The following is a 115,343-nucleotide window of genomic DNA, read 5'->3' as shown; positions in this document are numbered from 1 at the left end:
GCCCGTCGGGTATTAAGTATGCTCGAACGCCCAGATCGATTACTCGGTCTGATCCTAATCGGCAACAATCTAGTCAATATCATGGCATCATCCATCGCCACCGTTCTAAGTTTGCGGGTGTTTGGTGATTACGGCATTGCTGTTGCGACCTTTGGCCTGACTTTCTTCCTGCTCATTTTTGCTGAGGTCACCCCAAAAACATTTGCCGCGCTCTATCCTGAGCGAGTCGCGTTTCCAATGTCAGTGCTACTCAAGCCGTTAATGGTGGTGTTCTATCCGGCGGTGTGGCTGGTCAACTTTCTTTCCAATGGCTTGCTACGTCTATTCGGCATTAAAAACAGTGATGACAATGACGAACATTTAAGCTCGGAAGAGTTGCGTTCAGTGGTGCACGATGCAGGCAAAATGATCCCGCGACGCCACCAAGATATGCTGCTATCGATTCTCGATTTAGAGAAAGTCACCGTCGAAGACATTATGGTGCCGCGCAGTGAGATTATCGGCTTTGATGTCAATGAAGAATGGAAAGTGCTGTCGCGACAACTGATCTCTACCTCGCACACCAAAGTACTGCTGTATCGAGATACCGTCGATGACGCGGTTGGCTTTGTCCACAGCCGCGACGCCCTGCGCTTGCTGGCCAAGGGCGAGTTTGAAAAAGAATCGATGCTGCGCGCCGTCAGACCCTTGTATTACATCCCAGAGGGCACGCCGCTTAATGTTCAGTTGCTCAAGTTCCAGCGCAACAAAGAGCGGATTGGCTTGGTCGTTGATGAATACGGCGATATTCAGGGTTTAGTCACTTTAGAAGACATTCTTGAAGAAATTGTTGGCGATTTCACTACCACCGTCAGCATGGCGCCGAGTGAAGAAATTGAACTGCAGGATGATGGAAGTTATCTGGTGGACGCCACGGCCAACATTCGCGATCTCAACAAAGAGCTCAACTGGAGTCTGCCTACCGACGGGCCGAAAACTCTCAACGGCCTCATTTTGGAATATTTAGAAGACATTCCAGATTCCCATATTAGTTTGCGAATTGGCGATTACACCATTGAAATTCTGGAAGTTGCCGACAACATGGTGAAGCAAGTAAGAATGCTGACTCGGCCGAGTAAAAAACGCTTACTTTAACGCGCACTTAATGACCCAGCTAAGTGGCTGGGTCAACTCAGAACAACCAGTCGAAAAAGCCACCTTCCAACTCGTCTTTACATTTACGGTACTGGGTTCCGTATTGACTGGCGCGCTGCTCGACCTTCTTGGCGACCTTCTTTAACCAAGGTTTGCCATTGTAAGTCTTGCGTCGATAGCCACCCCAGCCTTCATGATAATTAAGGTACTGGCCGTAGGCATCCCACCGAGATACACCATTAATTTTATGGGTTTTGGTAATAAACCAGCCCATAAAATCAATGGCGTCGCCGAAATCATCGCGGTCTGCGCCAGAGTTGCCTGTTTCGCGGATATAATCCTGCCAAGTCATGGTCTTAGCCTGCGAGTAACCATAGGCGCTGCTGACTCGGCCCCAAGGAATTAAACCAAAGAAGACATAATCGCGCGGTGGCAGTGCATCATGACGGAAGCTCGATTCTTGATACATCATGGCCATCGGAATTTGAATGGGGACGCCCCACTTTTCATTCATCGAGACCGCATCGTCGTACCAATCATCCTTTTCTCGAAAGATGTCGCATAGGTTGTCTGGATTAGCCGGAGGCGTGGTCGAACAGGCTGTCATCGACAACAAACAAACTGTCACAACAACTTGTTTTAACTTGCTTTTTTTCATTCTCTCAGCGCACTCCGAAAAAATTTGGAAAAAAAATCAAAAATAGCTGAACTTTTAGCGACACCGCCGGTCTGACTTAGTGAACGGAATTTATCGCATTGTTCATCTTTATATCCCTTTCATTTTCCCCTGGGTATGTGGGAGTCGCTGACAACAGCGACTCTTTTTTTTATCTAAAATTCGTCCAATAACCGCTTACAGAGAAAATGGCTGGCCGTTTCTGGCAAAGTAATCTGCTAAAAAGTCATCCAAACTTGGCTGCACTTGCTGCTCCATCTCACGCTGCTGCTGCAACGATTGAGCAGCCAAGTTTTGCCAATAGCCATCATCACTTTGCTGATACGGCACGCTGGTCAATAACTTCTTGTATTGCGATGCCAAATGCAAACCGAACTGACCATTATCCATGTTCGACTTAATCAACTGCTCAATCAGTCGTCCAGAAGTGGTGAGCTCAGGTTGTTGGAAGCGGCGCAACTGCGCAGCTAGGGCTTGCTGATAGGTATTGTGGCGTTGGCCCTGATCGAGCAGCTTAGCAATTGGCCGCAACTGCTCAACAATGTCTTCCCCCCACTGGCGCAAGCTCACCGGCCCATTGCGACGTTCCAGCATCAGGCCCGGTTTACGTCCTTCCAACACCACCTTAATCATGTTCTCTCGGGCGCGCTGCTGATCGTCTGGATCGCGAGGGCCACTCTCTTCTAGCAAACACAAGCAGAGCAGCAAATCGATAAAGGCTACCGTCAGCTTATCCACGCCAACCGGCGAGAATGGATTGACATCAAGCGAGCGCACCTCAACGTATTCCACCCCGGCGCGACGCAGCGCTTGGGTTGGTGTTTCACCCGATTGGGCGACGCGCTTGGGCCGAATCGGTGAATAGAGCTCGTTTTCAATCTGCAAGACGTTGGCATTGAGTTGCCGATATTGACCATCTGCATCTTTAATACCGAGCTTGGCAAAATCATCTGACGGCGTTGAAATGGCGCTCTGCAAACAACTGACGTAATCCGTCAATGTGTTATGACACACATAGAGCTGTGACTGCGAGCTGTTGGTGTAGCCCAAGTCACTCATTCGCAAACTGGTGGCATAAGGCAAATACAAAGTGCCCTTACCCAGCTTTTCAAATGGCAGGTTATGCTCACGACCTTGCAAGAACGAACCACACAGAGCTGGTGATGCGCCAAACAAGAACGGGATCACCCAAGCGTATCGATAATAGTTACGCAACAACCCCATGTAATGCTCTGAGCGGAATTCAGCGGCATCCATCTGCTGCTGACCGAGAATATCCTGCCACACCGGCCAGAATGCATCGGGCATCGAAAAGTTGTAATGGACCCCGGCAATCACCTGCATCATGCTGCCATAGCGCGAATGAAGACCTTTGCGATAAATGGTTTTCATCTGAGCAATGTTTGACGAGCCGTATTGAGCGATAGGAATCTGCCCTTCATCCTCAACATAACAAGGCATGCTCATAGGCCAGAACTGCTCGCCATTCATTTGCCCAAAGGCAAACTTATGGGCATCCGCCAACGATGCCAAACTGGCGTCAATACTGTCACTAACCGGAGTGATAAACTCGATCAGCGCTTCGGAATAATCGGTCGTAATGGCAGGGTGAGTCAGCGCAGAGCCAAGCCCCTTCGGGTGCGACTGTTGCGATAACCGGCCCTCTTGGTCAATCCGTAGACTTTCTTTTTCAATCCCTCGGCGAATCGCCTGCAAGGTTTGAGTGACGTCACTTTGGGCCAGTTGCTCTAATCGCTGGGAGAGAATATCGCTCAACTTTTTTTCCTAATTAAGTGATGGCCACAAACCTGATGGTCGGTGGCCTTTATCAGTTGTTGTTATGGCGCCCAGGTGGTTACCGTCCACCCCTCGATGGCTTCTAAATCAGCCTTAACGCTATCGGCATTGGCAACAATCAGTACCCACATGGTCATTGGATCTAACCATTGCTTCGCTAACTGTTGCAGCTCTTGCTGCTCGATAGAAGCAATAATTTGCTGTTGCTGCGCCGGAAAATCATCAGCCAAATTGAACTGTTGGATCCGTCGGAGCAATGATGCTTTTTGCCCAGCAGACTCATAAACCAAAGCTTCGCCTTGGGTCACCGCACTGCGCATGGTGGCAACCTCTTGCACCGTTGGCCCCTGCTCGGAATAAGCCGTTAATAGTTCGATAGTATCAACGACCGCTTGGCCGGTGGCTTGTTGCAGCAAATCGGCTGACAAGCTGAAATTGCCTTGTTGCTTGCCACCAGCAAACCGTGAAAAAGCGCCGTAAGTGTAGCCTTTTTGCTCTCGCAGCAACTGATTCGCACGGCTAGTAAAGCTGGCTCCCAACGGATAATTCACCAACCCCAGCTTGAACTGAGTACCAGTGGCATCAAACGGCGGTGCCGCACGGCCAACAATCATCACCGCCTGAGCCGCTTCAGGATGATCGACCAGAATGATCTGGCCTTGATGCTGAGTCACTCCTTCAGTTGCTGCTGGAAGCGTTATGGGGTCGCCCGACCAAGATTGCAACCACTGCAGTGACTGCTTGGCATCGGCTTGACTGACATTGCCAACAACCACGGCTTGAGCCATCGCGCTTGAATAGTTGGCTTGATAGAAGGCTTTAACATCGTCGAGGGTAATACCCTCAACTGACGCCAGCGTACCGCCGTCGGCGACACCCAAGCGCGTGTCTTTGCCCCACAGGAGCTGCCGCTTGGTATTAGCCGCTATCGATTTAGGATCTTTGCTGGCGTGTTGCAAAAACTGCATGGTCTGCTGTTTTAAGCGATGAAAATCAGCTTGTTTGAAACCCGGCTGGGTCAGCATTTCTTCAACCAAAGCAAGCGTTTCAGGCAAGAACTCAATCAAGCTAGAAACTGAAACCTGGGTCGAACGACCACCAGAGCTGAACGAGATCCGGCTGCCCAAGCTTTCAATGGCATCGGCTAGCTGCTCGGTGCTTCGTTGTTGCGTCGATTCATTCATCATCGCCGCAGTGAGTGCTGCCAGCCCTTCTTTACCTGCTGGGTCAAGCAACGGACCACCTTCAATATTGAGTAAAATCGATACCGTTGGGATCTCATTGGTCGAAATGCCTTTAACTTCGATACCGTTGCTCAGCTCAAACTGCCACGATTGCGGCATATCGATACTAATCGGCGCGCCAGTGGATGGTTCAACAAAGCGATCGAAAGCGCTGTTCACCTCAGGCGCAACCACATCGGTTGTCACCAGTTGCTCGGGTTGCGGCCCTTGCGGTTCAGGCAATGGGTAATTGGCCGGTTTAGCTGCCAAGGCCTCGGCGCCATGGGGGACCACACTCAGCACCACCGCATGTTGGCTGGCAATGTACTGCTGATAGACGCGCTTAATATCCGCTTCGGTGACCGCACCATAGCGAGCTAAGTCATAGGCGATATTATCAGGGCGACCGAAGAAGGTTTCCCCCGAAGCCAGTTGACTCGCTTTACCGGCAACACGCTCAAGACCAAAAATAGTGCCGGCTTTGAACATGCGTTGGAATTTTTCTAGGGTTGCAGCATCGACAGGCTGCTGCTGCCATTGTGCTAAGGTATCGCGAATAATGGCTTCGACATCAGCCAAGGTTCGGCCCGATGCCGGATTGACCACTGCGTAAATACTAAAGGTACACGCTAGCTCCTGACACGGGTGGGATGCGCCAACCTGTACGGCAATACCACTTTTTACGAGTGTCTCGTAGAGCAAGCTGGTTTTGCCATCGCCAATGATTTGCGACAGAAAATCCAGTGGCGCTTCGTCAGGATGCTGAACGTAAACCGTAGGGAATGTCAGCTGCAACAATGGCAAGTGGATGTTGTCGGGCAAAGTGACATAGCGGTCGGCATCGAGGCTAACCACTTGTTTGTCATCTTTCTCGACCGCCGGCCCAGCCGGAATATCACCAAAATACTTTTTGACCCAAGCGAGAGTCTGCTGCTTATCAAAATCGCCGGCAATCACCAACGTCGCATTATTGGGGCCATACCAACGCAGGAAGAAGGCTTTGAGATCGTTCAGGGTGACTCGATTGAGATCATCGACATAACCGATTGTCGGCCAAGAGTAAGGATGTTCTGGGTTGTACAATGCCCGCCCAGTGGTTTCCCAAACCAAGCCATACGGCGCGTTATCGTAGCGCTGGGCTCGCTCGTTTTTGACCGTGGCGCGCTGTACCTCAAATTTTTCTTGAGTGACGGCGGGTAAGACAAATGCCATCCGATCGGCTTCCAGCCACAAAATCTTTTCTAACTCGTTGGCCGGTACGGTGTTGTAGTACTTAGTGGTGTCACTATTGGTACCGCCATTGAGCTCACCGCCCATGGCATCGACCAATTTCGTGTGGAGATCATTTGGCGCATGAACTGAGCCTTGGAACATCATGTGCTCAAAAAAGTGCGCGAAACCGGACATGCCCGGCTCTTCACGGGCAGAGCCGACATGATAAGTGACATTGACATGGACTAACGGATCAGAATCGTCCTCATGCAGGATCACCGTCAGGCCATTGTCCAAGGTAAACTTGTCGTAACTAATACCTAATTCACCCTGCGCTGGGGCGTGACTTTCTACCCAGTTGACACCTGCAGGCGCGGAGGGCGCACGTTCAGCCACTGAGCAACTCACTAAAGTGATCAGTGACAAAGCAATTATCAGTTTTCTAATCATCGAATATCCTTATGTTGCGGTGGCACCTTTGATTAGCGACACCGCGAGGGCCTTTACCAGAGCGTGTTACTGACACCAATTAAGTAGCAACTTGCCGCAAACATGTCCTTGTTCAAGGTGTTGGTGAGCATCGGCAACAGATCCCGCAGGGTAGCAAGACTCGACTTCAATGGTAAGTTTTTGAGCAGCAACAAGTTGTAACAAGTGTTGTAATGCTTCGGTGTCTTGATGGATCAGCATGCCAGTCGCCTGCAGACCTGCGGCTTGCGCCGTTTGTATGACAGCCTCGGCAGTCACAGTTGGCAAGGTCACCACCCGGCCATTAGCGCGAACCGTCGACAACGCGGCAATTCCGGCATCTCCGCCTGCAAAGTCTAAAAGCAGATCGGCACAACCCGCCGTTGCAGCTAACCAATCGCTATTGTAGTCGCAGATCTGAGCGGCACCGAGTCGCTCAAGCAGCGCTTTGCGCTCAGCAGATGCCACTGCAATAACCTCACACCCGGCAGCAACAGCTAGTTGCAAAGCAATATGACCAACGCCACCTGACGCCCCCAAGATCACAACTCGCTCACCAGATTTCGCTTTGCCGTGCTCAAACAACGCCTGATGAGCAGTTAAACCAGCCAACGGCAAGGCGGCAGCTTGCGCTAGGTGAACCCCTTTGGGTACTTCGAGTAATTCATTAAGATCAGTCGCCCGCATCGAGCTATAGCAGCCACCTTGCAACGGAAATCCAAGCATGCCGCACACCGGTTTGCCCAACCACGCTTCATCAACCCCTTCAGCAACCGCGGTAATTTGGCCTGCCGCATCATAGCCAGGAACCCATGGCAGCTTGTCGGCATTTTGCTGAGCAGCCCAGCCCAAACCTGCGCGGGTTTTAGCATCGATCGGGTTTAACCCTGAATAGTGAATATTAAGTAAGACTTGTCCGGTAGACAGTGCTGGTTTTGGCTGGTGGGTCAGCTTGAGGCCGTCGACGCCACCAAAGTGGGTCAAATCGATCCGGCAATAATTTAGCATCCTCAGGTTTACCTTGTTGGGACGAACGCGCGATAATCGATAGGATACTCGGCTGAACAATAAGATAAACTGATATTCATGAAGATTTTTGCAATTTGGTTCGCCATCCCATTCTGGCAACGAGTGCTTGCCGGTTTTGTCCTCGGCGCCGCAACGGGTTTATTGCTTCAAGAGCAAGCGGTCATCGTCAAACCGCTCGGCGACCTATTTATCAACGCCATTCGCATGTTGATTGTCCCGCTGGTGTTCTGCACCTTGGTGGTCGCGCTAACCTCATACACAGGTAAGAACTTAGGCCGAATAGGCGTCAAAACAGTCGGATTATTCCTCACCACCGCCTTCATTGCTTCGGCATTGGGACTGACTATTGCGCTAAGTTTTGATTTAGGCAGCGGCCTACAGTTGATTGCCGCCGATACCGTCAAAGAGCGTAATATCCCCACTGCCGCTCAAGTGCTGATTGATATCATTCCCCGCAATCCGATTGCCGCCATGGCCGAAGGCAATATTCTGCAAGTCTTGTTCTTCGCCATCTTGGTCGGTATTGCCATCAATACCGTGGGCGACAAAGCACAAGCACTCAAAGCCACTATAACCAGTGGCGCCGAGGTCATGTTCCAGATCACCCGCTATGTCATGGAGCTAACCCCATTTGGTGTTTTCGGCTTGATTGCTTGGATGTTTGGTAGTTTTGGCTTTGAGGCGGTTGTGCCACTACTGAAGTTTGTCGGCGCGATTTATGCAGCGTGCTTGATTCACATGCTGTTGGTTTATGGCAGCATTGTGAAGTGGCTGGGGCGAATGTCGCCGGTGCGGTTTTTCCGCGGTATTTTCCCCGCCCAGCTCGTTGCCTACTCGTCATCCAGCAGTTACGGCACCTTGCCCGTTACCACTCAGTGCGTGACAGAAAATCTTGGCGTTTCAAAGCAATATGCCAGCTTCGTATTGCCATTAGGAGCTACCATTAATATGGACGGCTGTGGTGGTATATATCCGGCAATTTCGGCGGTATTTATTGCTCAGCTCTATGGTATTCCACTGGGCGCGGGCGAATACGCATTGATTATGGCCACAGCGGTACTGGCATCGGTCGGAACCGCTGGCGTTCCCGGCTCTGCCATGGTGATGCTGACGGTCACATTGAATGCAGTCGGTTTACCGCTAGAAGGCATCGCCTTTATTGCCGCCATCGATCGGATTATCGATATGATGCGTACCACTACCAATGTCACAGGTGATGCCGTAGTGGCGCTGGCAATCGGCCGTCAAGAAGGCTTAATGGCACAAGACGCTCCTGAGCAAGTGACTGCTCAGGCATCATAATAAGAGGATGTTATGACTCGACTTTTTCTAGTCCCACTGGTGTTATCGGCGTTGTGGTGGTTGTTTCTTAACTACCACGGTCTGACGGTCAAACAAGGTGCTAAAGGCTTCTATATGATTTTTGCCTTTTGCGGCACCTTCGGCTTGGTCTTAACCTTCATCATGTGGTTTATGCAGTAATACCGGCCCGTGCTGGCATTAAAAAAGGCTGCCGAAGCAGCCTTTTGTCATTGAACCTAAGTATCTAGCCAACCAACGCCAGCAGCACACCAGCCGCCACCGCGGAGCCCAGTACGCCAGCAACGTTTGGGCCCATGGCATGCATTAGCAAGAAGTTGTGAGGATTGGCTTCTAAACCAACTTTGTTCACCACTCGCGCAGCCATTGGTACCGCAGAAACACCTGCCGCACCGATCAATGGGTTGATCTTACCGCCAGTCATACGGCTCATGATCTTAGCCATGATCACACCGGAAGCCGTACCAATTGAGAATGCCACTGCGCCCAATGCCAGAATCCCCAAAGTTTCAACACTCAGGAAAGATTCAGCCGAGAGCTTAGAGCCAACAGCCAAACCAAGCATGATGGTGACAATGTTGATGATTTCATTCTGAGCAGCCTTCGATAATCGATCGACCACGCCAGACTCTTTCATCAAGTTGCCCAAGCAGAACATACCAACCAGTGGCGCCGATGCAGGCAAGAACAAAATCGCCAGCGCCAAAACTGCCAGTGGGAAGACGATCTTCTCTTTCTTCGATACGGCACGTAATTGACCCATTGGGATCTGACGTTCTTTTTCTGAGGTTAACGCCTTCATGATTGGCGGCTGGATAATCGGTACCAGTGCCATATATGAGTAAGCTGCCACGGCGATGGCGCCAAGCAAATCAGGCGATAAACGGGATGCGACGAAAATCGCCGTGGGCCCGTCGGCACCACCAATAATCGAAATTGCCGCCGCATCTTGCAGACTGAACTCAAAGCCTGGGATGACATTCAATGCAATAGCGCCAAACAGGGTGGCAAAAATACCAAACTGAGCGGCTGCACCAAGCAACAGCGTTTTCGGATTCGCAATTAAGGCACCAAAGTCGGTCATTGCGCCCACGCCCATAAAAATGAACAGTGGGAACACACCGGTCTTAACCCCGATTTCAAAGATGTAATAGAGAATACCGCCAGGTTCGGTAAAACCAGCAACCGGGGTATTCGCTAGAATGGCACCAAAGCCGATAGGCAGTAACAACAGCGGCTCGAAGTTTTTCGAGATGGCCAGATACAACAACAACAGGCCAACGGCTATCATCACCAACTGGCCGCCAGTAAAGTTGGCAATACCAGTATCGAGCCAAAGTGTATGCAACGCTTCCATTAATTGCTCCTGTTATGCCAGCGATATCAAGGCGTCGCCAACAGCAACTGAATCGCCTTCTTTGATATCAACGCTGACAACTTGACCATCGCGCGGCGCGCGAACTTCGGTTTCCATCTTCATCGCTTCGAGCACTAAGATAACATCACCAGACTTCACTGCATCACCTGGTGCAACATTTACTTTGAAGATGTTACCAGCCAGAGGAGCGGCAACGGCTTCACCAGCTCCTGTCGGCGCAGCAGCTGCAGGAGCGGCATCGCTAGCTGCTGCCGGGGCAATACTGCTGATATCGCCGCCTTCAGCGACTTCAACAACAAATTGCTGACCTTGCACTTTCACCGAATAAACGCTTGGACCAGTGCCTGCGGCGGCTGGCGCAGGGGCAGCAGCCGGCGCTGGTTCAGGCTCAGTACCTGGCGCAGGTTCAAAGGCATCTGGGTTGTTGCGGTTTTTGAGGAATTTCAAACCAACTTGTGGGAACAACGCGTATGTCAGCACATCGTCGATTTCATCTTTGGCCAGCTCAATGCTCTCTGCCGCCGCTTTTTCCTTCAGCTCGGTGACTAGCGAATCTAGTTCGTCTTCAATCAAGTCAGCCGGACGACAAGTAATTGCTTCTCCACCGTCAAGTACGCGAGCTTGTAGCTCTGCATTAACCGGAGCAGGTGCTTTACCATACTCACCTTTCAATACGCCTGCGGCTTCTTTGGTGATGTTTTTGTAGCGCTCGCCCATCAACACGTTGATGACAGCTTGCGTACCAACGATTTGCGAGGTTGGAGTCACCAGAGGGATGTAACCCAAGTCTTTACGAACGCGGGGAATTTCTTCCAGCACTTCGTCAATCCGGTCGCCAGCATTTTGATCTTTGAGCTGGCTTTCCATGTTAGTCAGCATACCGCCAGGGACTTGAGCCAACAGAATGCGCGAGTCAACGCCTTTGAGCGCACCTTCCCATTTGGCATATTTCTTCCGTACTTCACGGAAGTAAGCGGCAATTTCCTGTAGCGCAGTCAGATCCAAACCGGTATCGCGCTCTTGGCCTTGTAAGGCCGCAACCAGTGTTTCTGTTGGCGAGTGGCCGTAAGTCATACTCATTGACGAGATCGCCGAGTCGATCATATCAACACCCGCATCAATTGCTTTCTGATGGGTCATCAAGCTCAAGCCTGTAGTGGCGTGGCAGTGCAAGGCAATGGGCACGTCTACAGCGGCTTTCAGCGCCTTAATTAAGCTCTCTGCTTCGTATGGGCGTAACAGACCCGCCATGTCCTTGATACACAGCGAGTGACATCCCATGTCTTCCAATTCACGAGCCAGATTGACCCATGTTTCTTCGGTATGAAATTCGGAAGTGGTGTAAGACAGGGTACCTTGAGCATGAGCGCCAACTTGAACGGCTGCTTTCACCGCCGTTTGGAAGTTACGCGGGTCATTCATCGCATCAAAGATACGGAACACATCCATACCGTTGGCGTGAGCACGCTCGACAAACTTCTCAACCACATCATCGGCGTAGTGGCGGTAGCCCAACAGGTTCTGACCACGCAGCAGCATTTGGTGCTTGGTATTTGGCATCGCCTCTTTTAACAGACGCAGACGCTCCCAAGGGTCTTCGCCCAAGAAGCGGATGCATGAATCAAATGTTGCCCCGCCCCAAGATTCAACAGACCAATATCCTACTTTGTCTAGCTTCTCGGCAATTGGCAGCATGTCATCGACACGCATACGGGTTGCGAACAGGGATTGATGGGCGTCACGCAGCACCACGTCAGTAATCGCTAATGGCTTGCTCATAGTTGGTTCTCGTTTTGTTGTAATCGAATTTATGCTTGTTTGTTGTTGCGATGCTTCTGCACCGCCGCAGCAACAGCAGCCAAGACAGCTGGAGAGGTCGCCGCACTCGGTGGTGCTGGTTTACTCTTCGCTGGTGCTGGTGCATCAGGAAAGTATTGATTGATGATCTTGGACATACTGTTTACGCACAAGATCAAGAAGCTTAAAAAGCTGAAGACGATAATCATGCCAATTGCCATGATGTTGCCAGCTTCCGCTAAGAGATGGGTCAGGTCGGCCATGTTCCCCCCGATTTAAGATATTTATGTAATTTTTCTACATAATAATGCAGATAAGGGCTTCCTGTGAATAGGATTTTGCGCTTAAAAGTCGCATTAACCCTGAACAACTCTCGAACTACCTTGTTTCGCTTGAGTAGTTAACTTTCAAAAATTAAGCAGCAGCTGCACCTCAGCGGTGAGAAAGACCCGCGAAGACAATCAAGTGGAAGCCGCATGTAGGCAACCAGTTATGCATAGTATGCTAAATATGCGTCATGAGGCAGATCAAATTCGAGGATATTTTGGCACTTGTCAAGAAGACTAGATTTGAGATTTTCTACGAGAATCAAAAAAGCGAAAAATTGTGCTAGGAAGGCCACTTTAAGAAAGTGGCGGACGCGGGAGGATTCGAACCTCCGACCGCCTGGTTCGTAGCCAGGTACTCTATCCAGCTGAGCTACGCGTCCGCATATAAAAAGCTTGTTCGATTTGACTCGAACGTTACACAAAGGAATGGGCCACTTTGGGAAAGTGGCGGACGCGGGAGGATTCGAACCTCCGACCGCCTGGTTCGTAGCCAGGTACTCTATCCAGCTGAGCTACGCGTCCGCATGTCTAGATGATTATCTAGGGTATTCCGATTGTAACGCTATCCAAGGATAGCTTATCCACTTGAAGAAGTGGCGGACGCGGGAGGATTCGAACCTCCGACCGCCTGGTTCGTAGCCAGGTACTCTATCCAGCTGAGCTACGCGTCCGCAAAAATCGAAAATGGCGGTGAGGGAGGGATTCGAACCCTCGATACCGGATTAGGGTATACTCCCTTAGCAGGGGAGCGCCTTCAGCCACTCGGCCACCTCACCGCATTTCGGAGGCGCATGATACTAGAGCCATTCGATAAGTCAAACGATTTTTGTCGCTTTTCCTACTGCTTGCTTAGGATTTATTCAAAGTGCTCAAAAAGCACAAAAAACAAAGCCGACACAAGGTCGGCTTTTTGTTATCGAGCGGTTCACGGACGATTAATAATCGTGATCCTCTGGACCCTTCTCTGCCTGGATACGGCGATAGATTTCTTCACGGTGAACAGACACTTCCTTCGGTGCATTAACACCAATACGAACCTGATTACCTTTAACACCCAAAACAGTCACAGTGACATCGTCACCAATCATAAGGGTTTCGCCGACTCGACGAGTTAAAATCAGCATTACCTAGCTCCTTTTTAGCTCTTTCCACTGCAACTAATACTCAATTTGCAGCAATTATAGTACAGCCTCGCTGTCTAACGCTCAGAAAAATTTGCGATTATTAGCAATTTACTAATTTATTACGCAGTTTCTTCCAATTTAAACGCACTATGTAAGGTTCTGACAGCTAATTCTAAATATTTCTCCTCAACGACCACAGAAATTTTAATTTCCGAGGTTGAGATCAGCTGAATGTTGATGCCTTCATTACCCAGAGATTCAAACATAGTCGAGGCCACACCGGCGTGACTCTTCATGCCAACACCAACAACAGAGATCTTGGCGATCTTGTCATTGCCACGTACTTCCCGAGCACCAACTTCCGCAGCAACCTGCTCTAACACCTGAGTTGCTTTGGCAAAGTCATTACGATGCACGGTAAACGTGAAATCGGCAGTATTATCACCTACGGAGTTTTGGATGATCATGTCCACTTCGATATCGGCTTTACCGATCGGAGCCAACACCGCCGCAGCGATGTTTGGTTGATCCGGCACGCCAAGAATCGATAAACGCGCTTCATCGCGGTTAAATGCAATACCCGAAACCAGTGGTGCTTCCATATCTTGTTCCTCAAACGTAATCAGAGTCCCTTCGCCTTCATCCTCAAATGATGACAATACGCGAAGCGGTACATTGTACTTGCCTGCAAACTCAACCGAGCGAATCTGCAATACTTTGGCGCCTAAACTTGCCAGCTCAAGCATTTCTTCGAATGTCACAGTATCCATTTTGCGAGCATTTGGCTCGACACGAGGATCGGTGGTGTAGACGCCATCAACATCGGTGTAAATGCGACATTCATCTGCTTTCAAGGCAGCCGCAACAGCAACAGCAGAAGTATCTGAGCCACCGCGACCTAAGGTCGTGATGTTGCCCAACTGATCGCGGCCTTGGAAGCCTGCAATCACCGCCACTTTGCCTTCTTCAAGCACTGACATGACCGCTTTCTCGTCAATGTCCATGATCCGAGCTTTACTGTGAGTGCTGTCGGTGGTCATCCGAATTTGGTCACCGGTCATTGACGTGGCCGGCACGCCAATGGTCAGTAATGCCATCGACAACAGAGCGATAGTGACCTGCTCTCCGGTTGATACCAACACGTCCAACTCACGCGTCATCGGTTGTTCATTGATCTCTTTAGCCAGCGCGATTAAGCGATTGGTCTCACCGCTCATTGCCGACACGACTACCGCCACCTGATGCCCTTGGTCGCGATAACGCTTCACTCGTTGTGCAACAGCTTGAATTCGCTCTACTGTGCCAACAGACGTTCCACCAAACTTCAGCACATACAATGCCATGCCTATACTCCTTTATCCCTAAACCTTGTTGGTGATCTTACAGTCGCTCTTGCAACCAAGGGGTGACCGACTCAAGCGCAGCAGGAAGCGCTGCTTCATCGGTACCGCCGGCCTGAGCAAAATCAGGGCGACCGCCACCTTTACCACCAACTTGTTGGGCTACTACATTCACCAACTCACCAGCTTTCACTTTGCTGGTTGCATCTTTACTTACGCCAACAGCGATACCAATTTTGCCATCGCTGACGGTTGCTAATACCACCACACAGGTGCCGAGCTTGCTCTTGAGGTCATCAACTGTGCTGCGCAGCGCTTTCGGGCTAGTGCCTTCCAACTGGCTTACCAACACCTTCACGCCATTGACGTCAACGGCCTGCTCAGCAAGTGAGCTACCGGCCAGCGCGGTCAATTTGGCATTCAGCCGCTCAACTTCTTTTTCCAGCCATTTCGATCGCTCAACCACTTGCTGTACTTTTTCACGAGCACTGCTCATGTCGCCTTTCACCAAGCCAGACACTTCATTGAGCTGATCAGCTAGGTTGTATAACGAATCGAGCGCATAGCGACCGGTGACCGCTTCAATGCGGCGTACACCAGAGGCAATACCGCCTTCGGACATGATGCGGAACAAGCCAATATCACCGGTACGCTCAACGTGGGTACCGCCACATAATTCAGTCGAGAAATCGCCCATGCCAACGACTCGGACTTTCTCGTCGTACTTCTCACCAAACAGAGCCATTGCCCCTGAGGCTTTAGCCTCATCCAGATCCATCAATTTGGTTTGCACCGAGTAGTTGGCGCGGATTTGCTCGTTAACCAGCTGCTCAATAGTGCGAATCGAATTACCAGAAATACTCTCGAAGTGGCTGAAATCGAAACGTAAACGCTCAGGGGCCACCTGTGAACCTTTTTGCTGGACATGCTCGCCCAACACTTTGCGCAAGGCAGCATGCATCAAGTGAGTTGCGGAGTGGTTGAGTCGAATTGAGTTACGACGCACTTCATCCACTTTAGCGCTAAGCGCTTCGCCGACGTGAATTTCGCCTTGCGACACGTAACCAATGTGGACGATGGCATCTCCGGACTTCTGCGTGTCAGTGACAACAAAGGAGCCGTCTTCCATCAACAACTCGCCCATGTCCCCACACTGGCCGCCGCTTTCAGCATAGAATGGCGTGTGATCAAGCACGACTTGACCATCATCGCCACTTTCTAGGCTATTGACTGACTCACCGTCTTTGGTGAACACCGCCACCACGGTGGCAGGGTATTCGGTGGCATCGTAGCCTTTGAATTCTGACTTGCCGTCAATGGTGATGTTCTGGTTGTAATCGACGCCAAACTGATTAGCTTGCTTAGCACGCTGACGCTGTTGCTCCATGGCCTTATCAAAGCCATCTTGATCGATATTCAACTCGCGTTCACGGGCGATATCTGCTGTTAAGTCAGCGGGGAAACCATAGGTGTCGTACAGTTTAAATACCGTTTCGCCCGGCACAGTGTCGCCGTCCAAGCCACGTAACGCTTCATCGAGTAGCGCCAAACCGCGGTCCAAGGTACGCAGGAACTGCTCCTCTTCAACCAGCAACACTTTTTCAATCACAGGTAATTGTTGGCCAAGTTCGGGGTAGGCGGCACCCATCTCGGTCACCAAACCTTTCGCCAGCAAATGGAAGAACGGCTTCTCTGCCCCCAGTTTATTACCATGGCGCACCGCGCGACGAATGATCCGACGCAACACATAGCCGCGCCCTTCGTTAGAAGGCATCACGCCATCGGCAATCAGGAACGAGCAGGAACGAATATGGTCGGCAATCACTCGCAGTGATTTATCGCTCAAATCAGAAACATTAAGAATCGTTGCCGTGGCTTTGATAAGAAATTGGAAAATATCGATTTCGTAGTTGCTGTGAACGCCTTGCAAAATCGCGGCAATACGCTCCAGCCCCATACCGGTATCGACCGAAGGCTTTGGCAGCGGCTCCATGGTGCCGTCTGACTGGCGGTTGAACTGCATGAAGACCAAGTTCCAAATTTCAATGAAACGGTCGCCATCTTCTTCTGGAGAACCTGGCGGTCCGCCCCAAATGTGTTCGCCATGGTCATAGAAAATTTCAGTACACGGGCCGCAAGGGCCAGTATCGCCCATTTGCCAGAAGTTATCTGACTCATAAGGCTTGTCCGCAGACTTGTCGCCTATGCGGATAATACGATCGACTGGCACGCCTATTTCTTTGGCCCAGATATCAAACGCTTCATCATCGCTTTCATAAACGGTGACCAGCAACCGCTCTTTTGGAAGTTTCACCACTTCGGTAAGAAACTGCCAAGCATAACGAATAGCGTCATGTTTAAAGTAATCGCCAAAGCTGAAGTTGCCGAGCATTTCAAAGAAGGTGTGGTGACGCGCCGTGTAACCAACATTTTCCAAGTCATTGTGCTTACCACCAGCACGGACACAACGCTGTGACGACACCGCTCGGGTATAACTGCGTTTTTCGGTGCCCAAGAAGCAATCTTTAAATTGGTTCATCCCGGCATTGGTAAACAACAGGGTCGGATCGTCGTGCGGCACCAGTGAACTGGAGGCAACAATCTGATGTTGCTGTTGCTTAAAAAAGGACAAAAAAGCTTCCCGAAGCTCTGCGGTGGTCATGTACATGCGTCGTTCCCGATACAATTGAAATGCCAGATCCCTGTCTCTTGCGTCGCCGCTGATAACAGCAACCACACTCAGGATCTGAACTGACAGACAAAAAGACTGGCTATTATACGCAGTGCATTGAGGCTTTTTCCACCGCCTTGGGGCTGGAAAAAAATTTTTATTGGTGCTGGCAGGCGTAGTGAATTTGTTCTTGGCTAAATCCGCGCTGGAATAGGTGGCGTTGCTGCTTTTGCTGCAGCTTAAATTCAGTAGGCCAAAATTCACCAAAGCGTTTTTGACGCTGTAACAAGGCTAATTCAAACCAATCGCCTTCAAATGCCATTAAAGCTTGTTGAATTAGCCCAGAATCGAGACCTTTTTGCTGTAATTCCTGACGGATACGATTGGCGCCGTAACCACGCTCGGCACGCAGACGGGTATAGATGCGAGCATACTCGGCTTCATTCAGCCAATTTTGCTCGACACAGTATTGTATGGTCTGGGCAATAATGTCAGTGTCAAAACCGCGCAATTGCAGTTTTTGGAAAAGTTCTTTGCGGCAATGATCGCGCCGCGAAAGGATAGCGGTGGCAGCTTGCACTGCCACTGGCAAGGAATTACAAAGCTGGTTCTTGTTCAGTTTCGCTTTCATCTTCAGGCGTCGCTGTCACCAGTAAACGAGAGCGAATTTGGGCTTCGATCTCGTTGGCAATTTCTGGGTTTTCTTTCAGGAAGTTGACACTATTGGCTTTACCCTGGCCAATTCGATCACCCTTGTAGCTATACCAAGCACCGGCTTTCTCAACCAATTTTTCCTGCACGCCCAAATCAATCAGCTCAGCATGTTTGCTAATGCCCTGACCGTATAAGATTTGGAATTCCGCTTGTTTAAATGGCGGCGCCACCTTGTTCTTAACGACTTTGACTCGGGTTTCGTTACCAACCACTTCATCACCGACCTTGACCGCGCCCGTACGGCGGATGTCGAGTCGTACCGATGAATAGAACTTCAGTGCGTTACCACCCGTGGTGGTTTCAGGGTTACCAAACATGACCCCGATCTTCATTCGAATTTGGTTAATGAAGACCACCATACAGTTTGTTTTCTTGATGTTGGCAGTCAGCTTACGTAGCGCCTGTGACATCAAGCGAGCCTGCAAACCAACGTGGGAGTCGCCCATATCACCTTCGATTTCTGCTTTTGGCGTCAGTGCTGCAACCGAGTCGACAATAATCACCTCAACGGCATTTGAGCGAACCAACATGTCACAAATTTCGAGGGCTTGTTCACCAGTGTCCGGCTGAGAGACCAACAACTCATCGACATTAACGCCTAATTTGGCGGCATAGACTGGATCCAAAGCATGTTCGGCATCAACGAAGGCACAGGTTTTGCCTTGGCGTTGGGCTTCGGCAACGACCTGCAAGGTCAAGGTTGTTTTACCACTAGACTCTGGGCCGTAGATTTCAACGACACGGCCATAGGGCAAACCGCCAATGCCGAGGGCAATATCTAGCGTCAAAGATCCTGTTGGAACACTGTCGATATCAAGTACATTGCTATCACCCAAGCGCATGATGGAGCCTTTACCAAACTGGCGCTCAATCTGGCCTAACGCGGCGTCTAACGCCTTTTTCTTATTGCTATCCATTAGTGTTCTCCAACCCTGTTGTGCTAACCATATTTTGCTTGAGGGCAAATAAATTGATTTTGTTGAAGCTCAGTATACTGGTCATTCATACAGTATCAACCCCTGTATAAATAATTTTTCCTGTTGTTGCCATTTCAGCGCCCTAACTTGTTTATTTTCCTCATCATTCGGATTTGCAGACTTTTCCGGCAATGAATCACTTGATGGTGGTTTTATCGAGTTGTTACCATCTGCGTCCGATATTCGAATTCCAACAATCACTCCCAGAGGCTTGTGTGAGCAGCAATTCTGAATCAGCCCTTGAGCTGACCTCCCATACACCGATGATGCAACAGTATTTACGGCTCAAAGCTGAGCATCCCAGTATCTTGCTGTTTTACCGGATGGGCGATTTCTACGAACTGTTCTACGACGATGCCGCCAAAGCCTCTGAGTTACTGGATATCTCGCTGACAAAACGAGGCAAGTCAGGCGGTAATGCGATTCCCATGGCCGGTGTGCCATTTCATGCGGTCGAAGGCTATTTGGCGCGCTTAGTGCAGCTTGGCGAGTCCGTTGCGATCTGCGAGCAAGTTGGCGATCCGGCAACGAGCAAAGGGCCAGTCGAACGAAAAGTCACTCGCATCATCACCCCCGGCACCGTCAGCGACGAAGCATTGCTGCAAGAGCGCAGCGATAACCTGTTGGCAGCCGTTTATTTCCAGAGCGGCCGTTTTGGAGTATCGACCCTCGACATCAGCAGCGGCCGCTTTCACGTTATGGAAGCTGGGTCAGCTGATGAGTTATCGTCGCAACTGCAACGGGCAAACCCTGCCGAATTGCTTTACCCAGAAGATTTCCCCTACACCGCATTGCTGCAGCAATACGCTGGTTTGCGCCGTCGTCCGGTATGGGAATTTGAACTCGACACGGCTCGTGAACAGCTCTGCCGACAGTTCAAAACCAGTAGCCTTGATGCATTTGAAGTCGACGCCATGCCACTCGGACTGGCCGCAGCCGGTTGTGTGCTGCAATACATCAAAGACACCCAGCGCACCGCATTGCCGCACATTCGCAGCATCCACCCGCATCATATTGCCGACTCGGTGCAACTCGATGCGGCAACTCGGCGCAATCTAGAGCTGACCCAGAGTTTGTCCGGCGATCAGCAAAGTTGCCTTGCGGCAGTTATTGATAAAACGGCAACAGCAATGGGCAGCCGTTTACTCAAACGCTGGTTACACGATCCACTTGCCGATCATGCTCGCTTGCAGCAGCGTCAACAAACCGTTGCCGAATTAATTGACTATGCCCTGCCCGAGCAACTGGCGCCGGTGTTACGTAATGTCGGCGATGTCGAACGTATTCTGGCGCGCGTTGCTTTGCGCTCAGCACGGCCGCGAGATTTCGCCCGTTTGCGACTGGCATTGCAGCAATTGCCAGAGCTGCAGTTAATTCTGAGCCAAGCCAATAGCGTCAAATTACAAGCGCTAGCGCAACGCTGCCCAATTCAACCCGAGCTACAACAACTACTAGAGCGAGCCATTATTGAAAATCCTCCAGTGGTGATTCGCGATGGCGGGGTGTTAGCCGAGGGGTATAACGATGAGCTCGATAAGCTGCGGGCATTGAGCCAAAACGCGACAAATTATTTGGTTGAGCTCGAAGAACGCGAGAAAGAGCGCACCGGCATTCCGACTCTCAAAGTCGGCTACAACAAAGTACACGGTTACTTTATTGAGGTAAGCCGAAGCTACGCCGATTTAGTGCCGAGCGATTACGTTCGCCGGCAAACCCTAAAGAATAATGAGCGCTTTATTCTGCCTGAGTTAAAGGCTTATGAAGACGAAGTGCTGACTAGCCAGAGTCGCGCACTGGCATTGGAAAAGCGGCTGTATGATGAATTGTTCGATCTGATCTTGCCGACGATCGAAACACTGCAAACGCTGGCGGCATCAATCGCTGAACTGGATGTATTGCAGTGTTTTGCCGAGCGCGCTCAAAGCCTCAATTACTGTTGTCCACAACTATCAGCAGAGCCGGGCATTCACATTGAAGGTGGACGTCACCCAGTAGTGGAAGCACTCAGCGACGAGCCCTTTATTGCCAACCCATTAATGATCACCCAATCGCAGCGCATGTTGATTGTCACCGGCCCTAACATGGGCGGTAAATCCACTTACATGCGGCAGATCGCGTTGATTGTGCTGCTAGCCCATATCGGTAGCTACGTGCCCGCCGAAGCCGCCACCATAGGTCCGGTAGATCGCATTTTTACCCGCATCGGCGCGTCTGATGATTTGGCCAGTGGCCGCTCAACCTTCATGGTCGAGATGACCGAAACCGCCACTATTTTGAATCATGCAACGGCCAATAGCTTGGTATTGATGGATGAAATAGGCCGAGGAACCAGCACCTACGATGGTTTATCGCTGGCGTGGGCCTGTGCCGAACAACTGGCTCAACAAATCAAAGCGATGACACTGTTTGCCACCCACTACTTTGAATTAACTCAACTCCCTGAGCTTTACAATGGCATTAGCAATGTTCATTTAGATGCGGTAGAGCATGACGACGGAATTGTCTTTATGCATGCGGTGCAGCAAGGGCCTGCGAGTAAGAGTTATGGCATTCAAGTGGCCCAATTAGCAGGCGTGCCCCAACCTGTGCTGCGACGAGCAAAGCAGAAGTTGCATGAACTAGAGCAGCTTGCGCCAGCGGAAAGCACTGCCAAAGAAGTGGGGCAACAGCTTTCCATTCTGCCCGAAGCGTCGCCAATCCTTGATGAGCTCAAACAATTGCAATTAGATGAACTGACTCCGCGACAAGCGCTGGCTTTACTCTATCGTTGGCAGCAAGAAAACCGTTAAACGTACTGGTTACGCAAGGAGCGAATGTCGTCGATATTGGCCATGAAAATATCGACCAGTTTGGGATCAAAAATCTTGCCGCGCTGCTCAAGAATGTAATGAAGCACATCCTCCTCGGGCCATGCGTCTTTGTAGCAGCGGTCCGAAGAAATGGCATCGTAGATATCGGCAAGTGTGGTGATTCGCGCAAACAGGTGGATCTGTTCCCCTTTCAAGCCTTGCGGATAACCTGAGCCATCCCAGTATTCGTGGTGTTGATGGGCGATAACACAGGCCATTTGCAGCAATTCACGATCGGAGTTATGCAAGATGTTGTGACCGATTTGGGCATGGGTTCGCATAATCTGATACTCATCATCGGTCAGCTGGCCGGGCTTGTTGAGAATGTTTTCCGGGATACCAATCTTACCCACGTCGTGCATCGGCGAGGCCGCTTCAAGCATTTTAAGAGTCTCTTCTGACAGTCCCAGTTTGGTGCCAAGAAAATAAGACACCTTGGCAACCCGCGTCACATGATTGCGGGTCTCATGGGAGCGAACCTCAATCACTTCGCCAAGAATCGTCAGTAGTTCGCGCTGCGTATCAATCACCTCGCGATCCAGCTCCATTAGCTGTCGGTTATTGGTGTTGAGGGCTCGTTGTTTTTTCAAATTGAGCAATAACAACACCAAAATCAATAGCAAAACGGCAATCACCAACAGCCCAGGGATCATCACTTTCTTGTGCTCATCCCAGAAATTCTGAGGTCGGTTAACAATTCGCGCTCCACTCGGCAAATCACTAAACGGAATGTGATGGCGGCGCAGGGCTTGATAATCGAACAAGCTCTCATCGAGAGCTAGGTTGGTCTGAAAGCTCTCCACAAACTCAGCACGCAACAACCGCAACACGCTCGTGGCCGCTTGATGGCCGATGTTCTGTGCCGACATCACCCGTCCACCAACCACCCCCGGCGCCATTTGGAACGCCCAAGAGACAAACACCGGCGTCTTTGACGACTCAGCAATGGCCATCCCAACCTCGTTTTGATGATAGGAGGAGCCATCAGCAGCGCGAAAATAAGGCAGCAGATAAACAATATCGTGACGGGAAAATCTGCTGGTCTCGGCTCGGAGCTGCGCCAGCGTGAGGCCGTTGAGGTAAACAAACTCAACCGAATCATCAAACTGCTCAGCGATTTGTTCTACTTCTTGCCGTATGGCGATCCCCGTGGTCGAGCTGTCGGCAATCACATAAATTCGCTGCGCTTGGGGCCGCAGCTGCAAGGCAAAACTAAGTGTCTGTTTGTGATCGACTAACTCAGCAATGACACTGTGAACCGGTGATTGCAAAGGCGGTGGTAAGGCGCCATTAATGCCACCCGCAACCACTTTGGCCTGTGGAAACAGGGTTGCACCATAGCGGTTATAAAACGCCATGGCATTGTTATCCGATAGGATGATGGCATCGGGTTTGTGATCGGCATATTTGTAGGTGTAAAGCTCGGCAAGGTGCGCTAAATAGTCGGGATGAAAGATATTTTTAGTATCCATAAACTCAACCCGAATACGGCTTTGTGGCGACTGCGTGGTAATCGTCTCAGTGATGCCTTGGTGGATTTCGTTGGTCCACTGAAAATCGGTTGAATAGGAATGCAGCACTAGAATATGAAAGGCTTCATCATCGGCCGACGAGGGCATGCTGAGCAGCATAGCTAGCAACAACAAGAACCCGTATTGAATGCAGTGTCTGCCAGTCACAATTATCTTGCCCTTCTTGTGCTCGCCGTCGAGGAACGGTATTCGAAATTAGATTCCATCTGTTAGCTTTAGCAAATCATGCCTCATACTGCACAAATAACTGCCCTTTCCTTGATCTGCTTCGCCATGTCCATTATTGCCAACATTTGCTGTTGGTAAGAATCACTAGTTTTCAGTGAAATTCACAATAACCTTAACCTTCGCATATTTAAATTACATGAAATTCAGCTAGTTAAATATTGGAACAAAACCTGCTTAATCGACATCTTGAGATTTGTAATTAAACTACCTGATCAAAATGATGTGCAAAAGGAAACCGCCATGCCTGTAAAACCCGAAGACAAACCGATTGAAAAGCTAAGACAAGAAACGATTGATCAGCTGATCATGAATTACGGCCATGGTGAAATCTCCATTGACGCTTTTGAACGTCGCTTGGACCAAGCAGCTGCCGCAACCAGTCATCATCAGTTAACGGCATTAACTGAAGATTTAGAGTTACAGGTTGATAACGACTACGCCGAACAAAAGCAGCACATGATGGGCTGCAACTACAAGCCCGGCGAAGCCAAAGAGTCGGAGCACATGGTCAATATTTTTAGTGGCAGCGACAGCAGTTACTTCGGTGATCTGCCCAAAGAAATAAAGTCCATCGAAGTATTTTCCGGCTCCACCATTGATTTAACAGACGCCTGCTTCCGGCAACCCAGCCTCACCATCAAGATGTTCAGCTTATTTTCTGGCCCAACCATTTATGTGCCTGAAAATGTTCGTGTCATCTCCAAAGTGTTTTGTGTCTTCGGCGCCATTACCAACAAGGCCTCACCGAATAGCATCGGTGAAGCGCCGGTCATTTACATTGAGGGTATTGCCCTGTTCAGTGGCTTGGACATTAAGCTTAAGAAAACCATCAAAGAACGAGTCAGTGAGTTTGCTCAAAGCTTGCGACGGAACTTGTTGGGGTAAGACCTAACTCATGAGTAGCGCCAGCACGAGCTGTGTTTTTTGCTTCATGAGTTGCACATCGCCACGACTTTCAACATTCAACCGCACAACTGGCTCCGTATTAGACTGGCGCAAGTTAAAGCGCCAGTTGCTAAATTCGACGCTAATTCCATCGGTATGATCAATACTAAGCGCTTCCCCCTTTAGCTTGTCTAGCACATTGGCTATAGCGGCCTGCGGATTGCTTAGCTGTTGGTTAATTTCTCCCGAAGATGGGTAGGCAGCAATTCGCTCTTTCACCAACGCCGACAACGGCATGTTTTTGACGCTCAGCAATTGGGCAACAAGAAGCCACGGGATCATGCCACTGTCGCAATAGGCAAAATCGCGGAAGTAATGATGAGCACTCATTTCGCCGCCATACACGGCATCTTGTTCACGCATGATCTGTTTAATAAATGCATGGCCAGTTTTACTTAAAATCGGTTGACCGCCAGCATGTTTCACCACATCAATGGTATTCCAGGTTAAGCGCGGGTCATGGATAATTTTGGCGCCGGGCTGGCGTTGTAAAAAGGCTTCGGCAAGTAATCCGACAATGTAGTAGCCTTCAATAAATTCACCGTTTTCATCAAACAAAAAACAGCGGTCAAAGTCGCCATCCCAAGCAATCCCCATGTCAGCGCCATGCGCTTTTACGGCATTTGCCGTTGCAGGCCGATTCTCTGGTAGTAGCGGATTAGGAATACCATTGGGGAATGTGCTATCAGGCTCATTATGAATCTTGATTAGCGACACAGGGATGTTGAGTTCCGCAAAGGCTTGCTCCAACGCATCAACAACGTGGCCAGCAGCACCATTGCCTGCATTCACCACTAGCTTGAGTGGCTTCATTAAAGACGGGTCGATGTAGCCGAGCAAGTGATTGACGTAATCCTTGAGCAAGCTCTGCTGTTGATAGCCGCCGACACTTTGGCTTGCTGATTCAGTGGTTGTTTGGCGCCATGGCGCCTGCTCTGCCAATGCCTTAATCTCAAGCAAACCATTGTCATTGCCGATTGGTCGACTGCCCTTGCAGACCAGCTTCATACCGTTGTAATCGATTGGGTTATGGCTAGCGGTGACTTCTACGCCGCCATCAACCCCAAGATGAAAGGTGGCAAAATAAATTTCTTCAGTACCGGTTAACCCCAAGTCAATCACAGCAGTACCGGCATCTCTTAGACCTTGCGCCAAAGCGAGCTTTAACGATTCACTCGTTGCGCGGGCATCGCCCCCCACAACGACCTGCTTGGGTTGCAATACCTCACCATAAGCACGGCCGATATCGTAGGCAATGTGTTGATTCAGTTCAGCGCCTAACTGGCCACGAATATCGTAGGCCTTAAAGCAAGTTAGCTCGGTCATAGTCAGTGTTACTCCATTGGCTAAAGCGGTTCAAATCGCATTTATTTTGTTCGACATACAAGCTAATTCAGTTTGTAAAAACAATGTAACCAACCTCTCAGTTTGGAACCGTTTACAAATTAAACCGCTTGATTATTAAAAGTTCAATGGCATTATTTGTAGCACAAAGATGTAACCGTTTACAGGATTAATCATGAAGTTATTGACCTTAATACTGCTGACCGCGTTGACCACCCTTTCAGCTCACGCCACACCATTGGTACACAACAAACTACAGAACAGTAAAGACCAGTATTTCATCGAGTTGATTGAACTGGCACTAAGCAAAGTTGGTAAAACCAAGTCCTTTGAGCTGCAGCAAACCAGCGAAACACTCAATCAAGATCAACTAGTTGAAGGGATAAAGTTTGGCAGTGTGTCAATCCTGTGGGCGGGGACGCAACCAACCTACGAACAAAATTTACGGCCCATTCGAGTGCCGTTGTTAAAAGGCCTTCAGGGTCATCGATTATTTATTATCAACAAACACAACCAAGCAAATTTCCATCGAATTCATTCTCTTGCTGACTTAAAGACGTTAAATGCCGGACAAGGCCGATCGTGGGGTGATACCCAGATTTTGCGCGACGCCGGTTTAAACGTAGTAACCGCAGTGAAGAAAGAAAGCTTGTTTTACATGGTTGATGGAGGCCGTTTTGATTATTTTCCACTGGCCGTTCATGAACCTTGGGACGAAATCCGCGCACGTCCAGATTTAGAGTTGAGCGTTGATAAAGAGTTACTGCTGATCTATCCCATGCCGATGTATTTCTTTGTTAGTCGAGACAACGAAGAATTAGCCCAAGCCATTGAACAAGGTCTGAATTTAGCCATCGCCGACGGCAGCTTTGATCAGGTGTTTTATCAAGCGCCACATATCAAGTCGGCATTGCAGCAAGCACAGTTGGCCAATCGCCGCGTCATTGAAATCAACAACCCCAATTTATCGCCAGCAACACCGCTGGATCGTAAAGAACTCTGGCTCGACCTAGCCAAAGTGATGTAATCCAACCCCACGAGCTCTTGCTCAACCCCATTTGCCCCTGTCTCTCCAGCAGGGGCTTTTTTATGGCAAAAAAATCCCCGCTCGATGGCGGGGGCGACATTCAAAGTCCAAGGGGGGAAGCAGTAATTTGCTCGCTAGGGTTGTTGGTACGACTGCACATTCGATGGTACCGATTGACCCGATTCATTAAAGGCTGTCACTCGGTAATAGTAGGTTTCACCAGCGGCACGCGGCATGGGATCGGCGAACAACACATGGCTGGCAGGATCAAAGCCGTTGCGGCCATCTGAGATACCATCACCAATTACCTGCCACGGGCCCGATTGACTAGTCGCACGCTCAAAGCGATACCAGCGGCCAACTGGCGCCCCCAGCCATTTCAGGTTATCCGGCGTGTCAATTGCTCGTAACGTCGGCGCTTGCGGAGCAGGTAATGGCTTCACTGTATCTTCACCGTTCATCTGTGCAATGGCGGTGCGAACTACATCAACAACCGCTTGCTCTTCATTGCGGAAGCCTTCTGGGAAGCCTGGTAAATGATAGCTATAGTGACCGGTGTATTCGCGATGCCAATAAAACCCGCCGTCATGACGACGCCCGCGGAAACCCCAGATAAAAGCACCGGCCGCTTTCGCGCCTTTGTATTCTTCATGCACTGCCGCTTGCATCACCGAGTTGAGGAAGTCAGCTGATTCCAAACCAAACTCGCCGACGAAGTACACTTTTTTGCCATCAATGGCGCGTAAATTCTTGCGTACTTCATCAGGGTTATTGTTCTTATTAACCGTGTAGAAATGGTTAGAAATGATGTCAACGTTCGGATCGGTTTTCGAAAATTCGTTAATTTTCAGGTAAGTGCCATCCATCACCAATTGATTCGGTGCCAGCTGTTTAATGTGGGCTGCGGTTTGTCGAACAAAAGCTTCCGTGGAACCCTTTAATTCATTACCGGTTTCCCACGCCATGATGGCTTTTTCTTGATTGTACTTGCGACCGGTAATGGTGTTGGTGCGGTTAATTACTTGACTGATGATGTGCTTATAGGCTGCGTAGGTTTTACTATTGGTGTCGTAAAAGTCGTCTTCACTTTCACCATAAAACGCCGCTAATTGTTCGCGTCCGCCCCACCATTTCCAGTGGTCGATGAATGGCAAGATCAACCGCAGGCCGTGCTTGTCTGACAACGCAATCATGCGGTCGTAATGAACCATGGCCACTTCGTTCAGGCGCGGCATACCGTCTTTGCTAGTCGGCGGTAAAATATGGGTTTCGCGCTCACAGGCTTCATCATATGGTGTAGCCACTGACAATACGTATACCCGCATTGCCTTATGACCCGTTAATACCAACGACTGAATCCAATTGTCTTGTTCATCAGCCGTTGGCCATTGAAAATATTGGCCCCAACCGCGCGGATCGGCTTGACACACGCCACGCGCATCATTTTCGATACGGTGCAGTTCCGGTGCATGGATCCCAGCAAATCGAAATACTTGGTCACCATCTTTTAATTGATGACCATCTCGGGTAATAAAGTGGTCAAAAGCAAGGGTTGGCGCAGCGAATGACGCAGCCAATGCCGCAACCAAGACTTTTTTACGAACACGGCCAAGGGTCAATTTTTTCATACTTCTACCTGTCGTTGTTTAGTTGTTTTTGTGTTGGATGCGATCAACTAACTTGCAGATCTCCATCATCGCCCGACCATTGTGGTACGGCGCTTTCCAGCCTCCTGCTTTGTAGACTTCCGGATGATTGGCTTGATCGATTGTTGCCAACCAATGCCATTCGCCGAACTCCACATCCTTGTGGAAGTCACAGATAAACTGCCAAATGCTCTCGTACAGAGGGAGCAACTCTTCGTTACCATTGAGGTAATAAGCATTAAGGAAACCAACCAATGCTTCAGCCTGCACCCACCAATGGCTCTCAGGATGGTTAGTGCGCTTGATGCAATCAAACTGGTCTAGCACCTGACCACGCTCGCCAATACCTTCGGCCAATGTGGTATCCGCTAACTTCAACACCACTGGCGTTAATCGCTGTAACCGCTCTTCGTCACCCAAGGCTTCCAAAGCTTCAAACAACAACCAACTGCATTCAATATCATGGCCGTAGGACCACAAGGTCGACTTATCTTGCCAATCCATTTCCATAAACAGCCGTAAGTGGCCGCTGTCATGGTCAATGATGCGGTCATTAAACAGATCGATTAGGTTTGCTAACGCTTCGGCGGTTTGCGCCGTCGGTGCCACCAAATGCAAACTGGTGTAAGCCTCAAGCACATGCAAATGGGTGTTCATGGTCTTCGGCAAGTTGTCGTCTTTATCACTCAGACGAACATCGGCCAGCGCCTGCCAGTCTTGGCTCAGCGCTTCGACATAACCATTGCGCTCATGGTCGCGCGCATGCTTTTCCAGCAAGCCAAAGTATTCTTGCGCTTTGGCTAAAGCTTGCGGGTTGTTGGTCAACTTGTAGTAAGCCGACAGTCCATAAATGGCAAAACTAATGGCATAGGTTTGCTTTTTGCCATCGGTCACCTGGCCTTGGTGGTCGAGCTGCCACACCACGCCGCCCTGTTCTTTGTCATCAAAGTAGCGCAGCAGATAGTCAAAAGCGCGGGTTGCTAGCGCCTCGTAGCGCTCTGATTTGCTGCCTCTCCCTTTCAAGCTCTTCGTTTTCAAGAAATGTGCATACTCAGAGAAAAACCAAAGAATGCGGGTGTTCTGAATGATGCTTTTTTCCGACTCAATGACCGGCGTATTATTCCGGCCAACTTCGCCATAAAAGCCACCATGGTGCTCATCAACTGTGTAGGTCGCCCACCAATCGGCAATACTTTCCGCTTCTCGGCGAGCGGCTTGTTGCCAGTCGATCAGCTGCGGCGCTAGAACCTCGCTCATGATCAGGCTCCGCTTTTCAGAAATGCCAAGTTGGCATCGATCAGCTTATTGCGCTCAATCACCGACGTAGCTGAACGAAGCCCATCTTCCGGCGTGTTTTTGCAATAGTCGATCAACTGATCAACGGTTGAAGTCGCAACATGCATCCGAGTGTCTGATGATGCGTAGTAGATAAACACTTCATTGTTTTCGTTAACGACCCAACCATTGGCAAAGGTCACGTTCGACACGTCGCCAACCCGTTCCGCACCTTCTGGAGCGATGAAATGACCGGCAGGCATGTGCGTTACTTTCCAAGGCTGATCTAAATCGGTCATGAACATATACAGCACATAGCGCAAACCAGCGGCGGTGTTACGCACTCCATGAGCTAAGTGCAACCAGCCCTCACTGGTTTTGATTGGCGCTGGCCCTTGGCCGTTTTTGATTTCTTTGATGGTGTGGTAGACCTTGCCATCGACAATCAACTCTTCTTTGATTTCAGCATGTTCCATGCTGTCAGCTAGGCCCCAGCCAATACCGCCGCCACTGCCAACCGAAATAAAGCCGTCTTGCGGGCGGGTATACAGTGCGTACTTGCCATCTACAAATTCAGGATGCAACACCACGTTGCGCTGCTGACCTGAGTAAGTAATCAGATCAGGCAAGCGCTCCCAAGTCACTAGGTCTTTCGTACGCGCGATACCGCACTGAGCCTCTGCAGCAGACAAGTCATGGGGTTGAGTTTCATCTTTGCGTTCGGTACAGAACAAGCCGTAAATGTAACCGTCTTCATGAGCGGTTAAGCGCATGTCGTACACGTTAGTGTCGGGGCGATCGGTTTCTGGCATGGTCACTGGATGCGACCAGAACTTAAAGTTATCCACGCCGTTCGGGCTTTCAGCTACGGCGAAGAACGACTTGCGGTCATTCCCTTCGACCCGAACCACCAATAGGTATTTGCCGTCTTTGTAAATGGCTCCAGCATTTAAAGTGGCGTTAATTCCCTGACGCTCCATTAAAAATGGATTGGTTTCAGGGTTTAAGTCGTAACGCCAAGTCACTGGCACATGGGCGCGGGTCACAATCGGATTTTGCCAACGCTGGTAAATGCCATTGTTTTTTGCCTGCGGCGCATTGGCTCGGCTCAGCAACTCTTCTTGCTGGGCAAACAGTTCGTTCACTAACGCTTTGTAATCACTCATTTTCTGTATCTCAACTTGTCTTTGCTATTGGTTACAACCAAATCGTAACCGTTTACATTTTAATCTAAATTTTTTACGCGCTGGCGAGCCAGCGCACATACTCAACAATTAGTTTGGTGATTGCTCACTGACGCGGCGAGCATCGAGCTCTTCGCTGACTTTCAACATGTAATGGTCGGTGAGTTTGTAGAAGATCATAAACAAACCTGACAACGCCGCACCGATGGCAGGCAAAAAGCTCACCATATAGCGCAGCCCTTCTTTGGCGAATTCAGTTTGTTCCGCATTGGCTTCATAACCGAAGAACGCCAATGTCCAGCCTGTTAGCGCGCCGCCCAAGGTCCATCCCATTTTTTGCGAGAAAGACGATGACGAGAAGATCAGGCCAGTCGAGCGGCGGCCCGTTTCATACTCAGAATAATCGGCAATATCGGCATACATCGACCACAGCAATGGGAAAACGATACCGGCACAGGCACTGATCAGCACTTGCAACACCAACATCAACATGATTTGGTCTTGGCTTAAAAAGAAGAAAAACACGCTTAATCCAGCCGCCAGGAACATTGCCACCATAAAGGTATTGCGCTTGCCAATGAGCTTGGAAATTGGTTGCGCTAGCACCACACCAATAATGTTGGCGGCCTGACCCAGTACCAGATAGGCAGTGGTCATACCGAAAGTCATGCCCATGATGGCAAGATCATCAGCTTGGACAAAATACTTAAAATAGAACACGGCCGCGCCATCGCGCATGCTGTTGAAGATCAGCGTCGATAAAGCGGCGCCGAGCAAAATAAACCATGGCTTATTGGTGGCGAGGTTTTTCAAGTCCTCTTTCAAGTTGCTCTTTTGTGCAACCGGCGGTGCTATGCGCTCACGCGTCCAAGAGAACGTCATGTAGAACAAGAACGCCGCGATACAGCCATAGACCATCATGGTCATCATCCAACCCAGCTGTGGATCTGGCGTGGCTGACATATTGGTGAAAAAGTTGGTTAACGGATCGACCAAGACAAACGCAAAGATACTGCCGGCAAAGGCAAACACCATGCGGAATGATGCTAACGAGGTGCGATCTGAACTGCTCGATGACATCACCCCAAGTAAAGAGGCGTAAGGTACGTTAACCGCCGTGTACGCCATCATCATTAGGGTATAGGTGACATAGGCATAAGCTAACTTCGCCGTTGGCGACCAATCAGGAGTAGTAAAAGTCAGCACCCCAATTACCGCAAACGGTATTGCGCCCCACAGCAGGAAAGGCCGAAACTTGCCCCAACGGGTATTGGTTCGGTCGGCAATCACCCCCATCACGGGGTCATTAGCGGTGTCCCAAATTCTGGTCAGCAGGAACATGGTGCCCACCGCCGCCGCCGAGATGCCAAACACATCGGTGTAGAAGATCAGTAGATAGACCGAAAACATCTTCCAGAACATTGATGAGGCAAAGTCACCAAAGCCATAACCTATTTTTTCTTTCACTCTTAACTGGTTTTCTGCTGAAGTCATATCACTATCTACTGCCAGGCAAACGGAACAAATAAAAACCGAGCGCTACTGCGACTCGACCGACAACGACTAGGTTGAATGGCTGCCTCTATTTTTGTGAAGACGATCACAACAAAATGAAACAGCGATCGGCCAAAAATCAAAATTCAGCGCTCAACCCTAATCCATCAAACATCCACAAAAACAAAATTAAATTAATTATTTTCAGTAGCTTAATGAATATTTATCGCATCTTTCGCAAAATCAATACGTCAACCTTAACCGGTTACATTTTTCATTTCCACTATTTTCCGTAGTGCAAAACTGAAATTTGTGAGATCGATGTAATATGTTACATTCTGCTAGTGACAGAGCAGAATTGAGCTAAGCAAAGTATTCTCAGGGGTGGCTAAAAGATGTCGAACATTCGTGATGTAGCAAAGGTTGCAGGCGTTTCTATTGCAACTGTGTCGAGAGCTCTTAGTGCTCCGGAAACGGTTTCAAAGAAAAGCTTAAAAAAAGTGCACGATGCCATCGAGCAAGTGCAATACAAACCCAATATGCTGGCTCGAAATTTTCGCCGTCACCGCGCTTTTACTATTGTCGTGCTGGTGCCGAATATGGCCAACACCTTCTTTGCCACTGTCGTGCGCGGCATTGAGGATGTCATGCAGCAGCACGGGTTTGGCGTGCTACTTGGTGATACACGCGATCAGCGCAAGCGCGAAGAAGAATACCTGAAACTGGTTGAAACCCGCCAGGCCGACGGCGTGATTCAATTGCGCCCTTATTGGGAGGGCGATTCAATACTGCCAAAAGACGACATCATTGCGGTCAATGCCGCCGGCTGTGAAGACACTCCTTACCCTTGCGTTCGCATTGACAATGCTGGCGCGGCAAAAACAGCAACCGATTACCTGCTGTCACTGGGTCATAAACGAATTGGCGTGATCACTGGTTTATCTGAAAACCCCCACACCATTGACCGCCTTAAAGGCTACCGCCAATCCCTTACTGACGCTGGCATCGAGTGCTGCGACGAATGGGTTGCCGAAGGCGAATTTACCATGTGGTCCGGGCTCAACGCAGCTCAGCACTTTATTCGACTGGCGCCAGAAGAACGACCTACCGCCATTCTGTCAATGAACGATGAAATGGCCATTGGTGCCATTAAAGGCTTCCGCGCAGCCGGTATTAAAGTACCGGAGGACATGTCGATTATCGGCTTCGATGACATTGAAGTATCGCGCTATGCCGAGCCAGCCCTGACGACCATCGCCCAGCCCGCTGAAGAAATCGGCAAAGCAGCAGCGAATATGCTTTTACGCCTCATCGAAGGCAAAGAGCTACGCCAATCAGACTATATCTTGCCGTATGAGTTTGTTGTTCGTTCAAGCTCAGTGCCCTTTACTGGCTAACATCACCCTAAGATACTGAAATAAAGTAGAGCCCTACCTACCTCTCAGACACGAGACACCTGTGATCTCTGACACGTCGATCTGAAAATGATCTTGAAACGAAACTGTAACCGTTTACAATATTTCGTAAACGGTTACATTTTTATCATTGTTACGCCCCAATTAAGCCCAACCGGCCGATGACAATGAGTGTTTTTGAAGAGAAGATGACATGCAGCAAATAGCCACGCTTGCGCAACAGGTGGATCGATTCCAGCATTGGATGGTGGATCAAGCCTTGCCACTTTGGACCTCTACCGCAATCGAACCCAATACTAATGCGGTCTACGAACGCCTGACCTTTAGCGGAGAGCCAGACAAAGCGGTTGCCAAACGAATCCGAGTTCAGGCTCGGCAAATGTTCAGCTTCTGTATTGCCGAAGAATTTGGCTGGACCGGCAGCAATCGCCGTTTGGTCAGCGACATCTGGCGCTTTACTCGGCTTCATGGCCACCATCCTGAGCATCAACACAGTTACGCGCATTTAGTCGATGCCAGCAATCAGACCGCGGATAGCAAACAAGATTTGTACGATATCGCGTTTCACTTGCTCGCCGCAGGTGCCCGCTATCGGCTCTACCGGCAGACCATCGACATCCGCCACGCCGAGCGCCTGCTGGCCCACATCGATGAGCACTTTGCCGCCGATAACGGCGGCTGGCATGAGGGCGATTATGACGCGCCGGTGCGCCGACAAAACCCTCACATGCATTTGTTTGAAGCCTTTATGACACTCTACGAAGCGAGCGGCGATGGCCGTTGGCTAGCCAAAGCTGGCGAGATTTTTACCTTGTTCCGCAAGGTGTTCTTTGATCATAAAGACGGTGTTTTATTGGAATTCTTTGACCACAACTGGCAGCCAGCTTTAGTCGATGGCCAAACCGTGATTGAACCCGGCCATATGTTCGAATGGGTTTGGTTACTGGACTGGTACAGCAGCCTGACCGGCGTCAAGGTGCAACATTTCTGCCAACGGCTCTATCAAAATGGCTTGTTGATCGGCAAGGAATCGAGCAGTGGCTTAATCTATGACGCCACCACCCCACAAGGTGAAATTATCCACGCCACCAAACGCAGTTGGCCAATGACAGAGCTGATCAAAGCCAGCCTGGTATTGGCAAAGTGGCAGCCGGACATCTACGAACAAAAGGCCGCCGATGCCATCGAACTGCTGTTCCAATATTACATCGAGCCTGCCACTCGCGGTGCGTATGTCGATCAGCTCGATGGCAACAACGCGATCTGCTCAGATGTGGCACCCGCTAGCACCCTGTATCACCTGATAGTCGCCCTCGCCAAATCAGTGCGCTATCTCGACCGCTCCGGTCTCCGTCAGTCCTCACCGAATTAAGGATTTTGGGATGAAACACCTGTTGAAATTTGTCGCTACGGCGGCGCTTTTGTCGCAGTTAGGCTGCCAAAGCCAACTGACCACGCCAGACACCGCAAGCGCGGCGACCAATGATTCCTTTGTCAGCGTTGCCCAAGGCGAGTTCGTTCGCAATGGCAAGCCCTACCAATTTGTTGGCTTTAACTACTGGTACGGTCCGCTGCTTGGTACCAGTGAGGAAGGCAAAGCGCGGATGATCCGCGAACTCGATTTGATGCAGCAATATGGCATCACCAACTTGCGCATTCTCGCCGGCGGTGATGGCGGAAAAACCGATTCCATGGTCAATCCAGCCTTGCAATATGAACAGGGAAAATATGATCAAGCATTACTTGAAGGGTTGGATTTCCTGCTGGCAGAAATGGCCAAGCGCGATATGGTCGCGGTGCTGTATCTAACCAACAATTGGATTTGGTCCGGTGGTTTCGCTCAGTATTTGGAATGGAATGGTTATGGCGACATTCCTAGCCCGTTCTTACCCCCCTATGACTGGGACAAGTTTCAGGATTACACCATGCAGTTCCATTCCTGCGAGCCATGCATGGATGCATTTGCTAACCACGTTGATTTCATTATTGGCCGCACCAACAGTGTGACTGGCGTCAAATACACCGACGATCCAACCATTATGTCGTGGCAAGTTGCCAATGAGCCTCGGGTTCGCAATGCCGAACATGCGCCAGCATTCATTGCTTGGCTTAATCGTACTGTCAGCCAGATTAATGATTTAGCCCCTAATCAGCTGATTTCGACCGGTGCCGAAGGCGAAGCGGGCACTTACCGCGACATTGAACAATGGAAAAAGGTTCACGCCAATCCCGATATCGATTATCTGACTATCCATGTGTGGCCGAAAAACTGGTCTTGGTACGATCCCAACAACGAACAAGCGTCGACGCAAATCGCCATTGACAATGCCAAAGATTATATCGCCCGCCACTTAGCGGTCGCGAAGCAACAACAACGGCCGGTTGTTCTGTCTGAGTTTGGCTTCCCACGCAATCAAGAAAAGCTCGAACGCGATGCTGACGTCACCTATCGCAATATATTCTTCAAAGGCGTGTTTGGCGAACTGCTCGCCACCGACGATCGCACCTTTGCTGGGGTCAACATCTGGGGGTTTGGTGGTGAAGCCAAACCAGCCAAAGATATGACCACAGGCAAATGGCAAGCAGGCGATGACTTCTCTGGCGATCCACCGCAAGAGCCTCAAGGGCTGAACTCAGTGTTCTCAACCGATACCAGTACCTTAGCGCTCATCAAACAATTTAATGATGACATGCAACAGCGTTAACCTTGCAGCACCGGAGTAAATGATGAAGTTTCTCGTGACATTTACCTGGGTATTCGCAGCCGCCTTTGTGGCGGCTGTTTCGCCTACTCAGGCTGCGAAACAACCTAATATTATTTTAATCACCGCTGACGACATGGGGTTTGATGACCTTGCCATACATGGCAATCCGGTGATCACCACGCCACACCTCGATCAGCTGGCCACCCAGTCCGTTCAGTTTTCCGACTTTCAGGTAACACCGGTCTGCTCCACCACTCGCGCTGCGCTATTGACGGGTCGTCATCATTACAAAACTGGCGTGTCCGGCGTTCACGGTGGTCGTGATTTTATGAAGCTCGATGAAGTACTGATTTCACAGCTACTCAAAGACAATGGCTACGCCACTGGCACTTGGGGTAAGTGGCACGTTGGCAAAACGGCGGGCTACTTCCCTTGGGATCGCGGCTTTGACCAAGGCTATTACGCCGAGCTATATGTCCACCAAAACAGTTCGGGGTTACTCAATGGCAAAGCAGTAAAGCATGACGCTTGGGTGTCCGACGTGATCACCCAATACGCCATCGACTTTATCGACGACCATAAAGAGCAGCCGTTTTTTGCCTATTTGAGTTTTCTTGCGCCGCACGAACCGTGGTTGGCTCCCGATGAGTTTGTCGAGCCGTACCGCCAAAAAGGCCTGCGCGAACCGGTTGCGCAACTGTATGGCATGATCAGCGAAATGGACCACCATATTGGTCGCCTGATGCATCACCTCGATGAAGCCGGCTTGGCAGACAACACCATTGTGCTGTTCTTATCAGATAATGGCCCTTGGTTTGATTCGAGTAACTTGGGCGCCATGACGCAACAAGAATGGCAACAACGAAATCCGAGTCAGCTCAACGGTAACAAAGGCCAAGCTTGGCAAAACGGTATCAAGTCACCGTTGTTCGTGCGCTGGAAAGGGCAATTTCCGGCGGGCAAGGTTCATCACTTAACGAGCGTCATGGATGTCGTGCCGACCCTGTTAGAACTGACGGGTACTGAACGGCAAGTGGCCAATCTGCCACTCGATGGCGGCAGTTTCGCTGCATCATTACAACAACCAAAACAGGCCAGAGCCATTGAGCGACCAACGCCAGTGATGGTTGCAAGTCATGATGTCATTTGCCAAAAGTCATTGTTTAACCAATGGACGCCGGTAGATGACGTTGCCAAGCGGGCAATTAAACCAAGCGAGCAATGGGTGGCATGGCGCACCGAACAATACAAGTTGCATCAATTCCCACCGATGGACCGTGCAGGTTACCCTCGCCCACACAATGGCTACGTGTTGGTCGATATGAAAGCCGACCCAAAAGAGCGAACCAATATCTACTTGCAACAACCGGAGCTTGCCAAGCGCCTAACTGCGGATCTGCTGGCCGGCTACCAAGCCATAATCGACAGCCCCGAAAGCTATAAACCACCGGTTTACCAAATTGCCCTAGAACAAGCGGAAGTTTCTGTGGTCAATGCTTTTGGACCATCGGCGACGTGGGGCAATACGCGCAGCAAAGCCCATACCCTCAGTCAGCTGCAACATGCTGGCGATGGTGCCTTGTACGATATTGAAGTGCATCAGGCAGGTCGCTACAGAATCTACCTCAAGCAACGCCAAGCCATTGCCAGCGCCGGTATCCAAGTGAAGTTAAAGCTCGATTCACAACGGCTCGATAAGCAACTTGATGAAACCGAGTTGCAGTTACTTGGCGAGCTTGAACTGACCACTGGCATACAGCAATTTAGCTTTGAAGTGACTGGCAACCAAAGTATGAAGCATTGGGCGTCAGTCGATGGCTTACGGCGCTTTTTCTTCGTCAAAGTAGACAGTCAAGCACAACCCAGCGATCTGCCGCTGCCAAACTAGTAAACTTGGTTGACAGGCGCTACAGTCGAGACAGTTCTGTAGCGCCACTCAAGAATCCCTGTTATGACCGATTTCAGCCCCACCTACTGCCCACAATGCGGCAAGGCAACATTTGCTCGCAAGCATGGCACTTGCTATGTGTGTCAAAGTTGCCAGTTTGAGTACTACCACAACACGGCTGCTGCCGTTGCTGGTTTGATTGAATGGCAGGGAAAGATCCTACTTACCCGCCGAGCGAAAGAGCCCTTCGCCGGTCGACTTGATTTGCCGGGCGGTTTTATCGACCCAGCAGAGTCTCTTGAGCAAGGGCTGAGCCGAGAGATCTTCGAGGAGCTTGGCATCCATATCAACGACTGGCGCTACGTCGCATCAGGCGCTAATCAGTACGTGTATAAGAATGTCCGCTACAACACCCTCAACTCGCTATTTGTCGCCAAATTAAACGACCAGCCCCAACTCACTCTTCAGACGAGTGAAATTATTGAAACTGTGTGGGCTGATAAGAGTCACTTTGATCCCAACGAATTAGCTTTCGCCTCGCTACAACGGCTGGTTCAAGCTTACTTACAAGAGTGATTTCTGCTAGTAATTAGCAACCAAGTGAACCGGTTCACAATCTATCATTCAAGCACCTGTTTCAGTTGTTACAGGACAGTGTTACTCTGTTTGAAATAGCGAGTTAGCAGTTGATTTAGGATAAGTGTCAGTGGCAACCATCAGAGACGTTGCAAAAGAAGCCGGGTTAAGTACAGGGACGATTTCCAAAGCACTAAGCAACCCTGAACGAGTTTCGCCGAAGAACCTTGCCAAAGTAGAAGCGGCAATTAAAAAGCTTAACTACAAGCCCAATATGTTGTCGCAAAAATTTCGTAGTAAGCAATCCAATACCATCGTGGTGCTCGTCCCCGACATCGCAAACGTGTTTTTTGCCAAAGTGATCAGCGGCATTGAAGCGGTCGCTCAGAATGCCGGCTACAGTGTACTACTTGGCGATACCAAAGACTCACCCGTGCGTGAAGCTGAATTCATCAAGATGGTCGAAACACGCCTCGCCGATGGCATTATCAATTTGCGCCCCTACACCAGCGACTCCCAGCTTCCGCAGCAAGATATCACCGCAGTCAGTGCCACCGGCAGTGAGAACACCCCATATCCGTCGGTTCGGATCGATAACGCAGGCGCTACCGCGCAAGTTATCGAGTACTTGCTCAGCCTTGGACATCGCCGAATTGGTGTGATTAGTGGTTTGAATGATAACCCCCACACCCAAGATCGAATAGCCGGCTACCAGCGCGCGATAGCGGCAGCAGGAATTACTTTCGATCCATCACTGGTCGTCGAAGGTGACTTTAATTTTGCCTCTGGCCTCAATGCCGTCAGACAATTTATTCAGATGAAGGAGCGCCCCACGGCGGTCTTCTGCATGAACGACGAAATGGCCATCTCAGCAATCAAAGGCTTTGTCGATGCTGGGTTACGAGTACCTGAAGACATCTCCGTAGCGGGTTTTGACGACATGGATGTTTCCAGTTATTGCCGTCCGACACTCACGACCATTGCCCAGCCAGCAGAACAAATCGGCGAACAGTCTGCTGAGCTGTTGCTAGAGCTGATTGCAGGCAAAACGCCACAGCAAACTGAATATGTTCTAGCCCACGACTTTATTGTCCGCGGCAGTACCGCAGCGGTGCGCCAGTAACCGCAATTGACAATCCATGCAGGCGTGCATGGATTGTCAGCAACTGCTCAATGTGCTCTAAGGAGCCCTGTACATTGGCGGTAAATCAGCATTAAACAGCGTCATCGGATCTTGATAGAAGCGCTTAAAATAAGGTGCCGATGGATGTTCTGGTGGCGGGGTAAAGAATTGCTCTCGCTGTTCCTTATCAAGATTGCTATTACGCCACACCAACACATAAGCCATTCGTTTGGTCCATGTATTCGCTTGCAAGCCTGTCAGCAATATCTCAGTCCACATCGGCGGATACTCTAGTCGACCAGAGCCCGCTTCGGTTAGCGCCGCCAATTTGCCATGCTGATGCGCGAGCTTCGACAGCTGCTCGGTGCTAAAAACAAAACTGGCTAGCTTTTGCTGTGCCAACTGTTGGTCCATCTCACCACGCATATCCCAATAGTTGTCTATGCCCATAATGTCGACGTAGTCGTCACCAGGATAGCCCCACAGATAATCTTCAGTAAAATGGCTATCGCGCAGGCGGCTGCGATCCGGCGAGTATGCATAGATCAAATTATGTTGTTGCTTCACATCGCGCAGATAATGGACGGTAAAGCGCCACAGCGCGATATAGTCCTGCTCCGCGGTATTGCCTTTGCCCCACCAAAACCAATCTCCACTATGCTCATGCCAAGGGCGGAAAATAATAGGAATATGGACTTGCTGACCAAACTCATTGACCACAAATAATTGCTGGTTAAAGGCGACAAAACTATCGAGGTAAGCGAGTAATTGATGATGATGGCTAGCGCCCGGTAGTAACTGTTCGACTGGCGACTGATTACTCCACGAACTTGCGCCTGACACAGGATCATGGATATGCCAGCTAATGGTATTGATACCGCCGCGCAGAAAAACCTGCTTGATCCAAGCTTGCATATTGGCAAAGTTGACACCGTCGATGTTGACTTGGTGGCCGAGCTCTAAACCGCCAATTTCCCAGCCGGTAACAGCCGGATAATCGCCTACTACATCTTTAACATCTGATCGATTTGGTTCATTCCACCAATGCAGGCCATAAGCTAAATCATCTTGGTGACCAAACATGATCTGTTGCTCGGCAAGCTGACTCATGTGCTCAAACAAAGCGATCGTCTGAGGCGTAGCCTGACGATCAATAAGCGAGTGTGGAGCAGCATTAAGCGATGAATGCGGACTGCAGCCAAGGAAAGTTAGTGCAGCGAAAACCGCCCAGATAGAGCTCATAAAAACGTGCTTTTTCAACCTTTACTCCTAACAAGCGACAAAAAAGGCCCCAAACGGGGCCTTAACGGTTAAGTGAGTTGTTCGTCCTTGCCCTTAGAGGCGCACTTGAACACCCAACTGGATCTTACGTTCGTTGATGAAACGCTTATCAACCAAGTCTTTCCACTGCAGGTATTGCTCTTGTTCTTCTTCGAACAAGTTAGTGCCTTGCAACATCACTGTGACGATCTCATTGAAGTCATAGCTGACTGATGCATCAACATAGTGAGTCGAGTCTTGCCAACGAGCAAATGAGTACGGTGCTTTGTTGACGATCCACTTGAACTGCTTAGAGCGATAGTTGTGCGCGATCCGCGCTTGCAAACCATCTTTCTCATACCAGATTGCCAAGTTAGACGTGTGCTCTGAATTATCCGCGATTGGCATTTCGTCGCCATCGTAATCTCGCGAGTCACTGTCACTTGGCGAGTAGGTGTAGTTCGCTGTCACACCAAAACCGCTCCAGATACCAGGCAAGAAATCAAAGGCCTGCTGATAGCCAACTTCCAGACCTTTAATGGTACCGCCGTCACCATTTGACTTAGTGGTGGTAGGCGTGACGCCGGTAAATTCACCCGTGTTAACGTCGTAACCACGCACTACGCCATCACTATCGGGCTGTGGCAGGTAGACCGTTTCTTGGCTAATGAACGATTCGATGTCCATGTAGAAGGCGCCAACACTGAAGATGCCAGAATCATCGAAGTACCATTCCCAAGAAATGTCATAGTTCTTCGAGCGCCATGGATCCAAGTATGGGTTACCCGTTTGGCTCGCACCGGTGGCACAGAATACGGTGTCGCCATTCGCGGCCGTCACGTTACAGCTCTTGTCACGGTTGATGGTGACACCACCCGCCAAGTTCAAGGCATCGTGAGTAGTCACAGTTTTAGTGAAGGCGCCACGTAACTTCATGTCATCGGTAATTTCCAGTGACAAGTTGAGCGATGGCAGCCAATCGTCATAGTCACGTTTGGTGTTCACCACAGGACCGATTGGGTTTGGTGACCCCGGACCGCCACCCACAATGTATGTCTGGCCATCAATCTCATAAGTGGTTTCAGACGTGCTTTCGTATTGGTTGATATCGAATTCAGTCTTTACGTAGCGGAAACCAAAGTTACCGGTGTAAGCCAAATCAAAGACTTCGCCATCCAAGTTACCTTGCAGGTAATAGTTGGTGGTTTCTTCGGTTAAGTCATAGGTATTGGCGTTGGTGAGCATTTCATAGTTCGGCACACCATAGACTTCTTCATGGAACTTGGTTGGGTTGTTCATTGCCTTCGGATTAACAAAGTACAAAGAACCGATGCCAGTGGTGCCCTCAAAGTCATTGATCGCTTTGATTTTGCCAGCCAGCACTTCATCGTTGAATGAAATCGGCGCAATGTATGATTCACCAGTGAACGGCGCACCAATCTCTGAATCTTTCCAGCGCGCTAAGAATGGGTCGCCATAGGCATTGGTCGCTGGCATCACGCCATACCAACCTTCGGTTTTGACGTCGCGTTCAGCGTAGCGAGCACCGAAATCAACCGATACCAAGTGATCCCAATCAAAGGCATAGGACACATCGAAGCGATAGGCATCCAGATCTGCATCCGAGTAGTAGCCCTGTAAGTTGGTTGAGGTCAGGCTGTAGCGGTCAACATTGCTACCCAGCACCTCCTCGGTGACCGAACCATCGGCTTCAGTCACCGTCATGATTGGCATGGTGTAATGCACCTTGCTGCCATAACGGACATGAATTGGGATCATATAGTGGGAGTCTTCAACCGGCGTACCATCTGGTAGCTGCGCCCATTGGCCCTGATAACCCCATGGGTTCGATGGGCTGATCGGCACACCACCTTCACCGAGGTAATAACGATCGCCCTGCTCACCCGAGTTAAAGTAGGAGTCGACCACACTTTGAGACTGATCTTCGCGGGCTTCACCATGAACCCAACGAATCGAAGCTTTGAGTTTATCGCCGTCATCGTAGTCAAGCTGCAGGTTGGTGTTAACCGCTTCTTTCTCGGTGTAATGGGTCTCGGAGTGAGACATGGTCCGGCGCGCTTGAATGGTGCCAGCATGGAACGAGTTGTACGCACCGTCGAGCGTTTCATACTCGCCAGTCTCAGAGTTCAGCACGATGTTATCGTGTGCGGTGTAGCCGTCTGCATCTGGAGTGAACCATCCGGTTACGCCCGACCAGTCTTGTGACGCGTTAAACGCCGCAATGTACTCGTACTCTTCCATGTCGGTGTAGAACACATCACCGGTCAGCTGCAGATTGTCAGTGACATTCCACTGAATCGAGCCGTTAATCCCGTTCCGCTCACGCTCGATGAACTTGTTGCTAGCGGCGTGCCCTTGGAAGGCGTAGTAAATATCGTCGGTGGTGCCGTTGCCATTGGCGTCAACTTCATCAACCACAAAGCCGGTCGCTTCGCTGGCGTTAAAGCCCCAATCTTCGCCGGTGGAGCCAACGGTGTAATCTGCCAGATGCGTCTCGTCGCGAGACACATTGATGTAAGCGGCAACATCACTATTCCAGTTATAAGACGTGAATAATGCTAATTTGGTGTCAGTGTCGTCGCCCATCGAGCCGTCTGCAACCGCTGCTTTAGCTAAGAAGGTTAGGCCTTCGTCCATATCAATAGGGCGAACCGTTTTCAGGTTAACCACACCCGACATGCCGCCGTGCATGGTCTTCGCTTGCATCGACTTGATAACGTCCAAACCATTCACCATGGTTGATGGAATGTCATCGAAGTTCGGCTGAATGGTGGTAATTGAACCGGCCGAAAGCATTTGCTCGCCGTTCAATGTGGTCATCACCTGAGGTGTACCACGAACACTAATCGACGAGCCTTCACCACCGGAGCGGTTAATCGAAACACCCGTAATACGCTGCAACGAATCAGCGATGGTGGTATCAGGCAATTTGCCGATATCGGTTGCGGTAATAGTGTCAATAACTTGGTCAGCAGCACGTTTGTCCATCACCGATTTGGTCATAGAGCCACGAATACCGCGGACCTGAATCACTTCCGCTTCTTCGTCAGCGGCGACGTCTGCCGCCACCGATGCGGTTGGCGCCATGGATAGTACTGCGACAACACTTGCTGCCAGCAGACTAACTTTAAATTTATTCTCTAATTGAGCCATCTTAATAAGCCTCATTGATGTTCTGCCGAGGGACTTGTCCGCTTTCCTCGCCCTTTCCCCTGGGATTAAGGAGGGGACAAATGGCATCCCCCCGACAGAATAATTTCCTAGTTGCTGGTTGCTGTTACTCGGCAGATGCTTCAAGCATCACGCTGTCGACATAGAACTTGGCTTCAGTGGCGGTTGCATCCAAACTTTGGAAGCGAACGCCGTAACCAGAGATCTCTTGGTAGCCGGTGATATCGAGCATCAACTCCACTGGCGCACCGTCAACATTCACTGCGGCTGGCCATTGCTCGGCAGGGTTGCCATCGGCATCAATGCCTTTAACAAACATGTGAACATTGACATCAGCACCGGCACCTTCGGCATAAGCGGTTAGTTTGATTGCCGTCAGGCCGTCTTCCAGAATCAGTCCTGGATAGGTTTGCAACACGACGTTGCCCGGATCAGTCTCAGCACTGAGATCTTTCACTAAGCTCATCGAGTTGGTGCCATCCACACCCCAGTCTTCTGAAGGAGTCAAACCTGCAGTTGGTGCCCAGTTGACTTGACCTTCCCAGCCATTGAGCTGTTCAAAGTCATCGTAAGTGGTGTCTCCATCGGCGTGACTGAAGCGCACGTAGTCAGCAAAGAACTTGGCATCCGTTGAGGCCGCATCGAAGTTAATGAAGCGAATACCAAAGCCATTCAGGTGGTCGATTTCGGTCAGATCAATGGTCAACTCAGCGTTGTCCGCATCGACTGCACCGCTATCAGTCCAAGCATCATCTTGGTCTTTGACGAATAGCATCACTTGCGCACCAGCAGCATTCATTGCGGTGGCATCAACTGTGATTGAGTCATACATGCTGACGTCAATACCGCCCTCTGGGTAGGTTTGAATAATGACGTCGGTAGCACCATCGACTTCGGTCAAATCACGGAAGAAGGCAATGGCTTGCTCACCAGAACTCGACCATGCTTTTGAGGTCGCAAGACCCGGAGCACCGCCCCAGTTGATTTGACCTTCATAACCTTCAACTGATTCGAAGTCAGCAATCAGCTCGCCATCCAGCATCACTGAATCGATGAAGAAGCTAGCGTCAGTTTGCGTTGCATCCATGTTTTGGAAACGCACACCGTAACCGGTAACTTCGGTGTAGCCAGTGATATCCAAGCTCAATTCAACGGCTTCGCCATTGATGGTGGTTGCTTCTGGCCATTGCTCAACAGGGTTGCCATCAGCATCAAGGCCTTTGACAAACATGTGAACATTGACGTCAGCACCCGCATTCATGGCATAGGCTGTCAATGACAAAGTGCTTGGGCTCTCGGTCGCAATAGCTGGGTAAGTTTGCAATACCACGTTGCCCAAATCAGCAATCGCGCTGAGGTCTTTGCTCACGCCCATCGACTTATCGCCAAAGCGCGACCAAGCAGAGCTGTATGCCAAACCTGTGGTTGGGCCCCAGTTCACCTGCGCTTCAAAACCATCAGCGTGGTCAAAGTCTGCGAGCATACCAGCGCCTGCTTTTTCAATACCGCCCGGTAGGTCGTCATTGTTGACCAGCGCGCTGTAGCTGTAATTTTCTGCAATAACCGCTGGGTCCATCGCCGCAGGACCAATAGTCGCAGGGTTGTTCCAGTCAGAATCGCTGTTCCAAGTAATGTAGAACGACCACATAGCGCCGTTGTCATGCATCACTTCGACATTAGGCACCGCGCCGGTTTCAGTCAGAGCAATGAGCTTCTTACCATTGAAGTGTTGTTTCAGAGTGTTGAACTGGCCCACGAATGGTACGTTTGGATCATGATCTGGGAAGTCATAGCCGTCGAAACCGACGATATCGACATACTCATCACCTGGGTACCAATCCATGCTCAAGCCGTCGGTGAAGGTGTAAGTCCAGATCAGGTTATTCAAGCCATGGTGAGTTGTGAAGCGATCAAACATCAGCGCCCACAATTCTTTGTATGCATCTGCGCCCGCCGCGCCCCACCAGAACCAGCCGCCTTCAGCTTCGTGGATTGGACGCCAGATCACGGCAATACCGGCATCCTGCAGCTTCTTCAACTCTGCAGCAATGATATCCATGTCGGCGATCAGAGCGGCATAGTCATCACTTGAGGTGTCAGCTAAGGTTGCCGCCAAGTCAAAGGTGGTGCCATCCGGATGGTTGCTACTTTGGGCGTAGAACTGGCCCACAGCACCGTCAGGCTGGCCAGATGGCGCGCCCCAATGCCACAAAGCAGACAACACCACATTCTTGTCCGCTTGCGCAGCAATCATATCTTCGGTCAGAGTGCCTTTGTCTTTGTCAGCATGATCATCACGCGACTTGGAGTAATCCATGTAATCAAAGGCTACGATTGCAGGCGCTTCTCCGCCGGTGGCATCAGCGACCAGCTGGTAATCGCGCAAGCCAGAGTTACCACTGGCGTAATCAGAATATTCGGTCTGGCCGGTGATGGTGTTAGTACCATAGTTACCGACGATGAATTCCATCAATGCAACGGCTTCATCAGTTGCATTGTCGTTGACTAAGGTGGTTGGCACTGGCAGCAAAGGAGCTTCACCAGAGGATGGAACCAGCTTGATGGCGTCAACACGGTAATAGTTCCAACCGCAACAGACAATCACTTCGGTGGTACCTTGTTCAAAGTTGACGGTGCCGACGCGCAACTCTTCCCACGTGCCAGTTTCTTGTAGATCTAAAGTGTACTCAACGCCATTCACGCTCAAGGTGCCTTGCTTGCCACCGTAACCAGAGCCAATGGTGTAGTTTAAGTACAGCGAATAAAGGCCAGCTTTTTCGGCATCCATCTCGACATCGAATGCCACCTCGGTACCTGGCAGCATGTCCGATAAGTGCGCATCACCACTTGCGCCTGGCACATACATTTCATGCCCCTGAGTCGCCACTTCTAATTCGGCGCTGAAACGAGCCTCTTCGGCCTCAAGGGTGATTACTGCATCAGGATCAAACACGGTAATTTTGATGTCATCCATCAATGGGTTACCGTCGTCGTCAGTCACCACTTCACCAGCACCATCGAGCGCGACCAGTTCGAATTCGTAGCTTTCGATGCCGTCAACGGATTCAACAACAAAAGTAAACTCTGGCGAAGTCCAATCAATGCCATCTAGCGGTTCACCTGCCGTTTGAGTCCAAAGTAATGTTTCATTTGTTACAGTGCCGGTCAAACGACCGCTCACGGTAATATCTGTGCCGGGTGCGTACTCAGCATCATCGCCTGCTAATACGCCTAAAGGACGTTGCTCTGGTGTGTACTCGAAGTCCTTGTTATTCGCACTTCCGCCATCGACACAACCGGTGACGCCCCCCATCAATAACGCTGCTGATAACAGCGAAATTGACGATTTGCCACTCATATTAAATTTCATTTTCCACCTCATGGTTGTTTCTTTTGCTGACCCCCGAGTCAAACAAAAGAAATGAACCGGTTCACCTTGTTTCCCTTAAAAAACCGGAAACACCTCAAACAACTGGGCGTAACCGGTTTCGATTTTTGTAGTAACACGGTGAAGGTAAACAAACTGTTTCAATGTTGCAATTAAGCAATCATTTGGTTGCCTGACTTCTTGAAGTGAGTCACGAAAAATCGATCTGACAGACTGAACTAGTCATAAAAATCATTGCCACTCTGACTCAATAGCAATGATCACAAGAAGCGCATAAAAATCGCAATAAAAACAATCAACAAATTGTTTTTATTGAATTAAATTCCAAATTATCGCATGTGATTAGTTTTTTAATACAAACCTCTAGCTGACAACTCGCGATCTTGTTTTGTGGATGACGTCATGATGAGGTATTGAGTCAAGCATTAGCGCTTTATAGGAAGCCGATAACAACGCAAAAGACACGTCCAACAAACTGTAACCGTTTTCTTTTTGGCGCTATTTTGTTTCAACTTTCAAAACAGGATAGAAATGAAACAATTCGGTAGCGAATGACAGGATTTGCCAAAAAAATGCCCGCACGAAGCGGGCTAGACGAAGAGGTCTGAGAGGGGGTATCGGTTCACACCAATGTAGTGCGCAAACTGGCGCACCAAACACACTTCAACGAGCAACGCTAAGGTTGTTGATAAGCCTCCACGTTGGATGGTTCAGACTGACCCGATTCATTAAACGCAGTGACCCGGTAGAAATAAGTTTTGCCTGATTCGCGCAACTGCGGATCGGCAAACAGCACATCAGTCTCGGGGTTGAAACCATTGCGGCCATCGGAAATACCATCGCCAATAATAGTCCAGGGGCCAGCTTCGCTAGTGGCTCGTTCAAAGCGATACCAACGGCCAACAGGCGACCCGAGCCACTTGAAGTTGTTGGGCGTATCAATCGCTCGGAGTTTAGGTGGCTGCGGCTTAGGTAGAGGACGCATATTTTGTTCGCCATCCATTTGCGCAATAGCCAAGCGAACACCATCGGACATCGCCATTTCTTCATTGCGATAGTTTTCCGCCGCACCGGGCAAGTGATAGGCGTAGTGGCCGGTGTATTCCTGATGCCAATAATAACCACCGTCATGACGATGGCCACGATAGCCCCAGAACAAGGCCCCAGCCGCTTGGGCACCATTATGTTCCTGATGAACAGCAGCCTGCATCACCGAGTTCAACAACTTGGCACTGGCTAAACCAAACTCACCAATAAAGTAGACTTTTTTGCCATCAATGGCTTTCAGATCCTTCATTACCTGCTGAGGGTTATTGTTGCCGTTAACGGTATAAAAATGATTGGTAATAATGTCGACATTTGGATCGGTCAACGAAAAGTCATTGACCTTCAAATAAGTACCATCAATCACTAATTGATGAGGCGCCTGACTTTTAATCAACGCAGCGGTTTTGCTGACAAATGCTTGTGTCGACATTTTCAGTTCGTTACCGGTCTCCCACGCCATGATGGCTTTTTCGTCACGATATTTTCGGCCTGTGATGGTGTTGGTGCGGTTAGTGACTTGCTTGATGATGCTCTGATACGCCGCATAAGTTTTGCTGCTGGTATCGTAGAAATCGTCTTCATGCTCACCATAAAACGCCGCTAAATCTTTACGGCCGCCCCACCATTTCCAATGATCGACAAAAGGCAGAATAAGCCGCAGACCATGCTTGTCAGCCAACGCGATCATGCGATCATAATGGACCAAGGCTGCTTCGTTGAGCCTTGGCATTCCGTCTTGAGTGACAGGTGGCAAGATATGGGTTTCGCGCTCACAGGCTTGATCCCACTCGGTGGCGATAGACAGCACATAAACCCGCATGGCCTTATGACCCGTTAATACCAACGACTGAATCCAGTTTTCCTGCTCCTCAGCTGTCGGCCATTTGAAGTATTGACCCCAGCCACGTGGATCTTGTGGGCACTTACCGCGCGCTTGATCTTCAATGCGATGAAGCTCTGGGGCATGAATGCCTGCAAAACGAAATACCTTGTCACCGTCTTTCAGTTGATGGCCGTCGCGGGTAATAAAGTGGTCGAATGCCAGTGCCGGCGTGGCCATCATAGCCCCCAAAATACATGCTAGGGTCAGTTGTTTCATATCACTACCTATGTTCATTGTGATCATTTATGGCTATTGCGTTAGCTGTTGCTTTAACGATTGGCCTCAGCGGCGCAGATCCGATCAACTAACTTGCAGATCTCCATCATTGCCCGGCCATTGTGGTAAGGCGCTTTCCAGCCTCCTGCCTTGTAGATAGCCGGATGACTGGGTTGATCAAGCGTTGATAAGTAGTGCCATTCGCCATACTCGTCATCTTTGTGGTAATCGTTGATGAACTGCCAAACCAGATTGAATGCATCGAGCGCTTGTTCATTACGTGCCAAATAAAACAAGTTTAAAAAGCCCACCAAAGCCTCGGCTTGCACCCACCAATGACTCTCTGGATGGTTGATCCGTTTGATGCAATCGAACTGATCGAACACCTGCCCTCGCTCACCAATGCCCTCGGCTAATGTGGTATCGGCTAATTTCAGCACAACCGGCGTTAAACGCTGCAAACGCTGTTCGTCACCCAAGGCTTCCAGCGCTTCAAACAACAGCCAGCTGCATTCAATATCATGGCCGTAGGACCACAAGGTCGATTTATCTTGCCAATCCATTTCCATAAACAGCCGTAAGTGGCCGCTGTCATGGTCAATGATGCGGTCGTTAAACAGATCGATTAGATTTGCTAGCGCTTCGGCGGTTTGCGCCGTCGGTGCCACCAAATGCAAGCTGGTATAGGCCTCAAGCACATGCAAATGAGTGTTCATGGTCTTGGGTAAGTTGTCGTCTTTATCACTCAGACGAACATCGGCCAGCGGCTGCCAGTCTTGGCTCAGCACTTCAACATAACCATTGCGCTCATGATCGCGAGCATGCTTTTCCAGCAAGCCAAAGTATTCTTGCGCTTTGGCTAAAGCTTGCGGGTTGTTGGTCAACTTGTAGTAAGCCGACAGACCATAAATGGCAAAGCTGATGGCATAGGTTTGCTTTTTGCCATCGGTCACCTGGCCCTGGTGGTCGAGCTGCCACACCACGCCGCCTTGCTCTTTGTCATCAAAGTAGCTCAGCAGATAGTCAAAGGCGCGGGTTGCTAGCGCCTCGTAGCGCTCTGATTTGCTGCCTCTCCCTTTCAAGCTCTTCGTTTTCAAGCTTTCTGTTCTCAAGAAATGCGCATACTCAGAGAAAAACCACAGAATACGGGTGTTCTGAATGATGCTTTTTTCCGACTCAATGACCGGCGTATTATTCCGGCCAACTTCGCCATAAAAGCCGCCATGGTGCTCATCAACTGTGTAGGTCGCCCACCAATTGGCGATGTGCTCAGCTTCCAGTCGCGCCGCATTTTTGCAGCCGGATAAGAAAGCAATGCTCGCTTCGTTCATACTCTTTCCATTTTCTTGGTCATCACTGACTTGCGATTGCGACCTGCCGCACACTGGGTTCAATGACACCAGCTAAGCCACTGAGCAATCCTTGTTTTACTGCTTGCTTAGCCGTTTGTGAGGGCGCTATTCCTAGTTAGAAATAGCGCTTTAAAGCCGCTCAAATGAACGCAGTAAACGTTTACATTATTTAACTATTATCAGAAAACGTTTACATTTCAAGTCAAATTATTCGGCTCAATGTGCGCCACTGCACAAAGCGATAAAATTGGCTGACTCGTGTGATTTAGAAGCGAAGTCAAACTGGATAAAAGCTAAGAAAATGGCCGTTAGGTTCGCTTCGAAAACGGATTAAAAATATTCCAAAGCATAGAGTAACGAAATCAACGCAATGAAATATATAAACAAAATAACAAAAAAGGTCCTATCTTAACGTTTAGGGTCAGATTCATTGCACCTTCAATCAACCCGAGCAGGCTGTTTATTTTGTGATCGACTACACGTCAGAATCAAAAGGCAATTGAACCTTTCAAGCAACCATTTACAATGTCACGACAACTGTAAACGTTTACAAATAAATTCAGCATAACTCTCTTAGCCAATCTACGAGGAACTTGGATGCGAGCCTTATCAATTCTGTTGGCAACTTTGGCGCTAATCTCTCTGTCTGCTTGCCAATCAAATCAAGTCGATCCCACTAACAAGGCAGCAAACTCACAGTTTATTGCTGTCGATAACGGTGAGTTTGTTCGAAACGGCAAACCCTATCAATTTGTTGGCTTTAATTACTGGTATGGGCCACTGCTCGGAACCAGTGACGAAGGTAAAGCCCGTCTGCGCCGAGAGTTGGATTTAATGCGCCAATATGGCATTACCAACTTGCGGATATTAGCGGGCGGTGATGGCGGTCAAGACGATTCCATGGTGACGCCGGCGCTGCAATACGAACAAGGCAAATATGATCAGAGCCTGCTTGAAGGGCTCGACTTTCTGCTGGCTGAAATGGCCAAACGCGACATGGTGGCAGTGTTGTACCTAACCAACAACTGGATCTGGTCTGGCGGATTTGCCCAATACATGGAGTGGAATGGCCAAGGTAAAATTCCCAACCCGTTTTTACCGCCTTACGACTGGGACAAATTTCAAGATTACACGGCCCGCTTTCATTCCTGTCAGCCTTGCATGGACGCATTTGCCAACCATGTTGATTTCATGATTTCTCGCACCAATAGTGTTACTGGCGTCGCTTATGTTGATGATCCAACCATCATGGCTTGGCAAGTCGGTAACGAGCCCAGAGCACGAAACGCTGAACACGAGCCGGCATTTGCCGCATGGCTTAACCGGACTGTTGATCAGATTAATCAGCTAGCGCCCAAGCAACTGATATCCACTGGTTCAGAGGGCGAAGCGGGTACTTATGGTCCCAACCCCAATGATCCAGATCGCTATGGCGATGTTGCTATCTGGCAGCGCTTGCACAACAACCCCAACATTGATTACCTAACCATGCATGTGTGGCCGAAAAATTGGTCTTGGTACGATGCCGAAAATGAACAAGCGTCCACTCAATTGGCTATCGATAAAGCGAAAAGCTACATGGCCCGTCACCTTGCGGTCGCTCGCCAGCAACAGCGGCCTATCGTGCTGTCCGAGTTTGGTTTTCCACGCCGACAAGAACAACTCAACCGCGATGCCGACATCAGTTATCGCAATCAGTTTTTTAAAGCCATTTTCGATGAACTGCTCGCCACCGATGACCGCACTTTCGCCGGAGTGAATATTTGGGGCTTTGGCGGCGAAGCCAAACCTGTGAGCGACATGAAAACCGGTAAGTGGCAACCCGGCGATGACTTTTCTGGCGATCCACCACAAGAACCACAAGGGCTTAACTCCGTGTTTTCATCGGACACCAGCACCTTGGAATTGATCCAACAATTTAATCAGGACATGCAACAGCGTTAGGTTTCTCGCTCACGGTCGCGGCTTCGCCATAAGCGAGCTGCCGCTGTGAGCACTCTCCTCTCCCTGCCATACCATCTCTCAATTGTTGTAATTATAAGCAAACAAATTGTCGTTCTGTGACCTTGATTTTTGTCAAATCATCAGCGCCTTTTTACTATTTCCGGCAACGGATGAAATCGTTTTCTTTAACATCCACAATAATTCGAATGATGGCGCGATTCAGCGCGACAATAATGATGCTGAGGGAGCATAGGTATAATGGACAAAGTGACTAAATCAGTGGTCATCGTTGGCGGCGGTACTGCCGGATGGATGGCCGCCGCCAGCCTAAGTAAGTTTCTAGCTGGACGTGATATTTCTATCACTTTGATTGAATCAGCCGACATCGGCACTGTTGGCGTGGGCGAAGCAACGCTGCCAGCGATAAGAGAATTCAATCATTACCTTGGGCTTGATGAAGTCGAATTTATCAAAGCCACCAATGCCACCTTTAAGCTCGGTATTGAGTTCCAAAACTGGCATCAACTTGGTGATTCCTTTTTCCATCCATTTGCTGGCTATGGCGCGCCAATGCATGGCGTTGATTTCTATCACCATTGGCACCGCGCCAAAGTCGAAGGTGCAGCGGGCGAGTTAGGCGACTACTGCCTTGCCACTCAGTTGGCAATGAATAACAAATTTGCCCAACCCAGTATGAACAACAATAACCCCTTGTCGGTGTTCAATTACGCTTTTCATTTTGATGCCATTGCATATGCCCGCTATCTGCGGCAATTCGCCGAGCAAGCAGGAGTCCAACGTATTGAACAGCGTATTAGCAAGGTGCATGTTGGTATTGAAAACGGCGATATCGAATCGGTCGAATTACAAGATGGTCGGGTTATCGCTGGTGACTTGTTTATCGATTGCTCCGGCTTTGCCGGCCTATTGATAAAAAAAGCGTTACACGTTGGCTATGATGATTGGCGTCATTGGCTGCCTTGCGACTCGGCGATTGCCGTTCCTTGTCAATCAGTTGCCGACATCACGCCGTACACTCAATCGATTGCGATGGAGTCGGGTTGGCGCTGGCGCATTCCATTGCAGCATCGAACCGGTAATGGCGTGGTGTTTTGCAGTGACTATATGGAAGAGTCGCAAGCAACCGATTGGCTTCTCAGTCAACTCGACGGCGAGCCGCTGGCGGACCCCAATGTGATTCGATTTGTCACCGGTAAACGACAAAAAATGTGGCACAAAAACTGTGTTGCGATCGGCTTGGCTTCGGGCTTTTTAGAGCCGCTGGAGTCGACCAGTATCGCCATGATCCAAAATGGCATTTCCCATATTCATCAGTTCTTCCCATTTGCAGGCATCAAGCAGATAGAAGTTGATGAAGTCAATCGCCTCAATGACCTGCAATATGAGCGCATTCGTGACTTCATTATTCTGCATTACTGTGCCACTCAACGCACCGACACACCGTTCTGGCAGCACTGCCAACGGATCGATATTCCGGATTCACTTAAGCACAAAATTGAACTATTCAAACAACGCGGGCACCTCATCAAATACGATGGTGAATCGTTTGAGCGCGACAGCTGGTTAAGCATTCTCAGCGGTATGGCGATAATGCCAGAACAGATCGAGACCAGCGCTCAAATGATGCCGCAGCAACAACTCCACCAGCAGCTCCAACAAATCCAACATGCCATTGAACAAGGCGTTGGCTTTGCCGGATCGCACGCCGCCTTTATCAATAAGCACTGTAAAGCCGGTGAATAGGAGCTGACAATGAAAAAGATTGTGGTACTGGGCGGCGGTACCGCTGGCTGGATGACGGTGTCTTTATTGCATCACGCTTGGGCTAGCAAGGGCTTCCAGTTCGCCGTAGTCGAGTCCGCTAATGTGCCCACCATTGGTGTTGGTGAAGGCTCTACTCCAGCGCTAAAACAGTTCTTCGACAAACTGGGTATTGCCGAATCAGAGTGGATGCCAGCATGTGCTGCCACCTATAAATGTGGCATTCGCTTTGCCAATTGGGCGGGCCGAGCTGGCTATGACAGTTATTTTCACCCTTTTACCTCAACACTCGATAACAATGTGCTGGGTTATTTTCATCACCATATCAATGCGCGACGCCAGGGGCACAATAGCTATCGAGCGCCCGATGACTACTTCTTGGCAAACGTCCTAGCCGAGCAACATCAAGCTCCAAAAGAAAGTGAGAGTTTTCCGTTTGAGCAGAGTTATGGCTACCATTTTGATGCCGCTGCCCTCGGCCACTTTCTAAAACAGCGGGCCATCAGGCAAGGCGTTGAGCACATTGAAGCCGATGTTGAACAAGTTCAGTTGACGACTCAAGGCGATATTCGGCAGCTAGTGACTCACAATCACAATGCCATTGAGGCCGACTTCTTTGTTGACTGCAGTGGCTTTAAGTCACTGTTGCTGCAAGGTACATTGCAAGTGCCGTTTGTCTCTTATGCCAATGCCTTGTTTAACGATGCCGCGGTGACCTTGCCGACTCAGTCGACGGACTTTCTGCCATCGCTGACTACATCAACAGCCATGACCAATGGCTGGCGTTGGCACATTCCGCTGACTAACCGAGTTGGCAATGGCTATGTCTATAGCTCGCAGTACTGCAATTCCGATGATGCAGAGTTCGAACTGCGCCAACAGCTCGGCTTGCTGGACTCTGCGATTGAAGCCAAGCACCTGAAAATGAAGGTTGGCCGAGTAGCCGAACATTGGCGCCGCAATTGTTTAGCGGTGGGTTTATCTCAAGGGTTTATCGAGCCTTTGGAAGCAACGGCCCTGATGCTGGTGCAATACACGGTTGAAAACTTCATCTTGGCCTTTGAAAAAGGCAACTTCACTGACACTAATCGCAACCAATTCAACAGTAACATCAATGCTCAGTTCGACGGTATTCGCGACTACATTGTGGCCCATTACAAAACATCTGGCCGCAAAGATAGTCAGTACTGGCGCGACAACGGCCAAAATGATCAATTGTCCGATTCGTTGCGGTATGTGTTTCAAAGCTGGATGCAAGGCAAGGATTTCAGCGAAGCACTGCGAAAACAGGGCATTGACCGATTTTACAGTGATGTTTCCTGGATGTGTTTGTTAACAGGAATGGGGGTATTGCCGCCTTTAGCGGCTGGCGAGTCGACTATCCAGGTAGAGCAAGACAGGCGTTGGATTGCTGAGTTTCTGCGCCGTAGCAGCCTGAACTTTCCAGACCATCGAACTTATTTAACGGCTCAATAAGAACAAAAAAGCTTTGCTTGTGACACAAGCAAAGCCTTTCAAACTAATGAGTTATCTGATTACAGCAATTACTGGCAGCTCGTTGGTGCCGCAGCAAGAATATTATTCAAGCCTTCCGTGTACGCTGAAACCCAAGGCGTCTTGCCACCTTTACCTGCCGTTGCCATGACGTAGTTACGCAATTCTGCACCCGCAACCTGACGGTTAGCGTTAATGGTATTTTGCGAAGCAGAGTCATAGTCAGCAAACATGTTTGGCGCACTGCCGTCAGTCACATCAAGTGAAGCCGATGCGCCAGACGTGGTGCACTCAGAACCTGATTCGTAAACGTAGCTGTCACGAACTTCCAAGTTACCATCGCGAACCGCACCATCGAACAGTTCAATTTGCCAGTCGCCCAAGTCATCACCTTTGGAGTTTTCAACTGGGTTCATAAACAAACTGTCTTCAACCAATGCACTGCCACCGACGCGAATACTCATGACATCTTTACGATAGCCATAAAACACATTGTTGAACTGGTGTGTTTGACCACGGCGCAACAGCGGTACCCGACGCAAGGTGTTGTATGAGCTCGCACCAAAGTTGTCGTCAGTAGTGACAAACAAGTTGTTATGCATGGTGGTTGTGATTTGCGAGTTAATCGCACGACTATCGCTTGAGCCATGCAACGCCGCTCGTTTGACATTGATGAGCTTATTGAATGACATGGTAATGTCATAAGCACCGACCTTGACATCAAAGGCTGAGTCGCCAGTGGTATCAAAGGTGTTTTGGTGGATCCAGATATCATGCGATTCACCGGTAGAGCGAATCATATCAGGGTCTAAACCATGATCTTCGGTGTGGCCCACACCAACAAAGTAGTTGTTGGTAATGATGACGTTTTCTGATTGGTGAGTAGATGCACCGCTGCTATCGGCACCAATCTTGAAGCCATTGAAGGTAAACACCGCGTTAGCACCACGACCATCAATGGTGGTGTTACTGTCGATCAGGTAGTTACGAACCGGCAAGTCATTGTTGTTGAGTTCATCATTAAAGAATCGCTCCAGACAATCACCACTTGAAACGCCGTTGTCAGAACACCAAGCATAAGGGTCGCGACACGTTGCTTCATCAGCGCCCAGAGCGGATTGGAGCTCAGCATTGGCGCAATACGGGCGGTACATCATGATTGCCGTCTCATTAGCAAAGTCTTGCTTATCAAAGACAATCCAGTTGTGTTCGCTGGATGAAATCGCGGCGAGGATCTGATCTTCTGGCTGGTCCTTAGTGATCACCACCAACTTACTACCGCCTGCTGGATCATAACCACCTGTTGCGTTGGCACCATAGCCGACTGGTGTGCCCAATGAAGCTGACAAACACTCAACGATCTCCTGATCGGTTTGCAACGATGATTCACGCCAGTTGATTGCGTCATTGTGAATTAACTCTGCGCAGTCGGCATTTGGATAATCAACGATACCATCGCCATTATCTCCGCCAGAGCCAGTGTCTCCTCCAGTATCGCCACCGGTATCGCCACCCGTTCCGCCGTCAGAGCCACCGCCAGTGTCACCACCCGTTCCGCCGTCAGAGCCACCGCCAGTGTCACCACCCGTTCCGCCGTCAGAGCCACCGCCAGTGTCGCCGCCCGTTCCGCCATCAGAGCCACCACCGGTGTCGCCGCCGGTGTCGCCGCCAGTATCTCCACCGGTGTCACCACCAGTATCGCCTCCAGAGCCTGCTCCATCACCCGGTTGACCGTTACAATCACCAGCAGCAGGGCTTAAACCAGTCACCGTTAAACTATCAATGTTTGCTAAGCCACCAGCATCAGTTGCTTGCAACCGGAGTAGGTTTAAGCCAGCGTTTAAGTTAACTGTCACAGTGCTTGAGTCAGCGTAATTGCCCCAAGCGCCAGTGCCTGGCAAAGGAATGTTACCTGACAAGGTATCGTTGATAATGATTGCAGCAGGGCGGTCAGTTGAACCGTTCGCATAGCGTGCAGTTAATTGGTACTGACCTGAAGAAGGTACTGTAACGGCATAGTTAATACCTTTTCCGGTTTCATTGTCGGTATTGGCAAAGCCAACGCCAGTAAAACCAATGTGGTTATCGTCTATTGAACCTTCAACAGAGCAGAAACCATTGGCATTTTCTTCAATTGTTAAGCTTGAAGTGGCCGTCGCAACATTGGCTTGTACTGCTACTGAATTATAAGTACTGCCATCATTACCAGTGACTTTTACTGAATAGTAATATGTGCCATCGGCTACACCGTAATCAGTGAAAGAGTTACCAGCCACTGCAGCTGCGATGCGGACTCTGCCATTTAGATCAGCGTCAGTATCACGATAAACCTGTTGACCTGTGATGTTGCTGATATTGCTAGTTGACCAGCTGACTATCACATCACTGCCATTTACCGAAGTTGACGCAGAAACGTCACCGGTATCAGGTTCTGGTGTTGGATCAGGGTCGGGGGTAGGTTGAGTATCTGCGTCATAAGCAAGGCTTAAATAATACAAATTCATTGTATCGGCTTTGGTAATGGTGTGGTTACCTGCGGCTAATGCCACAGTAAGCACTCCGTTTGATACGGTGTGATTCGTACCATTGATTTTGATATCACCACTTTCGCCTTCATTAAACACTAACGTTAGCTGACCATCAGCAGCTGAAGTGAACGCAATTGAAGTACTTGATTCAATTTTTAGTGCTTGAGTTAAGGTTAAACCATTGTAATTAACCGTACCTTTTGAAGACGACAGATTACCGCTAATAGTAAAGAAATCGCTAGTTGAGCCTGACTCTGTGATGTTTAATACTTCGTCACCATCAGGAGCTGGCGCAGGGTCTGGGTCTGGTGTTGGATCAGGATCTGGCGTTGGATCAGGATCGGGGTCAGGCTGCGGATTGGTAATCTCACATGAACCGTCAGACACTGCCAATCCTTTATTGGCACCAGCAATGCTCGTCAGCATGTTCGGTAAACAATCAGCATCATCTAGGCTGTAACTGTATGGCAGATTGACTGACGTTGTTGATTGAACATTTGGACCTGCTGGGTGGTTATCATCGCCATCGGCTGTCCACACGACTGAACTGGTGAACGTGTTGCCGCTGACATCCCAATACCCCATATCGTTGGTGTAAAAAGTGCCGAGCGGATCTTTTGCATTGGTGAAATAGTTGTTTTCAACTTTCATTTCACCGCCAACACGAACATTAATCCCAGACTTATTGATGCCATTGAAGTAGTTGTTATAGCTGTGACCTAATCGGCCTCGCATCAAAGGTGCACGAGAATCAATGTTTTCATAGATGTTGTGGTGATAGGTCACTGGACCGTTGTTGGTGTCACTTGAGCTTGAACCAACCAAGCCACCGCGGCCGGAGTTTCGCAAAATACTGTACGACAAAGTGACGTACTTGGTGTCCGCTTTCATATCGAATAGCGCGTCGTAACCATCCGATTCACCGCCTTGCGCTTCGAGCGTCACATGATCGACCCAGACGTTGGACACATTCGATTCCATGCCAATGGCATCACCACCATTTGATGTCGGAGAACCCGATTTTTTGACATTTCGAACATGAACGTTGCGGATAATAATGTTTGATGACGAGCGAATATGAATGCCCAGTTCATCGAACAGCGCACCGCTGCCGACACCAATCAAGGTGACGTTGCTAATCTCTTTGAGCTCAATGACGCCATCTGCGGTATTGCAGCTGTCGCCAGAGACTTTGAAGGTGTTGCCATGATCAATGACGCCTTCGACCTCAATAATAATTGGGGTATCACTCGACGCCCTGTTACATAAGGCCTGATGAATTTCAGTCCCCGTTGTTGCATAGACGGTATCACCACCTGCACCGCCTGTTGTTCCACCGTTTTCGGTGTGAAACCCCGTTGCTAGAGATAATCCAGAGTACAGGGGGAGAGCTACAGCCAGGCCCCATTTGGACTTTCTCAAACCATTTCCGATTGACATGATCTTTCCTTTATCTTTCTTGAATCATGATTTGGCGAAATTGCCACCGGTGGCATTTGTAATTATTCGTGAACTAGCGTTTTGCCACCGGTTGCGAACCTAAAACTCGATTATTTTTTAAACAATCGAATAAAAGAGAAATTTGAGGTAATTCACCTCGATATTTTAAGTAATGAGAGCAAGGTCTAATAAAATCGGTGGGCAGGAATAGCCGAATGGCAAAGGCCATAATTTTCATATGGCCTTTTGCAGAAAAAAATAACTTTTTGTTTTAAAATAAATTTTTCATCGGAAGAATTTGATTAGATGACGTGCTGGCGTAAGAACTCATGGTGGCTCTGAATCTTACCAACCGCGCCCTGTAGCGACTGTTTCATCTCCGCCAGACTTTTACTGAGATAGTCGGTTGAGAAGCTATCAACAATCGGATCATAGGTTTCTGGGTACACCTTGTTGCCATCGTACAGCGCCAGCCAGCTTGCTGGCTGAAAAATCTCCCAGCGATACTTCACCAAATGCCCCCTGGCTTTGAACATGCGGATCTTGTGTTGCAAGGTCTCAGGGATCGGCGTTTGCTTAATTTGCCGCCAGAATGCCGAATCGGTGCGCGAACTCAAGTGGTAGTGCAATACAATAAAGTCTCGCACTCGCTCCCACTCCAACTTGGTCATGTCATTGAACTCATCAATACAGGCTTGGTTCATCGATTTATCAGGGAACAGCATTCGCAGTTTTTCAATGCCCGTTTCGATCATCGCGATACTGGTGCTTTCCAGTGGCTCCAAAAAGCCCGCAGCCAAACCGATCGACACACAATTTTTCACCCAGGCTTGTTTGCGCCGCCCCGGGGTGAACTTAAATAGATTCGGTTCGGTGGTTAATGGACCGTCAATGTGATTGATAAGGACGCTGGTTGCTTCGTCATCACTAATATATTGACTTGCATAAACATGACCGTTGCCTTGTCGATGCTGCAGCGGAATATTCCACTGCCAACCGGCTTGATGCGCAGTTGAAACCGTTCTCGGTTTGGCTTCGGAAACTAACTCACTCTGAACAGCAATGGCGCGGTCACAGAGTAACCACTCACTCCAGTCCTCATAGCCAGATTTCAACGTCTGCTCAATCAACAAGCCACGAAATCCAGAGCAATCAATAAATAAATCGCCGTGGATCTGCTCGCCGTTGGTTAACACCAGATGCTCAATAAAGCCATTGTCAGGGTTAAGCTCGACCCGATCGATTTTGCCATCAATGCGTTTCACCCCATTGGCTTCGGCAAATTCACGCATCAGCTTGGCAAACAGGCTTGCATCGAAATGTAAGGCCCAATCAAAAATAGATAAGGTCGATGGCGGATTTGGCGATGGCGTGGTGAACTTGTCGTTCATTGCCAAAGTGCAGCCTAATGAATAATCGGCAAAGTCAGACACTAAACCCAACTGTTTGAGTTTCAGCCAGTAATGGTGAAACGAAACGCCTTGAACATCTTGACCATAAAGGCCAAACGGGTGAAAAAAGGTGTCGTTAGTGGCATACCAATTTTTAAACTCGATGCCCAACTTGCAGGTTCCCTGCGTAGCTTTGAGCACGTCAATATCTTTCATTCCCAGCGCACCGTAGAAGCGCCGAATAGTCGCGTTAGTCGCTTCGCCAACGCCGACCGTACCAATATCGCTGGACTCAACCAGAGTAATGTTTAGTTTCTGGTAGTAACGGCTCAAACTTGCTGCGGTCATCCAACCAGCGGTGCCCCCACCGACAATCACCACCTGCTGCACCTGATTATCTGTCATCTGCTGCTCCATTTAACGGCTACCTCAACGAACTATAGACAAAAAAAAGGCACTAACCCCAAAGGGTTAGTGCCTCATACAGTGACAACTTAGAAGGTACCACGAACACCGACGGTGTAGCGGGCTTCATAGTAGTTTTGATACGCGAACTGGTCTTTGAACTCCATGTAGTAGTTCTCGTACTCTTCCGTCACGTTCGAACCGCTGACGTAAACAGAGATCTCGTCAGTCACATCGTAGCTGGCCGACACATCAACATAACCGGTCGATTCTTGGTACAAGTTCAACGCACCCCAAGCACCGCCCTGAGCCGCTAAACGCTTGCTCCGGTAGTTATATGCAACACGAGCTTGGAAGCGATCGGCTTGATACCAACCAATCAAGTTGAACTGACGCTCAGAGTTGTCAGGCAACATCTGATCATCACCGTTGATGTCTTTGCCCTGACCTTCACTTGGCGAATACGTAAAGTTGGTATCAAAACCAAAGTCAGAGAAGAAGCTGTCATCACCAATGACATCGCTAAGTGCCATCTTAGCGCCAATTTCGACACCATCGATGGTACCGCCCTTACCTTGAACATTGGTTGTTACCGGCACTTCACGACGGACAATACCATCTGCGTCAGGAACGGCACGCTGGACAGTCTGGTTTTCAGTAAAGCTATCAATGTCGACTTTAAAGGCAGCCACATTCAGCATACTGGCTTCACCAATGTAGTACTCCAATGACACATCCCAGTTATCCGAGCGCCATGGATCCAACTCAGGGTTACCATCTGAGGTACCAGAGGTAGCAATAAACTGGTTGAATGTGCCGCTGTCAGGATCCGAGTCCAAGGCATAGTTAATGCTCAGACCATCACCCCATTGGTTCAAATCTAGCGGTACCATGTTCTTGGCAAAGGCGAAACGCAGAATCAAATCTTCATTAATTTCGTAAGCCAAGTTCACCGATGGCAGATAATCGGTGTAATCACGGTTGGTTAGAATGTCCCCTGCATCGGCGTTGGAGTTACCGTAAGGAATACCGGCACCGGCAATGTTTTGCTTCACTGACAAGTCGGTCTCAACCACGCGCATACCGGCATTACCAGTTAAGTCGCCATCAAGAAACTCGAAGTTGGTTTGCAAGTAGTAGGACAACTCTTCGAGGCTAACTTCGAAGCTACGACCCGGAATGATTTGCTTTCTGGTTGAGCCAAACACGCGGTTATGGAATTTCTCTGGGTTGTCGTAATCCTTCGGATTAACCGCCCACATACCCGGAATGCCTTTGGCCGGACCAAAGTCGGTAATGAATTTGACGTTGTTGTATTGATCCAACGCGACGTTTTCTAACACCACGTATGGTTCAAACGCGCCATTTACCATTTCACCATCGGTACATGCGCCCGGCGCAGTTGAGCCAAAGGTCACATCCGTTGCTTTCCACTGCGCCTCACAACCGGCGTTATGGAATGGTGAGAACAAGTGGAAACGTTCAAATTCGACGTCACGGTCCGACAAGCGTGCGCCCATATCAACGCTGGTGATAAAGCCAGTGTCGAGGGTGTAGTTACCTTTTAAGCTAAAGGCCCGCAGATCGGAGTCAGAGTTTTCGTTGTTTTCTGATGAGAAAGCACCGATGTTGTAGCTATCAAGGTTCGCCATGTAATCGGCAACCGTTGCGCCCTCACCTAAGCCACCATCAATTTGGGTATCAAAACCACCCCAGCGCTGGTGCTCACCACTGGTATCAAGGGTCAGCTGAGGATTTTCGCTGTAGCCCAGCGGGTTAATTTCCTGATAACAACCACCCTCATCACCGACGACTTCGTCACCAGGGCGACATTTGTCAGATGGCAAGAAGTTGGTTGTACGGCCCAGTGTCGTGGAGCCATTGGTTAAATCACCTTCGTTGTAGCCGTGGCGCTTGTCACGATTGGCACGACCGACAATCCCACGGAAACTACCAGTGAAATTACCGCCATTGTCATAATCCAACTGGAAGTTAATATTGGTTGAATCGGCTAGGTAGGAGTCGTTCTGAGTGAATGATTTCAAACGTTTTGGATCGAGATTAACCGACTGCCAAGAGTAGAATTCGCCGCCATCTTGTGGTGCGCCAGTAGCCCTCTCACTGGTTGGAGTAAACCAATCCCAGCTTTGCCACTTGTTGGTGGCACTCATACCAATTTTGCGGTTGTACTCATCCTGATCGGTGTAGAACACATCACTGGTAAAGACAAAACCTTCGCCCAAGTCGATTTGAAGCGATGCATTCAACCCGACACGTTCACGTTCGGTCTCCTGATTCCAAGCGGCAAAACCCTGGGCGCCCATGTAGACTCGGCCAAGATCTTCAAGGCCAACTTGGGCATCAGTGAAACGGCCGGTCCACCCCACTTCACCTGGACTGCCGGTGTTAAAGCCGTTGTAGGAGTTTGACAGGGTGACATCAGAAATCGCCGCAGCAAACAAGAAACCGATTTTGCCGTCGTTCCAGTTGATCAATGCCGAAACCGCTGGATCGGTACTCTCCGTTTCAGAGCCATAACGCGCCTCCGCACTGCCAGAAACAGTAAAGCCCACGTCAAAATCGAATGGTCGGTAAGTCTGCAAGTTAATGGTACCTGTGATACCGGCATTACCTAAACTAGCGGTTGGTGATTTGTACACTTCAACGCCGCGGAATAGCGGAGCTGGCACATCACCGAAATCAGGCTGGCTTGATACGACCGAATTGGCACCTTGATATTGCTCGCCATTCATCTGGGTGACAACTTGCGGCAAACCACGAATGTTGACCGAGCCACCCTCACCAGCAGAGCGACGAATTTGAACACCAGAAATACGTTGTAGAGAGTCAGAGATGGTGGCGTCAGGCAGCTTACCAATGTCTTCTGCAGAAATAGCATCAACCACAGAGTCTGCAGCACGCTTGACGTTAATCGATTTCACTTGCGAACCACGTACACCCGTTACGTGAATTACCTCGACGTCATCTCCAGGTGCTGCATCCTGGGCGAGCAAAGGTCCTGCAGTCAAACAACTAGCCACCCCTAGTGCGATTGCAGAGTATTTGAAGTTATGAGGTTTTTTTATCATCTTTTGTCCCTTTCTGGTCCTTTTAGAGTGTTCTCTAGAAAGTAAACCGGTTTCATTATTATCTTTGTATGGTTCGTACTTTCGGACTCTTTATTATCGTTGGTGAGACCCCACCACTGAAAACGTTATCTTCACCATTTGCAGTCCTGCTACGAACCATTAAGATTCTGGTACCTACACATGAAAAATGTCAAACAAACTTGTTATGGAATAGTGTGAGGTGTGTTACGTTTTTTTCTAAAGTTATTTTTTAACCCCATAAATCAACAACTTAAATAATCACAAAGCAACCCACCGAAATTACTGAAAACGTTATCTAGATCACTCAATATTTATTTTTTTAGCTATGAAATTTAGTCGCAAAGAGATTCAAACGGTCAAATAAAACGCAAAAAATAGTCAAAAACAGAGCAATTAGCATGAAAACGATTTCACTCTGACTATCAAATTAATTCATCGAGACGGAGAGAATTCGCGACACATTAACCTTATGTTTAAATTGACAAAAAGCCTATAAAAGAAGGGTTAAGGAGGTTATTAGCCCCTTTTTAGCATTCCAATCCAAGTCGTTACAATTAGGGCTGACTATCTAAAAAACATTGCCTGAGCTGTTTTATCTTGACGCAGTGAAACCAATCACTGCGTTTAATTTATATGCACTTCGGTTACACCTGAGCCATCATTTTGACTCAACAGGTATCCTCTGCCGAAGGTGCTTCTGCATTAGTCAAATGGGCAATGACATGGCAACAAATCAGCTCGATTAACGGCTCTCAAGAGTTTGCTCAACCGCGCCGCAAACTAAACGAATCAGCACCATGGTGATCAGCATATAGAGCAACATTTGCAATGGCTGAATAATGTCATATTGCGGGCGTAAATATTGTGCAGTCATGGTCAACATGATCAGCATTTGTGCGCCCAGCATTCTCAATGGCAATTGCTCTGGGCGGTGGAATAAACGCCAAGCGACAAAGCAATTGGCAAAGTAGAACAATGCTAGCTGCCAACCAGCTGTTAACTGCGGTAGCAAGAACACGTACTGAATCAGCACAACCAAAGCCCAACCAATGACCACCAGCATCAACTTGTTAAACCAGCTGGCCGGAAATTCAACCAACGCATTGCTAAGTGACGCCACTAAAATAGGGAACAAAAAGCCGCCGGGGATCGGCAGGTAAATCCACGCTAACCACGCAATGCAATTGATCACCACAAACTTAGCTGCTCTGATCAGCCCTTCTCGTCGCGCTTGCGCGACGTTAGCAAATTGAGAGGTGCGGCCATCGCTTGGTTGCTGCGGCCGATTCATCGACGGCCAGAGAATAGAGTGCACTAGGGTAAAACAGACCACACCCAGTAAGGTTTCCTGACCCCTTAATATCGCCAGATGAAAGCTGTATTGCTCAGTCAAACCACCAATCAAACTGACAATGGTGGCTACCAAGAAGGTCATTTTAAAGACATAGCTATAGCGACTAGTTGCCGAACTGTAGCTTGCTAGCGCACCAGTACAGACAAAGCTGAGGAAAAACAGCTCCCGTTGCTGACCAAAAAGACTGATCCAAACAAAGGCCAGCACCACGCCAAACGCAGTACCAATAAGGCGATGACGCCCCTTGGCAACGGCATGGTTGTAGCTCTCGGCAACCGCCATGACAATCACCGCCAAACCACCCCAGTAAGGTTTTTGCCAACCAAAACTCAGCGCCAGAGCAATCGTTAATGCCAAGCTGAGCGCAACTTTAAATGCCTGCTTGCTCTGAATCGTCATCGACTTACCCTCTTGCTTGCGGTGTAATCATCACCGAAGCAGTGGTGCCGACCCGCAATTCAACTTGCTCGGGCAAAATTTGCACTTTGATTTTGACGGGGATCCGCTGAGCCAGTCGTATCCACTCGAAATTCGGGTTCACCGTCGGTAACATTTGCTGACTGGTGGCACCATCAGTTTGGGCAATACCGTAGCCCAAGCTCACCACCTTTCCTTGCAGAGGCTGATCGGGGTACGACATCAGGGTAATGCTGGCCGTATCACCGGCATGAACATGTTCAAGATCGGTTTCCTGAAAAAAGCCTTCAATCCAAAAACTGTCACTATCAATCAACGCCACGACCGGCTGATTGGCCACCACATGGGCGCCTTCTGCCACATTAAAATTGGTGATGTAGCCATCTTTGGAGGCGTACACCTTGGTAAATTCCAAATCCAACTTGGCATTTTCCACGCCGGCTGCGGCAGCGGCGACATTAGCCACCGCGGCGTCAACATCATCAGTCAGATTATTCAAGGTGATCACTGGCACTGCACCTGGCGTTTTCTTCTCCAACGCGGTCATTCGTTGCAACTCATTGCGTGCTCGCTGCACTTGAACCTCTGCTTGAGCCAGTGTCGCTTGTGCCTTTTCATAAGCCGCCAGATAAATACGGTCGTCAATTTCAAATAACAGCTGGCCAGCGGTGACCATTGTATTGTCTGCCACATAAATCTTGGTGATTGGCCCTGTGACTCGTGGCGTCACTTCAATGATGTTGGCCCGCACCAAGGCATCTCGGGTCCATGGATGGGTCACATAAGTCTGATATTTCAGTACCACGGCAATAATGGCTAGTGCTACTAAAGCGAGCGTGATTAATTTTGATTTCATGACAATCTACCTGATTTTATCCTTGGAAAATCAACAGGCTAAGCAGCACTGTATAAATAGTGGTTAAGGCCAGTTCAACAATCGCAGGGGCATAGATATGGCGATCCCAGCCCACTTTGGCGCTCACCAACATGGTCAGGCTGGTTAAGCCATATGCGCAAATCACAGCGAACAGCAAAGGAGGTATAAACAGCTCCCCCACAACCAACTCTTTTGCAATGTAATCTAGGTTCATGTCGCCCTCTGATGTGTCGAATGTGTGTTACTGAAGATGGGGAGATTTTAAGAGGAGCAGACAAAAGGGGTTAATCGCGTTTGTAGGATCAAACCCTCAGTTCGCCACAGCCCCAATTAAATAAAGACTTCACTGCTCAGAAAAGAGGAAGATGGGAGCTAAGCTGCTATGCTCAGAACAGTTTTTCATGGAAGTGAAGGATCTCACCCTCATGCAATTTAGCCTTGAGCAGCTCAAAGCATTTGTCGCCGTATTTGAAAAAGGATCGTTTAGCGATGCCGCGGCCAAATTGAAAAAGCACCGCACCACCATCGGCCAAGTGATCACTAATCTAGAAGATCAGCTAGCAGTGGATTTGTTCGAGCGAATTGGCCGCAGTGCCGAACCCACCGCAGAAGCCAAATTGCTTTATCGCTATGCCAAACAAACCATCGAACAAGCCAGCTCGTTTGACAAAATGGCCTTGAGCTTGTCATTTGGTCAGCTCGAAGAAATCACCATTGCCTACTGTCACTTTATTCCGGCAGAACCCTTGGTTCGAATCCGCCTCAAACTGGCCGAACACTTTCCCAGTATGAAAGTTCACTTTCGAGTAATGACCAAAGAGCAGATCCGGCAAGCCATCCTCAACGACGAAGTACAAATTGGCATCGTCAATATCGATACTCGCTCAGCCATGACCAGCTTTGATGCGACCTTTTTAACCAATGTCTCCCATTCTATTTTTACCGCTGCCAATCACCCGCTGCAGCAAGCAACACAAACGGATCGCCTGAGCCAACTGAAGATCAATAAACAGATTTTGCTGGCAGCCTACATCGATGACGGCATGGCAGATAAGATGATTCTGTCGCCCGATTACGAAATTGTTAGCGACATGCAACTGCTGCTAAATCTGGTCAGCCAAGGTGTTGGCTGGGCCATGTTCCCCATTATCACCGCCAAGCAATTTAGTGCCGAGCTGGCCATCAACGAGCTCTCGTTGAACGAATTAAATGACGACTTCTTTGTTCCTGTTGCGCTGTGGTTTCCCCACTCCAAACCAGTGCTCGAAGTGAAAAAATATGTCGCCGATGTCTTGCTGTCGTTTATTGACGAGTACCGCATTCACCGGCCCGGTACCATCAATCGATAACCACATTAATCGCTTCTCGGCCCAATGTTTCAGCCAGCTGGTCGAATTGCCGCGCAGATACGGCATCAACTTTTGGCAGCAACTGAGCTTTAAATTGGCTCTGTGGCGTCACCAGTTGTTGTTGTGCAGCAATGGTTTGCAATTCCCACTCATGAAGGGCTTGGGTTGTCTTGAGCACATCGAACACCGCATTATGGGTGTGCTCAAAGGCCGCAACTGGCGACTTACCAGTGACCAATTGGGCACTAAATAGACCTGAAATTAAATCGCCGACACCCACTGGTGCACGATCAAACTCAAGCTTAGGTCGTTGGATCAAATAGGCTTCATCTGCCGTGACCAACAGCATTGAGAACAAATGATCGGCCAAGCAATGTAAGTGCTTCACCAGCACAATCTCCGGACCTTTACTAATCACTCGTCGCGCGGCATGAACCGCCTCACTCAGGGAGCTAATGGTTTGCTCTGCCAACTGACTCAACTCAAATTGGTTAGGCACAATGACATCGGCTTGGGGCATTAACAGCTGGATCATTTGCTGATGGACTTCTGGCGCCACAATGCAGCCTTTGTCGGGGTCCCCCATCACAGGGTCACAAATATAGAGCGCATCAGGGTTGGCTTGTTTCACTTTGTTAACCGCGCTCAACACACTCTGACACTGCTCTGCACTGCCGAGATAACCAGACAACACCGCCTGACACTGGCTCAGTTTGCCGATTGCATTGATGCCTATGACCAGATGGTGGATCTGTTCAGCGGCAAACACTTGGCCGGTCCAACCTTGCACATACTGCGTGTGATTGGAAAACTGCACGGTGTGAATAGGCCAGACTTCGAGCCCCATGCGCTGCATCGGAAACACCGCCGCACTGTTACCGGCGTGGCCGTAAACCACATGAGATTGGATTGAGATAATGCCTTTCATTTGACGGCTCCTGTGAAAACAACCAGAGAGAATAAGATGTCGGCAAGGGCTTTATTGCCCTTGCCGTTTAGCTTGGTGCAGCGATTACTGACCTTGGTATTCGGCGTAGTACTGGTCCAGTACTTTGCGCGTCTCGCGGCCAATCAACTCGTACTCATGGTGAGTCAGATTAGCCAGTGAGACCCGAACAGAAGCGTTGACGGTGTCGAAGCCTTTGCCTGGTAGCAAAATAACGCCGGTCGATTGAGCCAGTTGGAACAAGAAGTACTTACCTTTGCCGTTATCTTTGAACCAGCGAACGAAATCTTCGCCGTACAGTTGGCCACCGATGTCATCCAATTCCAGCAGGGTGTAGTAATCGACGCGATCTTTGTCTTGCTTCATTTCCAAGCCCATGTTGCTGTACAGGGTTTTGAAGCGGTCACGAATAATGCGCTTACAAGCGGCTTTGTAGTTGCCAGCAGAATCCATTAGGCAAGTCAGTGAAAACAGTGCCATTTGCAGCTGTTGTGGCAAGGCCAGACCAGCAGTGTGGTTTAACGCAACCGAGCGACTGTCAGCAACGATGCGGTCAATGAATTTGATATCGCGCGGCGTTGTCGTCAGTGTTTTATAGCGGTCATCGAGCTGCAGTTGATGTGCTTCAGGCAAGCGGCGCATGGCATCATCAAAGACATTGTTGTCGTGAATGGCGATAGTGCCCAAGCGCCAGCCAGTTGCACCAAAGTACTTGGAGAACGAATACACACACAGGGTGTTGTATGGCAGCGTTGCAAACAGCGAGACAAAATCATCAGCGAAGGTGCCATAAACATCATCGGTCACAATGAACAAGTCATCTTTACGATTGTCATTCACGAAATCAGTCAGCAAGGTGAGTGTTTCATCTGACATTTTCACCGATGCTGGGTTGGCAGGGTTGACCACACACAGCAACTTGATATCGCGGTCGGCCAATTTTTCGATTTCAGCTAAAGGCAACTGCCAAGTGGTTTCATCAAGGCGCAGCTCAACAATTTCCAGCTCGTACTCTGACAATTCAGGAATTTCCAGATAAGGCGTGAAAATTGGCGTGACTAAGGCAACTTTGTCACCTTTTTTCAACAGGCCATTATTGAACATGGTCTGGAAGGCATAGGTCATTGATGCCGTACCGCCTTCGGTCGCAAAGACGTCAAAGTTTTGGGTCATCGGAACGTTGCCATACATTTCTTCGCCAATGTACTGCTTCACCACGGTTTCCATGTGCTTCAACATACGTGATGGCACTGGATAGTTGCAACCTAAAAAGGCTAATACCAGCTCATTAAGAAACTCGTGTTGGGCAATACCCAAGCGGTCTTTGGCATAGCTCAGTGCTTTTTGTAAGAACTGGACGCCCTCTTTGTCACCGTATTGCTTGGCGAACGTATCGAAACGAGCAATGACATCATCGCCGTTTGGAATGCCGCCGAAGCCGCCGTCTAAATATGAGTAATTGCGTTCTGCTTCTTCCAATGCAAAGTCACCCAGACGCAAGAATGCTTTACGCGGCAAGGTCGCTAAGAAGTTTGGGTTGCCGCGACCAGCATCAAGTAGGGTGCGATCAGGAACCGTATTTGCCAAGTCAATCAACTTGTCTTTCAGTTCAAATGGGCTCAGCTCGGCAAATTGGTTGAAGTCGATGTTTTGCATGGGTTGTATCCTCAAAATTTTCAAAAAAATGTCAGTGATTTTGCCCGCGTCAATCGCTGACGCTGGCGTTCAATTCGGATTCACTAAAAGTTTTTTTAGCGCCCCTCCGTCGGGATGGGTGCATAGTAAGGAGGCAGGTAAAATCGCGTTAATCGGCTTTGTAGGATCAAATCCTACAAAGTCATATTTGGCCGCTAAACCCTTTGAGAAAACAGCCGAACAGTTAAATTTAACGCATTGTTTTTATTGAAAATAACTTCATTAAAAACAGTTTCAAGGGAATAATGGAGAGAGATTAAAGTAACGAAAAAGAAGGTAAAAAAAGTGATTTTTTTAGGCTGCAAAGATCAACTACACATCAGGCACCCCTGATTCGAAGATCTTTTGGGATGGAAAAGTCGCTTAATTAGCGTAATGGGAGACAACAGACACTTGTTTTGTTTGAACTTAGCTCAGACGGTCGATTATTTTTGTTGCCCAGCCATCAAGCAGTCTAGCCGGAGCAAACGATAGAAACAGCCCAAATATTGGAAATAGAGCACTAAAAATGACTGCTACAATTTTGTCCATTTGATCCTTAGTTGGAACACCATTGATTTCAATAGTGGCAGTTGGGTCTAACGCCGCTTGAACAAAAACGAATACCAATATGCAACCAATAAGAGTCAATGTGCCACCTGCTAGGCGGCTTAACCCAACGACAACATCTACTTTTCTCTTTAAATTTTTGTCTATGTCTTCGAGAAGTCCCGCGACGAGTTGGTGAGTTAAGTTTGTTAGGACTTTTCCTGCCAAGAAATATCGATTTTACAATGATGTGCTACACAGTCTCGCAAGTATAAATTGATCAAGCTCTGATAAGGAGCACCATTTTCCTTAGCCATTTCCTTGAAGTAGCCGATAACATACTCTCTAAGACGCATTGTGACCGGCTCTGTTAGCTTTGATGCATACGCATTGTTGCCTGATTTCATGCCGAGATAGATAAGATAGATGAGTAACACGATCAAAAAAGGGAGCCCTAAAGGCTCCCTCGTGTGTTAATTGCAACTGCCTGGCAGCGCCGTGTTATGGCGTCACATTGGTGGTGATGATACCGATGATAACCGGTCCCCAAAGGGTCAACAGCACATTAGCAATGGCATAAGTCACGGTAAATGCAAACACTGGAGTGGCGTTACCTGCCTTCTCAAGAAGGGCAGCAAAACCAGGGTTGGCACTGCGGCCACCAGTCAGCGCGGCCAAAGCTTCAATTGGATTTCTCACTCGTAACACATAGTACGAGAAGAAGAAGCCAATAAACTGTGGAATGATGGTAACACCGGCACCAAGAAACAGTAGTGCAAGACCATTTTCACGAATGGCATCAATTGCCTGTGGACCTGCTTGCAAGCCAACAATACCGACGAATACTGCCAAGCCAAAGTCACGAAGGAAGTTCGATGCTCCCATTGGCAACGAGGCAACTTTCGGGTTTTTGCTGCGGAGCCAGCCAACAAACAAGCCTGAAATTAAACACCCAGCACCCGAGCCAATGGTCACTGGAATACCGGCAATCTTGAAGCTAATCATGCCAATCAAAAAGCCAGCCACCATACCTAAGCCAAACAACACAAAATCAGTGGCATATTGCGAGCCCAAGCGCTGACCGATATTCGCCGCCACTCGATTTAAGTCCGCAGGTTTACCTGTCAACTGCAGCACATCATGTTTCTCAAGCACGACATCAGGGGTAATATCTATTTCTTTACCGCTACGGACCAAGCCGGTGATGTAGATACCACGCGTCAGTGATTTCTGCGCCCGTTGTTTGACATCAGCCAAACTCTTACCGACCAAGGCACGATTGGTGATGATGAGCTGGCGATTCTCTTCAACCAAGGTCACATTTGCTGGCACACTCACTTCATGACCGAGTGAATCACCGTAGCGTTTGACCGCTTGGCGACGACCATTAATGACCAAGATATCGCCACATTGAATCTCTACGTCAGTCTCACTATCCATTGCTGATTGATCGCGTTGCACCATAGCAATGTTGGCGTCGACCAATTGCTGATTCACTTGCGACAATGAACGACCGATTAATTGGCTATCTTGGTTGACTTGATAAGCACGTGAATCAAGTGGCGTAATCGCATTGAACTCGCCCGGCGCTAACTCAGTTTTACCCTGGTTATTGCGCTCAGCCAGCTCAAGCGCTTCTTTACGAATGTCCCACTTCATCAGGCTAGGAATAATCCAGGTCGCCATCAAAATCGGGCCAAGCGAACCGAAGATGTAAGTCACCGCGTAACCGACCGCAACATTAGTTTGCATCATTTGCTTGGCTTCTGCGCTGACACCAGCCAATTTAGCAATCGCATCACCGGCTGTGCCGATAATCGCCGATTGGGTCAAACCACCAGCCGCAAGACCCGCAGCAGTACCGCGATCTAAACCAAACAGATAGGCCGCCGCCAACACGCACAGTAAACCGGCCACTGTCATGACCACTGCCGACAGCAAAATCTTGATGGCTTTGCGGTTTAATGCACCGAAAAACTGTGGACCGCCCTGATAGCCAACGGCATAAATAAACAGCGCGAAGAAAATACTCTTCACACCGGGGTCAATGTCAACACCAACCTGCCCAACCAGCACGCCCATTAATAAGGTACCGGCAACACCACCGAGAACGAATCGACCAATGGTGATTTTGCCAACCCAGTAGCCAAGGGCTAGCGTAATGAACAGCGCAATATAAGGGGCGCTTTGGAATAGCGTCTCTAAGAGGCTCATTGTTGACCTCCGAGAACCGCGTGAATGTCAGCAAGCGTGCTCGCTCGCCATGAATGGACTAACTCAGAATTAAAATTAAACATACCTACCTCAGAAATTGGAATCGCCCGCTGCGATGGCGGCATATTAATAAGGCGGTATAAATTGGGTTAATCGGCTTTGTAGGATCAAATCCTACAAAACGCGATCAGAGTCTGGTGGGGCACGCGAAACTAACGGACCAGCTGGTCGCTAGCAAACAAACGGTAGGCAAAACCAAGCCCTACGGCGTAGGTGGTTTTATCAAGAAATAGCGGGCTATCGTCGTTGGCTGCGCCATGATGAAAGCTAGCGCGTCCGCCAAAAAACAGGGTCGCTTTTTTATCAAACATGGGCACCACAAAACCGAGACCGACATCGGTGCCCATGTAGCCGCCAGAGGCATCATAGCGAGGCCGATCTGCAGTCACATCGCGCTCATCGACCTGATAGAAATAGCGAGTCAACTTATCCGTTGCCCACACCGGCCCAACGGTGCCAACAAATTTCAGCTGCTGGCCAAAAAACTCGCGATCTTCAAAACGAAGTTGGGTTTCAAAGGCGTAACCGCGTTGATTGAGTTCGGAGAAATCGGTGGAAAAAACCGAGCGTAGCTGCAGCTTTAATTCCAGTTTTTGTTGCTGTTGTTGATAGAGTTTGTAATTTAACTCAGGGCCAATGCCAAACAGGTAGTCCAAGTCATCCATGCCTTGACGGGCATCGTTGTCATCAGAATCGGCATTAAAGGCGCCATCAATCGACACACTCAATTGCCAACGGTCATCCTCAAATGCTTGCGCTTTGATCAGGCCACCTTCCCCTGCCCGAACGACTTCACCGCGATAAATAAAGTAAGGCACCACCAGCGGATTAGCATGGCTTTGATCCGCCGCTGGGTAGTCAGGTCCATAAAAAACCGCTGCAGCGAGGCCGGCTTCCCAAAGCGGCTTTTCTGGCTCGCAACTGCTGGTGGTTAAGCAGGCCACTTCAAGGGTTTCGGCATTGCTGTGGATGAAGGCTGACAGCAGCAACAGACCGCTCAACATCACCAGATGGTTTAAACATCTAACCATAATGTTCTCATTTGATTGGTTATTTCGCCTGTCTATGCGAATAACCGCCATAAGGATCAAGTTACCAAAATACCCGCTCGATAAACCAGTACAGGCCTACCAAAGCAATCAATGCCGATGCCGGTATTTGCACTACTGCGCGATACCAAGACTTGCGACGAATCCAAAAGGTAGCCACAAAAGCCAGCAAAATAACGCTGATTTGGCCTAGCTCAACACCAATATTGAAGGCCAGCAACGCTGGTACCAGATCGTCTTTGGGCAGACCATAATCGCTAAGCACCGAGGCAAAACCCAGCCCATGAAGCAGGCCAAAGCCAAACACAATCGCGGGTCGCCACTTCGATGCTTGCTTGAACAGGCAGTTTTCCACCGCCACCCAAACAATCGATAAGGCGATCAATGGCTCAACAAGACTCGCCGGCACCGCCACCAAACCCAGCGCGGCTAACCCCAGAGTGATCGAATGAGCGAGGGTAAACGCGGTGATTTGCCACAGCAAAGAGGCGAGTAGCAAACTGGAGAAGAACAGCCCCAACACGAACAGGATATGATCCAGCCCTTTGGGAATAATGTGCTCAAAGCCCGCGCCAATGTATAGTTGAAACTTCTCCAACGATGACATGGCGTTGAGCTTACGTAGCCGTTTGCGCTTGAGTGCGGCCTGATATTCCTCATCAATCTGACCCGGCTCGAGTTGCATTTCGCCCAGCTCAATATCAAGAATAATGTCTTCATCCTGAGGATGAGCATTGCCACTACTCGGCGTAACGCAGCACAGCAACAACCCAAGGAACAGCACTCGCAGCAAAAAAAGAGGCCTGCAATCAGGCCTCTGTAACCACATCTCCATCAACTTAGTCTTCGCTGCCGTCTAAGCCGCGAACTTTCAGCAAGGCGTCAATGGTCGGCGCCCGACCACGGAACTTCTTGTACAAGGTCATCGCATCTTCAGTTGAGCCTTTTTCATAGACATGAGTCCGAAGCTTCTGGGCCAGTTCAGGGTCAAATACGTCGCCTGCTTCTTTAAAGGCTTCAAAACCGTCTGAATCGAGTACCGCTGAATGCACGTAGCTGTAGTAACCTGCCGCGTATCCACCGGCAAAAATGTGGGAGAAGTAAGTGGAACGATAGCGCGGTGCAATTTCGTCAATCAGACCGATTTTAGCCATCGATGCTTGTTCAAACTTATCGGCATCTTGTAGCTCATCATCCGCCGTCAGGGTGTGCCAATCCATATCCAGCAACGACGCCGCTAAATATTCGGTGTTGGCAAAACCTTGGTTGAATTTCGACGCTTTGAGTAGCTTGGCGATCAGCTCATCTGGGATCACTTCACCGGTCTCATAGTGAGTGGCGAAGGTTTTCAGAATCGCCGGCTCGGCCGCCCAATGCTCCAGAATTTGAGCCGGAAACTCAGTGAAATCACGAGGGCCAGAGGTGCCTGACATGCTTTCATAAGTCACATTGGTCAGCAAGCCATGAAGGGCATGACCAAATTCATGGAACAAGGTGGTGACATTCTCAAAGCTCAACAGCGCTGGCGCATCGCCAACAGGGCCAGGGAAGTTACAGACGTTAACCACTACAGGGCGCTCCACGCCGTCTAAGTTTGACTGACCTTTGAAGCTACTCATCCAAGCGCCTCCACGCTTGTTGGAGCGAGTAAAGTAGTCGCCGATAAAGATACCTAAATGGCTGCCGTCATTGTCTTTGACTTCCCAAACGCGAGCATCAGGGTGATAAGTGTCGATGTCGTATAGCTCGACGAAGGTTAAGCCCCACAATTTATTGGCCGTATCAAAAACGCCTTTGAGAACATTGTCCAACGATAGATAAGGCTTGAGGCTGGCTTCGTCTAAGTCGTATTTGGCTTTGCGAACTTTCTCGGCATATTGCCACCAGTCCCAAGCCGCGACTTTGAAGTCATGCCCTTCGGCATCGACAACTGCTTGCATGTCAGCCACTTCGCGCTTCGCACGCTCCAGCGCCGGCGCCCACAATTGCATCAGCAAGTCGTAAACACCTTCTGGGGTGTTGACCATGCGCTCTTCCAAAACGAAATGGGCATGGGTTTCATAACCCATGATGCGGGCACGTTCGGCACGTAACTTGGCGATTTTGGCGGCAACCGCTTTGTTATCAAATTCGTTGTCGTTATCACCGCGATAGATGTAGGAGTTGTAGAGTTTTTCGCGCAAATCGCGGCGAGCCGATTCGGTCAGGAACGGATACATGCTGGAGCGATGCGGAGTGAACACATACTTATCTTTATATTTGGCTTTTTCTTCGTCGGTTTCAGCAGCATCCATTTTTTGCTGGGCGGCGCTCGCGGCGGCTTGAATCACGCCCTCAGACAACCCTTCGAGATCTGACTTATCCAAAATCAGCTCAAAGCCATTGGTTTCCGCCAGTAAGTTCTGGCCATACTGAGTGGTCAGTTGCGACAACTCTGAATTGATCTGAGTGATTTGTTCTTTTTGCTCAGCAGTCAGCAGCGCACCGCTGCGAACAAAGCCCTTGCGGGTATCTTCTAAAAACTTCAGCTGCTCTGCAGTTAAATCAAGACTTTCCCTTGCTTGATAGACCGCCTCAACGCGCTCAAACAAGCCTTGATTAAGGTTAATCTTGTCGTAGTGGGCCGAAACCAGCGGGCTTAACTCACGCTGCAATTGTTGTAGTTGGGGGTTGGTGTTAGAGCCCGCCAGATTGTAAAACACTCGCTGCACTTTGCTCAGCAACTTACCGGTACGCTCCAATTCTTCAATGGTATTGGCAAAGGTTGGCGCATCTGAGTTTTGCACGATGGCATCAATTTCCGCTAAGTGCTGTTCCATGCCCTTCTCAAAGGCCGGCATGTAATGCTCGTCTTTAATTTTGTTAAATGGCGGAATTTGGAATGGCGTGTCGTAATCGGCAAAAAATGGATTGTTTTGTTGCTCCGGATTTTGCGCAGCAATCTGCTGAGCCTGTTGTTCAGCCGTCACTTCAACGGTGACTTGTTCGTTCTTAGGTGGCTCAGAGCAAGCGCCCAAGGCCAATGCTATTGACAAAGCAATAACAGACTTGCGCACAGATGAAGAATTGAAATTCATTTCCTTTAGTCTCCTGATCGTTCTTTCTCGGTAATTGATAGTTGTTTTTATTGTTTGTTATGTTGCGAACTGACTATACATTAGCTGTTTTTTTAATAGCAAAGTCATTTGCGCCATCCTTAAACGATTGTCTGCAAAGATTTGATTACTGCCGAGCTCAAACTGCGACAATGGCCGACAACACGCATCTATCCAGACACCGGTTGTAACTGTCTTGAGGCTCCTTGCTGCAGCTCCAGTACAAGCCTGAAGGACTGCTAAATCATCAAGTTATCCCCTATACTGAACAGCCTAATGAGTTGCAATCAACGAGTTACCAAGGGCCTAAACATATGGATAATGCTTCAAGTAATTGGACTACTCGCGCGCTAGATCGCATTGAAGTGGTCGGCAATAAGCTGCCAGATCCAGCCATTATCTTCCTCGTCTGTCTGTTTGTTGTGTGGCTGGCCTCAGCCATCTTTTCGCAATTCAATTTCGATGCAATTGATCCCCGCACCGGCCAAGCAATCGTGGTGAATAATCTCCTCACCGGCGATTCGCTGGCGAGCTTTTTAAGCCGAATGGTGACCATTTTTACTGGTTTCGCTCCACTTGGTGTGGTGCTCGTGGCAATGCTCGGTGTCGGCGTAGCCGAACATTCAGGCTTTATAAGCGCTGGCCTCAAGCGGATGTTGGATTCCACGCCCAGCAGCTTGCTCACCCCCATGGTGGTATTAGTGGCGATTGTTTCCCATACCGCAACCGACGCAGGCTATGTGCTAGTGATCCCACTCGCAGGGGTGATCTTCTATGCCATGGGGAGACATCCTTTGGCTGGTATTGCCGCAGCGTTTGCTGGAGTCAGTGGCGGCTTCTGCGCCAACTTTATTCCCTCCGCCATCGACCCATTACTTCAGAGCTTTACCCAGACCGCCGCGCAAATCATTGACCCTGAAATTCAGGTCAACCCGCTAAATAACTGGTTCTTTAACTCGGCATCCTCGTTACTCATTGTTGCTATCGCTTGGTACCTCACTGACAAGGTCATTGAGCCGAGATTGAAAGATGTCGAAGTCGATGGCGACCCCAATGACATTCCCACTTTTGCGGAACTAACAGCCGAGCAAAGCCGCGCTTTACGTAGGGCCAGCCTGACCATGTTAGTCGGCGTGATTATTCTGATCGGGATATTGCTGCCGGAATCGAGCCCAATGCGAGATGCCGAAGGTCAACTCACCTCGTTTAAAGCGCCGATCATGCAGTCAATCGTGCCTCTGATCTTTTTACTGTTTCTGCTGCCTGGCGTCGTTTATGGCTACCTTTCCGGAGCCTATCGAACAACCAAGGACATGATTGATAGCATGACCAAAGCCATGCAAGGCATGAGTTATTACATCGTAATGGCTTTCTTCTGCGCATTGTTTATTGATGCTTTCGGTCAATCTAATCTCGGCGCTCTGCTGGCGATTGAAGGGGCTGAAGTATTGAAGGCCTTATCGCTACCGACCATGGTGACCGTCGTTGGCATTATTGTGCTAACAGGCTTTGTTAATTTGTTTGTCGGATCTAGCTCGGCCAAATGGGCGCTACTGGGGCCTATTTTTGTGCCCATGCTGATGCAGCTGAATATCTCCCCCGATCTGACGCAGATCGCATACCGTATCGGTGACTCGTCGACCAATATCATTACCCCACTGATGCCCTACTTTCCATTGGTGGTGGTCTATTGCCAGCGTTACGTAAAATCCACCGGCATCGGTACCGTGTTGTCGCTGATGCTGCCATTTAGCATTAGCATTATGGTGCTCTGGAGCGTCTTTTTGTTGATCTATTGGGGGCTCGGCATTCCACTTGGGATTCAATCCAGCTATCTCTATACAGCAACCGGATAGGCAATCAATTCTGCAGTGTTATGGTCACGGCTTGAATCAGATTTTAAAGGTCACTTTCAAGCCGCCCATTTCGCTTTGCTGCGCTTTAATCAAACCACCGTGCACCTTGATTAAGCCCTCGCAGATGGCCAAGCCAAGACCTGAACCACCGGTTTGGCGACTCCGAGATCATTCCACCCGATAGAGACGATTGAAGATCATATTGAGCTTATCTTCACTGACCGTCGGAGCCGTATTGTCCACTTTGTCCGAACTACTACTTTGTAGAAGAAGTTTGTGAGAACTGAGTAGATTTATCTAAGGATAGCTTTCGGAATAGGACTGGGGTCGTACCTGTCAAACGCTTAAAGGCTCTAACAAAGGAGCTGGATTCAGAGTACCCCAACTTACTTCCAATAGCAGTGATACTTGAATTTGACTCTCTCAATGCTTGCTTAGCAAGAGCCACAATCACTTCTTCGCGGATGGTCTTGTAGTTAGTTCCGTTCTTTCGGAGATGACGGTTCAGTGTTCTAGCGGTAACGTGTAACGATTGAGCCACAGAGTCGACTCCCGCCCCCTCTGTCTCAAGCGAGATGGAAATAATAAACTTAGCCTGCTCAATAAGATTGTCGCAAAGCTGCCATTTACTCAACTTGGAGTCCGCATAACTTTTGACGATATCCAAAAGCTTTAGATCTCGAGATGCTAGCGGAGTATCGAGCATCTCCACGTTAAAATATAAGCTATTTCTTTGCTGACTAAAGGCTATGTTGGTTCCAAATGTATCTTCATAACGTTTAAGAGGTAATTGACATTCATGTTCAAAAGAAACTTTCTTGGGGTTGAATGGCTTGCCCAATGCATCTCGCGAGACATTTAGAAAAGCCGCTAAAGAAAACTCAACATCTTGGCGAGTGCTTTCAGATGGAGGCCGAAATATTTGCCATTGAACTTCGAATAACCCTCCTATTTCCCGGAAACTAAACTTCATTCCAGTCATCAGAATCACTTGATACTGCTCGAGCATTTCACAGAATACAGCGATGTTAGGCGAGTTTTTTATCAAATAACCTAAAGTGCCAAAAGTTTCGGCTGTTGCTTGCTCAGCCATATCCATGCCTAAGTGAGGAGATGACAACCGCTTGGCACTCCAACCCAATAGACCTAAATAGTCATCTATTTGCAGGTAGACCCTATCGGGATTACTAATTTTTTCACCGACAATAGCTGAGATTTCACTTAAAGAAACCCCCTCCTGAATTAAATAAGCAACTAACCATTCGGCATGAATACCCCAGCTGGTTCTCTGATCTATATCAGCCAAGTCCCTCTCCCTGAGTTACTCCATTAAGCGTTATATCCGCAAAGTATTACCCTGATAATAAGTGTGCATGGTTGAGGCTGATTGATTCCTTAACCTCCCAATAGGGTTTACTTTGTAAAGTCGATATTTTGTTACAATCGCTTCTATTGAGCAGTCTGGATATTGAAGATTGGGTTAATGAAGGCAACCTTCAATCTCAGTATTTATCTTTAAAAAACGTATCTCATGGTTGCTCCGAGAAATAGAAGGTAATTGTCGTCGAAGTCACCTTTTACTCGAACCCCTTGGACGGTGTTGTCGATTTTTGTATCGCCAAACACCATTAATGATGCGCCTATGGAGTAATCAAACTTATGGAGACTGTTCCAAGAGTATGACGCGGAAAGCCGATACAGATCGTCTACCGGGAGGTCAAACGTCCTATCTTCATCATCTACCGGTGAACTCTCATAGGATAAGCCTAAGCTGTAACCTTCTCTCTCTTCCAAGTGAGAAAACCCAACGCCTGCATGCCATGTATCCTTCCAGTTCCTCTCTAGCACAGCGACTCCTGCACCAACAAAAGCCAACTCATTATTGCTAAATGCAGACCAGTCTTGCCAACCAGCATTGAAGAAGAGTGTTTTCAACTGATTAAACTTATAGCTTAAACCAGCTTCTAAAGTTTGCGGGTTGTCCCATGCGACGTCGACTTTATCCACAAGAGACGTATGTTCTCCCAAATTTTCGTACTTTACGTCACCTTCGAGATCAACCTCCATTTCAGCGCGATAAACAAGCCCAATGAGAATCTGATCCGACAGCTTATAGGTAGCACCAATAAAAGGTTGATAACCCCAGTCGTCAGCATCTTCGATTTTCAACTTGCCATCTTCGCCGTTGATGGTTGGAGCGAGTTCTGGGTTGATCGCGATGTCTTGCTCAAACAAAGTGTACACAAACGATATTCCAGCTCCGACCGAGAAAGCATCATTAACTTCATATCCAATTGATGGTGATAGTGCTATGCCTTCAAGGTAAGCACTTATGGTTTCATAACGCCCCACGAAGTCATCGCCATAATCTACCCCCCCGCCAATAGGAACTGTGATAGAAAACCCAGCATAGAGCCGCTCAGAAAACTTTTTCGCGTAAAAAAAGCTCGGAATTAGAGCCGTTTCACCTGAATTGCCGCCATCTTTTCCTCCCTTATCAGCTACGGAAGAACTGAATTCGATTTTCGGAGCTAGAACTTGCAACCCTGCAAATATTCTATCTTCTTCAAGAGCAGTCATTCCTGCTGGGTTTGTCCACACAGCATCCGCACCATAAATATTTACAGTATTCGAAACCCCACCAGTACCTAGACTGCTAGGTGTACCAACCTCAGGAAAATAAAAGCCTGCTGCATTAACTGAGTTATTAAAAAGAGCTACAACCCCTGCTAGTGAGGCTAAAAAAGAACTACGCGCTACGGCCATTGGGTTCGACATAAAACGTTACCCCTTTGGCTCATAAGGATCAGGAGTGCCTAATTGAATTGGAGGCTCCTCCGCGAGCGTTTTTTGAAACTCGACGATTTTCTTAAACATAACAGGCAGAACCCAAGTTGCTTCTTCTTGCATTTGATATTGCTCTTTAGGATCTGTAATTAAGTTATAAATTCGAGGCACATTTAATTGCCTCGGCTCGCTGTTCATGTCGTCTAGCTCAACGAGGTGCATTTTCCAGTTGCGCCATTTATAGCCATAAATATCGTCATTGTTGTATATGATAAAGCCTTCTAAATTCGACTTTTCTTGCTTTCCTGTGAAAAAGTCGAATTGGTTCACCCCGTCAATGATTCGATCATTCGGAACATCGTATCCTGCAATATCACCCAGGGTTGGAAGCAAGTCGACAACATGGACAATTTCATTGGAGACACTTTTCTCAGGAACATGGCCAGGCCAGCGGATCATAAATGGTGCTCTTAACGAACCTTCCCACGCAGTAAAGTACCCTCCCTTCCAAGGCCCTGAAGTGCCGTGCCAAGGGTAGAAATGTTCTGGCCCGTTGTCGCTGAACCAAATCACTACTGTATTATCGCGAATTTTCAGATCATCGATCGCATCTAAAATTTCACCAGCTCGGAAATCTATTTCGGCGAGAACATCTGCATAGTGACCATTGCCTGTTTTCCCATCAAAATCAGGATGTGGAAGCGTCGGCAAATGAGGTTGCGTATAAGGAATAAAAGCGAAGAATGGTTTGTCCTGCTTGACACTTTGCTTCATGAAGTCAATAGCTTTTCGGTTCAAGTCACCATCAATCTCACGGCGAGCTTGAAGGTCATAGCGCTTAACATCTCGAGGTATTTCACCTTTTTTAGCTTTTACAATTTTCGGGACAGTTCCGACAGTTTCATCGTATTGGAATTGTGACGAGTATTCAGCCTCATCTGTAGTGTTTGCTACCCCATACCATTCATCAAAACCTTGGTCTGTAGGAAAGCGTCCAGGCACATCACCAACATGCCATTTACCAAACATTCCCGTTGCATATCCAGCATCAGACATTAGTTCAGCTATTGTTATTTCCCAATTCGTCATGCCATAAAGCATGCCCCAGACAACTCGAGTTGTCCCCGAACGTATAGGACGACGTCCGGTCATAAAAGCTGAACGGGATGGAGTACATTGAGGCTCAACATTAAAATTCTGTAGCAACATTCCCTGAGATGCTAGCTCATCTAGGCGTGGTGTTGCAGCACCGCGAAGCTCACCCCCACCGTACACACCCAACTCACCCCACCCAAGATTATCAACCATCATAACGACGATGTTTGGCTTATCATGTTTATCAGTAGCTGCCAGGTAGGGCGTTACACATATAAAAAGATAAATCAATGATGTGCATATCCTTTTCATATTAGCTCTCCAGATTGTTTAGCCTTTTAATTTGGGTAATGAGGCATGGTTAAATATGGATACAATATAGCCACATCCTATTAACAGATATTGACCAAAACGGACAACCTACAGACATTTTCGGACAGGCTAGCTGGAAGATTGAACGCTATTAGTCCGGTGGAATATGAAGCTTCATCAGCACTATTAAGCTCTTAAGCATCTTTTTGTTGATCTATTGGGGCCCGGCATTCCACTTGGGATTCAATCGAGCTATCTCTACCAAGCACTTTGAATCGTCGACTCAACAGCGACAACTGATATCCCAACAAGCATCCGCTGACTAAGGCAAGTGAGGGCTCCTAAGCCCATCACTCGCCTATAAAACTCGTACAGCAGCCGTTTTCAATACAATCGCACACCGCAGTTTGCTAGTCCCAAACTGCGACATTTTTTCAAAATCGCCTCGGCAAATCGGCATGTGTTGGCAGTCAATTGGCTGTTGCCATTTATCATCCACATCGGAATCATGAACATATAAAAAGCGCTCATCGATACCGGTAATTAACACCCAGTGGGGCGCTTTAGCGCCATCCAGCCGATAGGTGCTGATTAGCATGAGTACCGCACATTGTGCGGCCAGCCAGTTGGCGACATCCGTTTGGCTCACCTCACGATAGTGAATCGCCAAATCGTTATTGCTGCAGTGTTGCCGAAACTGCTCATGAACCAGTGTCATCACCTCTTTTTTATGACTCGCTCGGACACCATCAATAAACAGCGGTTGCTGTGAATTAACATGAACCTGAGCCTCAAAGCCACGCTGCTTGGCCGCAAGCGCAAGACCAAAGGGATGCGTGCCGCCCAGCCCAGAGGTCATAAAAATGGTGGTTGACTCGCGCCACAACTGCAGCTCCAGCGTTTGCTGACATTGCCAGCGCTTGTCCAATGCCGACATCGCCATCATCAACGCCGCGGGGCCACAAGTGAAATCGGTTGTTTGCTGATACCAAGGCGCTTCTAAATGCTGCAGATCGATGGGTTTATGCCAAATCGTTTTCTGCATCCGCAGGGCATCCTGATGGTCTTGGTAGTAATCAAAATACTCGCCAAACCCTCTGTAGCCCTGCCGTTGATAGAGTGAAATGGCCGCGCTATTTGACTTCGCCACTTCGAGCCGCATAAAGATCTTACCGTGACTCGCTGCCGCCTTTTCGCCGGCTTCAAGCAACAATTTACCAATCGCAGCGCCCCGCACTGCCGGTGATATCGCTAGCGAATAGAGTCGAGCGAGGCGAGTGCCTTTATGCAGCAAACAAAGAATGTAGCCGACCACAGCTGCATCAGCGCTTATCGCCACCAGCAACTCACTGTGCTCAGAGCGCAGGTGATGCTTGAAGCTTCGAAGACTGAGTCGGTCGGATGCAAAGCACTGTTGCTCAATGGCCATCAGTTGTGACAAATCGGCCTGCTGCGCTGAGCGTATCGAATAATTTATTGCGACATTAGTTTTCATCTGTGCTGTACCTGAGTCATGCAAAGCGCTTAGCTCAATCCCCGTATTTCAAGGCGGCGAAGAAACTCGGCCATCACCTGCATATATAATTCTTCGCCGAGGTAGGCATCCTCCACGCCATGTTCAAGACTTGGGTTGTCATTCACTTCAAGCACATAAGCTCGGCCATCAACTTCTTTAATATCAATTCCATAAAGCCCATTTCCAACCGTGGCGGCCGCCTTCAATGCCGCTTGGAGCACGCCAGAGGGCACTTCAAAGGTCGGCAGCGCATCAAATCCGCCACTGAAATTACGCTTCGAGCTATGGTTGTAGATCTGCCAGTGATTCTTGGCCATGTAATAACGACAAGCGTAAATAGCACGCCCATTGAGCACGCCAATGCGCCAGTCAAACTCGGTATATAGATACTCCTGCGCAATAAACAACGCCGAATCAGCGAGTAAAGAAGTCGCAGCGGCCTCCAATTCAGCCCGATCACTCACTTTGAATACGCCTTTTGAAAAGGCACTCTCGGGGATCTTGAGCACCATGGGATAGCCCAGCGAATGTTCCACCTTGTCCAAGCTGCTGGCGGAATTATCGGCAAGAATAAAAGTCCTTAAACTCGGTACGTTGCGATAAGTAAACGCATCGTGCAGATACACCTTGTTACAGCAGCGTAGGATCGAGCTTGGATCATCAATGACCACCAATCCGGCCTTTTCTGCCTCGTTGGCAAACCGGTAGGTGTGGTGATCGATAGCTGTGGTTTCGCGGATAAATAGCGCGTCATACTGCGGCAACGTGGTCAAATCATCGGGGCCAATTTCGACAGCTCGAATACCGTGCTTTTCTGCCGCCCGAATAAAGCGGCTAATCGCGCTTTTGTTGCTCGGCGGCACTTTTTCATCAGGGTTGGTCAGAATAGCCAGCTCCCAGCGATATCTCTTTTTATCTGCTTTGGTACGCCAAGCTTTACTGGCAAACAGTTTGAGCTGTTCGATGCAAAATTGTCGCTGGCTGTCATCAAGTTGGTCGATCGAAACGCGACTGACGGTGAGTCTTTGCTCACCATTTATGTGCTGAAATTCGATCAGCAATAACGGCGCAGGAAACTGCTGATAGAGCCAGTTGGCTAATTTTTGATGAATGGCCTGCTGGCATACGCCCATGCAAAGTAACAGTGCATGTGGCTGAGCTGCTGGCCATACTTTTTTGGCGACAGGAATGCTATTAAGCAGCAAGCTGGTGCCACTTTCTCGCAACGAATTGATCACTCGAACACTGGGTAGCACAGGGTGTGCCCGCGCTTCTGCTAGGAGCGAACAATAGTAACCATTGCTCAGGTAGCGACCCGAGTCGCAAAGATTAATGATGCGTACTTTGGGGCCTTTCGCCTTCGGGTACTCATTCAAATACTCAAGGAAGCTTATACAGTTGACGCTTGGCTCTGCCAGCAGCAGCTCATTGTCTGTGACAAACAGGGTTGATAACACAATCAGTCCTTTCAAGGCGGGGTGATGCTTACGCACATCAATGGCATTAGGACTGACGGTTTGAGCGACCCCAGATTAATAAAACGGGCACTCCTATTTAGCACAGTTATTGGCACTGCAATAGAGGTCTTATCAACTATTTTTAGGGGCTGATCAAGTGGCTTTGATAAGACCGATTACGGGAAGATCAAACAAAAAAGCCCCGCTCAAATGAGCAGGGCTTAGGAATAATGGTACCAGAGGGCGGACTTGAACCGCCACGCCCGTGAAGGCAACGGATTTTGAATCCGTCATGTCTACCAATTTCATCACTCTGGCATGATTGCTTTCGCGCTTTTTTCAGCGCCACCTCAATCAAGGTGGGCGCCATTATATCGTTAGTTTTGAGGCTGGCAAGCCCTAAACTGAAAAAAATGTCGTTCTGATTACAATCCTTGCCTCAAGTGATTATTTGTTGCTCAGGCTGATGGCTTACCGTCGACATTTTCAGCGGTTCAGACAACCCAGTGAGTTGAACGAGGTCAGCTTCGATTGCTATTACATAGTCACGATAATGGCTGTTACAATGGCGCCTTTGTTTTTGCCAGTAGCAAGTAGCGCGTCATGTCAGTTAACTACCCACCAGCCAGCTTTATTCGTCGTTTTGCCGCCTTGATTTACGATTTACTGCTCGCCGCCTCAATCGTGGTCATCGCTCACCTGTTATTGAGTGTGGCGCTGATCATCATTGCCCAAAGTGACGCCCTTAATTTAGAGCAATACAAAGAAGGTTTAGTGGGCTTCCTAGCCACCTATCGCTCAGCGCATTTGCTGTTTTTAGCATCAGCAGTAGCGATTTTCTTCATGTGGTTCTGGACCCATGGCGGCCAAACGCTGGGGATGAAAGCCTGGCGACTGCGAATTCAAAATGACGATGGTACGCCGATTCACCCGCGCCAGGCGGTGGTGAGAGTGTGTTTTGCGCTTGGCGGTTTGGGCAATCTGTTGATATTGGCGGACTGGCAGAACAAGCGAGCGCTGCAAGATCGACTGTCGGATTCAATCGTCGTAACGCTGCCCAAAGGCGAAAATGGACCGCTCAAGCGGCGCTAATTGCGCCACCCTAAGCAGAAATAGTTGCGGTTAACTGCGCCTTAGCAGGTAAATGGCAAAACCGAGGAACAGCAGAGAAGGTAGCGCCGCCGAGATCAATGGCGGTACCGCAAACACCACGGACAGCGGCCCAAACAGCTGATCAGCCAAATGAAACGCGAAGCCGGCAATCACACCGAGAACAATCCGAGCCCCCATGGTGACCGTTCGGAGTGGCCCGAAAATGAAAGACAGGGCCAACAGCATCATGGTGGCAACGGCCAGCGGCTTCAAAATTTTGCGCCACATGGTCAGTTCATAAAGGGTTGAGTCCTGACGCCCTGCTTTGAGGTAATCGACATAATCCATCAAGCCACCAATCGGCAGCGCATCGGGCTTAATCGACACCACACTCAGTTTGTTTGGCGTTAGCGTACTATTCCATTGAGATTGCTCGGCAAAGTCGGTGGAAATTTGGTTGTCGGTAAAGCGCGTATGATGGACTTCGCTCACCTGCCAGCCTTTGCCGGTGTAATGTGCTTCTCGGAAATGAAACACTTCCTGCAGACGATTGTCCTCATCGAAATGATATTGTGTCACCGCGTGCAGTTCATCGGCATCAAGCACCGAACCGATATAGACAAAGCTATCGCCATCTTTGGCCCAAGTTCCTGACTTGCTCGACAAAATGCTACCGCCAGAAATCGCAGCTGATTTTAACTCGCGGGCAAATCGCTCACTGGCTGGCACGCCCCACTCGCCGATGACCATCATCAACAAAGCCAACGGAATCGCTGTTTTCAACACCGAGCCCGAGATGTTTAATTTACTCAGGCCAGAGGATTGCATCACCACCAATTCACTGTGAGATGCCAGCATACCCAACCCCACCAACGCCCCCATCAGGGCACAAACTGGGAAGAATATCTCAATATCGCGCGGCGCCGAAAACAACATAAAAATAACCGCATCGACGATGTCATAATCGCCTTTACCGACGTGCTTGAGCTGCTGAACAAAGCGGATTAGCGAGGACAATCCAACCAGCACCAGCAACACTAAACTGGTGGTGCCAAGTAACGTTCGGCCAATGTGACGGTCGATAATCGAATACATCAAGCACGCCTCCAGGCCAGTAATTTACGCTTAAACTTAGCCCCCGTTTCGCGGCTATTAAGGAGCAAGCTCACCGCAAGCGTCAAGCCAATTAAATGCACCCACCACAAGCCCAGCCAACTCGGAATCGCCTCGCTTTGCAGCGCCTTGCGCCCCGCCATCAAAAAGATGAAATAGGCCAAATAAAGCAAGATCGCGGGTAACATTTTGGCAAACGCGCCTTGGCGCGGATTCACCACTGACAGCGGCACCGCCAGTAACGTCAAAATCGGAATGGCCAAGGGTAATGCAATGCGCCAGTGGAATTCGGCAACACGTTCTGGATCATCGCTGTTATACAATTCAGTGGTTGGTACCGCATCGAGTTTGCGGCGCTTACGCTCAGAAATTTGCGCTTTGGCGTCAATCACATAAGTATCAAAGGTGACGCGATTATAATCTTGCTGGCTTGGCGAACCTTCATATCGCTCGCCATTGCTCAGCTCTAAATTGACCGAGCCATCTGGTTGCTCTTTTAACACGCCTTTTTCGGCTAAAACCAAGCTGCCACGTTTATCGGCACTCCAGCCATCGGCCATTTGAGCAACAAAGACTTTATCGAGCTGATTACCGCGCTTGCTAATATTTTCCACAAAAATCACGGTATTGCCGTCTTTACTTTGGCGAAAACGACCTTCTACCAACGCCTGAACATTGGTATCAGCCTCAGCTTGCTCTAACAGTTGTAACTCGCGTTCTTTACTGACTGGCACTAAATAAAGAGTTAAAAATGCGGTAACGATCGTGATCACCGCGGCAAGGATAAGTGTGACGCGGGTTACATACCACTCGCTGACCCCCGTCGCTAACAGAACCACCATCTCGCTTTGTACGTACATTCGACCGAGGGCCATCAAAATGCCCAAAAACAGGCTGAGAGGCAGGATCATTGTCGCCAGCGCAGGAACATTAAGGCTTAGCAATTGAAACAGTATGGCACCAGCAATTTTGCCTTCAGAGGCATCTGCCAGAATAGAGACCAGTTCGCGGCTTATAAAAACCACCATCAGCACGCTGAATACAGCGAGCGTGGACTTCAAAACTTCAATGAGTAAAAAGCGAAATACAATCAAGGTTTGTTCCTGACTGATAAATGTGTCATTTTTAATGCCTGAGACTATGATTTGCGACAAACCTCAGGTTTTTACTAATATTTGCTAGTAAGCCTGCTTAACACGCATTATCTATAGAAAAGCTCAAAAAGAATACTTTTCTTTACCGACACAGCGATTGCACCAAACAGCAGGCGCTGATTATCCAACAAATAGAATTATAAGTCTTTATATAATAGGAGCATCCATGGAGTTCAGTGTAAAAAGTGGCAGCCCTGAAAAACAACGTAGCGCTTGCATCGTTGTTGGCGTTTTTGACCCAAGACGGCTTACGCCAGTAGCTGAACAGCTCGACAAAATCAGTGGCGGTTACCTGTCCAACTTACTGCGTCGCGGTGATTTGGAAGGCAAGCCGGGACAGATGCTGTTGTTGCACCAAGTACCGAATATTCTCAGTGAGCGAGTATTACTGGTTGGGTGTGGCAAAGAACGCGAGCTGGATGAGCGCCAATACAAGCAAATCATCGCCAAGACCATCAGCACCTTGAATGAAACGGGCTCAATGGAAGCGGTCTGTTTTCTGTCTGAGCTGCATGTCAAAGGCCGTGACACTTATTGGAAAGTTCGCCAAGCAGTTGAAACCACCCAAGATTCTCTGTACGCATTTGATCAGTTAAAAACCAAGAAAGGCGAAACCCGCCGTCCGCTGCGCAAAATCACTTTTAACGTGCCAACCCGCCGTGACCTGCCTGCAGGCGAAAAAGCCATTGCTCATGGTTTGGCCGTGGCCGAAGGTGTACTGGTTTGTAAAGACGTGGCCAACATGCCACCGAACATTTGCAACCCAGCCTATCTGGCCGAACAAGCCAAGCAATTAGGCAAAGACTACGACAATGTCACCACCGAAGTGATTGGCGAGTCGCAGATGGAAAAACTCGGCATGACCAGTTACTTAGCGGTTGGTCGTGGTAGCGAGAACGAATCCATGATGTCAGTGATCCACTATCGTGGTGCTGATGACGACGTCGCGCCAATCGTATTGATCGGCAAGGGCCTGACTTTCGACTCCGGCGGTATTTCACTCAAGCCAGGCGCTGGCATGGATGAAATGAAGTTCGACATGGGCGGTGCAGCTGGTGTTTACGGCACCATGAAAGCATTGGCTGAGTTGAATTTGCCAATTAACGTGATTGGTATTTTGGCCGGCTGTGAAAACATGCCAGATGGCCGCGCTTATCGCCCAGGTGATGTCCTGACCACCATGTCCGGCCAAACCGTTGAAGTACTCAACACCGATGCCGAAGGCCGCTTGGTCTTGTGTGACGCCCTAACCTACGCGGAGCGTTTTGAGCCAGAGTGCGTGATTGACGTGGCAACCCTAACTGGCGCTTGTGTAATTGCCTTGGGTTCTCACGCCACCGGTTTGCTGAGTAACCACAACCCACTGGCCCATGAGCTGGAAAACGCCTCGAATCAAAGTGGCGACCGCGCTTGGCGTTTACCATTGTGGGAAGACTACCAAGAACAGCTCGACAGCCCATTTGCTGACATGGCCAACATCGGCGGAAAAGCTGCCGGTACCATTACTGCGGGTTGTTTCTTAAGCCGCTTTACCAAGAAGTTCCACTGGGCTCACTTGGACATTGCTGGCACTGCATGGCGCTCGGGTAAGAACAAAGGCTCAACCGGCCGTCCAGTGCCAATGCTGACTCAGTTCTTACTGACTCGCGCTTCGCAAACCGAGGAATAAATGGCCGCAAGTGCCCATTTTGTCCTGATGGACCAAGCCAATAATGAGGAGCAGACCGAAGGGTCTGCTCCTTTTGCTTTGGCCGAACACTTCATTTTGGCCGCCAAACTCTGCGCCAACTATCAACAACGCGGTTTAAAACTGCATGTTTTGGTCGACAGCCAAGAGCAAGCAGAACTGATTGATGATCAGTTATTTGCCGCGCCACTTGAGCAGTTTGTAGCGCACGCACAAAGCCAGTTTGCACCTCGTTATGGCGCACCTGTGATGATCAGCACCAGCGAGCCGACAAATTTTGTGCCGCTGCTGATTAATCTTTCTGCCAAAGGGCCGTCGAATACTGTAAAATGCCGCCACATTCTTGACCTGGTGCCAACAGAACCCGATCTGAAACAGCAAGCGCGCGATCGCTACCGCTTGTATCAGAGCTACGGCTTAGCACCAACCACAGGGTCAGAGCAGCAGTTACCTGCATTCAACTAATTTACAACGAGTTACTTTAAGAACGACGTCATGGAAAAAACTTTCAATCCAAACGCGGTTGAGCGCGCCATGTATCAGGCATGGGAACAAAAGGGCTACTTCAAGCCACATGGTGACACCAGCAAAGACAGCTACTGCATCATGATCCCGCCGCCAAACGTCACTGGCAGCCTGCACATGGGCCACGCTTTCCAAGACACCATCATGGACACCCTGATCCGCTACCAGCGCATGCAAGGCAAAAACACCTTGTGGCAAGTGGGTACCGACCACGCGGGTATTGCTACCCAAATGGTGGTTGAGCGCAAGATCGCCGCCGAAGAAGAGAAGACCAAGCACGACTACGGCCGCGAAGCGTTCTTAGAAAAAGTCTGGGAATGGAAAGGCGAAAGCGGCGGCACCATCACCAAGCAGCTGCGTCGTTTGGGCGCATCGGTCGATTGGGAGCGCGAGCGCTTCACCATGGATGAAGGCTTATCGAAAGCTGTTCTCGAAGTATTCGTTCGTTTGTACAAAGAAGATTTGATTTACCGCGGCAAGCGTTTGGTCAACTGGGATCCAAAACTGCACACGGCGATCTCCGATCTGGAAGTGGAAAACAAAGACAAGAAAGGCCACATGTGGCACTTCCGTTATCCGCTGGCTGACGGCGTCAAAACCGCCGATGGTAAAGACTACATCGTGGTTGCTACCACTCGTCCGGAAACCATGCTCGGCGACACCGGTGTGGCGGTGAATCCAGAAGATCCGCGCTACAAAGACCTCATTGGCAAATTCATTGAATTGCCACTGGTTGGCCGTCGCATTCCAATCGTTGGCGATGACCACGCCGATATGGAGAAAGGCACCGGCTGTGTGAAGATCACCCCAGCCCACGACTTCAATGACTATGAAGTCGGTAAGCGCCATCAGTTACCGATGATCAACATTCTCACCATTGACGCTGCCATCCGCGCTGAAGCGGAAGTATTCAACACCAAAGGTGAAGCATCTGACGCCTACAGCACTGAGCTGCCAGCAGAATACGCGGGCATGGACAGATTCGCTGCACGCAAAGCGGTTGTTGCTAAATTCGAAGAGCTGGGCTTACTGGAAGAAATCAAAGATCACGAACTGACTGTGCCTTATGGCGACCGTGGTGGCGTGGTGATTGAGCCCATGCTGACCGATCAATGGTATGTGCGTGCCGATGTGCTGGCTAAGCCTGCGGTTGAAGCGGTTGAAAACGGCGACATTGAGTTTGTGCCAAAGCAATACGAGAACATGTACTTCTCGTGGATGCGTGACATCCAAGATTGGTGTATTTCCCGTCAGCTGTGGTGGGGTCACCGCATTCCGGCTTGGTATGACGACAACGGCAACGTTTATGTTGGCCGCAGCGAAGAAGAAGTTCGTGCCGACAACGGTTTGGCTGCCGATGTTGCCCTGCGCCAAGACGATGATGTACTGGACACCTGGTTCAGCTCAGCATTGTGGACCTTCTCAACGCTAGGTTGGCCAGAGAATACTGACGCGCTGAAAACCTTCCACCCAACGTCTTGTTTGGTGACGGGCTTCGACATCATCTTCTTCTGGGTAGCTCGCATGATCATGATGACCATGCACTTCATGAAAGATGAAGATGGCAAGCCGCAAGTGCCATTCAAAACCGTTTATGTCACCGGTCTGATCCGTGATGAAAACGGCGACAAGATGTCGAAGTCAAAAGGGAACGTGCTCGATCCGCTCGATATGGTCGACGGCATTGATTTGGAAAGCTTGGTACAAAAACGCACTGGCAACATGATGCAGCCTAAGCTTGCCGCCAAGATTGAAAAGAACACTCGCAAAGCGTTTGCCAATGGCATTGAAGCCCACGGCACCGACGCCCTGCGCTTTACCCTAGCGGCGATGGCCTCAACCGGCCGTGACATCAACTGGGATATGTCGCGCCTTGAGGGCTACCGCAACTTCTGCAACAAGCTGTGGAACGCCAGCCGCTACGTGCTGATGAATACCCAAGAGCAAGATTGCGGCTTTGCTGCTGACGCCGATAAAGAAATGGTATTGAGCTTGGCCGATCGCTGGATCATTGGCCGCTTTAACCAAACCGTGAAAGATGTCCGAGAAGCGCTCGATGGTTACCGATTCGACATGGCGGCTAACGCTTTGTATGAATTCACCTGGAACCAATTCTGTGACTGGTACTTGGAGCTGACCAAGCCGGCACTGCAATCAGGCTCTGAAGCTGAACTGCGCGGCACACGCCACACGCTGGTTTCTGTATTGGAGCAACTGCTTCGTTTGATGCACCCACTGATGCCGTTTATCACTGAAGAAATCTGGCAACAAGTAAAAGTGCTGGTTGGCAATGATGCCGACTCGGTGATGCTCGAAGCCTACCCAAGCTTTGATGACAGCAAAGTCGATGAGCTATCCGTTCACGACTTGGAATGGGTGAAGAAATTTGTCGTTGCGGTCCGTAACGTCCGTGGCGAGCTAGGAATTTCCCCAAGCAAAGGGCTGACTTGCTTGCTACGCAATGTCGATGCCGATGCTCAGCGTCGTTTGGACGAAAACCAAACCTTCCTAAAAGCGATGGCTAATGTTGAGTACATTGAGATCCCAGCGGCCGATGCCGAACTGCCCATGTCGACTACTCAGTTGGTTGGCGATATGGAAGTGATGATCCCAATGGCAGGCCTGATTGATGCCGAAGCGGAAATTGCTCGGATCAGCAAGCAGCTTGAGAAAATGGCGAAAGATGCCGCCCGCATTGAAGGCAAGCTCAGCAATCAAGGTTTTGTTGCTAAAGCACCAGAAGCGGTTGTCGCCAAAGAGAAAGAAAAGCTGGCCGAAGCGAAGCGTGATATGGCCAAGCTGGAAACTCAAATTGAGCAGCTAAAAGCACTGTAAGTAGCTGTTTGAATAAACCAAGGCGACTCATTGAGTCGCCTTTTTTATGACACTCATGTTATGACCAATATGACGACCGAGCCAAGGCTCTAGCCATCAACGCTAAGCCCAGCTTGTCGCGCCGCTTGTAAATCGGACTCAAGAATTTCAAACGGCATAAACGCCTCATTTTGATTGAGCCGCTCACCGTAGTAAGCCCCTAAAAATACATACAGCAAACCGCCTGGCCGACTCGGCAAACTATCAGTGGTCGCCATATAGTCGAGCAAGAAGGTGCTTCCTTCAGCAGCCTCATCACCCACCCACCAAGAGTCCACTTCCTTGGTCAAATCATAGTAAGACCATGCGTGTGACTTCAACGCGTCGTACGTTGGCGCGACGACGATCGCCGTACCAAAGCCATCAAAGCGGCTTTTTACTGTGTATTTTGCCACTTCAACAATTCGCTCTGCATCGCGCAATAACGCACAACTTTTGTTGTTTTCATGGGTTGCGCTTGCTTCTCGCAAATCCAACTGAATGCCCTGATGGCCCCATTCAAGGATTTGCTGCAACGACTGATTGGGCGCTCGCCGAATACCGCGCTCTAGCGCCAGATTAACAATGCTAGCAATGATAAACAGGCGGTGTTGGCTGTTTTCAAACCGACTCATGTCTTCTTCACGAAAGTCGGTAAATATGGTTTCCAACTCTTGGTCAGGTATGTTTTGCGGTTTGCGATCCCAGATATCGACCAGCCGCCTAACTTTTTCTGGCTCAGGATCGTCAAACGATCCGAATCGGTAGACGCTAAAGTCGTACCAGCAATTGAGCTCAACACTCCGATTAATGCCTAATTCTTGCCCCGGCGCTTGCTCAATCGGAATGGTCGAACCCTCAGCAACAATCACCGGCGGAGGATAAATGCCGTAAAGCTGCAGCTGATGCCGCACCGCTTGGGCCCGCTGACTGGCCAGCTGTGCATTGGTGGCTTCAGGGCCGGTTTGACTAGCATGACCAATCAAACTATCAATGCTCAATGCCCGATCGGACATCACTCGATGACAAAAATGTTCAATACTCGCCAAACTCGCTTCGGGTAGCTCACTCGATCCCACAGGAAAGTTGGCCAGCAAAAAAGTGAAGTGAAGTTGTTCTGGCAACTTGCGGCCTGTCGCGCGCATTCTGATTTGTTGCAACAGCATGGCAAAGGCTTGCTCTAACTCTTCGATTAGCGCGTTATGATTGATGATAATTGGATTGCTCATGACACAGACTCCAAGTTGGCAGTGGCTACGGGATAACTAAAAGAGGCCACTTGCGTACCGCTGGCGTTGATGAGTAACAGGGTATCGCCCTCGTTATTCCATATCGCCGCTCGGCGCCCCATGTGAAGCCGCTGCAATTCACTGTCAGAGGCAATGTGATCATCTGCCGGCGATCCGCCGGTAAATATTTGCACCGCCTGCCCGGGGTTGAGGGTCAACTCAGGGAACACGTACTTGTGTCTGGCTAGGTCTTGGATTTGCCAATGATGCAAGTCAGTTGGCTGCTCGCCATGCCAACGAAGCATCGCGTACTCTTGGTCCACATCTCTTCCCGGTGGGTTAGCATCAATCTCTATGTGCCAGTCACTGGGATTAACATACTGCTCAAGATCGACGCTAAATAGCGCGGTTTTGCGCTGATGATCGGTGCTCAGCGGGCCGGTGATCCAGCTGACTTCAAGCACATTCATGCCCTGCACAAACTCGTGGCCATCAGCCGATTGCCAACTCAACTGATATTGATTGGTAGCGCTGACAAATTGCCAATCCTGAGCATCTACCGGCAACGGCTGGCCATTTAATCGCAGCTGAATTCGGCTTGATTCGGCAACCGTCAATTGCAGCCAATTGCTGCCGCTTACCCGAATCACCACCGTTAGCGAAGCGGGATAAACGCGCTCAAAGGTCGATGCCGGTTGCACTATCTCGACATTGAACTGGTCATCGAATTGATGGGCGTTGAGATCACTCACGGCCTGCTGTTGCTGCGCTTCGATCAGCGAAAGCTCTGCTTGGGCAAGCGCTTGCTCTTGTTGTAGCCGCCGCAACTGACGCAATTGGGTCAAATAGGTTTGGATGTCATCCATTAATGTCTCAGGGAAGACGTAGTCCATGACAATATCCCGCGCTCGCTCTGCCGATAGGGTGACGATTCCCGATAATAGCGCCAACACCTGTGCCTCCACCTGCGCCTGCCAATCAAGCAAGGCTTGCGCGCTGTCTCCTGCGGCGCTGGCGAAGTTATCGAGGCGGTCAATGATGTTGACCAGAAGCGGCTGAATATAGTCAACAACCGCATCCAAGATCGGCCCGATAATAAGCCAATCGCCAACATAAAAAGCCGCTAAAGCGGCTGCTTGGGCCGCCTCATCGTCAATATTGTCGAGCACAATTTGCTCTGCTTCTAGACGAATGGCGAGGCGTAGATTCTGGGCCCAATTCGATGCGATCTGCAGCTGGATCCGAGTGGTTTGAAGACGAATTAAATTAGTTAATTGGTTGAGTTCACGCTCGATGGTTGTTCGCAATCGATCGGTTAACTGAGCGATCCGTTCAATTAGTTGATTGGCTATTGTAGCGAGCTGTTGGATGAACGAGTTCAGCGAGCGTCTGGTTTGCTGTAGCGCGTCCAACGTCAGTGCCAAATAAAATTCAGCTAACGCTGGCGCTAGGTGTTGCGCCGCAATCCGCACGGCATCGAGTTGGATCTCAACCAACAACTCAGTAAGCCGCTGGGCTTTGGGTAAATTGGGTAAATGTAAGCAGTTTTGAATATCGGCAATCAACTGATCAACAACGAGTGGCGAGTTGTTATCGATTTGTCCTGCCATTGACAGCAATACATCGCGCTTCAATTCATACAACTCAGCCCGCCTCGCCGTAGTCATGACACTTGGCCCCAACTGCATTGCGAGGGTCGAAGTGATGGCCAACAATAATTCACGGACAGCAGCACTGTGGCGCGAGAGATCGGGCCGCCCCGGCAAGTTTTGCTGCAGCACATTCTGGCAATGGAGAAAAAACGGCTGCTCATCATCACTGACTAACTGTGTTAACTGATTCAAGCTGGCGTAGCCTTCATCAATGAAGAAGTCGCTGAAGATGCGGTCAAAATAGACCATGTTACGGGCTAAAATGCGATAAATCACAACGCCGCTACCGGCGGTAATATCATTGGCCAGTTGCAAGCGAATTGAACTTGGCTTTGCCCCATCAGATGTGATCAGCAGCTCATCTAACTTACTGAACAGAAAATCGTTAACCAAAGTTAAGCTCGGCTCTACGACTTCGTCCAAATACAAAATCAGTTCATCTAATTGGTGCTGAGCCAAATGCTGTTTCAAACTCGGCAGCAATTCGCCAATAATCAACTCCTCAAGCAATTGTTGTTGCACCAACTGACGGAAACTCTGATAGCTGTTCAGTTGCTCAAAGCGCGTTTGCGGCGAACTAATGCTGCGAATTAAATCTTCCAGCACATCGCCTGCGGATAAATGAAAGGTTTGCTCGAGCTGCAACCGAAATAACTCAAATTGCGGCGCATGGCGCTGCAATAGTGGCGCAACGCCGATAGCAACGAGGTAATCAACGGCTAGAGAAACGTCGACCGAATTGAGCGATTGCGCTAACGGCGCAGATCCCGTTGACGACAAGGTTTGCTCAATTTCAGCTGGCACAAAATCAGGCGCATCCGGCAGCTGTGAGCCGCTCAGTCCCATATCAACTTCACCAACTGCAGTTGAGTGGCCGGAAAGCTCCGCATAGAAACCGTCGAGCAACTTGCTCGCGCGCATTGATAGTACCGACGCACACCAAAATAGCGTTAACGGCCGTTTAAAGGGCGTCAATAACTCACCATCCAGCCGATCGATAATGTTGCTGAATGCCACAATGACGGTGTTGATCTGATGAAGACTTTGTTCACCAGCCGCTAGCGCCTGCAATAAATCGTCGATATTCGATTCAATATCAGCGAGATCTGCTTCTACCAAATCAACCCCAGACAATCGGTAATAGAGGCGCGTAACTTCGTTTTTTAACCAATCAATGGCGCTATCAATCAGCCCTTGCAACGCACTGCGCTGCAAACTTTCAATAAGGTTGTTGGTGATAATCGGCGCGATGTGTTGAGGTTGCAGCAACGCCTTTCGTTCATGAGCTTTATTGCCAATGTCATATGCCGTCATGGTGAGCAACGGAAAGCAAAAATCAAAGGCATACGCCAAATAAGCAGCACTGGGATGATTGAGCGTGCGGATTTGCTCAACGAGCGCTTGGCTGACGCGATAACTAGAGCGCGAAACTGCCCGCCGCAAGTCGTTGAAACCGGCATCGGCATAAGCATCAGCGCCGCCGCCAGCACCTAAACCGAAATTAAAACCACAGGAAATTTCAAAACCGGCAGAAATATTATTGATATCAAGAATGGCGTTGAGATAACCATCAGCCGCTGCCGACGCCGCCACCTTGCCAAAGACGCCAACCTCCACACGCAATTCTTCAGCAAAAATTAGCAGCAGATCCGCCGCTAAGGGCGTCAGCTGCTCGTTGGCAAATCGCGACACATGCTCAGCGGTAAAATACACCGCCAGACTACCGGCGGCAGCGGCATAGGCATAGGCGCCGCCTTCAAGACTTAAACCAAGAGTTTGGAACGGATTGGGCTCCAATCGAGCCACCGCCTTGACGCCCGCTTCAGCCTCTAACTGCCCCTGCGCGCGGCCGCCGACGATCAGTAAATTAAGTGTGGCGTTGGCATTAGCCATCGCCTGAGCATCAATGCCAAGCTGAATACCGTGACATACGGCAGCGGTGACATCCACTCCGGCCCGAACGCGGCCAGTGAGTCGGCCACTGACAATGCCGTAGCGGCCTCCGGACAGGACATCAGCTTGAACAATCTGGATAGGAATAGTTGGCATAGTGGCAGCATCCTTGCGGTACATGTACCGAATTGGTGCCGTCAACTTGCGTGTCTAACTGAGCCACAAAGCAGCAAGCTAACACAGCGATGATTAGCAATAATAAGTGTTGAAAATAGGCCTTTCAGCGTTGCTCGCTAAACAGCCTAAACCGAGTAAAGGTTAGTAACCACTTGCGTATTTATCCAGAAGAACATTAATTATTCGTATTAGTACTTGAGTCTATTATCGGCTTCGAGACGCTAAAAAAACATGGGAAGCAATTGCTTGGTAAAGAAAAAGGCGACTCAATGAGCCGCCTTATGAATATGCTGGTTGAATGTGCTACTACTGGTCTGGCGCTGCTGGCTTACCCGGCTCCCACCCACATTTGAGGCAGGGGCGCCCAGCCCGAAAGGCGTTGTAGACATATTTCGGTTGGATCCGCTTGCCATCTTTGAATTTGGTCAGGTTCCAGCCACACTCAGGGCATTTCACCAAATGATACAGACAAAGGTGATGAGCAATGGCACAGGTCAAACTCACGCCAACCACAATGCTCAAACAAAACGACCATGAAAGCCCCTGAGTTGGCACCAGAAACATGGTGGTAATGCCGCCTAACGGCAGCGCATAGATCCCCGCTCGATCGAGCCAGAAAATCCAACCTTTGTTTAATGCAGCTAGCGTATTCATTGTTTAACCATCTCAACTTCTTCGCGATGGCAAATGCTAACACGTATTTGCCAAGACTGAACCGGATATGATTTAAGATCAGAGTTGGATCGGCTGGACCTGCGTGATACAGAAGATTATTCATCATTTGGCTCTAATGAACGACCACAGTTACTTGTTATGGATTTTTACTCTCAAGCATCAAAACTCGTTTTTCTAACTTTTTAATCTCATCAAAATTTTTCTTCAATACTTTTGTTTCTGGTTCATCTTTATTTTCTTCATCAGTAAAAAAGTCTACTTCGCCACCTTTTTCAACAAATTCGATTAGATTTTTAACTGACTTCTCTAGCACTTTAACTTTTTCCCCGTCACCATTAGCGTCTATATTTAACTTTACGGATATCTCTTTAGTTATTTTATCTAAACCCTCTTTTTTCTCTTTATCAGCTTCTTTTGCTAAGTCACTTTCTAATTTTTTATTATTTAATTTTAGGGACTTAATTTCTTCTACTTTTTTTCGAATTGTTAACACTCGGTCAGCTACTTTAAGAGCAGATAAAATAATAGTGCTCGCAGTAGTAGCTATTGCAGCCGCTACCGCCAATTCAATCACTATAGACCCTTTACTAGCACCAACTACTTTTATATCTTCAGGAGCACTATCATGAGCCATTGCAATACCACGTCCAATCTCCCACCAAGAATTACCTAATTTTTTGAAGTCTGTAACATTATCCATGCCGGCTTCGTTTTGAAAATGCACACGCATAACCACACTTCCTTTTTCTAGTTCACCTTCATCGTTGGTAGTTATTAGTGGCTTTAATGCGGCTTTTATTTGATCTGATTTTTGAACTGCCGTGTTTATTTCCTGAGATATTTTAGCAATTTCAGCTGCTGCAGTAGCTACATCAAGAGAATTTTTATACAAAATACTTTCTATTCGATCAATTCCTTCATCACCAATATTTTGTGTAATATTTAAGAGAGAAAGCACATCCTCTTGTTGGTATGTTAACCCACTAGTATCCACTACCTTAATTGCATCAATAATCGCATTTTTTTGAGCTTCAAATGGTTGTTTAGGCTGATTATTTCTGGCGTTAACATTTTGCTGAATGCCAGTTTGAAGAGCTTGGTACTTCTGAGGAATCTGAGTAGTTTTAATATTTTCGTCAATCCAAAATGACAATTGCAAGAGTTCTGATATTTGCACGATGCTTCCTTAAATTCATAACAGTGTTATTACTGCGAATTCACACTAAGTCCGAAATTCGCAATTCAAATCTTTAACGATTCATTCCTAATTTTTCCAGCAAGAACAAGGAGGTAGGAGAGCTAAAGAGCTACTTTCGAACCAGTCCTTGGTATGGAAAGTGAGAATGAAGATTTATGTAGGTCGATATAAGCACATTAGTCGATGCTAAATCGTGTTTCAAATCATAAAGATAAAAATCTTTGCTTGCGTGAAAGTCCCAAAAAAAAAACGGCCAGCTGGCCGTTTTCTATTCGCTTTTAAGCACATGGCTTACTTTGCTTTATAAGCAACCGCGCCATCTTGCTCTTGGCTTTCCGCCAGTTCTTTTTTCACCAGCGCATCTAGGGTGTTCTTGCGAGCGCTTAGCTCTTTCGCATCAACCCAGTCGCCAGCGGCTTGTAATTCCGCCAGTGCTTTTGCTTGCGCGTCGGATAGGCCCGCAGGCGCCGCCGCTGCAGCAGTAACATCAGCTGTCGCTGCAGGCTTGCTTTCAGCTGGCGCTACGACTGCAGCCGGCTTAGGTTCAGCAGCAGCTTTCACTTCCAGGTTCACATCAGCCTGACGATAAGCGTCAAAGACCTTGCCACGCGGCAGAGTGTTGCCTTGTGCGACTTGCATGAGTGCCCAAGCTTGTTCAGCTTTCATTGGTGCTTGCCCCTGTGGGGTCAGGTTTTGTTGTGACATTATTTGTACTTTGCCTTTTCAAATCTTTCCGCCAATCAATCCCCAAGGTATTGACCAAAAGGGCGGACTTATTCTCTAAATGAATCACGTTAAGTGAATACCAAGGCGCGAGCAATTTCGCATACTGGCATCACAGCGGCGGGATGGTACCAAGATTGTTGCCTTGTGACACGAAATTTGCCGATCTGTTCCAAGTAGAAATCTAAATCTAAGATCTAAATCAGTTCAAATCGTGATTGTTCGACGAAGTTATGCCGATTTTAACACCGCGATCTTTGCTGTTGCCATGACTGGCACCCAGCAAAAAACAAAACCCCGAGCAAACAAATTGGTCATACACAAATACAAAATAGTCATGACGAATTAACATACCAATAAATAACCTTTGTCGACCACTTGCAGTTCCCATGAATCCATTTCGCTCAGCGTTCCTTATTGCATTTTCAACCTTGCCCCTTGTTACGGCTTGTGGCGGCGGCGGAGGTAGTTCAGCGCCGTCGAATCCGGCAACGCCGGTGACACCACCTGCGGAGCCGGAAGTTTGCACCTCGCCAACAGCAACCACATTGGTGGCCGCCTACGATGATGGCAGTCACGATGGCCATTCGCCGTCAGATGCCATTGATGGCGACTTGAGTGATGGTTCCCGCTGGTCGTCTGAGGGCGATGGCAAGTGGCTGATCGTTGATTTGGGCGAAGCCTTTGATATTCGCCAAATCCACACCGCGTGGTACAAGGCAGATGAGCGAGCATCCTACTTCGATCTGGAATATTCGCTCGATGGCCAGAGCTGGCAATTAATCGGCGATGAATACCAATCAACCCTTGGTGTCATCGGCTTTGAGACATGGCCCGTGAGCAATGCCGATGGTCGTTACATCCGCCTAACCGGTCATGGTAATTCAGCAGCTGACAACAACTGGAACAGCTTGCTTGAAATTGCAGTATCCGATTGCGGCGCGACTCATTCGGTCACCCAAGAATTACAGCTCCCGGAGACCCCGACTCCGCCATCGGAGCAACCGGGCCAAACAGTCACTACGCCAGATGGCACGCCATCTGCGCCGTTGACGTCGGTACTGCTCGACTCGAGCTTGCCGCCATCGGGCAACTTCGATTTAAGCCGCTGGTATCTGAGCGTACCGACCGACACCGATGGCAATGGCAAATCCGATAGCATTTATGAAGCCGAGCTAAATGCTGGCTATCAGGACAACAACTATTTTTATACCGCAGCCGACGGCGGCATGACCTTTGTCTGCCCTATTTACGGTTATAAAACATCAACCAATACCACCTACACTCGCGTCGAGTTGCGTGGCATGTTGCGCGCTGGCGACACCAGCATTCGCACTCAAGGCGTCAATCAAAACAACTGGGTCTTTAGCTCGGCGCCAAGCGCTGCGCAAATTGCCGCCGGCGGTGTTGATGGCGTGTTGAAAGCGACCTTAGCGGTGAACCATGTTACCGAGACGGTTGAAGCCGGCAGCGACTATCGCGTTGGCCGCGTGGTGATTGGCCAGATCCATGCCGATGATGATGAGCCCATTCGACTCTACTACCGCAAACTGCCGGGCAATGACAAAGGCTCAATTTACTTCGCCCACGAGCCGATTGATCGTTCCGATTTATGGTTTGAGCTAATTGGCTCAAAAGATTCTGATGCCGCCAATCCAGTCGATGGCATCGCCCTCAATGAGAAGTTCAGCTACGAAATCCATGTTGTCGGCAATGTCCTAAGCGTCAGCATCTTGCGAGATGGCAAAGACACCATCACTCAGTCCATCAGTATGAATGGCAGCGGTTATGACGCGGCAGATCAGTACATGTATTTCAAAGCCGGGGTTTATATTCAGGACAAACTAGAAAAAGATTTTGCTGATTACGCCAGTGATGACCCAAGGCTTACGGATTACGCCCAAGTGACCTTTTACGCTTTGGAGGCCAGCCACAACTAATTCAAACCTATCTTTCCCTATCAGGATTGACCCAGTCTTGACCTAGAGCTTGTTGCTCTTTGCTGTGTGTTTTTGCAGCAATTTATTGGTGATTTAGGCAAGGAAGTGGTTATGAAGTTGACTGGCTGTCAATGAGTAATCACTGACGCTGAATAAATTGCCAATAAACGCTGCCCGAAGGGTTCGTCAAAATGCTCATTTCGCTACGTCACTCGCTATTTGTATAGATTGCTATACGGCATAGCTCGTTTCTTGCTCAAAAGAGCATTTTGAACGAACAAAATTCATACACCAAAGAGCAACAGGCTCTAGCCTTTGCTGGGTCTTTTTTTGGCTGAAATTTGGCGCCCGTCAAGCCGTTGGAAACAATGCGGCTTGGTCAGTGGCGATTTAACATGTCACTAACATTTCAATTACCTTGCACAACAAAATAGATCCGAAAAACAACCTGCAATTGGACGATTTGCAACCACAATTATTGCTAAAATTCGCGCCCGTACGAGGCTCGGGCAATGGCCCCGAAAATAACAGAAAGGCGGTAACCAATGCGGATGACAGCACTCTTGTGTGGCGTGACTTTAATAGCGACAGGCAGTTGGTTTGCGCTGTCCAGCGATCGTGCCGAGGCATCCAGTCAACAATCAACGCCGGCGGTTAGCGTGCGAGTGCAAACCCTTGATAAAGCCTCCATCGCCGAGAGCATTCCGCTGCAAGGCACTGTATTTTCCCATCACGCCGTTGACATCACTCCTGAGGTCGATGGCCGCATTACAGCCATTAAAATCGAATCAGGTCAGCGCGTCGAGCAAGGCCAACTGCTGATTCAACTGGATGATCGCCACCAGCAAGCCGATGTCAGCCGTGAGCAGGCAAAGCTGCAAGATGACTTGCGCCACCAGCAACAAATCCGCCAGCTGTTTACCCAGCAAGCGGTGTCAGAAACTGAAGTGGATCGCGCCGATGCTCAGGTTGCCATTCAACAAGCCGAACTCGCACTCGCGCAAGCCGCATTGGCAGATCGCGCGATTCGGGCGCCATTTGCTGGCACCGTTGGTTTGGTCGATCTCAGTCTTGGTCAGTTGGTTAATAGTGATTCGGTACTGACTACTCTGGACGACACCAGCGTATTGAAACTGAACGCGTCGGTGCCGGCGAAATATCAGCACCGTATTCGCATGGGCAGCCGCTTCATGCTTAGCACCAACAAGATTCACGGCCATCAGGTTGAGGCCAAACTCGCCTACATGGATACCCGAGTGCGTGAAACCACGCTGAACTTGCGTCTGCAATTAGTGATCGATAATGCCAACGGTTACATGCTGCCTGGCTCGTTTTTAACCGGTAATCTACCGCTCGCCGAAGAAGCCGTATTGAGCATGCCATTGCAAGCCGTTGCCTACGAAGGCCATCAGCGCTTTGCCTATCGACTCAGCGGCGATCATGTCGAAAAAGTAGAGATTGAACTCGGTGCTCGCAATGCCGATGAAGTTGAGGTCATTGATGGCTTAAAGCCTGGTGATGCGATCGTCACCGAGGGCTTGGTCAAACTCAATGACGGCACTCGCGTTCGGGTAATTAAGCAGACCAATTCATGAGGCTTTCCGATCTCGCGATGTACCGCCCGGTGCTGGCCATTGTGGTCAGTGCCTTGTTGGTGGTATTTGGCTTAGTGTCCTTGTCGTTATTGCCGGTCAGAGAAATGCCCGACATCGACAATCCGGTGATCTCCGTTGGCACCGCCTACCGCGGCGCCGCGTCCAATATTGTCGAAAGCCAAATTACCAATCCCATTGAAGATCAGCTGAGCGGCATTGATGGCATTGATTATATCTGGTCATCTTCTTGGGATGGCTGGTCTGGCGTCACCATCACCTTTAAGCAAGGCCATGACATGCTCGAAGCGCTCAGTGACGTGCGCGATGCGGTCAACCGAGCTCGCAACGAGCTGCCTGATGATGTCGATGAGCCGGTGATCCGCAAAGACGATGGCGACAACGCGCCAATCATGTGGCTGAACTTGGTTGGCTCGCAGCTCGATCGTGTCGATATGAGCGACTTTGCTGAGCGAGTATTAGTTGAGCGCTTGAGCCTGTTGCCTGGCGTCAGCGCGGTCAATACCTCTGGTGTGGTTGAGCGGGTCATGTACATTGAGATCGACCCAACCCAGCTGGCCGCTCGCGGCCTCACCACCCAAGACATCATTGAGGTGCTGGCACAAGAAAACATCCAATTACCAGCCGGCTACATTCGCAATGAAACCCTCAATCGCGTTGTCAGGGTTGATCGCCAGTATCAGTCACAGCAAGATTTTGAGAGCATTCAGCTGACCAGTGGCGTTGATGGTCCGGTTTATCTGCGCGATGTCGCCAATATTTATGTTGGCGCGAAAAAAGACACCACCACATTTCGTGCCAACGGCGTCGACAGCTATGGCATCGGCATTGTGCCCATGTCGCAGGCCAATCCATTGGAAGTGGCCGACGAAGTCCGTCGCCAGTTGCCTCACCTGCAGCAGTTTTTACCGGACGGTGCCGAGTTATACATCGACTACGACAGCACCAAATTCATTCGCGCCGCCATCAACGAGGTGTATTTCACCCTAGCCTACGTGGCTATCTTTGTATTGCTGGTGCTGTATGTGTTTTTAGGCCGAGTCGGCTCTACTTTGATCCCCGCCATCACGGTACCCATTTCGCTTATTGCGTCACTGACAGTCGCTTATCTCGCTGGTTTTTCGATCAACCTCGTGACCTTAATGGCAATGGTGTTAGCCATTGGCTTAGTGGTTGATGATGCCGTGGTGGTGACCGAGAACATCGCGCGCCATCGAGCCAACGGGGAGTCGCCGCTGGTGGCAGCCTTTAAAGGTGCTAGAGAACTGAATTTTGCCGTAATTGCCACCACTGTGGTGTTGGTTATGGTGTTTCTGCCACTGCTGTTTATGGACGGTCAGATGGGCCGTTTATTTACCGAATTTGCAGTGTTGCTGTCGGCCGCGATTGTGGTGTCATCATTGGTCGCTTTGACCTTAGCACCTGTGATGGGCGGCGCCTTGTTTAAAGATGACGGCAGCTGCCAAAGTGGCTTTCAAGTCGCTATCAACAGCGGTTTAGAAAAGCTCCGACTGGCTTACATTGGTTTGCTTGGCAAGTTACTCAAACACAGCTGGTTGGCGTTGTCTTTGGTGATGATTGCCTTAGTGGCGCTGGTATTAAGCTTTCAGGCGCAGAAAAAAGCGTTTGCACCGAAAGAAGATCGCGGCACGGTCAATGTCTATGTCGGCGGAGTTGAAGCAACCAGTTATGAGCGCATGCTCAAAAGTATGTCGGCCATTGAAAAACGATTGATCCCGCTGCGCGATGACGGCCCAATTCGCTCGCTCAATTACTCTTCGCCTGCATTTGGCTCATGGGCTGATCATCAGGGCTTTTTCATTATCCAGCTGGAAGATTGGGCCGATCGCGAAGAGAGTGCCTATGACGTGGTGGAAATGATCCGCGCCGCGACGATTGATGTCCCTGATGTCAAAGTCATTCCATACGTGCCCGGATTCGGCGGCAGTATGGGCGAGCCGGTGCAATTTGTCGTGCAAGGTGAAGATTATCAGCAACTTTGGCATTACGCCCGTGAGCTAGCCGACAAAGCCAGCGCCAGCGGCTTCATGGAAGGAGTGGATCTGGACTACAACCCAACCACACCAGAACTGATCCTGACGGTTGATTTACCAGCAGCACGCCAGCTTGGGGTTTCAGTTCAAGCCATTGCTTCAACCTTGGAAGTGCTGCTTGGCGGCCGCAATCAAACCCGCTTTGAAGAGCGCGGTGATGAATATGATGTTTACTTGAAGGCCGATGAAAGCCAGTTCATGTCCGAAACGGACCTAGCCAAAGTCTATGTGCCCAGTGAATCCGGCGAATTAATCTCGCTCAACACGGTGGTGATGGCCAAAGAGCAAGCATCAGCGCGGGGACTGTTCCACTATCAGCGCAAGAAATCCATCAACATCAAAGCCAACTTAACCGCTGATGCCACCCTCGGTGAAGCGCTGGACTTCTTTGCCGTCGAAGCGCAGCAACTCTTGCCATCAGGCTACACCTTTGACTATGCCGGTGAGTCAAAAGAGTACTTTGATAGTCAGCGCGATGTCACTCTGTTATTCGGTTTGGCGCTATTGGTGTGTTATCTGGTACTAGCGGCTCAGTTTGAGAGCTTTATCAGCCCGAGCATTGTTATGATCACGGTGCCATTGGGGTTGCTCGGCGGTTTAGTTGGCTTATTAATGGCTGGTGAAACCTTTAACATTTACAGCCAGTTAGGCCTGCTGATGTTGATTGGCATGGTGACGAAGAACGGCATTTTGATCGTTGAGTTTGCCAACCAGCTGCGCGATCAAGGTAAATCAATTGCCGATGCGACCCTGACCGCCGCGGGTTATCGACTACGCCCTATTCTGATGACGGCATGTACCACACTGCTTGGCGCACTGCCGATGTTGCTGGCCTCTGGCGCAGGGGCAGAAAACCGTTTTGCCATCGGCGTGGTCATCGTCGGCGGCATGTTGTTGTCGACCGTCATCACATTAGTGGTGATCCCAAGTTTGTATAATCTACTGGCTGGTTTTAGCCGCTCACCGCAAGCTCGCCAACAGGCGCTGGACGGTGCGCTCAATGACAAGCCTCATAGGGATTAACCACATGCACGGATACCAGTCGCTTTGCCAAGACCTCATCAACCTTGGCATCAAAGCCACCGATACGGTCATGGTTCATAGTTCGATGAAAGCTATTGGTGAGGTTGAAGGTGGCGCTGATACCGTATTGGATTCGCTGAGCGATACCATAGCCAAACAAGGCTTGCTGTTGTTGCCGACGCACACTTGGCAAGAGTGGAACTGCCAAGACAATATTTTTGATCCACTCAGCGAGCCCTCGTGTGTTGGTATTCTGACTGAGTTATTCCGGCAGCGGCCGAGAGTGGTTCGCTCTTACCACCCAACCCATTCAATTGGCGCTTTAGGTCAAGACGCTGAACGCTATATCTACGGAGAAGAACTAAGCCGTTCGCCCTGCCCTAAGCTTGGCTGCTGGGGACGATTGGCAGCGGTGAACGCTAAAATTTTATTCTTAGGTGCCAGCCCCAAGACCAATACCTTTTTGCACAGCGTTGAAGAGTGGCACCATATTCCTGATCGCTTGGCCGACTCAGCAACGTTGTACCAAATTCGCCAGCCAAACGGCCGATTAATCGACTGTCCAATTCATCGGCACCACAGCTCTCGGGGCGATGTCTCCAAACATTACGACAAAATGATGCCACTCTTTTTGCAGCAAGGCATGGCAAAACAAGGGCGAATTGGTGATGCCAATAGCTATCTGTGCGATGCCGCAGGTATGGCTGAAATTGTTGGTGAGCTGTTAACGCAAAACCCGAAGCTGTTTGATGATCATCAACCAATAGCAATTTGACGATTAGGGCTCAATGACATGGAAGAAATAAAAGCGCTATTTGATATTTACAACCTGCAATACGAACAAGTCGATAAGATATGGAACTACTTTGGCGTTGTTAGCATGGGTATTGCCGGCTTCGTTATTGGCAGTGAAAAAGCGACAAAATCTTTTAAAGAGCCGCTGTTTATCTTAATTGGCTATCTTGTTTTTACCGCTGGAAACTTCTCGGCATTGGCCGATGGTCAAGCGGTGTTACATGATCTATCGAAAAACTTAGTCGAACTATCCGCGAACCATGACATGGTCAACCTGAGCCAACTCAAAGCCTATTCAGTGGCAGAAGTGGCTGGCTTCTACTGGTCTACCGTGGTTGCTTTTTGCGCGATTATCGTTGTCCTCAGCTGGCTGCGTCTAAGACCTCAAGCAAACAACACTGCCGCCAAATAGCGGCAGTGATACAGAAGGTGAGAGGTTATTCCGCTAACCGCTCCTGATACATAGTCGAAGTCACTTCTTTCACCGCTTGCACCAATGCTGGGTAAGGAATGTCGGCAACAGTGACAAAGCCAATATTGGCATTTTCACCATCAAACGCGCGACCAGAAACCGGCTCATCAACGTACTGGAACCAGTGGGCCCCAACCATATACGGCTTCTCCAATACGCTCTTCATGTAATCTTTGTACATTCGAGCCCGATCGGCCTGATCAGAAGCGTGAACAATCCCCGGATTGAGCATGCCGCTGTCATCCGTGGTGCCAATATGGAACTCGCCAATCACCACCGGCAAATCAACTTGTTCGAGGAACTGCCAGTAATGATCTTGCATCCCCTCCTCATAAATGTTGAAGCTCAACACGTCCGAGTATTTCAGTGATGCTTTGATGATTTCATCGGGCATCCCCCAGTTGGCCATCCTTGCCCCCATGTACAAATGGTGCGGCATCAGCTCTGCTAGGGTGTTGTGAACCACATTGAAATACTGCTCTCCAAGCATTTCCAACAACATCGACAAGTCATTGACCATGGCATCGGAATAGCTATCCAATGCGACACCTTCATTGAGCGTCTGCCAACTATCGAAATTGCTCTGCCAGGCTTTGTTCAAGGCATCAATAGAGCCGTATTGTTGCTGCAGGCGTTGAGCAAATGCCGCTTTGGCAGGGCTTTGCTCAGCAGATTTACTTAAACCGTCAAGGATCACGCCATAGCGCTGCGGTACCGAGCCTTCACGCTCCCCCCAACTTTTCTCATTGTCGATAAAGATACCGGCGCACCAAGGCGAGTTTTTGACATCGCGAGCAATCACCTCAATAGTGGCGACCGCTCGCTCCTTAAACACAGGATCAAATGGATCAGGCATCAAGCCCCAGTGGTTCTCATAACCGGAGAGCGTCTTGAAGTCACCGATAATCCAGCCATTGGCAAAGTACGGCACCTGCTCGGCATGATAGAAAGCCGGATCAACCCAGTTACCAAATGAGGTAAAGCCCCAGTCTTTCATCCGATCCATAGTGACCTGATGCCACATTGGCAGATAATCATCACCATAACGCCGCTCTAAGTTCGCTCGGTAAAAGCTGAAGGTTTCACCATGGGGCATCGCGCCTTTATGGGTGGAACGGCGATAAGAGTAATGATCGGCCAGTGGATCAGTGTAATCAGGCAGCCATTCAAATAAGTTGTGACGAATGGTCGAGGCGACATAACGACTTGCACGAGCCTGCTCAGGGATCTGAACAATGCCCATGGAATCCTCGGGCGTCACCTCATCAGCATGACGAATGCGAATACTGTCATCTTTAAAGTCGATACCGGTCAGGGTCGATAGGTTCGCCATACGGACGTTGGCGGGGCCGTGAGAGAAGAATGGGTAGCCTTCTGGATCGACCATCCACCACTTGCCATTGACCTTCTCGGTGCGGAAATAACCAGTGGCTTCAAGCTTGGGACCATTGGTGTAACCACCGAATTTTGAGCGATGCGGCATGCCTTCTGATTTGGCTAGATCGGCGAGTTCTTGATCGGCTAACTGTTTGAGCTGCTGCTCACTCTCAACCGTTAATTCTGTCGGCGTTTTGGCATTTTGACCAAAACGATCGATCAGTCCAATCATCCAGTCTTTTCGCGTCGGAGGATTAGCCCGCAAGCGAATATCACCAATCACCACCTGACGATCTTGGAGGTTGCCAATGGTAAAAAACTTCAAAGCGGCCAGCGTCGATAAGTCGACATTGTCCGAGCGCCACGAGCGCCACACCATTTGCTTATCTTCGCTATGCCATGCCGGCACATCGCCCCAAAAACCTGCTTCTGTCTCGGCTTCCACGCCAGTCAGCGGGATATAAACCGTGCCATCAAAGCCAGCCGCTAAGGCAATGGATTTGCTGATGGCTTTGCCTTCGGGGTTGATCAGGTTGAGATAAAGGTGAGTTGAAATCGTGCTGTTATTGACTACATCAAAGGCAAGGTTGTAATTGCCGTACTGATTTAACGACCATGCTTTGGGCGGCTCAATCAACAACTCGGGGATGTTGTGGTCACTGGCAAAATCGAGCTGCAGCATAGTGGCGTTGTGTTGTTTGACCGCTTTGGCCGTCACACCTTCGGCCGACAACCAATTCATGTGTTTATCAAAATCAACCAGTTGTAGTAGTTTTTGTTCATTGGCGAAGGCGTCAGTGTGAGTAGACGACGCGGCTTTTACTGGCTGCTCTGCCACACGAGCAGGTGCCTGTTGGGTTGAGGTTTCATTACAGGCAACCAGCGAGGTTGCTGCAAAACACAGGGCGCAACTGAGCGCTAACGGGCGCAGCGACACGCCCAATAGGGTTGGATAATCCATGGGTAGGATCCTTATTTATTACCGGCACTGGCGATTGCTCAAATCGGCAGTGCACCAAAATCGAATCAAATTACTCCCAGCCGAACACGAACAACACTCGTTAAGGTAGCGCTGTCTTATTGCGGCGGAACAATCAATTTGTCTGGTCTTAAGACCTTTACATCGTCCTTGAGGGGTCTACCGCCGCATCCTTGCGACAGTTAATTTGATTGCCAGACTCGATAGCAATAAATGATGTGATCAAGCGTTTAGGCTCCAATCATAAATCCAATAACAAGTTAGCTTAACAATACATATTGTCAACAATCTACAAAATAATTTACATCATGATAACTGGATCAACTATCACCGTTGACTTTGCAATATCACTAGCTTTTGAATGTTGCCAATCGATGCCAGCAATAGATGACAGGCTTGGAAATAGCCCTGCTGATGAAAGTCCATCACCTGTTGCTCAGAGAGCTGAGCCAAGGCTTCTTCATTGATGGTGTAAAGCCCGCCAAAACTCTGCTTACTGCCATCGGCTAGATTGACAGTGAACTGAATCGCTTCAATCAATTGATGTTGAACAAGCGCTTCGACAAATCGCTCGGTGCGGATCACTGCCGGAATGAGGCCCGCCAGTAAGCTACTGATTTGGCGGGTGTACTCGGATGGCTCCCCGTGTTCAGAAAATAA

At 49.3% G+C, this 115,343-nt stretch carries 76 protein-coding genes, 5 tRNA genes and 1 pseudogene (2 of these 82 cut by a window edge); 26 read left to right on the top strand and 56 right to left on the bottom strand.

The genetic code is table 11. The features are described 5' to 3' along the window. On the top strand, window positions 1-1,134 hold the 3' portion of the coding sequence (locus IC617_RS07055; RefSeq protein ID WP_191144275.1) for an HlyC/CorC family transporter. The gene continues 144 nt to the left of window position 1, outside the view; the window shows 1,134 of its 1,278 coding nt (coding positions 145-1,278); the start codon falls outside the window, past its left edge; it ends in the stop codon at window positions 1,132-1,134. A 37-nt stretch (window positions 1,135-1,171) separates the two neighbouring features. Here the strand turns inward: IC617_RS07055 and IC617_RS07050 are convergent, their stop codons facing one another. The 4 genes from IC617_RS07050 to IC617_RS07035 form a co-directional block, all read right to left on the bottom strand. Further along, entirely contained in the window at window positions 1,172-1,792 is a 621-nt protein-coding gene (locus IC617_RS07050; RefSeq protein ID WP_191144274.1) for a transglycosylase SLT domain-containing protein, read from the bottom strand. A 195-nt stretch (window positions 1,793-1,987) separates the two neighbouring features. Beyond that, entirely contained in the window at window positions 1,988-3,586 is a 1,599-nt protein-coding gene (gshA, locus tag IC617_RS07045; RefSeq protein ID WP_224745862.1) for a glutamate--cysteine ligase, read from the bottom strand. 62 nt (window positions 3,587-3,648) lie between these two features. Further along, window positions 3,649-6,492 (bottom strand): M16 family metallopeptidase, encoded by a 2,844-nt coding sequence (locus tag IC617_RS07040; RefSeq protein WP_224745861.1) that lies wholly within the window; start codon window positions 6,490-6,492, stop codon window positions 3,649-3,651. 66 nt (window positions 6,493-6,558) lie between these two features. After that, window positions 6,559-7,518: an NADP-dependent oxidoreductase gene (locus IC617_RS07035; RefSeq protein WP_191144273.1), complete on the bottom strand. Its 960-nt coding sequence runs from the start codon at window positions 7,516-7,518 to the stop codon at window positions 6,559-6,561. A 78-nt stretch (window positions 7,519-7,596) separates the two neighbouring features. Here IC617_RS07035 and IC617_RS07030 point away from each other — a divergent pair, with 78 nt between their 5' ends. Together IC617_RS07030 and IC617_RS07025 are read left to right on the top strand one after the other, a co-directional pair. Then, window positions 7,597-8,841 (top strand): dicarboxylate/amino acid:cation symporter, encoded by a 1,245-nt coding sequence (locus IC617_RS07030; protein WP_224745860.1) that lies wholly within the window; start codon window positions 7,597-7,599, stop codon window positions 8,839-8,841. A gap of 12 nt (window positions 8,842-8,853) precedes the next feature. After that, window positions 8,854-9,021, top strand: a complete 168-nt coding sequence (locus IC617_RS07025) for a hypothetical protein (RefSeq protein ID WP_191144272.1) — start codon at window positions 8,854-8,856, stop codon at window positions 9,019-9,021. A gap of 64 nt (window positions 9,022-9,085) precedes the next feature. Here the strand turns inward: IC617_RS07025 and IC617_RS07020 are convergent, their stop codons facing one another. The 12 genes from IC617_RS07020 to recA all read right to left on the bottom strand — a co-directional run bounded on the left by IC617_RS07020 (window position 9,086) and on the right by recA (window position 19,129). Continuing rightward, entirely contained in the window at window positions 9,086-10,216 is a 1,131-nt protein-coding gene (locus IC617_RS07020) for a sodium ion-translocating decarboxylase subunit beta (protein WP_191144271.1), read from the bottom strand. 12 nt (window positions 10,217-10,228) lie between these two features. Continuing rightward, window positions 10,229-12,016, bottom strand: coding sequence for a sodium-extruding oxaloacetate decarboxylase subunit alpha (gene oadA, locus IC617_RS07015; RefSeq protein WP_191144270.1), 1,788 nt, complete (start codon window positions 12,014-12,016; stop codon window positions 10,229-10,231). A gap of 29 nt (window positions 12,017-12,045) precedes the next feature. Further along, on the bottom strand, window positions 12,046-12,297 hold the full coding sequence (locus IC617_RS07010) for an OadG family protein (protein WP_191144269.1): 252 nt from the start codon (window positions 12,295-12,297) through the stop codon (window positions 12,046-12,048). 369 nt (window positions 12,298-12,666) lie between these two features. Then, window positions 12,667-12,743 (bottom strand) — tRNA-Arg (locus IC617_RS07005). Window positions 12,744-12,808: 65 nt separating this feature from the next. Then, a tRNA-Arg gene (locus tag IC617_RS07000) sits at window positions 12,809-12,885 on the bottom strand. A gap of 72 nt (window positions 12,886-12,957) precedes the next feature. Further along, window positions 12,958-13,034: transfer RNA gene (locus IC617_RS06995), tRNA-Arg, on the bottom strand. A 14-nt stretch (window positions 13,035-13,048) separates the two neighbouring features. Then, window positions 13,049-13,139, bottom strand: a tRNA-Ser gene (locus tag IC617_RS06990). A 159-nt stretch (window positions 13,140-13,298) separates the two neighbouring features. Continuing rightward, on the bottom strand, window positions 13,299-13,487 hold the full coding sequence (gene csrA, locus IC617_RS06985) for a carbon storage regulator CsrA (RefSeq protein WP_087505116.1): 189 nt from the start codon (window positions 13,485-13,487) through the stop codon (window positions 13,299-13,301). Between the two features lie 119 nt (window positions 13,488-13,606). After that, window positions 13,607-14,830: an aspartate kinase gene (locus IC617_RS06980; RefSeq protein ID WP_191144268.1), complete on the bottom strand. Its 1,224-nt coding sequence runs from the start codon at window positions 14,828-14,830 to the stop codon at window positions 13,607-13,609. Window positions 14,831-14,867: 37 nt separating this feature from the next. Next, window positions 14,868-17,495 (bottom strand): alanine--tRNA ligase, encoded by a 2,628-nt coding sequence (gene alaS / locus IC617_RS06975; RefSeq protein ID WP_191144267.1) that lies wholly within the window; start codon window positions 17,493-17,495, stop codon window positions 14,868-14,870. 160 nt (window positions 17,496-17,655) lie between these two features. Continuing rightward, entirely contained in the window at window positions 17,656-18,129 is a 474-nt protein-coding gene (locus tag IC617_RS06970; protein WP_191144266.1) for a regulatory protein RecX, read from the bottom strand. Next, window positions 18,095-19,129: a recombinase RecA gene (gene recA / locus IC617_RS06965; RefSeq protein WP_191144265.1), complete on the bottom strand. Its 1,035-nt coding sequence runs from the start codon at window positions 19,127-19,129 to the stop codon at window positions 18,095-18,097. The genes IC617_RS06970 and recA overlap by 35 nt, the downstream gene beginning before the upstream one ends. Before the next feature lie 323 nt (window positions 19,130-19,452). On the opposite strand from recA, the gene mutS reads away from it, so the two are divergent. Next, window positions 19,453-21,978, top strand: a complete 2,526-nt coding sequence (gene mutS, locus IC617_RS06960; protein ID WP_224745869.1) for a DNA mismatch repair protein MutS — start codon at window positions 19,453-19,455, stop codon at window positions 21,976-21,978. Here mutS and IC617_RS19045 read toward each other — a convergent pair. Further along, entirely contained in the window at window positions 21,975-23,717 is a 1,743-nt protein-coding gene (locus IC617_RS19045) for an HD domain-containing phosphohydrolase (RefSeq protein WP_191144264.1), read from the bottom strand. The two genes, mutS and IC617_RS19045, sit on opposite strands and share 4 nt — an antisense overlap. A 321-nt stretch (window positions 23,718-24,038) precedes the next feature. Here IC617_RS19045 and IC617_RS06950 point away from each other — a divergent pair, with 321 nt between their 5' ends. Beyond that, window positions 24,039-24,683 carry a DUF1707 SHOCT-like domain-containing protein gene (locus IC617_RS06950; protein ID WP_191144263.1) on the top strand — a complete coding sequence of 215 codons (645 nt, stop codon included), beginning with the start codon at window positions 24,039-24,041 and terminating at the stop codon, window positions 24,681-24,683. A 3-nt stretch (window positions 24,684-24,686) separates the two neighbouring features. Here the strand turns inward: IC617_RS06950 and IC617_RS06945 are convergent, their stop codons facing one another. After that, window positions 24,687-26,069, bottom strand: coding sequence for a phosphohexomutase domain-containing protein (locus IC617_RS06945; RefSeq protein ID WP_191144262.1), 1,383 nt, complete (start codon window positions 26,067-26,069; stop codon window positions 24,687-24,689). A 193-nt stretch (window positions 26,070-26,262) separates the two neighbouring features. Between IC617_RS06945 and IC617_RS06940 the strand changes: the two genes are divergently transcribed. Continuing rightward, window positions 26,263-27,114: a transporter substrate-binding domain-containing protein gene (locus IC617_RS06940; RefSeq protein ID WP_191144261.1), complete on the top strand. Its 852-nt coding sequence runs from the start codon at window positions 26,263-26,265 to the stop codon at window positions 27,112-27,114. A 134-nt stretch (window positions 27,115-27,248) separates the two neighbouring features. Here IC617_RS06940 and IC617_RS06935 read toward each other — a convergent pair whose 3' ends face one another. The 4 genes from IC617_RS06935 to IC617_RS06920 all read right to left on the bottom strand — a co-directional run bounded on the left by IC617_RS06935 (window position 27,249) and on the right by IC617_RS06920 (window position 32,713). Then, the gene (locus IC617_RS06935; protein ID WP_191144260.1) at window positions 27,249-28,742 is read right to left on the bottom strand and encodes a glycoside hydrolase 5 family protein; all 1,494 of its coding nucleotides are present in this window, start codon (window positions 28,740-28,742) and stop codon (window positions 27,249-27,251) included. Between the two features lie 18 nt (window positions 28,743-28,760). Further along, window positions 28,761-30,017: an AGE family epimerase/isomerase gene (locus IC617_RS06930; protein ID WP_191144259.1), complete on the bottom strand. Its 1,257-nt coding sequence runs from the start codon at window positions 30,015-30,017 to the stop codon at window positions 28,761-28,763. Between the two features lie 2 nt (window positions 30,018-30,019). Then, complete coding sequence (locus IC617_RS06925; protein ID WP_191144258.1) at window positions 30,020-31,201, bottom strand: glycoside hydrolase family 130 protein; 1,182 nt, start codon at window positions 31,199-31,201, stop codon at window positions 30,020-30,022. Between the two features lie 108 nt (window positions 31,202-31,309). Next, on the bottom strand, window positions 31,310-32,713 hold the full coding sequence (locus tag IC617_RS06920; protein WP_191144257.1) for an MFS transporter: 1,404 nt from the start codon (window positions 32,711-32,713) through the stop codon (window positions 31,310-31,312). Window positions 32,714-33,108: 395 nt separating this feature from the next. Here IC617_RS06920 and IC617_RS06915 point away from each other — a divergent pair, with 395 nt between their 5' ends. From IC617_RS06915 to IC617_RS06890, 6 genes are all read left to right on the top strand, one after another. After that, on the top strand, window positions 33,109-34,110 hold the full coding sequence (locus tag IC617_RS06915) for a LacI family DNA-binding transcriptional regulator (RefSeq protein ID WP_191144256.1): 1,002 nt from the start codon (window positions 33,109-33,111) through the stop codon (window positions 34,108-34,110). A 211-nt stretch (window positions 34,111-34,321) separates the two neighbouring features. After that, entirely contained in the window at window positions 34,322-35,500 is a 1,179-nt protein-coding gene (locus IC617_RS06910) for an AGE family epimerase/isomerase (RefSeq protein ID WP_224745859.1), read from the top strand. A 10-nt stretch (window positions 35,501-35,510) separates the two neighbouring features. Next, on the top strand, window positions 35,511-36,833 hold the full coding sequence (locus IC617_RS06905; protein WP_191144255.1) for a glycoside hydrolase 5 family protein: 1,323 nt from the start codon (window positions 35,511-35,513) through the stop codon (window positions 36,831-36,833). Window positions 36,834-36,852: 19 nt separating this feature from the next. After that, a complete protein-coding gene (locus IC617_RS06900) occupies window positions 36,853-38,721 on the top strand; it encodes a sulfatase-like hydrolase/transferase (protein WP_191144254.1) in 1,869 nt (622 codons plus the stop codon). Window positions 38,722-38,784: 63 nt separating this feature from the next. Continuing rightward, window positions 38,785-39,297, top strand: coding sequence for an NUDIX domain-containing protein (locus tag IC617_RS06895; protein WP_191144253.1), 513 nt, complete (start codon window positions 38,785-38,787; stop codon window positions 39,295-39,297). Between the two features lie 130 nt (window positions 39,298-39,427). After that, window positions 39,428-40,420 (top strand): LacI family DNA-binding transcriptional regulator, encoded by a 993-nt coding sequence (locus tag IC617_RS06890; RefSeq protein ID WP_191144252.1) that lies wholly within the window; start codon window positions 39,428-39,430, stop codon window positions 40,418-40,420. Between the two features lie 57 nt (window positions 40,421-40,477). Here the strand turns inward: IC617_RS06890 and IC617_RS06885 are convergent, their stop codons facing one another. From IC617_RS06885 to IC617_RS06865, 5 genes are all read right to left on the bottom strand, one after another. Further along, a complete protein-coding gene (locus IC617_RS06885) occupies window positions 40,478-41,662 on the bottom strand; it encodes a glycoside hydrolase family 26 protein (RefSeq protein WP_191144251.1) in 1,185 nt (394 codons plus the stop codon). 93 nt (window positions 41,663-41,755) lie between these two features. Continuing rightward, the gene (locus tag IC617_RS06880; RefSeq protein ID WP_191144250.1) at window positions 41,756-44,854 is read right to left on the bottom strand and encodes a TonB-dependent receptor; all 3,099 of its coding nucleotides are present in this window, start codon (window positions 44,852-44,854) and stop codon (window positions 41,756-41,758) included. Between the two features lie 124 nt (window positions 44,855-44,978). Next, on the bottom strand, window positions 44,979-48,242 hold the full coding sequence (locus IC617_RS06875; RefSeq protein WP_191144249.1) for a glycosyl hydrolase: 3,264 nt from the start codon (window positions 48,240-48,242) through the stop codon (window positions 44,979-44,981). A 694-nt stretch (window positions 48,243-48,936) separates the two neighbouring features. Beyond that, window positions 48,937-50,406 carry a glycoside hydrolase 5 family protein gene (locus tag IC617_RS06870; RefSeq protein ID WP_224745858.1) on the bottom strand — a complete coding sequence of 490 codons (1,470 nt, stop codon included), beginning with the start codon at window positions 50,404-50,406 and terminating at the stop codon, window positions 48,937-48,939. 53 nt (window positions 50,407-50,459) lie between these two features. Next, window positions 50,460-51,737: an AGE family epimerase/isomerase gene (locus IC617_RS06865; RefSeq protein ID WP_191144247.1), complete on the bottom strand. Its 1,278-nt coding sequence runs from the start codon at window positions 51,735-51,737 to the stop codon at window positions 50,460-50,462. A gap of 618 nt (window positions 51,738-52,355) precedes the next feature. Between IC617_RS06865 and IC617_RS06860 the strand changes: the two genes are divergently transcribed. From IC617_RS06860 to IC617_RS06850, 3 genes are all read left to right on the top strand, one after another. Then, a complete protein-coding gene (locus IC617_RS06860; RefSeq protein WP_191144246.1) occupies window positions 52,356-53,702 on the top strand; it encodes a glycoside hydrolase 5 family protein in 1,347 nt (448 codons plus the stop codon). Window positions 53,703-53,960: 258 nt separating this feature from the next. Next, the gene (locus IC617_RS06855) at window positions 53,961-55,466 is read left to right on the top strand and encodes a tryptophan halogenase family protein (protein ID WP_191144245.1); all 1,506 of its coding nucleotides are present in this window, start codon (window positions 53,961-53,963) and stop codon (window positions 55,464-55,466) included. Window positions 55,467-55,475: 9 nt separating this feature from the next. Next, entirely contained in the window at window positions 55,476-56,960 is a 1,485-nt protein-coding gene (locus tag IC617_RS06850) for a tryptophan halogenase family protein (RefSeq protein WP_224745857.1), read from the top strand. Window positions 56,961-57,028: 68 nt separating this feature from the next. Here the strand turns inward: IC617_RS06850 and IC617_RS18790 are convergent, their stop codons facing one another. From IC617_RS18790 to IC617_RS06815, 6 genes are all read right to left on the bottom strand, one after another. Beyond that, the gene (locus IC617_RS18790; RefSeq protein WP_224745856.1) at window positions 57,029-60,946 is read right to left on the bottom strand and encodes a pectate lyase family protein; all 3,918 of its coding nucleotides are present in this window, start codon (window positions 60,944-60,946) and stop codon (window positions 57,029-57,031) included. A 302-nt stretch (window positions 60,947-61,248) separates the two neighbouring features. Next, window positions 61,249-62,742: a tryptophan halogenase family protein gene (locus tag IC617_RS06835; RefSeq protein WP_191144244.1), complete on the bottom strand. Its 1,494-nt coding sequence runs from the start codon at window positions 62,740-62,742 to the stop codon at window positions 61,249-61,251. A gap of 89 nt (window positions 62,743-62,831) precedes the next feature. Continuing rightward, the gene (locus IC617_RS06830; RefSeq protein WP_191144243.1) at window positions 62,832-65,831 is read right to left on the bottom strand and encodes a TonB-dependent receptor; all 3,000 of its coding nucleotides are present in this window, start codon (window positions 65,829-65,831) and stop codon (window positions 62,832-62,834) included. 763 nt (window positions 65,832-66,594) lie between these two features. Continuing rightward, on the bottom strand, window positions 66,595-67,605 hold the full coding sequence (locus IC617_RS06825) for an FUSC family protein (RefSeq protein WP_191144242.1): 1,011 nt from the start codon (window positions 67,603-67,605) through the stop codon (window positions 66,595-66,597). 4 nt (window positions 67,606-67,609) lie between these two features. Beyond that, window positions 67,610-68,479: an efflux RND transporter periplasmic adaptor subunit gene (locus IC617_RS06820; protein ID WP_191144241.1), complete on the bottom strand. Its 870-nt coding sequence runs from the start codon at window positions 68,477-68,479 to the stop codon at window positions 67,610-67,612. Window positions 68,480-68,495: 16 nt separating this feature from the next. Next, window positions 68,496-68,714 carry a DUF1656 domain-containing protein gene (locus IC617_RS06815; RefSeq protein ID WP_191144240.1) on the bottom strand — a complete coding sequence of 73 codons (219 nt, stop codon included), beginning with the start codon at window positions 68,712-68,714 and terminating at the stop codon, window positions 68,496-68,498. A 211-nt stretch (window positions 68,715-68,925) separates the two neighbouring features. Between IC617_RS06815 and IC617_RS06810 the strand changes: the two genes are divergently transcribed. Continuing rightward, entirely contained in the window at window positions 68,926-69,849 is a 924-nt protein-coding gene (locus IC617_RS06810) for a LysR family transcriptional regulator (protein WP_191144239.1), read from the top strand. On the opposite strand, the gene pdxY is transcribed toward IC617_RS06810, so the two are convergent. The 7 genes from pdxY to IC617_RS06775 all read right to left on the bottom strand — a co-directional run bounded on the left by pdxY (window position 69,839) and on the right by IC617_RS06775 (window position 79,418). After that, window positions 69,839-70,777, bottom strand: a complete 939-nt coding sequence (gene pdxY / locus IC617_RS06805) for a pyridoxal kinase PdxY (RefSeq protein WP_191144238.1) — start codon at window positions 70,775-70,777, stop codon at window positions 69,839-69,841. The two genes, IC617_RS06810 and pdxY, sit on opposite strands and share 11 nt — an antisense overlap. An 84-nt stretch (window positions 70,778-70,861) precedes the next feature. After that, window positions 70,862-72,451, bottom strand: a complete 1,590-nt coding sequence (locus tag IC617_RS06800; protein WP_191144237.1) for a bifunctional aspartate transaminase/aspartate 4-decarboxylase — start codon at window positions 72,449-72,451, stop codon at window positions 70,862-70,864. A gap of 447 nt (window positions 72,452-72,898) precedes the next feature. Beyond that, a complete protein-coding gene (locus IC617_RS06795) occupies window positions 72,899-73,246 on the bottom strand; it encodes a hypothetical protein (protein ID WP_191144236.1) in 348 nt (115 codons plus the stop codon). A gap of 273 nt (window positions 73,247-73,519) precedes the next feature. Then, the gene (gene aspT / locus IC617_RS06790; RefSeq protein WP_191144235.1) at window positions 73,520-75,232 is read right to left on the bottom strand and encodes an aspartate-alanine antiporter; all 1,713 of its coding nucleotides are present in this window, start codon (window positions 75,230-75,232) and stop codon (window positions 73,520-73,522) included. 212 nt (window positions 75,233-75,444) lie between these two features. After that, complete coding sequence (locus IC617_RS06785) at window positions 75,445-76,323, bottom strand: MipA/OmpV family protein (protein WP_191144234.1); 879 nt, start codon at window positions 76,321-76,323, stop codon at window positions 75,445-75,447. Between the two features lie 61 nt (window positions 76,324-76,384). Continuing rightward, window positions 76,385-77,125, bottom strand: a complete 741-nt coding sequence (locus tag IC617_RS06780) for a HupE/UreJ family protein (RefSeq protein WP_369410378.1) — start codon at window positions 77,123-77,125, stop codon at window positions 76,385-76,387. A gap of 55 nt (window positions 77,126-77,180) precedes the next feature. Further along, the gene (locus IC617_RS06775) at window positions 77,181-79,418 is read right to left on the bottom strand and encodes a M3 family metallopeptidase (RefSeq protein ID WP_191144232.1); all 2,238 of its coding nucleotides are present in this window, start codon (window positions 79,416-79,418) and stop codon (window positions 77,181-77,183) included. 332 nt (window positions 79,419-79,750) lie between these two features. Here IC617_RS06775 and IC617_RS06770 point away from each other — a divergent pair, with 332 nt between their 5' ends. Beyond that, a complete protein-coding gene (locus IC617_RS06770) occupies window positions 79,751-81,292 on the top strand; it encodes an AbgT family transporter (protein ID WP_191144231.1) in 1,542 nt (513 codons plus the stop codon). Between the two features lie 36 nt (window positions 81,293-81,328). Here the strand turns inward: IC617_RS06770 and IC617_RS19040 are convergent. From IC617_RS19040 to IC617_RS06735, 7 genes and pseudogenes are all read right to left on the bottom strand, one after another. Then, window positions 81,329-81,445, bottom strand: a pseudogene (locus IC617_RS19040) (hypothetical protein); the annotation flags it as partial. Between the two features lie 103 nt (window positions 81,446-81,548). Next, on the bottom strand, window positions 81,549-82,598 hold the full coding sequence (locus tag IC617_RS06760; protein WP_191144229.1) for an AraC family transcriptional regulator: 1,050 nt from the start codon (window positions 82,596-82,598) through the stop codon (window positions 81,549-81,551). A 209-nt stretch (window positions 82,599-82,807) separates the two neighbouring features. Further along, window positions 82,808-84,070: an OmpP1/FadL family transporter gene (locus IC617_RS06755; RefSeq protein ID WP_191144228.1), complete on the bottom strand. Its 1,263-nt coding sequence runs from the start codon at window positions 84,068-84,070 to the stop codon at window positions 82,808-82,810. Window positions 84,071-84,076: 6 nt separating this feature from the next. Continuing rightward, the gene (locus tag IC617_RS06750; RefSeq protein WP_191144227.1) at window positions 84,077-85,486 is read right to left on the bottom strand and encodes an arylsulfatase; all 1,410 of its coding nucleotides are present in this window, start codon (window positions 85,484-85,486) and stop codon (window positions 84,077-84,079) included. Between the two features lie 358 nt (window positions 85,487-85,844). Beyond that, the gene (locus tag IC617_RS06745; protein WP_191144226.1) at window positions 85,845-86,981 is read right to left on the bottom strand and encodes a GNAT family N-acetyltransferase/peptidase C39 family protein; all 1,137 of its coding nucleotides are present in this window, start codon (window positions 86,979-86,981) and stop codon (window positions 85,845-85,847) included. Between the two features lie 29 nt (window positions 86,982-87,010). Beyond that, window positions 87,011-88,459, bottom strand: a complete 1,449-nt coding sequence (locus tag IC617_RS06740) for a RimK family ATP-grasp domain-containing protein (RefSeq protein WP_191144306.1) — start codon at window positions 88,457-88,459, stop codon at window positions 87,011-87,013. Window positions 88,460-88,690: 231 nt separating this feature from the next. After that, window positions 88,691-88,777 (bottom strand) — tRNA-Leu (locus IC617_RS06735). A 285-nt stretch (window positions 88,778-89,062) separates the two neighbouring features. Here IC617_RS06735 and IC617_RS06730 point away from each other — a divergent pair. Then, window positions 89,063-89,551 (top strand): RDD family protein, encoded by a 489-nt coding sequence (locus tag IC617_RS06730; protein ID WP_191144225.1) that lies wholly within the window; start codon window positions 89,063-89,065, stop codon window positions 89,549-89,551. A gap of 30 nt (window positions 89,552-89,581) precedes the next feature. Here IC617_RS06730 and lptG read toward each other — a convergent pair whose 3' ends face one another. Together lptG and lptF are read right to left on the bottom strand one after the other, a co-directional pair. Next, complete coding sequence (lptG, locus tag IC617_RS06725) at window positions 89,582-90,646, bottom strand: LPS export ABC transporter permease LptG (protein WP_191144224.1); 1,065 nt, start codon at window positions 90,644-90,646, stop codon at window positions 89,582-89,584. Beyond that, window positions 90,646-91,758, bottom strand: coding sequence for an LPS export ABC transporter permease LptF (lptF, locus tag IC617_RS06720; protein ID WP_191144223.1), 1,113 nt, complete (start codon window positions 91,756-91,758; stop codon window positions 90,646-90,648). The genes lptG and lptF overlap by 1 nt, the downstream gene beginning before the upstream one ends. Before the next feature lie 226 nt (window positions 91,759-91,984). On the opposite strand from lptF, the gene pepA reads away from it, so the two are divergent. Genes pepA through IC617_RS06705 form a run of 3 tightly spaced genes read left to right on the top strand, consistent with a single transcriptional unit; the run spans window position 91,985 to window position 96,865 of the window. After that, window positions 91,985-93,487, top strand: coding sequence for a leucyl aminopeptidase (pepA, locus tag IC617_RS06715; RefSeq protein ID WP_191144222.1), 1,503 nt, complete (start codon window positions 91,985-91,987; stop codon window positions 93,485-93,487). Further along, window positions 93,488-93,970: a DNA polymerase III subunit chi gene (locus IC617_RS06710; protein WP_191144221.1), complete on the top strand. Its 483-nt coding sequence runs from the start codon at window positions 93,488-93,490 to the stop codon at window positions 93,968-93,970. Between the two features lie 30 nt (window positions 93,971-94,000). Beyond that, the gene (locus tag IC617_RS06705; RefSeq protein ID WP_191144220.1) at window positions 94,001-96,865 is read left to right on the top strand and encodes a valine--tRNA ligase; all 2,865 of its coding nucleotides are present in this window, start codon (window positions 94,001-94,003) and stop codon (window positions 96,863-96,865) included. An 89-nt stretch (window positions 96,866-96,954) separates the two neighbouring features. Here the strand turns inward: IC617_RS06705 and IC617_RS06700 are convergent, their stop codons facing one another. The 5 genes from IC617_RS06700 to IC617_RS06680 all read right to left on the bottom strand — a co-directional run bounded on the left by IC617_RS06700 (window position 96,955) and on the right by IC617_RS06680 (window position 104,412). Beyond that, window positions 96,955-98,112, bottom strand: coding sequence for an OmpA family protein (locus tag IC617_RS06700; protein WP_191144219.1), 1,158 nt, complete (start codon window positions 98,110-98,112; stop codon window positions 96,955-96,957). Beyond that, window positions 98,109-101,813, bottom strand: a complete 3,705-nt coding sequence (locus IC617_RS06695; RefSeq protein WP_191144218.1) for a lamin tail domain-containing protein — start codon at window positions 101,811-101,813, stop codon at window positions 98,109-98,111. Before IC617_RS06695 ends, IC617_RS06700 begins: the two co-directional genes overlap by 4 nt. A gap of 327 nt (window positions 101,814-102,140) precedes the next feature. Continuing rightward, complete coding sequence (locus IC617_RS06690) at window positions 102,141-102,488, bottom strand: hypothetical protein (RefSeq protein ID WP_191144217.1); 348 nt, start codon at window positions 102,486-102,488, stop codon at window positions 102,141-102,143. A gap of 157 nt (window positions 102,489-102,645) precedes the next feature. Then, a complete protein-coding gene (locus IC617_RS06685; protein ID WP_191144216.1) occupies window positions 102,646-103,686 on the bottom strand; it encodes a hypothetical protein in 1,041 nt (346 codons plus the stop codon). Between the two features lie 312 nt (window positions 103,687-103,998). Next, on the bottom strand, window positions 103,999-104,412 hold the full coding sequence (locus IC617_RS06680; RefSeq protein ID WP_191144215.1) for a hypothetical protein: 414 nt from the start codon (window positions 104,410-104,412) through the stop codon (window positions 103,999-104,001). 407 nt (window positions 104,413-104,819) lie between these two features. On the opposite strand from IC617_RS06680, the gene IC617_RS06675 reads away from it, so the two are divergent. The 5 genes from IC617_RS06675 (at window position 104,820) to IC617_RS06655 (ending at window position 112,267) form a co-directional block, all read left to right on the top strand. After that, complete coding sequence (locus tag IC617_RS06675) at window positions 104,820-106,370, top strand: polysaccharide lyase family 7 protein (protein ID WP_191144214.1); 1,551 nt, start codon at window positions 104,820-104,822, stop codon at window positions 106,368-106,370. Between the two features lie 545 nt (window positions 106,371-106,915). Then, window positions 106,916-107,965 (top strand): efflux RND transporter periplasmic adaptor subunit, encoded by a 1,050-nt coding sequence (locus IC617_RS06670; RefSeq protein WP_191144213.1) that lies wholly within the window; start codon window positions 106,916-106,918, stop codon window positions 107,963-107,965. Continuing rightward, window positions 107,962-111,060 carry an efflux RND transporter permease subunit gene (locus IC617_RS06665; RefSeq protein ID WP_191144212.1) on the top strand — a complete coding sequence of 1,033 codons (3,099 nt, stop codon included), beginning with the start codon at window positions 107,962-107,964 and terminating at the stop codon, window positions 111,058-111,060. Before IC617_RS06670 ends, IC617_RS06665 begins: the two co-directional genes overlap by 4 nt. Continuing rightward, a complete protein-coding gene (locus IC617_RS06660; protein WP_191144211.1) occupies window positions 111,038-111,835 on the top strand; it encodes an AAC(3) family N-acetyltransferase in 798 nt (265 codons plus the stop codon). The genes IC617_RS06665 and IC617_RS06660 overlap by 23 nt, the downstream gene beginning before the upstream one ends. Before the next feature lie 18 nt (window positions 111,836-111,853). Further along, window positions 111,854-112,267 carry a hypothetical protein gene (locus IC617_RS06655; RefSeq protein ID WP_191144210.1) on the top strand — a complete coding sequence of 138 codons (414 nt, stop codon included), beginning with the start codon at window positions 111,854-111,856 and terminating at the stop codon, window positions 112,265-112,267. 25 nt (window positions 112,268-112,292) lie between these two features. On the opposite strand, the gene IC617_RS06650 is transcribed toward IC617_RS06655, so the two are convergent. Continuing rightward, the gene (locus tag IC617_RS06650; RefSeq protein ID WP_191144209.1) at window positions 112,293-114,665 is read right to left on the bottom strand and encodes an agarase; all 2,373 of its coding nucleotides are present in this window, start codon (window positions 114,663-114,665) and stop codon (window positions 112,293-112,295) included. 345 nt (window positions 114,666-115,010) lie between these two features. Next, window positions 115,011-115,343, bottom strand: the 3' end of a protein-coding gene (locus IC617_RS06645; protein WP_369410376.1) for a SapC family protein. Its footprint extends 387 nt past the window's final position; 333 of the gene's 720 nt are visible here — the last part of the coding sequence; its start codon lies beyond the right edge, outside the window — the gene reads right to left on this strand; its stop codon occupies window positions 115,011-115,013.

It is taken from the genome of Neiella litorisoli, assembly GCF_014773395.1.
Classification (GTDB): Bacteria; Pseudomonadota; Gammaproteobacteria; order Enterobacterales; family Neiellaceae; genus Neiella; species Neiella litorisoli.
Note: the sequence above shows the minus strand (reverse complement) of the source record. Positions and strands in the feature narration are given on the sequence as shown.

Excerpts from the sequence above, each read along its gene's own strand:
- IC617_RS07050 (WP_191144274.1), bottom strand. The coding sequence starts at position 1,792 with ATGAAAAAAAGCAAGTTAAAACAAGTTGTTGTGACAGTTTGTTTGTTG.
- IC617_RS07040 (WP_224745861.1), bottom strand. The coding sequence starts at position 6,492 with ATGATTAGAAAACTGATAATTGCTTTGTCACTGATCACTTTAGTGAGT.
- IC617_RS07035 (WP_191144273.1), bottom strand. The coding sequence starts at position 7,518 with ATGCTAAATTATTGCCGGATCGATTTGACCCACTTTGGTGGCGTCGAC.
- IC617_RS07030 (WP_224745860.1), top strand. The coding sequence starts at position 7,597 with ATGAAGATTTTTGCAATTTGGTTCGCCATCCCATTCTGGCAACGAGTG.
- IC617_RS07025 (WP_191144272.1), top strand. The coding sequence starts at position 8,854 with ATGACTCGACTTTTTCTAGTCCCACTGGTGTTATCGGCGTTGTGGTGG.
- IC617_RS07020 (WP_191144271.1), bottom strand. The coding sequence starts at position 10,216 with ATGGAAGCGTTGCATACACTTTGGCTCGATACTGGTATTGCCAACTTT.
- oadA (WP_191144270.1), bottom strand. The coding sequence starts at position 12,016 with ATGAGCAAGCCATTAGCGATTACTGACGTGGTGCTGCGTGACGCCCAT.
- IC617_RS07010 (WP_191144269.1), bottom strand. The coding sequence starts at position 12,297 with ATGGCCGACCTGACCCATCTCTTAGCGGAAGCTGGCAACATCATGGCA.
- csrA (WP_087505116.1), bottom strand. The coding sequence starts at position 13,487 with ATGCTGATTTTAACTCGTCGAGTCGGCGAAACCCTTATGATTGGTGAC.
- IC617_RS06980 (WP_191144268.1), bottom strand. The coding sequence starts at position 14,830 with ATGGCATTGTATGTGCTGAAGTTTGGTGGAACGTCTGTTGGCACAGTA.
- alaS (WP_191144267.1), bottom strand. The coding sequence starts at position 17,495 with ATGTACATGACCACCGCAGAGCTTCGGGAAGCTTTTTTGTCCTTTTTT.
- IC617_RS06970 (WP_191144266.1), bottom strand. The coding sequence starts at position 18,129 with ATGAAAGCGAAACTGAACAAGAACCAGCTTTGTAATTCCTTGCCAGTG.
- recA (WP_191144265.1), bottom strand. The coding sequence starts at position 19,129 with ATGGATAGCAATAAGAAAAAGGCGTTAGACGCCGCGTTAGGCCAGATT.
- mutS (WP_224745869.1), top strand. The coding sequence starts at position 19,453 with ATGATGCAACAGTATTTACGGCTCAAAGCTGAGCATCCCAGTATCTTG.
- IC617_RS06950 (WP_191144263.1), top strand. The coding sequence starts at position 24,039 with ATGCCTGTAAAACCCGAAGACAAACCGATTGAAAAGCTAAGACAAGAA.
- IC617_RS06945 (WP_191144262.1), bottom strand. The coding sequence starts at position 26,069 with ATGACCGAGCTAACTTGCTTTAAGGCCTACGATATTCGTGGCCAGTTA.
- IC617_RS06940 (WP_191144261.1), top strand. The coding sequence starts at position 26,263 with ATGAAGTTATTGACCTTAATACTGCTGACCGCGTTGACCACCCTTTCA.
- IC617_RS06935 (WP_191144260.1), bottom strand. The coding sequence starts at position 28,742 with ATGAAAAAATTGACCCTTGGCCGTGTTCGTAAAAAAGTCTTGGTTGCG.
- IC617_RS06930 (WP_191144259.1), bottom strand. The coding sequence starts at position 30,017 with ATGAGCGAGGTTCTAGCGCCGCAGCTGATCGACTGGCAACAAGCCGCT.
- IC617_RS06925 (WP_191144258.1), bottom strand. The coding sequence starts at position 31,201 with ATGAGTGATTACAAAGCGTTAGTGAACGAACTGTTTGCCCAGCAAGAA.
- IC617_RS06920 (WP_191144257.1), bottom strand. The coding sequence starts at position 32,713 with ATGACTTCAGCAGAAAACCAGTTAAGAGTGAAAGAAAAAATAGGTTAT.
- IC617_RS06915 (WP_191144256.1), top strand. The coding sequence starts at position 33,109 with ATGTCGAACATTCGTGATGTAGCAAAGGTTGCAGGCGTTTCTATTGCA.
- IC617_RS06910 (WP_224745859.1), top strand. The coding sequence starts at position 34,322 with ATGCAGCAAATAGCCACGCTTGCGCAACAGGTGGATCGATTCCAGCAT.
- IC617_RS06905 (WP_191144255.1), top strand. The coding sequence starts at position 35,511 with ATGAAACACCTGTTGAAATTTGTCGCTACGGCGGCGCTTTTGTCGCAG.
- IC617_RS06900 (WP_191144254.1), top strand. The coding sequence starts at position 36,853 with ATGATGAAGTTTCTCGTGACATTTACCTGGGTATTCGCAGCCGCCTTT.
- IC617_RS06895 (WP_191144253.1), top strand. The coding sequence starts at position 38,785 with ATGACCGATTTCAGCCCCACCTACTGCCCACAATGCGGCAAGGCAACA.
- IC617_RS06885 (WP_191144251.1), bottom strand. The coding sequence starts at position 41,662 with ATGAGCTCTATCTGGGCGGTTTTCGCTGCACTAACTTTCCTTGGCTGC.
- IC617_RS06880 (WP_191144250.1), bottom strand. The coding sequence starts at position 44,854 with ATGGCTCAATTAGAGAATAAATTTAAAGTTAGTCTGCTGGCAGCAAGT.
- IC617_RS06875 (WP_191144249.1), bottom strand. The coding sequence starts at position 48,242 with ATGAAATTTAATATGAGTGGCAAATCGTCAATTTCGCTGTTATCAGCA.
- IC617_RS06870 (WP_224745858.1), bottom strand. The coding sequence starts at position 50,406 with ATGAAACAACTGACCCTAGCATGTATTTTGGGGGCTATGATGGCCACG.
- IC617_RS06865 (WP_191144247.1), bottom strand. The coding sequence starts at position 51,737 with ATGAACGAAGCGAGCATTGCTTTCTTATCCGGCTGCAAAAATGCGGCG.
- IC617_RS06860 (WP_191144246.1), top strand. The coding sequence starts at position 52,356 with ATGCGAGCCTTATCAATTCTGTTGGCAACTTTGGCGCTAATCTCTCTG.
- IC617_RS06855 (WP_191144245.1), top strand. The coding sequence starts at position 53,961 with ATGGACAAAGTGACTAAATCAGTGGTCATCGTTGGCGGCGGTACTGCC.
- IC617_RS06850 (WP_224745857.1), top strand. The coding sequence starts at position 55,476 with ATGAAAAAGATTGTGGTACTGGGCGGCGGTACCGCTGGCTGGATGACG.
- IC617_RS18790 (WP_224745856.1), bottom strand. The coding sequence starts at position 60,946 with ATGTCAATCGGAAATGGTTTGAGAAAGTCCAAATGGGGCCTGGCTGTA.
- IC617_RS06835 (WP_191144244.1), bottom strand. The coding sequence starts at position 62,742 with ATGACAGATAATCAGGTGCAGCAGGTGGTGATTGTCGGTGGGGGCACC.
- IC617_RS06830 (WP_191144243.1), bottom strand. The coding sequence starts at position 65,831 with ATGATAAAAAAACCTCATAACTTCAAATACTCTGCAATCGCACTAGGG.
- IC617_RS06825 (WP_191144242.1), bottom strand. The coding sequence starts at position 67,605 with ATGACGATTCAGAGCAAGCAGGCATTTAAAGTTGCGCTCAGCTTGGCA.
- IC617_RS06820 (WP_191144241.1), bottom strand. The coding sequence starts at position 68,479 with ATGAAATCAAAATTAATCACGCTCGCTTTAGTAGCACTAGCCATTATT.
- IC617_RS06815 (WP_191144240.1), bottom strand. The coding sequence starts at position 68,714 with ATGAACCTAGATTACATTGCAAAAGAGTTGGTTGTGGGGGAGCTGTTT.
- IC617_RS06810 (WP_191144239.1), top strand. The coding sequence starts at position 68,926 with ATGCAATTTAGCCTTGAGCAGCTCAAAGCATTTGTCGCCGTATTTGAA.
- pdxY (WP_191144238.1), bottom strand. The coding sequence starts at position 70,777 with ATGAAAGGCATTATCTCAATCCAATCTCATGTGGTTTACGGCCACGCC.
- IC617_RS06800 (WP_191144237.1), bottom strand. The coding sequence starts at position 72,451 with ATGCAAAACATCGACTTCAACCAATTTGCCGAGCTGAGCCCATTTGAA.
- aspT (WP_191144235.1), bottom strand. The coding sequence starts at position 75,232 with ATGAGCCTCTTAGAGACGCTATTCCAAAGCGCCCCTTATATTGCGCTG.
- IC617_RS06785 (WP_191144234.1), bottom strand. The coding sequence starts at position 76,323 with ATGGTTAGATGTTTAAACCATCTGGTGATGTTGAGCGGTCTGTTGCTG.
- IC617_RS06775 (WP_191144232.1), bottom strand. The coding sequence starts at position 79,418 with ATGAATTTCAATTCTTCATCTGTGCGCAAGTCTGTTATTGCTTTGTCA.
- IC617_RS06770 (WP_191144231.1), top strand. The coding sequence starts at position 79,751 with ATGGATAATGCTTCAAGTAATTGGACTACTCGCGCGCTAGATCGCATT.
- IC617_RS06755 (WP_191144228.1), bottom strand. The coding sequence starts at position 84,070 with ATGTCGAACCCAATGGCCGTAGCGCGTAGTTCTTTTTTAGCCTCACTA.
- IC617_RS06750 (WP_191144227.1), bottom strand. The coding sequence starts at position 85,486 with ATGAAAAGGATATGCACATCATTGATTTATCTTTTTATATGTGTAACG.
- IC617_RS06745 (WP_191144226.1), bottom strand. The coding sequence starts at position 86,981 with ATGAAAACTAATGTCGCAATAAATTATTCGATACGCTCAGCGCAGCAG.
- IC617_RS06730 (WP_191144225.1), top strand. The coding sequence starts at position 89,063 with ATGTCAGTTAACTACCCACCAGCCAGCTTTATTCGTCGTTTTGCCGCC.
- lptG (WP_191144224.1), bottom strand. The coding sequence starts at position 90,646 with ATGTATTCGATTATCGACCGTCACATTGGCCGAACGTTACTTGGCACC.
- pepA (WP_191144222.1), top strand. The coding sequence starts at position 91,985 with ATGGAGTTCAGTGTAAAAAGTGGCAGCCCTGAAAAACAACGTAGCGCT.
- IC617_RS06710 (WP_191144221.1), top strand. The coding sequence starts at position 93,488 with ATGGCCGCAAGTGCCCATTTTGTCCTGATGGACCAAGCCAATAATGAG.
- IC617_RS06705 (WP_191144220.1), top strand. The coding sequence starts at position 94,001 with ATGGAAAAAACTTTCAATCCAAACGCGGTTGAGCGCGCCATGTATCAG.
- IC617_RS06700 (WP_191144219.1), bottom strand. The coding sequence starts at position 98,112 with ATGAGCAATCCAATTATCATCAATCATAACGCGCTAATCGAAGAGTTA.
- IC617_RS06695 (WP_191144218.1), bottom strand. The coding sequence starts at position 101,813 with ATGCCAACTATTCCTATCCAGATTGTTCAAGCTGATGTCCTGTCCGGA.
- IC617_RS06690 (WP_191144217.1), bottom strand. The coding sequence starts at position 102,488 with ATGAATACGCTAGCTGCATTAAACAAAGGTTGGATTTTCTGGCTCGAT.
- IC617_RS06680 (WP_191144215.1), bottom strand. The coding sequence starts at position 104,412 with ATGTCACAACAAAACCTGACCCCACAGGGGCAAGCACCAATGAAAGCT.
- IC617_RS06675 (WP_191144214.1), top strand. The coding sequence starts at position 104,820 with ATGAATCCATTTCGCTCAGCGTTCCTTATTGCATTTTCAACCTTGCCC.
- IC617_RS06670 (WP_191144213.1), top strand. The coding sequence starts at position 106,916 with ATGCGGATGACAGCACTCTTGTGTGGCGTGACTTTAATAGCGACAGGC.
- IC617_RS06665 (WP_191144212.1), top strand. The coding sequence starts at position 107,962 with ATGAGGCTTTCCGATCTCGCGATGTACCGCCCGGTGCTGGCCATTGTG.
- IC617_RS06660 (WP_191144211.1), top strand. The coding sequence starts at position 111,038 with ATGACAAGCCTCATAGGGATTAACCACATGCACGGATACCAGTCGCTT.
- IC617_RS06655 (WP_191144210.1), top strand. The coding sequence starts at position 111,854 with ATGGAAGAAATAAAAGCGCTATTTGATATTTACAACCTGCAATACGAA.
- IC617_RS06650 (WP_191144209.1), bottom strand. The coding sequence starts at position 114,665 with ATGGATTATCCAACCCTATTGGGCGTGTCGCTGCGCCCGTTAGCGCTC.